The sequence below is a fragment of the Nocardioides sp. Root682 genome, from assembly GCF_001427795.1.
Taxonomy (GTDB): Bacteria; Actinomycetota; Actinomycetes; order Propionibacteriales; family Nocardioidaceae; genus Nocardioides.
In genome coordinates this window covers 284629-399971 of the sequence record NZ_LMHJ01000002.1, presented here as the reverse complement: position 1 = coordinate 399971, position 115343 = coordinate 284629, and the positions used below count along the sequence as shown (strand labels likewise).

Here is a 115343-nt window from a genome sequence, read left to right as displayed (position 1 = left end):
GGTTCAACCCCGCACTGGCGTTGATCAGGTCCTGCACCTCTTCGTCCGCCTCGTAGCGGGCGATGTCGGGATCCAGGTCGAGGACGACCTGGTCCGGGGTGGGGATCTCCAGGCTCCGCGCGAGCCCGGCGACGATCACCTCGGCCACGAGGACCCGGAGGCCCTGACCGGCGCCCCGGAACTTGCAGACGTAGGTGCCGAGGTCCTCGGCCTCCACGATCCCGGGCAGGCTGCCGCCTTCGCGCAGCGGCGTGACGTAACGGGTGACCCGAACGGTCGGGATCACAGGGGCTTCTCGTCCGCCAGTCGCTGCTTCTCCGCGTCGACGTCGAAGTCTGCCTCGGGCCAGTCGAGGTCGAGCGAGGCGAGGGCGTCGTGGAGCAGCGTGCCGATGGCCAGGTTGCGGTACCACTTCTTGTCCGCCGGGATCACGTGCCACGGAGCGACCTCGGTGTTGGTCCGCTCCAGCGCGATCTCGTAGGCCTCCTGGTACGCCGGCCACAGGGCCCGCTCGTCGAGGTCACCCGGGTTGAACTTCCAGTGCTTGGTCGGGTCATCGAGGCGGGCCACCAGGCGTGCCTTCTGCTCCTCGGCGGAGATGTGGAGCATGCACTTGATGATCGTCGTGCCGTTGGCGACCAGGTTGGCCTCCCACTCGTTGATCGCGCCGTACCTCCGCTCGATCTCGTCGGGGGTCGCGAACTGACGCACCCGGGCGATCAGCACGTCCTCGTAGTGCGAGCGGTCGAACACCCCGATCAGCCCGACCGGCGGCAGTGCCCTGTTGATCCGCCACAGGAAGTCGTGGGCGCGCTCCTCGTCGTTCGGCGCCTTGAACGACGTGATCCGCACCCCCTGCGGGTCGACGAGGCCCACCGTGGCCCGCAGCGTGCCGCCCTTGCCGGAGGTGTCCATCCCCTGCAGCACCAGCAGGACGTTGCGGTTGCCGCCGGACTTGCCGTCGGCGAAGAGTCGCTCCTGCAGGTCCGCGAGGTCGGGACCCATGTCCAGGAGGTCCGCGGTGCCCTGATCCTTGTCACCGTCGTAGCCCGGCGCTACGTCGGTGTCGATGGAGGCGAGATCGATGGGTCCGGGCGCAATCCGCAGCGAGGAGGTCAGGTCCGAGACGGGGAACGGAGAGCTCATGTCCGGAGACTAATCGGCCTTGCCGCCCTGGCGGTTCACGAGCGGCGGTGTCGAGGACCAGGGGAAGTCAATCCAGGCATCGGTACGACGCCAGATGTACTCCGCGTTGATCACCGTCCACGGCTTCTCGTAGATCACCGCGGTGCGGGCCTCGGCCACGTGGTCGGCGAAGAAGTCGCGCACGACCTCGAGGGTCTTGCCCGTGTCGGCGACGTCGTCGGCGATCAGCACCTTCATGCCGGTCAGGTCGATCGCGGCCGGGGTCGGCGGCAGCATCATCGGCACGTCCAGGCGCTGGTTGACGCCGGTGTAGAACTCGACGTTGACGGCTGAGAGGTTCTTCACGTCGAGTGCGTAGCCCAGGCCCATGGCCAGGCCGAGGCCGCCTCGAGCGATGGCGAGCACGATGTCGGGCTCGAAGCCGTCATCGACGACCTGCTGCGCGAGATCGCGGACGGCGGTGCCGAACAGCTCATAGGTCAGGATCTCCCGGGGCGGCGCCTCACTCGTCGTCACCCGACCATTCTGGCGCACCGAGCTCTCGCTTGACCACGGCGTAGGCCAGGCCGGGTGAGTACCCCTTGCGCGCGAGCATCCCCACCAGGCGCCGGGTCGCGACCTGGGAGTCGAGCCCCCGCATGCTCCGCAGCTTCTTGCGGACCAGCACGCCGGCCGCGTCCTCCTCGTCGCCGGGGTCGACCTCGGCCAGCACGGTGCGCGCCGTCTCGTCGGCGATCCCCTTGCGTCGCAGCTCGGCGGCGAGCGCCGTCCGGGCGAGGCCACGCGTGCGCTGGCGACTGTCGATCCAGGCGCGGGCGAACGCCTCGTCGTTGATCAGCCCGACCTCCTCGAACCGGTCGAGCAGCCGGCCCGCCACGTCCTCGGGGACGTTGCGGCGGGCCAGCCGCTCCTCCAGCTCATGGCGGCTGCGAGCCGTGATGCTCAACTGGTCGAGCAGGATCTTGCGCGCGACCGACTCCGGATCGGCGTCCTCGGTCCAGCCGAGGTCGTCGGGTGGCTCCGCCCTGCGATTCGGCCACTGTGCCATTGCTGACTTCAGCTCAGAACGAATCCACACCGATGGGCTCGTCGGAGAGCACGTCGTTGTCGACCGTCGGCGTGACACCGAGCGTCTCGAGGATCTTCTTCTCGAGCTCGTTGGCGAGGTCCGGGTTGTCCTTGAGGAAGGTCCGGGCGTTCTCCTTGCCCTGGCCGAGCTGGTCGCCCTCGTAGGTGTACCAGGCACCGGCCTTGCGGACGAGGCCCGCTTCGACACCGACGTCGATCAGGCCACCCTCGCGGCTGATGCCCTTGCCGTACATGATGTCGAACTCGGCCTGCTTGAACGGCGGGGCGACCTTGTTCTTGACGACCTTGACCCGGGTCCGGTTGCCGACCATGTCGGTGCCGTCCTTGAGCGTCTCGATCCGGCGGACGTCGAGGCGCACCGAGGAGTAGAACTTCAGCGCCCGGCCACCGGTGGTGGTCTCCGGCGAGCCGAACATGACGCCGATCTTCTCGCGGAGCTGGTTGATGAAGATCATCGTGGTGTTGGAGTTGTTGAGCGCACCGGTCATCTTGCGCAGCGCCTGGCTCATCAGCCGGGCCTGCAGGCCGACGTGGCTGTCCCCCATCTCGCCCTCGATCTCGGCGCGCGGCACGAGCGCGGCCACCGAGTCGATGACGATCAGGTCGAGCGCACCGGAGCGGATCAGCATGTCGGCGATCTCGAGCGCCTGCTCACCGGAGTCGGGCTGGGAGACCAGCAGGGAGTCGGTGTCGACGCCGAGCGCCTTGGCGTACTCCGGGTCGAGCGCGTGCTCGGCGTCGATGAACGCCACGATGCCGCCGGCGGCCTGGGCGTTGGCCACCGCGTGCAGCGCGACAGTCGTCTTTCCGCTGGACTCGGGACCGTAGATCTCCACGACCCGCCCGCGCGGCAGCCCGCCGATGCCCAGGGCCACGTCCAGTGCGATCGCGCCGGTCGGGATCACTTCCAGGGGCGCACGGGTGTCGTCACCGAGGCGCATCACCGAGCCCTTGCCGTAGTTCTTCTCGATGCTGAGCAGCGCTGCGTCGAGCGCCTTCATCCGGTCATCGCCAGCCATGTTCTTCACTCCTGGGTGTCCTGCGTCCCGTTTCCGGAATCGCTGTGAGGTCGGTACATCGGCGACGCTATGACGAGGTCCCGACACAGCCTGGTCAGCCGGGTCGTGGGTGTGGACAAACACGCCTGTGCGTCGTACCTGTGGACGGTTGGCGGTCAGGCCAGTCGTCCAGTGACACACAACCTAGACGAACAGGTGTTCGAAGTGGTTCAGGCGGTCCGGCGTGTCGTCTCCAGGGCTGCGCGGGCCGATGCGCCGAGCACTCCGACGACCAGCACCAGGCTCGCGAGCGCCAGCGCCGGATAGTCGGCCAGGTCGACGATGACGCCCGCCAGCGCGCCGGCGACGGCCGCGGTCAGGCCCATCACCAGGTCCGAGGTGCCCTGCACGTCGGTACGCGCCTCGATCGGTGCGTGCTCGGCCACCAGCGTGGACGCGGACACCATCACCAGCGACCAGCCGACGCCGAGCAGGAAGAGCCCGGCGGTCACCTGCCAGGACATCCCGGTGGGCGCGGAGGCGCACAGGAGCAGCGCCGCCAGCAGCGTCACTCCCCCAGCACCGAGCACCGGCGGCCGGCCGACGCGGTCGGCCAGCATCCCCACCAGCGGCGAGAACGCGAACATGCCGAGCACGTGGACACTGATCACGATGCCGATGACCTCGAGGTCCGAGCCGCCGTGCTTCATGTGCAGGGGCGTCATCACCATGACCCCGACCATCGTGGCGTGGGCCAGGGCCAGGGCGGCGATCGCGTAGCCGAGGATCGGACGGTCACCGATGGCCGCCGTCGCACGCGCCCACGAGGAACGGCCACCCGCGACCCGTGGAGCGCGGCCGGCGGCAACGTCGGCCTCACCTTCGAGCTGCTGGGCGAGCAGGAGCGGGTCAGGACGGAGGAGCAGGCCGACGACGACGGCAGCCAGCAGCATTCCCATCGCGCCGAGCGCGAACGGTCCGGTCAGCTCCGGGATGTCGACGGCATCGGCGAACGCGCCGGCGGGACCGGTGAGGTTCGGTCCGGCCACCGCACCGATGGTGGTCGCCCACACGACGAGCGACAGCGAGCGGGCCCGGGTCTCATCGGTCGCGAGGTCGGTGGCGGCGTAGCGGGCGGCACTGTTGGCCGCCGTACCGGCGCCGAGGAGGACGGCTCCGACGAGCAGGACCAGCATCGACCCGACGACACCGGCGACGACGGCGAGCACTCCCCCGCAGGCGCCGACGAGGTAGCCGGTCATCAGGCCGGTGCGTCGCCCGCGGCGGGCCATCAGCGGCGCCAGCAGGAACGAGATCACGGCAGCGCCGAGGACCTGTGCGGTCTGGGCGAGGCCGGACTGTGCCTCGGAGCCGGACAGGTCGCTGGCGAGCAGGGACGCAGTGGCGATGCCGATGGTGATGCCCACGGCACCGACGGCCTGGGTCAGCACCAGGACGCGGACGGTACGACGCTGCGCGGCGACCACCGACAACACAGGGGCTTCGGCGGTCACCGTTCGGACGCCGGCAGCTCGAGCTGTGCCCAGACCGCGCGCCACACCTGCTTGGGCTGGTCGCCCGCGTCGATGGCCTCGCGCACCGTGCGGCCACCGAGGCTGGCCATCACGAACTGGTCCGCCCAGACGTACGCATACCCCGAACCGAGGTGGTGCTCCATCCGCTTCCAGAACTCCGTGTGCCGCACCCGTGCATCATCGCTGGTCGAGCCAGCGGACGTCCCATCGGTGATGGATCACGTCGTGGAGGTGATACCGCCCGATGGTGTCGACGGTGAACACGCTCCCGTTGCTGCGACGTCCAGGACGGTCCCACGCGTCGCTGGCCACGGAGTCGTAGAGGACGGACGTCGCACCAGCCGCCGCCAGGAGATCCGGTACGACGTCCGCGGGATCCTGCAGGTCGTAGCGGTCCGCGACGGCGGACTCGTCCTGGTCCCAGTTGGCGAAGACGGGGTCGTCGTCCGTGAGCATCTGCTCGAGTCGCCCGGCGAAGACGCGGTGCACGTCACGGACGTGGCACGCGTACTCGGTCGGCGACCAGACCGTGGGCGCCGGACGCTGCCGGGCACGCGGGTCGGCCAGCGCGTCCGCCCAGTACGCGGCGTTCTCGCGGATCATCGCGCCCATCGTCGACCGGCCGACGTCCGCGGCGACGAAGCCGCACTCGGCGCAGGGCTGGTCGAGCACCCACGTCCAGTCCTTGGTGTCGGGCTCGGGCACCTGTGCGGTCGTCATGCGCTCATCCTCGTGGCCGGACGCGCCCACCCGCGAGCGATATCCGGTCATCCTCCGTCGAGGGACTGCCAGCGTCAGGCCTCGTGGCGCCAGCGCCGCGCGAGCCGCACCCGGCGCGCCGACATCCGGGTCCACACCGACTGCTGGACCGCCAGTGCCAGCCAGCCGGCGACGGCCATGCCCGCGATGTTGACCACCAGCTGCAGCGCACTCCCCCAGATCTCGTCCGGGACACCGAACGCCAGTCCCAGCGCGACATTGCCCGCCGCCGGGACCGTGGTCACCGAGATGAAGACGCCCGAGAGACCGCCGACCTTCGCGGACGTCAGCGAGAGCGCGCCGGCCGCTGCAGCCACGACCGCGACGATGAACGACCACTTGTCCGGCGTGTAGATGAACGCCGTCGCCGGGCGTGGCGCCGTGACGTCGTCGACGGTGACCCAGCCGAGTCCCCGGGCCGCCAGGGCCGCGAGGGTGACGATGCCGATCGCCACGAGGAAGCCGATCACCAGCGAGCGGGCCGCGAAGCCGAACAGGGCCGGGCGTCGTCGTACGAGGGCAAGGCCCAGGGCGGCGATCGGGATGAACTCCGGGCCGAGCACCATCGCGCCGATCACGAGGATCTGGGAGTCGAGCACGATGGCGATGCTCGCGATCAGCGTCGCCAGGGTCATGAAGGTGACGTAGGTCCAGTTGAGCTCGGACTCCTCGTAGGCACGCTGGGTGACCTCGGCCCAGACCACCGCGTCCGCTGACGACCCGGGCGTACGACGCTCCGCGTCGAAGCCCCGCTGCGAGGTCCACGTCGTGACCGGCTGGACGTGGATCGAGCCCTCGTGCTGGACGCCGAGCGCGCGCAGGGCGTCGACGATGTCGTTGGTGGCCTCCCGGGCGACGTCTGCCTCGATCAGGTCGCCCTCGGGCACCAGCGCGGCGCCCTCGATGCAGGTGAGGCCGCTGACGGCGGGGTCGTCCCGCAGCGTCGCGACGATGTCGGCCGTGAGGTCGCGGGGCGAGGTGATCCGCAGGTGTTGCACGGGTGTGAGTCTGCCCCAGTCAACTCAGGTCAGGCGATGGCGGCGGTGCCGAACGCGACGTTGAACTTGTCGCACCAGATCACCACGGACTTCATGCCCGCGAGGTCGGCGTCGGACGGGATCTCGTAGCGCGAGCTGCCCTTGTTGCCCTTCAGCTCACCGAGCTTCACGTAGTCGCCGTCGTCGTAGTTGCTCCAGGAGCCGACGCAGCCGTCACAGCCGCCGCCGCTCTCCTGGTCGGTGATCCACACGTGCAGGTCAGGACCGTTGGAGGTGTCGAGTCCGTCGAGCAGCACGAACCGGCTGCCGTCGCTGCGGCGGTAGATCGTGGCTTCGCCGGAGGTGCCGTGCTCTGCGTCGATGAAGCTGCCCGACGCCAGCAAGACCCGCGTCTTCGTGGTGCCGGTGGCCTCCGGGACGGTGGTGTCGTCGATGCCCGCGCTGGCCGTGCCGACGACCTCGCTGGCGTCGTCACCGTCGTCGACCTCGTCGTCGATGAACAGCAGCCACGGCTGGAACACCAGCGCACCGACCACCACGACGACGAGGAACACGCCGCCGATCGTCAGCCAGGTTCCGCGCTTGCGACTCATGGTCCGACCCTACGAGACCCACGTTCGCGCGACCAGCGGGACGCCCGGGCGGTAGGCCAGGTGGACGTGGCTCGGGGCGTCGAGGAGGACCAGGTCGGCGCGAGCGCCCGGCACCAGCGCCCCGACGTCGGTGCGCCCGAGCGCAGCCGCACCACCGGCGGTCGCAGCCCACACCGCCTCGGCGGGGGTGAGGCCCATGTCGCGGACGGCAACGGCGATGCAGAACGGCAGCGAGCTCGTGTACGACGACCCCGGGTTGCAGTCACTGGCCAGCGCCACCGTGACACCCGCATCGACGAGCGCGCGAGCGTCCGGATACGGCTGGCGGGTGCTGAACTCCACTCCCGGCAGCAGCGTCGCGACCGTTCCCGAGTCCCGCAGGGCGTGGACGTCGTCGTCGGTGAGGAAAGTGCAGTGGTCGACCGCCGCCAGGCCGAGCTCGGCAGCGAGCTGGACACCCGGCCCGGGGCCGAGCTGGTTGGCGTGCAGCCGTCCGCGGAGTCCTGCTGCCGCGCCCGCGGCCAGGATCGTCCGGGCCTGATCGGCGTCGAAGGCACCGCGCTCGCAGAACACGTCGATCCAGCGGGCGTACGGCGCCGCGGCGGCGAGCATCGGCCCGATGACCAGCGCGACGTAGCCGGCCACGTCGTCGGCGTACTCCGGAGGCACGACGTGGGCGCCGAGGAAGGTGGTCTCGGGGGTGAAGCCCTGTGCGATCCGGAGCGAGCGGGCCTCGTCGTCGACCGTGAGCCCGTAGCCGGACTTGATCTCGACGGTCGTGGTGCCCTGCCTGCGCATCTCGGCCACCAGGCGCGCGACACCGGCCTCGAGGACGGCGTCCGAGGCGGCGCGCGTGGCCGCGACGGTGGTGCGGATCCCCCCGGCGGCGTACGACTCCCCGGCCATCCGGGCCCGGAACTCGGGTGCCCGGTCGCCGGCGAAGACGAGGTGGCTGTGGCTGTCGACGAACCCCGGGATCACGGCGGCTCCGGCTGCGTCGACGACCTCGTCGGCGGCGGGGGCGTCCGAGGCTTCCCCCACCCACGCGACCAGTCCGTCCTCGATGACCAGGGCCGCGTCACTGCGCAGGCCGAGCAGGTCCGCGGCGGCCGGGTCGTTGGTGACGAGCTCGCCGATGTTCGTGACCAGGGTGCTCATCTGGGGTGAGTTCATGACCAGACCTTGTCGATGGCGGAGGCCAGGTCGCGGCCGACGCGCGCGTGGTCGCCGTCGAAGACGACGCGGCCGTCGATCACCACCTCCGTGACGTCGGCGGACGTCGCTGCGAAGACGGCGGTGTGACCGTCCGAGCCGGTCCCCGCCGTACGTGGGCTGGTGGGGTCGAGGGTCACGGTGCCGGCATCGGCGATCCCGAGCGACGCGTGGCCGTTGATCGTGGCGCAGTCGAGCAGTGCCTGCGCCGACCAGTGGCCGCGGATGCCGGTACGCAGGCGGTCGTGCATCTCGACGCCGCGCATCTCCTCGAACAGGTCCACGACCGCGTGGCTGTCGGACCCGAGACAGATCCGGGCACCAGCGGCGCGCAGCTCGCCAGCGCGACCGAGGCCGTCGGCGAGGTCGCGCTCGGTGGTCGGGCACATGCAGACCATCGAGCCCGAGTCACCGATGGTGCGCACGTCGGAGTCGGTCAGGTGGGTGGCGTGGACCAGTGTCGTCCGCGGTCCGAGCACCCCCGCGTCGGCGAGCACCTCCGTCGGAGTCATCCCGTACGCCGTCCGGCAGGCGTCGTTCTCGGCGGGCTGCTCGGACAGGTGCGCGTGCAGGGGGCGCCCGCCCGCGGATGCCCAGCCCGCCACCTTGCTCATCTGGTCCCGGGGCACGGCACGGACGCTGTGGATCGCCGCGCCCACCCGGTCGTCGTCGAACGCGGCCACCCGCTCGGCCCAGGCCTCGGCCGAGCCATCGGTGAACCGTCGCTGCACGCCCTCCGGCGGCTGGCCGATCCCGGCCGTCAGGTAGCACGTGTCGAGCAGCCGGATCCGGATGCCGACGTCGTCGGCCGCGGCGAGCAGCGCGCGGCCCATCTCGTTGGGGTCGTCGTACGGCGTCCCGTCGGGCTGGTGGTGCAGGTAGTGGAACTCCCCCACCGCGCCGATGCCGCCCGCGAGCATCTCGGCGTAGGTCGCCCGCGCGAGGTCGAAGTACAGGTCAGGCGTGAGCCGGCCGGCGAGCTCGTACATCTGCTCGCGCCACGTCCAGAAGCTCCCCGTGCCCTGCTGCGTCCGGCCGCGCAGGGCGCGGTGGAAGGCGTGGGAGTGGGCGTTCGCCATCGCGGGGACCGTCAGCACGCTCACGTCACGAGTCCCGTCAGCGCGTCGGCGAGCGCGGTCACGCCGGCGAGACAGTCCGCCGTTTCCGCCGTCTCGTCCGGCGAGTGCGAGACCCCGGAGGGGTTGCGGACGAACAGCATCGCGGAGCGGATGCCGGCGTCCTGGAGGACGCCGGCGTCGTGGCCGGCCTGCGTCGGGAGCACGGGTACGCCGGCACCGACCAGGTCCCGCAGCGCCACGTCGAAGACGACCTCGCCGCTGATCGACTCCCGGGTCACCGCGACCTGCGTGCCGTCACGCTCGGCCCGCTCGGACGCCTGCCGTTCGATGGCGGCGGTCAGCGTGGCCAGCGCCGGGCTGGTCTCGGCCCGCGCATCCAGCCAGGCGGTGACGTGCGAGGGCACGGCGTTCGTACCGTTGGGGCGTACCTCGATCCGGCCGAACGTCGCGCGCTGTCCGGACAGCCGCGCCTGCTTGTTGGCGGCCAGCGCGGTCATCGCGAACGTCAGCATCGGGTCCGCCCGGTCCTCCATGCGCGTGGTGCCGGCATGGTCGGCACGACCCGCGACGTCGTACCGCCAACGGCCGTGCGGCCAGATCCCGCTGGCCACGCCGACCGCGGCGTCGTGGTCGATCAGGGCACGGCCCTGCTCCACGTGCAGCTCGACGTAGGTGTCGACACCCGCGAGGAGGGTGGAGGTACCGCCCTCGATCACGTCGCCGAGGCGTACGCCGTCGCGGTCGGTCAGTTCCCGCGCGTCGTCCCAGGACGCCGCACCCACGGCCAGCCGGGAGCCGAGGCAGGCCCGGCCGAAACGGGAACCCTCCTCCTCGACGAAGGCAGCGACACCGAGCGGACGGGACGGTACGACCCCGCGCTCGCGCATCAGGTCGACGGCAGCGAACGCGGACACGACACCGAGGGGGCCGTCGAACGCGCCGCCGTCGAGGACGGAGTCGAGGTGGGAGCCGGTGAGAATGCGCCCGGGCGTCTCGATACGCCCGCTCGTACCTCGCGGGCCACTCGACGAACTTGTGGGATGCCACCAGGCGACGAGGTTGCCGAACGGGTCCTCCTCGATCTCGAGGTCCCGCGCCTTCGCTGCCTCGCGGAACCACGCGCGAAGCTCGAGCTCGGCGGACTCCCAGGGCTGCCTGAAGTAGCCGCCGGAGGTGGTCGAGCGGCCGACCGGTGCGAGGTCGGTCCACATCTGCTCGAAGTCAGCCATCCTGCATCGGAATCCTCACGTCCCGCTCCGCAGCGACCTCGACCGCCCGGTCGTAGCCGGCGTCGACGTGGCGGATCACGCCCATCCCCGGGTCGTTCGTGAGGACACGCTCGATCTTCTGCGCGGCGAGCTCGGTGCCGTCGGCGACACAGACCTGGCCCGCATGGATCGAGCGTCCCATGCCGACCCCGCCACCGTGGTGGATCGACACCCAGGACGCACCCGATGCGGTGTTGACCAGCGCGTTGAGCAGGGCCCAGTCAGCGATGGCGTCGGAGCCGTCGAGCATCGCCTCGGTCTCGCGGTACGGCGACGCGACCGACCCGCAGTCCAGGTGGTCGCGGCCGATCACGACCGGCGCCTTGAGCTCACCGGAAGCGACCATCTCGTTGAACTTCAGACCGGCGAGGTGGCGTTCGCCGTACCCGAGCCAGCAGATACGGGCGGGCAGGCCCTGGAACGCCACCCGCTCGGACGCCATGGTGATCCACTTGTGGAGGCGGGCGTTGTCGGGGAACAGCTCGAGGATCGCCTTGTCCGTGGCGGCGATGTCAGCCGGGTCGCCGGACAGCGCGGCCCAACGGAACGGGCCCTTGCCCTCGCAGAACAGCGGACGGATGTACGCCGGCACGAAGCCGGGGAACTCGAAGGCGCGGTCGTAGCCGCCCTTGCGGGCTTCGTCGCGGATCGAGTTGCCATAGTCGAAGACCTCGGCGCCGGCGTCCTGGAACTCCACCATCGCCCGCACGTGGGTGGCCATGGACTCCTGCGCCCGCTTCGTGAAGCCCACCGGGTCTGCTGTCCGCTCGGCCTCCCAGTCCTCGAACGCGGTGCCGGCAGGGAGGTAGAAGAGCGGGTCGTGGGCGGACGTCTGGTCGGTGACGATGTCGATCGGCGCCTTCTGCTCCAGCAGCAGTGGCACCAGTTCGGCGGCGTTGCCGAGGACCCCGATGGACAGGGGCTTGCGGGCATCGCGCGCCTCGATCGCCAGGGCGACCGCTTCTTCGAGCGAGGACGCCTGGACGTCGAGGTAGCGGTGCTCGATGCGCCGCTTGATCCGCGCGTCGTCGCACTCGATGCAGATCGCCACCCCGTCGTTCATGGTGACGGCGAGGGGCTGGGCGCCGCCCATGCCGCCGAGGCCGGCGGTGAGCGTGATCGTGCCGGCCAAGGTTCCGTTGAAGCGCTTGTCGGCGACGGCGGCGAAGGTCTCGAACGTGCCCTGCAGGATGCCCTGCGTACCGATGTAGATCCACGAACCGGCGGTCATCTGCCCGTACATCGTGAGGCCGAGGTCCTCCAGCCGGCGGAACTCCTCCCAGTTGGCCCAGTCGCCCACCAGGTTGGAGTTGGCGATCAGGACCCGCGGCGCCCACTCGTGCGTGCGCATGACGCCGACCGGCTTGCCGCTCTGGACGAGCATCGTCTCGTCGTCCTCGAGGTCGCGCAGGGTGCGGACGAGGGCGTCGTACGCCTCCCAGTTGCGCGCAGCCTTGCCCGTGCCGCCGTACACGACGAGGTCCTCGGGACGCTCGGCGTTCTCGGGGTCGAGGTTGTTCATCAGCATCCGCAGCGGCGCCTCGGTCTGCCACGACTTCGCGGTCAGCTCGGTGCCGGTGGCGGCATGGATGGGGAGGCGGGGGTTGGTGTCGTTCACTGGAGCTCTCCGATCACGTCGGCGACGGCCGCAGTGACCTTGCGGCTCAGGACGAGTTGGTAGGCGGATTCGATCTCGGGGGCGAGGAAACGGTCGGTGCCGGGTCCACCGACGCCGTGGTCGCGCATCAACGCGACCACCGCACCCGTGGCGGGGCTGGGCTCGAGCGGAGCCCGGAGGTTGAGGGCACGCGAAGCCGTCATCAGCTCGACAGCGAGCACCCGGGTGAGCCCGTCGACGGAACGGCGCAGCTTGCGTGCGGACGACCAGCCCATGGAGACGTGGTCCTCCTGCATGGCGCTCGACGGGATCGAGTCGACGGAGGCCGGAGCTGCGAGGCGCTTGAGCTCGGAGACGATCGCGGCCTGCGTGTACTGCGCGATCATCAGGCCCGAGTCGACGCCCGGGTCGTCGGCGAGGAACGGCGGCAGGCCGTGGTTGCGGCTCTTGTCGAGGAAACGGTCGGTACGACGCTCCGCGATCGAGGCGACGTCGGCGGCGACGATCGCGAGGAAGTCCAGGACGTAGGCGACCGGCGCCCCGTGGAAGTTGCCGTTGCTCTCGACGCGACCGTCCAGGACGACAGGGTTGTCGATCGCCGAGGCCAGCTCGCGACCGGCGACCGTTGCGGCGTGGGCGACGGTGTCGCGGGCGGCGCCGTGCACCTGGGGCGAGCAACGCAACGAGTAGGCGTCCTGGACGCGGTTGCAGTCGGGGCCGCGGTGCGAGGCGACGACCCCGGAGTCCCGCAGGAGTGCGGTGAGGTTGGCGGCGGAGAGCGCCTGGCCGGGGTGCGGGCGGATCGCCTGCAGCTCGGGGGCAAACACCCGGTCGGTACCGAGCTGGCCCTCGACCGACATGGCAGCGGAGATGTCGGCGACGCGGAGCAGGTCGGTGAGGTCGTCGATCGCGAGCACCAGCATGCCGAGCATGCCGTCGGTGCCGTTGATCAGCGCCAGTCCTTCCTTCTCCTGCAGGGCGACCGGGGTGAGGCCCGCGGCCGCGAGGGCGTCGGCTGCGTCGACGAGCTCACCGTAGGCGTTGCGCACCGGGCCCTCGCCCATCAACGCCAGCGCACAGTGCGCCAGCGGTGCCAGGTCGCCCGAGCAGCCGAGCGATCCGTACTCGTGGACCACCGGCGTGATGCCGTGGGTCAGGAGCCCGGCGAGCAGCTCGGCGGTCTCGCGTCGTACTCCCGTGCGACCGGTGGCGAGCGTCGAGAGCCGCAGCAACATCAACGCGCGCACGACCTCGCGCTCCACCTCCGGACCGCTGCCGGCTGCGTGCGAGCGCACCAGCGAACGCTGGAGCTGGGCGCGCAGCTCGGGTGCGATGTGGCGGGTCGCGAGGGCGCCGAAGCCGGTCGAGACGCCGTACGACGGCGTGGGCGATGCCGCGAGATCCACGATCACCGCACGGGCCTTGTCGATCGCCGCGAGCGACTCCTCGCTCAGCGCCACCGCCGCGCCGTGACGGGCCACCGCCACCACGTCCTCGAACGAAACCGCGCCCGTACCCACCATCACCGTCTGCATGTCCCGATTCCACTCCTCCCTGCTGGCGCCCGCCAGCGGTTGCAGCCATGATGTGTCTCGTATCCGAGACTTGGAGGGTTGCCATGCCACAGGTTCCCGCCGCCACCCGCGCGCTGCGGGTGCTGCGGTTCCTCGCCGGGCAACCGGAGCCGGTCGCGGTCGACCGGATCGCGCGCGAGCTCGGGATCCCCCGCTCGACGACGTACCACCTCCTCCAGGCGATGGCGGCCGAGGGCTTCGTGGTGCACCTCGCCGACGAGCGCCGCTACGGGCTCGGGGTCGCGGCGTTCGAGGTGGGCAGCGGCTACATCCGGCAGGCGCCGCTGCAACGGATCGCGCGGCGTCCGCTCGTCGCGCTCGTCGACCGGACCGGTCACAGCGCGCACCTCGCGGTGCCGCACGGGCGCGACGTGCTCTACGTCCTCGAGGAACGCGCACCCGGTCGGCCTTCACTGGTCACCGACGTGGGCGTCCGGCTGCCGTCCCACCTGACGGCCAGCGGGCGGGCGATCCTGGCCCACCTCTCCGCCAGCCAGGTGCGCGCGCTCTACCCGGACCGGGAGGCGTTCGTCGATCGCACCGGCGTCGGCCCCGGCTCCCCCACCGCGTTGCGGGCCGTGCTCGCCGAGACCCGCCGTCGCGGCCACGCCATCGAGGACGGCGAGGTGACGGCCGGACTCGCGTCCGTCGCCGCTGCGGTGCTGGACCACAACGCCCTGCCGGTGGCCGGGGTCGCGATCACCTTCCCGGTCGGCAGCGCCGATCCGGAGCGGCTGGCCGCTGCCGTCGTGGCCACCGCCGCGACGCTCACGCGCCGCCTCCACGGCCGCTGACGCCCGATAGTCCCGGGTCAAAAGCACCGGAATGAGGTGCTGCGCGGTGCTTTTGGGCAGGGACTATCGCCCGCGAGGCGTCAGGCGGGATTGCCGCCGAAACCGATCTCGTTGCCGTCGGGATCGAGGTAGATGACCTTGCGGGTGCCCTCCTCGTAGGTCTCGGTCGTGCTCGACTCGATGCCGCGCGAGGCGATCGCGGCCACCCGCGCCTCGAGGTCGTCGACGAACAGCGTCTGCACGGAGAAGCCCGCACGCTCGGGGCGCTGCTCCACGACCAGCCAGCGATGCGGAGCCACCTCCCAGACCCCCTCGGTCGGGTGGGCGACGAAGGTGGGCGGCATGCCGAACAGCGCCTCGTACCAGGGCAACGCCTGGTCGTAGTCCCGCACGCAGATGCCGGCGAAGAGCTCGAGTCCGTCCGCAAGGAATTCGCTCATACCGGTTCCGACCTCGACGTGGCCGAGGATTCATCGGCGGTGCTGGTTAGAGTCACGCGGGTGCTGGCACCGCAGATCGACCCCATCAAGCTCGGCTCGCTCACCGAAGGGGACCTGCTCGACCTGACGCACGACGCCGACCTCGAATCGGTCAGGTACGCCGACCTCCGGGTCGCCCGCCTGGACCTCGCCGGCGCTCTCGTCTCGATGTCACGGTTCGAGGACGTCAGCGCCGACGAGACCGGCCTCAAGGGCGCCCGCCTGCACGAGGTCGAGCTCGAACGGGTCAACCTCCCGGTCGTCCGCGCCGCCCGCAGCCAGTGGCGGGACGTGAAGGTCAACGGCCGCATCGGGTCGCTCGAGGCCTACGAGGCCCAGTGGAAGTCGGTGCACTTCGTCGGCTGCAAGCTCAGCTTCGTCAACCTGCGCGGCGCCGAGCTCATGGACATCGCCTTCACCGACTGCACCATCGACGAGCTGGACCTGATCAGCGCGACCGCCCGCCGCGTCCGGTTCGAGAACACCCGGGTGGGCAGCCTCAACGTCCGCCAGGCGAAGCTGCAGGACGTCGACCTGCGCGGCGCCACGCTCGGATCGATCGACGGCCTCACCGACCTGCGCGGCGCGACGGTCAGCCATGACCAGCTCGTGATGATCGCACCCCTGCTCGCGGCAAGCATCGGCCTCAACGTCGAATAGCCCGCGCCAGCCACCAGGCCAGGGCCTCGTCGGACCCGTCGTAGGCATCGGTCATCACCCGGGCCAGCTCGGCCAGGACCTCGGGCCGGTTGTCGCCTGCCCGTTGGGCGCGCTGGGCCAGCACCGCCCCCTCGTCCCAACGCCCCCTGTCGACCGGCAACGGAAGCGCTGCCACCTGCCGGGCACTCACTTTCACCGACCCCGGTGAGAGGCCGGTCCCGAGATACCGCGCAGCGGCGTGCGCGACGACCGGTGGCGCCAGGGTCAGCGCCAGCAACCGCCACAGGTCAGCCGGGTCATGAGGAGCGACCGTGACGACGGGCACCGATGGCAACCAGATGCCCTCCGCGTCCGCAACGGCCTCGATCACCCGCCCCTGCCCGGCCACCAGCAGCTTGGGCACCAGACGGGCGTCGGCCCACGAGGCCAGCCTGCCGTCGGCGCGGAGGGCCTCGAGATCGACCGACGGGGCGTCGTACTGCTGGCGCGCGAAGCGGGTGGTGGTCGTGCCCCAGCGCAGCTCGGCGGGGTCGATCAGGCCGCTGGTGACCAGGCGGGCGTCACCGTCGCGAAGGCCGCCCCGGTTGTCGCGGACGAAGGGCTGCAGGCCGTAGTACTGGTCACGGAAGTCGGCCGTGCAGGTGGCGAGGTCGCCGACCGTGCCGCCACCGCCGGACAGGGAGACCGCGGGAATCCCGAAGTACGACGCCGCGAGGCTGCCCCAGTCGTCGGGTGCGAGCGACGACGGGGCGCCCACCCGCACCACCGGCACGCAGGTCAGCACCGGCGTCCCGTCGAACACGGGCCGGTTCGAGCACCAGAAGTCGGTGACGGCCCCGCGAGCGGCAACTGCAGACCGCACGGCGCCCGCGTCGCGAACAGCCAGCACGGACAGCGGTTGCACGAGCGCGACGACGCCGCCGTCGGCGACCAGGTCGAGCGAGCGGTGCAGGAAGACGGCGCTGGTGTCGGTGTAGGCACCGAGCGCGCGGCGGTGCTCGCCGGACTGGCCGGAGGTGCTGGTCCGGAGCTGGCCGAGGAACGGCGGATTGCCGACGACCGCGTCGAAGGTGCGGCCCTCCCAGGCGGTGAGGCCGTCAGCGACGAGCACCTGTCGCGCGATCTCCTCGAGGGGGACGGACGGGTCCTCGGCGTGCAGCCGCTCGCGGGCGATCCGGACGGCTTCGGGGTCGAGATCGGAACCGTGGACCGCACGCACGCCGAGCCGGCGGGCCGCGGCGACCAGGAAGTGGCCGGTCCCGCAGGCCGGGTCGAGGACGGTGCCCTGCGCCGGGAGGGCGTGGTCGAGGACCCACGACACCAGCTCGGGCGGGGTGTAGAACGCGCCCTGCCTGCGCCGGTCGTCGGGCCGGTCCGCCGCGAGCTCGCGCTCATAGGCCGCAGACATCGCGGCAGTGTTCAGGCGCTCGTCGGACACGGCCGCAGCCTAGTGTCGACAGCGAACCCTTCCCCGTCCGTGTTATAGTCATAATGACTACAACATCGAGGAGCTCGCGATGGACCGCACCGGACTGCTGACCGACCGTTACGAGCTCACCATGCTCGACTCCTTCGTGCGCGACGGCATGGTCGGTCGACCGGCCGTCTTCGAAGCGTTCTCGCGACGCCTGCCCGAGGGTCGCCGCTACGGGATGCTCGCCGGGCAGGGCCGGCTCCTCACCCTGATCGAGGCCTTCTCCTACGACGCCGACGACCTCGCCTGGCTCCAGGAACAGGGAGTGATCGGCGCGGCAACCGTCGCGTACCTGCGCGACTTCCGGTTCACCGGCGACATCGACGGCTACCGCGAGGGCGACCTGTACTTCCCCGGCAGCCCTGTCTTCACCGCCACCGGCACCCTCGGCGAGTGCCTCGTCCTGGAGACGCTCGTGCTCAGCGTCCTCAACCACGACACGGCCATCGCCAGCGCGGCCGTCCGGATGGTCGACGCGGCGCAGGGCCGCCCGATCATCGAGATGGGCGGGCGTCGTACCCACGAGCAGGCGGCAGTCGCGACAGCGCGGGCGGCGTACGTCGCCGGGTTCGGCTCGACGAGCAACCTCGCCGCGGGCCGGCAATTCGGTGTCCCGACGGCCGGCACCGCCGCACACGCGTTCACCCTCGCGCACGACACCGAGGCAGAGGCGTTCCGCAGCCAGGTCGAGGCACTCGGCGTCGGGACGACCCTCCTCGTCGACACCTACGACACCGCCCAGGGCATCCGGACGGCGGTCGAGGTCGCCGGGACCGCGCTCGGCGCGGTGCGCCTCGACTCGGGCGACCTCAGCGAGGAGGCCCACCAGGCACGCGCCCTGCTCGACTCGCTCGGCGCGACGAGGACCCGGATCGTGGCGACCAGCGATCTGGACGAGTTCGTGATCGCCGCCCTCGCGGACGCCCCCATCGACGGGTACGGCGTCGGCACCCGCGTCGCGACCGGCTCGGGCCACCCGACCGCGAGCATGGTCTACAAGCTGGTCGCCATCGCCGACGCACCCGGAGAACCGATGCGTCCGGTCGCGAAGAAGTCGCAGGACAAGGCATCGGTCGGCGGCCACAAGACCGCCTTCCGCGAGTACGACGACCAGGGGCTCCTCGTCGCCGAGTTCGTCACCCGCGACGGCGACCCCGCTCCGGGACCCGCCGCGCGGCCAGTCCAGGTGCCGCTCATCCGGGCGGGCGCGGTCGTCCACACACCGACTCTGGACGAGGTCCGGGCCTTCGCGGCCGCGGCACTGGCCACGTTGCCGGCCGACGTGCGCGGCGTGGCCGCCGGGCCGTCGTACCTGACATGTTCGGAGGTCGAGGAGGTTGCGCAGCAACCGTCTCGAGACCAGAGAGAGGACAGCACCGTGCAGCGAGCACTGATCGTCGTCGACGTCCAGAACGACTTCGTCGAGGGCGGTTCCCTCGGCGTCACCGGTGGCCGCGAGGTCGCCACCCGGATCAGCGAGCACCTCGCCGCGAGGGCGGCGGACTACGCGCTGATCGCTGCATCACGCGACTGGCACCACGCCCACGAAACCAACGGCGGCCACTTCCACGCGCCCGGCGAGGATCCCGACTTCGTGAACACCTGGCCGGTGCACTGTGTCCAGGGCGAGGCGGGATCGGACTACGCGCCCGAGCTCGTGACCGACGCCGTGACCCACCACGTCGTGAAGGGCATGGGTGAGGCGGCGTACTCGGCGTTCGAAGGCGTCACCGACGACGGCGCCCGGCTGGCCGACCTCCTGCGAGCGGCCGGGGTCACCGACGTCGACGTCACCGGGATCGCGACCGACTATTGCGTCCGCGCCACCGCCCTCGATGCCGTGAAGGAGGGCTTCAGGGTGCGCCTGTTGCCGGGCCTGCACGCCGGGGTCGCGCCGGACAGCTCGGCGGCCGCGCTGACCGAGCTCGCTGAGGCGGGGGTAGCGGTATGAGCACCCACCCGCCGTTTGCGGTCGCCGTGGACCTGGCGATCTTCACCATCCGCGACGGCGCCCTGGCCGTCCTGCTCGTCGAGCGCGGCGAGGAGCCGTTCGCAGGCTCCTGGGCCCTCCCGGGCGGGTTCGTCGAGCCGGACGAGGACGCCGAACAGGCGGCCTGGCGGGAGCTGCGGGAGGAGACCGGCCTCGACGGCACAGCGCGCTTCCCCGGGCACCTCGAACAGCTCAGGACCTACTCCGCACCCGACCGCGACCCGCGGATGCGGGTGGTGTCGGTCGCCCACGTCGCGCTGGCACCCGACCTGCCCGAGCCGCAGGCCGGCACCGACGCCGCCGACGCACGCTGGTGGGTGGTCGACGACCTGCTCGACGGCGAGGACGCACCGACCCTGGCCTTCGACCACCGCGAGATCCTCGTCGACGCCCGTGAGCGGGTGCGCGCGAAGCTGGAGTACACGACCCTGGCCACCGAGTTCGTCACCGAGCCGTTCACGCTCCCGGAGCTGCGACGCGTGTACGCCGCGGTCTGGGGCACTCCCCCGGACCTCGGCAACTTCCGGCGCAAGGTGCTGGGCACCGAGGGTTTCGTGGTCGCGACGGACGCCACGGGCGGCACCGCCGAGGGTGGCGGCCGCCCGGCCCTGCTCTACCGGCGCGGCCCCGCGGTCGTCGTACAACCCCCGATGGTGCGGGGCTGACGGGCCACCACACGTACGAGATCGTCGCGACTCGCCGGCCCCTCCGGCGCTTCGTGCCGCGGCCGTGTCCGACGTGGCCTGTGGATGACCGGCTGCATGGCTGGGCAGATCGCGTCAGTCTTGCGGGGTGGATGCAGTCGAGGCGCTGGAGAGGTTGGGCGGCATCGCGCCTGCGTCCGCGTTGCTTGCTCTCACCACGCGTCGCCGTGTCCGCACCGCCGTCTCCAACGGACTCATCCGCAAGGCCGGGCGCAACCGGTACGTGCTGCCAGCAGCCGACCAGGCCCGGCGCGCAGCGGTGCTGTGCCATGGGCACATCACCCACCTCAGTGCAGCCATGCACTGGGACTGGGAGGTGCGCGTGCCTCCCACGCGCCCGCAGATCGCCGTACCTCACGGCCGCCCACTCCCCAAGGTGGCCGCCGCCGACGTACGTCGACTGCCGCGCAGCGCCCGGACTCGCGGGTGGGCCACCGATCCCCTGACGACCGTGCTTCAGTGCGCACGGGACCTGCCGTTTCCCGACGCGCTGGCCGTGGCCGATTCGGCACTGCGTCATGGCGACCTGACGTACGACGACCTACAGCGCGTCAGGGCCACCAGTCCGCGCGTACGGCGGGTGTTGCTGTACGCCGACGGGCGCGCCGCCAATCCGTTCGAGTCGACGCTGAGAGCACTCGCCATCGAGTGCGGTCTGGACGTCGTGCCGCAGTATGAGATTCACGCGCGCGGCCTGGTCGTCCATCCCGACCTTGTCGACCCCATCGCCGGCGTCGCGATCGAGGCGGAGTCATGGGAGTGGCACGGCAAGGAGAAGCGCGCGTTCGAATCCGACTGCGAGCGCTACACCGCTCTCGTGGTGACGGGTTGGCGGGTGCTCCGCTTCACCTGGGCCGAGGTGATGCTCAACCCCGACCACGTCCGCGCCTGCCTCCGCGAACTGTACGCAGAACTCGCCGCACCGTTTGCCTGCCGTGGCCTTTCTCAACCCGACGGTTGACAAAGCCGCATCCGGAGGCGTTTACTCAACCCCATGGTTGAGTACGACGACAGGTTGTCCCGGGTCTTCTCGGCTCTCGCCGACCCGACCCGGCGCGACATGGTCGCCCGCCTCGCAGCGGGCGACGCGACGGTCAGCGAGCTGGCGGCGCCGTACGACGTCTCCCTCCAGGCCGTCTCCAAGCACCTCAAGGTGCTCGAGGAGGCCGGGTTGGTGAGTCGCAGTCGCGATGCCCAGCGGCGGCCTGTGCACCTGGACGCGGAGGTCTTCGACCTGATGACGAAGTGGATCGAGCGCTACCGGCAGCAGGCCGAGGAGCGCTACCAACGACTGGACGCGGTGCTGGCCCGCCTGCAGGGCAAGGCCTCCCCCGCCGACGAACACCCCCAACAGCGAGCGCAAGGAGAAGCGGGATGAACACGAAGACCACGCCGGGCACGGCCATCGAGGCCGACCCGGACGTCCCCACCGTCAGGATCGTCCGCGAGTTCGACGCGCCCCGCGAGCTCGTCTATCGCGCGCACGTCGACCCCGAGCTGATCAAGCTGTGGCTCGGCCCGCACTCGATCGGCATGGACATCGAGGTCTGGGACATGCGCACCGGCGGCGAGTACCGCTACACCGCGACCCGCGACGGCGAGGAGATCGCGCACTTCTACGGCTCGGTCCACCGGGTGACCGAGAACGAGAAGATCGTGCAGACGTTCGGGTTCGAGGAGATGCCGGAAGCGGTCAGCCTCGACACCCTCACCCTCCATGATCTCCCGGACGGCCGTACCCGCCTGGAGATCCTCTCGGTCGTCTACGACTTCGAGTCGCGCGCGGGCATGCTCGCCAGTGGCATGGAGACCGGTGTCAACGAGGGGTACGACGCCCTCGACGCCCTGCTCGCGCGCCTCGTCGAGGAGCAGGCATGATCCCCGCGGAGCCGGCGGCCGAGCACGCGAGCATCGCCAGCACCTTCGCCGAGAAGGTCCGCGGTGTCGCGCCGGGCGGATGGGACGTCGCCTCGCCCGTGGCCGAGTGGACGGCCCGCGACGTCGTACGACACCTGGTGGAGTGGTTCCCCCACTTCCTCGCCGGTGGCTCGGACATCAAGCTCCCTGTCGGGCCGTCGGCCGACGAGGACCCGGTTGCGGCGTGGGACCACCACGCGGCCGCGGTGCAGGCGGTTCTCGACGACCCCACCGCGGCGACCAAGACCTTCGCCCATCCACACCTGCCCGAGATGCCACTCCCCCAGGCGGTCGCGCAGTTCTACACGAACGACATCTTCATGCACACCTGGGACCTCGCCCGTGCGACCGGTCAGGACGACCGGCTCGACGCCGAACGCTGCGCGTCCATGTTCGAGGGCATGGAGCCGATGGACGAGATGCTGCGCCAGAGCGGTCAGTACGGCGCCCGCGTCCCCGTGGCCGACGACGCCGATCCGCAGGCGAAGCTGATCGGGTTCATCGGGCGCGACCCGGAGTGGCGTCCCTGACCCTCGCCCCGACAGGCGCCGCTCGGTGGCACGATGACGCCATGGCTGAGCGTGTGCAGTTCCCGAGCGTCACCGGCGAGCTGCTGGCCGGGATCGTCGACCTTCCCGTCGGCGAGGTCCGTGGATGGGGTGTCTTCGCCCACGGCTTCACGCTCGGCAAGGACTCGCCGGCAGCCGCGCGGATCTGCAAGCAGCTGGCCGCCGAGGGGGTCGGCATGCTGCGCTTCGACAACCTGGGGCTGGGCGACTCCGAGGGCGACTGGGGCGACGGAGGGTTCACCCACAAGGTGGCCGACACGGTCCGGGCCGTCGAGTTCATGAACGGCTCCGGGCGGACCGTGGAGCTCCTCGTCGGGCACTCCTTCGGCGGCGACGCGGTTCTCGCTGCCGCGCTGAACACCCCGTCGGTCCGGGCCGTGGTGACGATCGGTGCGCCCTTCCAGCCGACGCACGTCGAGCACAACTTCGACGCCATCCTCGACCGGGTCATGAGCGAGGGCGAGTCCGAGTGGCTGGTGGGCGGCAAGGCACTGACGCTGCGTCGTACGTTCATCGAGGACGTCCGGGCGACCGACCTCGCCTCGTGCATCCCGGCGTTGCGGCGCCCGCTGCTGGTGATGCACTCCCCCACTGACAACACCGTCGGCATCGCGAACGCCAGCGACATCTTCCGCGCCGCCAGGCACCCACGGAACTTCATCTCGCTCGAGGGCGCCGACCACTTCCTCACCGCGCCCGGCCAGGCCAAGCGAGCAGCGCGGATCATCAGCGCGTGGGCCGACCAGTACCTCGCGATGGACTGACGAGACACCCTCGGAGGAAACCCGGTCGGCGAATGTCGGTGCCGCGCCCTAGCCTCGTTCCATGGCGTACGACGAAGGGCTGGCCGGGCGGCTCCGCGAACTGCTGGACGACAACCCAGCCCTGGCGGGCCATGAGCTGACCGAGAAGAAGATGTTCGGCGGGTTGGCCTTCCTCGTCGGCGGCAACATGGCCGTCGCTGCCAGTGGTCAGGGCGGCGTCCTGGTGCGCGTCGACCCCGCGGCGACGGAGGAGCTCCTCGCGACGACCGCCGCGTTCCCGATGGAGATGAGGGGTCGCGCGATGAACGGCTGGCTCCGGGTCGACGACGCCGACGTCGCCTCCGACGACGAGCTCGCCGTGTGGGTGCAGCGCGGGACGTCGTACGCCGCGTCCCTCCCGGCCAAGTGAAGAGCTTCTGGGCGGCGCTGCCCGTCGAGGGCCGCTTGCTGCTCTCGACCGTGGCGGTGCAGACCCTCGGGCGCGGACTCACGCTGCCCTTCACGCTGATCTACCTCCACGAGGTGCGGGGGTTCGACCTCGGCCTGTCCGGCACCCTGATGGCGCTGATCGCCGTGGTGGGGCTGGCCGTCACCGGGCCCGGCGGTGCGTTGACCGACCGCTTCGGGGCGCGCTCGGTGCTGCTGTTCGGCATCGTCGCGATGATCATCGGCAACGTGCTGCTCGCGTTCGCCACCACGCCCGCGATCGCGGCCGTGGCGCTGATCCTGATCGGGCTGAACTTCGGGGTCTCCTGGCCTGCGTTCAACGCGCTGATCGCGGCGGTCGTGTCCGGCGAGCTCCGCCAGCAGTACTTCGGCATCAACTTCGCTCTCGTCAACCTCGGCATCGGCGTCGGCGGCATCGTTGGGGGCCTGCTCGCCGACGTCGACCGGCCGGGCACCTTCACCACCATCTTCCTCGGCGATGCCGCGTCCGGCCTGATCCCGCTGGCACTGCTCCTGGGCCCGCTGCGCCACGTGCACGGCCGGGCCGCGCAACCAGAGGACGGATCGACCAGGCCGACGGTCGGCTACCTGCAGATCCTCCGCGAGCCGGCCGTGCGCTGGTTGACGGCGCTCACCTTCGTGGCGATGTTCATCGGCTACGGCCAACTCGAGGCCGGCTTCCCCGGGTTCTCCCGCCAGGTCGCGGAGGTGTCCACCCGGACCATCGGTCTGGCCTTCGCGGTGAACACAGCGGTGATCGTGCTGCTGCAGTTCACGGTGCTGGCGAAGATCCGCGGACTGCGACGGACCCGCGTGATGATCGTGATGGCCGTGATCTGGGCCGGTGCATGGGGCCTGCTCGGTGCGTCTGGCGCTGCTCCGGGAGGCGCGGCAGCCGTTGCCGGCGTGCTCGGCTTCATGGCGGTGTTCGCCCTCGGCGAGACGCTGCTCCAGCCGACCGTGCCCGCCATGAGCAACGACCTCGCGTCCGACCACACCCGCGGTCGCTACAACGCGCTGAGCGCGGGCGCCTTCCAGGGTGGCGCGATCGCGGGACCGGTCGTGGCCGGGTTCCTGCTCGAGCACGACCTCGGGTCGCTCTACGTCGCGCTGATGGTCCTGGGCTGCGCAGCGATCGCCGGGATGGCGCTCGCTCTCGAGCGTCGGGTCCCGGCGACCGCCAACGGCCAGGTCCTTCCTCAGAGTGCTCCAGTGCCGCCGACCGCCGGGAACGCATAGGCGTCGTCGTCGGCCGCGACGGTGAACAGTTCTTCGGACTCTCCGGTTGCCGGATCGATCAACAGCACGCGGTTCTCGGCGGAGCCGTAGGACATCACCACGACCCTTCCGTCGCTCCAACCCAGCGGCTGGAGCGTCGCGACTCCCTCGACCGGGATCTCCTTCACGTCGGCGCCGATCTGCGGCAGGACGACGTAGAGGCTGCCGCCGTCGGCATAGGACAGCTGCCCGGCGTCGTCCCACACCCCCGCGGTGGTGACCGGGACGTCGTACTGGTCCAGCGCGCTGCCGTCGTCACGGACCGACACGACGCTTGCGGTGTTGGCGTCGGCGGTGACGAGCACGATGCCTCCGGGCGCGGGCCCGACGAACGATCGTTCGCTGTCATCCACAGCGACCTCTTCACCCGTGGTGCTGCGCATCCGCAGATCCGCGCCGTCCTGCCAGTAGAGCCGGCCGTCGGCGTCGAAGTCGTACAGCCACCGTTCATTGCCTTCCGAGGGGTCCGAGAGTCTGATCGTGTCGACCTCGTCCCCACTGTCGGTGTCCCAGATCGTTGCTGTGGACCGCCCGTCGCCCGTCGGCGCGGCGACGAGCCCACCGTCCGGCGACACCACGATCCCGAAACGGCCGTCGAGGTACGCAGCGGGCTGGAGCGAGTCGCCGACGAGCCGCTGCCACCGCACGCCGGCGCCTTCACCGGATCCGACGAACAACTCGTCGCCCGAGACCACGATGGAGGTTGCGTCGGTTGGCACGGACAGTCGGCCCACGCGGAGCTCGCCATGCAGGAGGTACGGCACGTCGATCGCCGGAGCACCGTTGACCTGCGGCGAGGTCGGCGCAGGCGCGGGCTGGACCTCATCGCCATCCCGGGCAGCAAGACCGATCGGGATGGACACGGCTGCCACGACGGCCGCTGCTGCAGCGACGATGGCCAGCACCCGGCCCCGACCCGGCTTCGGGGCCGGCGCGTCGAGCAGGTCGACGGGAACAGGCGGGATGTCGATCTCGTCGGCCTGACGGCCGAACATCTGGATCAGGTCACGCTCGAGCTGATCGGTCATCACGAGACCTCCTCGGTCGACGGGTGGGTGGGGTGGGCTCGATCGGCAGGGTGGGCTTGGCGGGCGCGAAGAGTCCGCAGAGCGAGGGACGCCTGCGACTTCACGGTGCCGGTCGAGACGCCGAGGACGTCGGCGATCTCGGCCTCGGAGAGGTCCTCGTAGTAGCGCAGGACGAGGACCGCGCGCTGTCGTGGTGGCAGCACCTGGACCTGGGCCCAGAGGTCGAGCCGCGTCGAGCTGTCGGCAGCCGGATCGGCGGGCGGACGCGGCACCGGCACGAGATGAGCCTTCTGCGCGCGGCGGCCGGTCTTGCGGCGCTCACCGAGCATCTCGTTGAGGAGCATCTTCCTGACGTACGCGTCGGGCGAGTCGGCCCGTCGTACCCGCGGCCACTGCGCGAGCACCTTTATCAAGGTCGTCTGCAGCAGGTCCTCGGCGGCGGTGCGGTCACCGGTGAGCAGGTGGGCGGTGCGGTAGAGCGCAGCCCAGCGGGCTGTCACGTACTCCTCGAAGGAGCGCTGCGGGTCCGGGTGGGTCATCGTCCCCTCCTCTCACCCTTCCTGATGTCACGACACCGGCGTGGGGTTGGACTCCGCTCCGATCGGGCTCGCGAACCAGAGGGTGCGGTGCGTCCACTGGCCCGGTCCCGTCCGCTGGCCCGAGCACACGATGATCACGATCTGCGGCGGCCCGTCGGTCGACTTGTAGCCCGGGAACCCGTCCACGTCACGGACCTCGATCCGCTCGGCGACGCGGTAGCAGGCGAACTTCCCGTCGCCACGCAGCACGATCTGGTCACCGACGTCGAGGGCACCGAGGAGCGCGTTGCCCATCGCACTGCCGTCCGGCCAGGTGTGGGTGTTCAGCAGCACGTTGCCCATCGCCGACGCGGGCTCGACACCACCGAGGTCCCACGCGAAGACGTGCTTCTCGCTGACGGGCGGCACCCCCGGAACGTCTCTCGAGGTCCTCGGTACGGCGAGCACCGGCGCACGTCGTACGACGCCCTCGACGCTGATCGCGGTGGGGACGAAGCCCTCGCGGGCAGATCGGTCGCACATCGGCTTCGGCACGGGGACCGGCGTCGCCGGCGTCACGGTGACGATCGGCTCGACCGCCTGCTCGGGCTCCGGGTCGTCGCGCAGGAGCCACCACGCCACCAGGCAGGCAACCAGCGCGACGGCGACCGCTGCGGCCACCGTCGCCGTCGTCCGCCGCCTCGTCATCTGCACTCCGCCATTGTGGCTCGGTTGTCGGCGCCGTGCGGGAGGATGGACAGATGCCCGAGACCGATCCGCCGCAGGACGCGCTGGCTGGGTTCAGCGAGGCCACCCGGACCTGGTTCCGGGCCGCCTTCTCCGAGCCCACCCCGGCGCAGGCGGGCGCATGGGAGGCGATCGGCCACGGACGCCACACCCTGGTCGTCGCACCGACCGGTTCGGGCAAGACCCTGAGCGCGTTCCTCGCCGGCATCGACCGGCTGCTGACGACACCGACGCCGGAGGACAAGCTCCGCCGCACCCGGGTCCTCTACGTCTCGCCGCTCAAGGCGCTGGCGGTCGACGTCGAGCGCAACCTGCGCGCTCCGCTGATCGGCATCCGCCAGACCGCCGAGCGGCTCCATCCGGGCCGGCCCTTCCCCGAGGTCACCGTCGGGCTCCGATCGGGCGACACCGCTGCCGGCGACCGGCGCAAGCTGGCGACCCGACCACCCGACGTGCTGATCACGACACCCGAGTCGCTGTTCCTGATCCTCACCAGCCAGGCGCGCGAGACCCTGCGCGGCATCGAGACGGTCATCATCGACGAGGTCCACGCGGTTGCGGGGACGAAGCGTGGCGCCCACCTCGCGGTCAGCCTCGAGCGCCTCGACGCCCTGCTGGCCCAGCCCGCCCAGCGGATCGGCCTGTCCGCGACGGTGCGCCCGACGGAGGAGGTGGCCCGGTTCCTCGGCGGTGCCGCGCCCGTGGAGATCGTCGCGCCGCCGGCGAACAAGCTGTGGGACCTGAGGGTCGAGGTCCCGGTCGAGGACATGACCGAGCTGGGGTCCCGACCCGGAGCCGACGACGAGTTCGAGGACCCGACCGCTCCCCCGGCCCGCGCCAGCATCTGGCCGCACGTCGAGCAGCGGGTGGCGGAGCTGATCGGCGAGCACCGTTCGACGATCGTGTTCACCAACGGACGCCGTACTGCCGAACGGCTGACGGCCCGACTCAACGAGATCGCAGCGGGCGTCACCGCCGACGGGATCGAGCCACCGGCCCAGGTGATGGCCCAGTCCGGCGCGGCAGCGGGCGCTCCGTCCCTCCTCGCGCGCACCCACCACGGTTCGGTGTCCAAGGAACAACGCGCGATGGTCGAGGACGACCTGAAGGCAGGTCGGCTGCCGGCGGTGGTCGCGACCAGCAGCCTCGAGCTCGGTATCGACATGGGCGCGGTCGACCTGGTCCTCCAGATCGCCTCGCCGCCGAGCGTCGCCAGCGCCCTGCAACGCGTGGGTCGCGCCGGCCACCAGGTCGGCGAGACGTCCCACGGCGTCTTCTTCCCCCAGCACCGCGGCGACCTCGCGCCGGCAGCCGTCGCCGTCGACCGGATGCGCAGCGGCAGCATCGAGGCGCTGCGGGTCCCGGCCAACCCGCTCGACGTCCTCGCCCAGCACGTCGTCGCCGCGACCGCGATCGACGAGTGGGACGTCGAGGAGCTGTTCGAGGTCGTCCGCCGTTCCGCCCCCTACTCCCAGCTCCCCCGCTCGGCGTACGACGCCGTGCTCGACCTGCTCGCCGGGCGGTACCCCAGCGACGAGTTCGCCGAGCTGCGTCCCCGGATCACCTGGGACCGCGTCACCGGGCGGATCTCGGGTCGTCCCGGCGCGCAGCGTCTGGCGGTCACCAGCGGCGGAACCATTCCCGATCGCGGCCTGTACGGCGTGTTCCTCGCCGGGGAGGGCACGAACCGGCGGGTGGGCGAGCTCGACGAGGAGATGGTCTACGAGAGCCGGGTCGGCGACGTGTTCGCGCTCGGCGCGACGAGCTGGCGGATCGAGGACATCACCCACGACCAGGTGATCGTCACCCCGGCGCCCGGTGTTCCGGGACGCCTGCCGTTCTGGAAGGGCGACACCGCGGGACGTCCGACGGAGCTGGGCAAGGCGATCGGCGTCTTCACCCGCGAGCTGGCCGCCCTGCCGGACAAGCAGGCGATCGCCCGGGCCCGCGCGGTCGGCCTCGACGAGAACGCCGCGACCAACCTGATGACCTACCTGCGCGAACAGGTCGAGTCGACCCGGGTGCTGCCGAGCGACGCGACGATCCTGGTCGAGCGGTTCCGCGACGAGCTCGGCGACTGGCGCCTGGCCGTCCACTCCCCCTACGGCACGGCCGTCCACGCTCCCTGGGCGCTGGCCATCAACGCGCGGCTGCGCGAGCGCTTCGGCGTCGACGGGCAGGCGATGGCGTCCGACGACGGCATCGTCATCCGGATCCCCGACACCGACGCCGAGCCACCGGGTGCGGACCTGATCGCGTTCGAGCCCGACGAGATCGCGGAGATCGTCACCCGCGAGGTCGGCGGATCGGCGCTGTTCGCCGCGCGGTTCCGCGAGTGCGCGGCCCGCGCACTGCTGCTCCCCCGGCGCGACCCCGGGCGCCGGTCCCCCCTGTGGCAGCAGCGCCAGCGAGCGGCCGCGCTGCTCGAGGTCGCCTCGCGCTACCCGTCCTTCCCGATCGTCCTCGAGACCGTTCGCGAAGTGCTCAACGACGTCTACGACCTGCCGGGCCTGACCACCCTGCTGCGCCGCGTGGACCAGCGCGACATCACGGTCGCCGAGGTCGAGACGACCCAGCCGTCGCCGTACGCCCGGACCCTGATGTTCGGGTACGTCGCGCAGTTCGTCTACGAAGGTGACTCACCCCTGGCCGAGCGGCGTGCGGCCGCACTGACCCTCGACCAGGGGCTGCTCGCCGAGCTGCTCGGCCGCGCCGAGCTCCGCGAGCTCCTCGACCCCGACGTGCTGGCCGAGGTCGAGGCCGAGCTCCAGCGCGTCGTCCCCGACCGCAGGGCCCGGGACGCCGAGGGTGTGGCCGACCTGCTGCGCCTTCTCGGCCCGCTCACCCTCGACGAGGTCACTGCGCGCGCCCGCGACGAGGCACCCGTCAGCGACTGGCTGGCCGATCTCGCTGCCGCCCGCCGGGTGGTTCCTGTCCGCCTCCCGTACGGCGACGGCTGGGCCGCCGTCGAGGACATCGCTCGCCTGCGCGACGGGCTGGGCATCCCCGCCCCACCCGGCACTCCGGCCGCCTTCACCGAACCCGTCGACGACCCGCTCGCCGATCTCGTGGGCCGCTTTGCGCGGACCCACGGACCGTTCACCCCCGACCAGGTCGCGGCGCGACTCGGGCTCGGCGTCGCCGTCGTCCGGCACACGCTGCAGCGTCTGGAGGCCCAGGGGCGGATCCTCAGCGGCGAGTTCCGTCCCGTCGGAGCCGGCGAGGAGTGGTGCGACCTCGAGGTGCTGCGCCGTCTGCGTCGCCGGTCCCTGGCGAAGCTGCGCCACGAGATCGAGCCGGTCGAGCCGACCACGCTCGCCCGGTTCTCGCTGGCCTGGCACGGGGTCACGGCAGGCTCGACGGGCGGCGGGAAGGGCCTGCGCGGAGCCGACGGCGTGCTTCGTGCCGTGGAACAGCTGGCCGGAGCGGCCGTGCCGGCCAGCGCTGTCGAACCGCTGGTCCTCGCCTCCCGCATCCGGGACTTCGAACCCGCCCTGCTCGATGAGCTGACCGCTGCGGGTGAGGTCCTGTGGGCCGGACACAACGCGCTGCCCGGCAGCGACGGGTGGGTGTCGCTGCACCTCGCGGACCAGGCGCACCTCACCCTCCCCACCCCCGGGCCGGTGGACGACCCGCTGCAACAGCGGGTGCTCGACGTGTTGGCTCCGGGCGGAGCGTGGTTCTTCCGGCAGGTCGCCGACCAGGTCGCGCGCGCCTGCCTGGCCGACGCCGAGGATGCTCCGCTCGACGACGCCGTCAACGCCGCGCTGTGGGCACTGGTGTGGGCCGGGCACCTCACCAACGACACCCTCGCACCGCTGCGAGCGCTCACCCGTTCCGGCAAGGCCGCCCACCGCACCCGGCGCGCACCCGCCCGACCCGGTCGGGTCGCCCGCTCCGGACCTCCCGAGAGCGCTGGCCGCTGGTCGGTGCTCCCCACGATCGACGCCGACCCGACCCGGCGTGCCCATGCCCAGGCCGAACAGCTCCTCGATCGCCACGGCGTCGTCACCCGCGGCGCGGTCGTCAACGAACGAGTGGTGGGCGGCTTCGCGGCGGTCTACAAGGTGCTCAGCGCCTTCGAGGAGGCCGGCCGCTGTCGTCGCGGGTACTTCGTCGAGGGCCTCGGTGCGGCCCAGTTCGGCACGGCCGGAGCCATCGACCGGCTGCGGACGTTTGCCACCAACCCGCTCGACAGCGGCGGCAGCGACAAGCCGACAGCCATCATGGTGGCCGCCACCGACCCCGCCAATCCCTACGGTGCCGCCCTGCCCTGGCCGGCGTCCGGCGCCGACGAAGTCGGGCACCGCCCGGGCCGCAAGGCAGGCGCCATCGTCGTCCTCGTCGACGGTGCCCTGGTCCTCTACGTCGAACGCGGCGGCCGCACCCTGCTCACCTGGACCGAGGACCCCGACCTGCTCGCGCCGGCGGCCGAAGCCCTCTCCACCACGGTGCGGCGGGGCGGCCTCGGCCAGCTGACCGTCGAGAAGGCAGACGGCACGGCGCTGCTCGGCAGCGGCAGCCCCCTTCGCGACGCGCTCGCCGCGGCGGGTTTCATCGCCACTCCCAGAGGGCTGCGAATCCGTGCCTGAGGGTGACGCAGTCCGCCGTACCGCCGACCGGCTCGACCGGGCGCTCGCCGGCCAGACCCTCCAGCAGTCCGACTTCCGTGTGCCCCAGCTCGCCACCACGGACCTGGCGGGTTCGAGGATCGGGCACACCGCCACCCACGGCAAGCACCTGCTCACCCGACTCGCCACCGTCGAGGGTGCCCGACTGACCCTGCACACACATCTCAAGATGGAGGGCAGCTGGCAGGTGGGCCGCACCGGGAGCCGCTGGCCGAAGCCGGCCGGCGACGCTCGCGTGGTGCTCCGGACGGCGCACCAGGTCGAGGCCGTCGGCTACCTGCTCGGCATCGTCGAGCTGGTGGCGACCGCCGAGGAGGGGCGGATCATCGGCCACCTCGGCCCGGACCTGCTCGGGGCCTGGACGCCGGAGCACCAGGCCACGGCGATCCGTCGCCTGACCGCCGCCCCCGAGCGCACCCTCGGCGAGGCCCTGCTCGACCAGACCGTGGTCGCCGGACTCGGAACGATCTGGGTGTCCGAGTCCTGCTTCGTGCACGGCATCAGTCCCGTCGTCCCGGTGGCCAACCTCCGCGACCCCGCGCGTTTCCTGGCCCGCGCACGCCAGATGCTGCAGGCCAGCCTGCAGCACGGCAAGCCGATCACCACCGGCGATCGACGCGAACCGCTGTGGGTCTACGGCCGCACCCGGCAGCCCTGCCGGAGGTGCGACACACCACTGGTCGCGGGCACCCTCGGCGCTCCCGGGCGCCAGCGCACGACGTACTGGTGCCCGACCTGCCAGCCTGCTGCCGACGCGTGACCCTCATCTCTGCGCCACCGGGAACGCCCCCACCCCACCCATCCGTTGGACGTGGCATGCACAGCCATTTCAACGGGCTCAAGACCGCCGGTCTCTTCGCCAGCATCTTCGCCCTGCTCCTGGTCATCGGCGGCCTGGTCGCCGGCGCCACGGGCAGCTCGGCGTTCATCTGGATCTTTGCCGCCATCGGGTTGGCGACCACCGCCTACGGCTACTGGAACTCCGACAAGCTGGCCATCCGTGCGATGCACGCCTATCCGGTCACCGAGGCGCAACAGCCGGCGATGCACCGCATCGTGCGGGAGCTGTCGACCGCCGCCGGCCAGCCGATGCCCGCCCTCTTCGTCTCCCCCACCCAGGCGCCGAACGCCTTCGCCACCGGCCGCAACCCTCAGCACGCCGCCGTGTGCTGCACCGACGGCATCCTGGGACTGCTCGACGAGCGTGAGCTGCGCGGCGTGCTGGGCCACGAGCTGATGCACGTCTACAACCGCGACATCCTCACCGGATCGGTCGCTGCCGCCCTTGCGGGCGTGATCAGCTCGGTCGGCCAGTTCCTGGCGTTCTCCTCGATCTTCGGCGGCAACGACGAGGACCGACCGAACCCGCTGGTCATGATCGGGACGGCTCTCCTCGCGCCCTTCGCCGCCGCGATCATCCAGATGGCGATCAGCCGCACCCGCGAGTACGACGCCGACGAGGACGGTGCGCGCCTGACCGGTGACCCGCTCGCTCTCGCCTCGGCGCTGCGCAAGCTCGAGCACGGCACCGCCCGGGCACCGTTGGCACCGACGCCGCAGGTGCAGAACGCCAGTCACATGATGATCGCCAACCCGTTCCGCGCCGCGGACGTGTCGCGGATGTTCGCCACCCACCCGCCGATGGCGGACCGGATCGCGCGCCTGGAGGCAATGGCGCGCTGAGCGCCCATCAAGCAGCCGTCAGGCGGCCGAGGCCACGACCTCGCCCGCACGACGCGGAGCGATCGGGGTCGGAGCCATCGCCATCAGCGCGGCCTCCTCGACAGCGACGTGGTGCGCGACCTCGCGGAGCACGTCGGACAACGGCATCTCGAGCGCGTCGCACAGCGAGGAGAGCAGCTCGGAGGAGGCTTCCTTCTGGCCACGCTCGATCTCGGAGATGTAGCCGAGGCTGACGCGTGCGGAGCCGGAGACCTCCCGGAGGGTCAGACCGAGCTCGGTGCGGCGACTGCGCAGGATGTCACCGAGCGAGCGGCGAAAGAGCACCATCTCGATCTCCTCTCATGGGTGGTTGTGCGGGGACTCTGGCTCAACGCTACCCGAGCCTCGAATCTTCCGGCGCGGGACCGACCGATGAGATCATCGCAGCCAGCGCCGACAATGCGGCGTCGACGCTCGCATCCTGAATGGCGGCCCGCTCCCCGTCGAGCGCGAGCTCCTGGACCTGCACCCCGTCCGGCCCGGCAACGCCGACGTACACCGTGCCGACAGCCTTGCCCTCCTGGCGCTCCGGACCGGCCACCCCCGTCGTGCTGATGGCGTACGTCGTGCCGAGGAGGCGCCGCACGCCCTCGGCCATCGCCCGGGCGCACTCGGCGGAGACGACGCCGTGCTCGGCGACCGTCTCCGCAGGCACGCCGAGGACGTTGATCTTGACGGGGGTCTGGTAGCTGACCACGCCGCCGGCGTACACCCGGGACGATCCGGGCACGTTCGTGATCCGTGCCGCAACCCGGCCACCGGTCAATGACTCGGCGGTCGCGACGGTGGCCCTTGCCTCATGCAGTGCGTCGACGAGCGACTCGGCGGCTGATCCCATGTCCCGATGGTGACATGACCCTCCGACGTCCCGGCCCGAGCTCCGGGACGTCGGCGCGTCCGGTCAGCGAACTGCGGTGAACGACGTGATCTCGCGCTGCTCGGCGAGCGACGCGTTGCCGAGGTAGCGCAGGTAGACCGTCTTCAGGCCGGCCGCCTTCATCACCCCGAGCGGGATCTCGACCCGACCGCCCGACAGCGTGCCGCTCCACGTCTTGGTGCCGATCCGCACCAGGACCGTTCCGGTCGCGGCGACGCCGTCGGCGTTCACGGGCCGCACGGCCACCGTGACCCGCGTCCGGTTGACCACGATCCGGGTGGCCGGGTCGATCCGGTTGACGAGCGTCACGTTGCCCTTGACGACCGCTGCCGTCTGGGCCGACACGGCCAGCGCATCGAGGTACCCGGTCGCCTTCGCGGTGACCCGCACCGAGATCCGCTTGCCGACCTGGGCCGCTTTGAGCACCAGCGTGGAACCGGTCGCTCCCGGGATCGGCGTGAGGTTCGCGAGCCACTGGTAGGAAACCGATGTGGGCGCAGGCGTCCAGGTGCCGGGCGTCGCGGTCAGCCGCTTGCCGACCCTGGCCGTGCCCGTCACCGTCGGCAACGAGTTGTTGACGACCGGGACCGGGTCGGGCTCGGCGACCGTGATCGGCACGATGGTCGACGTGCCGGTCGCGGCGCCCGTCAGCGTGAGGTCGACGTCCCCTGCCTCGAGGTCACCCGGGAGCGTGACGGAGACCGTCGCCGTGCCGTAGGGGTCGTACCGCTCGGTCCCGATGGTGTTGTCCAGCGGGAAGGTCCCCAAGGTGTCGTCACCCAGCTTGACCACGACGGCGGTGTCCTTGACGTCGTCGGGGTTGGACATCGTCCAGGAGCCGACGTCGAAGCCCACCTCGTCGCCCGGTGCGTACGACGCCGGGGCGTCGGCCGGGAACTCGACCTCGACCGCGCGCTGGCTGTAGTCGACCGCGAGCGGATCCGTGGCAGCGAACGCAGCCATGTAGTCGACCATCGCGGCGAGGTCGACCTTGCCCGTGTCGGCCCGGCCCGTGCCGTTCGCGAACTCGCGGAAGTTGTCACCACCGGAGCCCAGGAACGAGTTGACGGTCACGGAGTAGCTGGTGGCGGGATCGATGGGCACGCCGTCGAGCCACATCCCGGTCACCTCACCCTCGAAGGTCGCCGTGCCGCTGACGGTCACCGGCGTCTCCACGTAGGTGTACGTGAAGCCCTCAGAGGCACCCAGCCGGAGGAACGGGCGCGTGGGCACCGTTCCGCCTGTCGTCCGCTGCCACTGCTGCTCGAGGACGGTCTCGATCTGGGCACCAGTCAGGTCCATGTTGACCAGCGTGTTCGCGAAGGGCTGGACCACGGCGGCACCCTTGTAGGTGAGCTCCCGGACGTCGCCGTTGAGCTGACCGGCCATGTCCGACCGCAGTCCGCCCGGATTCATGAACGCGATCTGCGCGTCACCGGACTCCGGCTTCTCCGTCGCCCAGCGCTGCACCTCGGCCACCAGGTTGCTGAGCGTGGACTCACCACCGCGGTTCGGGTCGGTGCTGCCGGTGATGCGGGCCCGATTGAACGGCGCCTCGAGCTCACCGATCTTGACCCCGCCCTGGACCTCGGCGACAGCCTTGGCCTCGTTGACGATCGCCTCGACCGCCGGGTCCTTCGGCGAGCTGGCGGTGAGCGCCATGATCGACTGCGTCTTCGCCACGACCTCGCCCGTGCTGCCGTCGACCGAGAACACCAGCTTGTTGATGTTCTGGCCGTACTGGCCGGCCGAGACCACCGGGCGGTCCGTGACGGCCCGGCCCTCGGTCTGCCATTCGCTCACGGGGAACGAGCAGTTGTAGGCGAGGTGGGTGTGACCGGACACGATCGCGTCCACGTCGGCCGACACGTTCTGGGTGATGTTGCCCCAGACCGTGTTCTCGTCCGTGAACTGCGGCGAGCTGCAGGTCGTCGACGCGGATCCCTCGTGCACCAGCAGGACCACGAGGTCCGCACCGTCGGCCTTGAGCTGCTCCGCCGCCGTGTTGGTGGCGTCGACGATGTCGGAGACGGTGACGCCCTCGATGCCGTCGGGGCTGACCAGGGACGGCAGCTCCTCGGTGACGGCGCCGACGAAGCCGACCTTGATGTCGCCGAACTCCTTGGTCCAGGTCTCCGCCAGGTCGTCGCGGCCCTCCGGCTCCTGGACGTTCGCGGCGATGTACTCCCAGTCGGCCCGGCTCTGGACCCGACCCACCAGGTCTTCGTAGCCCTGGTCGAACTCGTGGTTGCCCGCGGCCGAGACGTCCAGGCCGGCCTCGTTCAGCACGTCGATCGTGGGCTCGTCGTCCTGGATGAACGACTCGAACGTCGAGGCGCCGATCAGGTCACCCGCGGCCACGAAGACCGTGTTCGGGTTCTCGCTGCGCAGCTGCTTGACGGTGCCCGAGAGCACCGACGCCGGGCAGAGCACCGTGGCACAGGTGGCACTCGCCGGAGACTCGTCCACGAGCAGGCGACCGTGGAAGTCGTTGGTCCCGACGATCTGGATGTCCTCCACGTCGTCCACCTCGATGAACACGGGGACCGAGGTCTTCGTGGTGGGACCGTGGACGGTCAGCTCCTGGACACCGTTGCCGATGCCCTGCGGCAGCGTGACCGACACCGATGCGGTGCCGTAGTTGTCGTACGGCTTGTCCCCGACGGTGTTGTTGACGGGGAACGAGCCGAGCACCTCGTCGCCGAGCTTCACCTGCAGGCTGGTGTCCTGGGTGTCGCCGGCCGCGGACATCGCCCACGAGCCCACGTCGAACGTGACCTGGTCGCCGGGCTGGTAGCTGGCCGGGGCTGCGTCGCCGCGGTCGATCTCGACCGCACGCTGGCTGTAGTCGACCGGAAGCGGGTTCGCGGCGTCGTACTGGTCCATGTACTCGACCATGGCCTCGAGGTCGACCTTGCCGGTGTCCACCTTGTCGGTGCCGTTGGCGAGCTCCCAGAAGTTGTCGCCGCCACCTCCGAGGAAGGAGTTCACGGTGACGGAGTAGACCTGCGCCGCGTCGACAGGCTCGCCGTTGAGCCACATGCCCGTGACCTCACCACGGAACGTGGACACCGGGGCGGAGTTCGGCACGCTGACCGTCTCGGGGGTCTCCACGTAGGTGTACGTGAAGCCCTCGGAGACGCCGAGGCGCAGGAACGGTCGCGACGGCACGCCGCCCTGGGCGGTGCGCTGCCACTGCTGCTCCAGCACGGTCTCGAGCTGGGCGCCGGTGAGCTTGAGGTTCACCAGGGTGTTGGCGAACGGCTGGACGTCGGCGGCCTGACGGAAGGTCAGGTCGCGCAGGTCACCGTTGATGGTGCCGGCCATGTCCGCGCGGAGGCCGCCCGGGTTCATGAAGGCGATGTCGGTCTCGATGCCGGCAGCGTCGGTCGCCCAGCGCTGGACCTCGGCCACCTGGTTGCTCAGGGTCGACTCGCCACCGCGGTTCTCCGTGGCGTTCCCCGACGGGTTGTACGACGCCCGCTTGAACGGGCCGTCCATCTGACCGAGCACGGCGTTGCCGGCGGTCTCGGCGAAGTCGACGGCGTCGTCGACGATCGCCTGCACGTCGGGGTCGGGTGCGTAGCCGACACCAGCGGTCGGGAGGACCTCCTGCGTCACGACCGCCAGGTCGCCGGACACCTCGTCGAACTTGAAGACGAGCTTGTTCAGGTTCGTGCCGTACTGGCCGGCGGAGACGACCGGGCGCTTGGTGACGTCACGGCCGTCGCTCACCCACTCGTCGACGGTGTACTTGCAGTTGTAGGCGAGGTGGGTGTGGCCCGAGATGATCGCGTCCACGTCGGCCGACGTGTTCTGGGTGATGTTGCCCCAGACCGTCGCGGGGTCGGTGAAGCTCGCCGAGCTGCACTCGGTCGTGGGCGCACCCTCGTGGACGAGCAGGACGACGAGGTCGGCACCGTCCGCCTTGAGCTGGGCAGCCGCGGCGTTGGTCGCGTCGACCACGTCGGTGACCGTGATCCCCTCGATCCCGGTCGGGTTGACCAGCGCCGGGAGGTCCTCGGTGACCGCGCCGACAAAGCCGATCTCGACACCGTCGATGGTCTTGGTCCAGGTCTCGGCGAGTCGGTCCTCCGCGGGGATCGCGGCGTCGTAGTCGACGTTGGCCGCGATGTACTCCCAGTCGGCAAGGTCGCGGATCCGGCCCTCGAAGTCGGCGTACCCACGGTCGAACTCGTGGTTGCCGGCGGCCGAGACCTCCAGCCCCATCGCGTTCAGGGCATCGATCGTCGGCTCGTCGTCCTGGATGAACGACTCGAAGGTCGAGGCGCCCACCAGGTCACCTGCGGCGACGAAGACCGTGTTCGGGTTCTCCGCGCGCAGCTCCTTGATCGCCGTGGCGTACGGCGCGGCACCCGCAGCGTTGCCTCCATCGGGCAGCAGACGACCGTGGAAGTCGTTGGTACCGAGGACCTGGATCTCCTTGTACGACGGCTCGGTGGCGTCGGGCAGGTCGAGCCCGACGACCTCCGGGTTGTGGTCCGAGGTGGCGAACGGCAGGTTCGGCTGCCAGAAGTCGGTGACGTTGTAGTTGTGGCGGCTGTACTGGAAGGAGATCGCCTCGTTGGCGTTGATCTCCCAGATGTCCGCGCCGGTGACCATGCCCGCAGCGGCCGGGTTGGCCAGCACGTGGTCGAGCGATCCGGAGAAGCCGGAGAACGAGTAGCTCTCGTCTGCTGGGTCGTCCGACTCGATCGGGAGGAAGCCACCCGTCTCGAGGACGTGGATCGGGTCTTCCATCGTGTACGAGTTGAAGTCACCCGCGAGGAAGACGGCCTCGATGCCGCGGTCCTCCGCGAAGTCGTTGGCGAACTGGATCAGGCGGGTCGCCTGGCGAGTGCGGTCGCCGTTGAACGCCCCGTAGTACGGGCTGTTCGTGTTGTCACCGGTGGCCGGCGGAGCCGGGCTGGCGTTGTCGCCCTTGGACTTGAAGTGGTTCACGATGACCGCGAACGCGTCCGAGTCGAGGCCACCGGCCTTCTTGAAGGCCTGCGCCAACGGCTCGCGGGCATTGGCGAACTCGGTGGTGCCGAAGAGGATGTCGGACTGGCCGACCGTGGCCACGGCCGACGACTTGTAGATGAACGCCGGACGGATCACGTCCTGCTCGGCGACCGCGGAGGCGGTCACGGCCTCACCGGGGCTCTTCACGAACTTCCAGCCGGCGGCCGGCTCGAGCGCGTCGATGAGCTCCACGATCCGCGCGAGCGCGTCGTCGCGGTTGGCCTCGCCCGGCAGCTTGATGGAGTTCTCGACCTCTTCGAGGCCGATCACGTCGGCGTCCATGGCGACGATCGCCTTGGCGAGCTTCGCCTCCTGGCGGGCCAGGCTGACTGCCGTCGCCGCTCCGCGCGGACCGTTGCCGGCCTTCACACCGTCGGCACCGATGGTCCCGCACTCGTTGTTGCCGATCCGGTTGCCCTGGCGGTCGGTGTAGTACGTGCAGTGGGTGTTCAGCGGCGGGTTCTGCAGCGGGCCGGCGGCGACGTACGCCTCGCCGGTGGTGTTGAAGTAGTTGAGGACGTTGAACGTCGCGATCTTGAAGTCGCTCCCGACGTCGGCGGGCGTCATGTTCTGGGCGCGGGTGTCCTCGAAGGTCGCCACCGCGGCGCCGTCGGTCGTGACCTGGCCCTGCGGCTGGAGCTTCCAGGCGCTGTTGCGGTAGTCGAGGACCACCGGGGCGTGGAAGGTGATGCCCGCGCCGACCCGCGGCGGGGACGGGCTGGCGCTCGCGCCCTGGGTCAGCCACGGGACGGGCAGCGCCTTGGTGGTGGCGTTGGAGAGGTAGTTGGTGGTCGAGCCGTCATCGAGCACGACCGCGCGCGAGGCGTTCTCGGCGTCGATCGCCGTGAGGCCGGCAGCGTCGTCGTCGTCCACGAACTCGGTGGGCTGCTTGAGCGGGATGTCGCCGTACGCGAGGCCGACCTCACCGAAGTTGTTCGTCGAGAAGGTGTTGGTGATCGTGAAGTCCCCGGTCGGGGCGAGGAGCTCGCCCTCGCGGACCTCGCGGTCCGCGACCGCGGTCGGGTAGGCGACCGCCCGTGGGGTGATCGTGCCGAGCGACGTCTCGAGCTCGGTGACTCCCCCGGCGCCCGGAACGACCTGGGTCAGGTCAAAGAACTCGGCGATCGGGCCCGTGACCCGCACGGAGTCGCCGACCTGGATGCCCGCGGGGATGTTGGCGTTGGTCGGACCGCCGTAGACGAAGATGCCGTCGGACGCGCCCTCGGTGTCGGCCCCCGGGGTCTCGATGTAGAGGCCGTTGAAACCCCCCACCGGGTAGGCCGCGGTCACGACGCCCTCGGTCGTCTTGATCTCCGTGCCGGAGTTGTTGCCGGTCGCGGGAGCGAACGGCGAGCGCGCGCCGGTGCCCTGCAGCTCGGCGATCGGAGTCAGCGTGAGCGGGGCGTTGACGGTGATCGTGAAGGTCGCCGTCGCCGTCTCCGCGGGCTCTGCGCTGTCGGAAGCGGTCACCGTGATCTCGACCGGGGACTCGGTCACCGTGGTCGGCGTGCCGGTGATCTGGTTGCCGGCCAGCGTCAGGCCATCAGGCAGGGTGCCGTCGGTGACGGCCCAGGTGTACGGCGACGTGCCGCCGCTCGCCTGCAGGGTGATCGGGGCGATGGGGGCGTTCTGGTTGAGGACCTTGTCACCCGGGTCGGTGGCTTCCAGCGGCTGCGCGACCACACCCATGGCCTCGGGGCTGGGCACCGCAGGGGCATTGAAGTCAGTCGAGTTGTTGTCGGCGTCGGTCGTGTTCTTGCGCTGCACGGACGTGGTGTTGGCCAGGGCCGTGCCCGTCGGCGCCGTCTCCGAGGACGTCGCCGTGCCGTAACCGACGAAGTCGATCACGTTGGCAGCGGTGTGCATCGACAGTCCGGTGGCGGTGACACCCGACGTGCCCTGGGCCAGGATCACCTGGCCGCTACCTGCGGCCATGTTGAGGACCGTGGTGGTCGCGGTGAAGTCCGGCGTGGGCAGTTCGGCGCCGCCGCAGACGGCACCGCTGCAGTTGACCCGCGGGCTCGTCTGGACGAGGTACTTGCTCCCAGCAGGCACGGACACGTTCGGCAGCACCAGCGGGTTCACCGCACCCGACGCGTAGGTCCCGCTCCGGTACTGCAGGCTCAGCCCATCGAGCGACACCGGGTTCGCGGTCGGGTTGAGAAGCTCGATGAAGTCGACCTTGTAGGCGGCCGACGTCGAGGTCGAGCCACCCCCGCCGTAGACCTCGTTGATGATCAAGCCCGTGCTGGCCGCCTGCACCGACGTGGGCACCAGGGCCGTGAGGCCCGAGATGGCCAGGGCCGTGCCGAGGGATCCGAAAAGAAACTGCTTCGCTGAGCGCATCGCACTACTTCCGAGGGTGGGGTCGTCAAAGCGGCTGGACCGCAACGCGTTGCCCGAGAAGCTGGCGGTACGGGAGCAAGAAGCCCCGACCATAAACCGCTGACCCCGTCACCTGACAAGGACCTGAGGAAAACTCACACAACGATTTGGTGAAGAATCGGTGCAAACCCTCAGGTGACACCGGAGGGATCCCCGGGTCAGTGCCCGCCGTACGGAGGACTTACGGGTGCGCTAGACAGCCTTGCGGATGTCGTGGCGCTGCTTCCAGACGTCACGGAAGAACTCGTAGCCCGACCAGAGCGTCAGCACGAACGCGGCGGCGAGGAAGACCAGCGCGACGGCGTACGTCACCTCACCCGGCACGTCGAGCCAGCCGTCGACCTCGAGCAGCGGCAGGCTCAGGAAGCCGAGGGCGAACGCCTGGGCGACGGTCTTCCACTTCCCGCTCTGCGCAGCCGCGATCACGACGGCCTTGAGCACCGACAGGCGCAGCAGCGTGACGGCCCATTCACGAACCAGGACGACGATGGCGATGGTCCACATCCACCACGTGTCCATGATGATCGCCAGACCGATGAAGGCCATGCCCGTGATCGCCTTGTCGGCGATCGGGTCGGCGATCTTGCCGAAGTCAGTGATCAGGTTGTGCTTGCGCGCCAGGTCACCGTCGACCTTGTCGGTCACCATGCCGACGAAGAAGATCCCGAAGGCGACCGTGCGCCACAGGACGGAGTCGCCGCCGTCGTACAGGAGGGCCCAACCGAAGAAGGGCACCAGGAAGATCCGCAGGGTGGTGAGCGCGTTGGGGACGTTCCAGTTGCTCGGCTTGACGTCCTGCGACGCCTCCGCAGAGCTGGCGCCCCTGTTGGTCTCGCTCATGCCACTCCTTCAACCGGCTCGGCAATCAGGTCGACGCCATCGCTTGCAACGACGATCGCCTGCACGAAGTCACCCACCCGGGCGCCCGGTACGCCGAGGACGCGGGTGGTGCCGTCGACCTCGGGGCCCTGCTGGGCGGCACGACCCTCGACGGTGCCGTCACCGGTGCCGTCAGGGTCGACCTCCTCGACGAGGACCTCGACGACGGTGCCGATCCGTTCTTCGGCGCGGTCGGTGGTGAGCTCGGTGACGAGGTCGGTGACGTGCTGCAGGCGGGCCCGGATCTCGTCCTCGTCCAGCTTGCCCTCGAAGGTCTCCGCCTCGGTGCCGTCCTCGTCGGAGTACCCGAAGACGCCCGTGACGTCCATCCGGGCAGCGACCAGGAAGTCGCACAACGTCTGCAGCTCCTCCTCGGTCTCGCCGGGGAAGCCGACGATCACGTTGGAGCGCACACCAGCGTCCGGCGAGAATCCGCGCACCTGGTCCAGCAGGCCGAGGAAGCTGTCCGGGTCGCCGAAGCGGCGCATCCGGCGCAGCACCGAGGCACTGGCGTGCTGGAAGGAGAGGTCGAAGTACGGCGCCACGCCCGGCGTGGTCGCGATCGCCTTCACCAGGCCCGGCCGGGTCTCGGCAGGCTGCAGGTAGGACACCCGGACCCGCTGGATCCCGTCGATCGCGGCGAGCTCGGGAAGCATCGTCTCGAGCAGGGTCAGGTCGCCCAGGTCCTTGCCGTACGACGTGGAGTTCTCCGAGACGAGGAAGACCTCCTTGACGCCCTGCTCGGCGAGCCACCTGGCTTCCTGCAGCACGTCGGAGGGCCGGCGGCTCACGAAGGAACCACGGAACATCGGGATGGCACAGAACGTGCAGCGCCGGTCGCAGCCGCTGGCCAGCTTCAGCGGCGCCATCGGGCCGCCGTCGAGCCGCTTGCGCAGCGCAGACCGGCCCGGGATGGCGACCTCCTGGCCGGCGTCCGCGGGACGCTCGACGACCGCCTGGCGCTCGGCCGGGCTGATCGGGAGCAGCAGGCGTCGGTCACGCGGCGTGTGCGGGTGCTGCTTGTCGCCGGCGAGGATCGAACGCAGTCGGCCGCCGATGTCCTCGTAGTCGTCGAAGCCGAGCACCGCGTCGGCCTCGGGCAACGAGTCGGCGAGCTCCTCGCCGTACCGCTCGGCCAGGCAGCCCACCGCGACGACCGCCTTGACCCGACCACCGTTGTCGGCCGAGGCCTTGAGGTCCGAGGCAGCGAGCAGGGTGTCGATCGAGTCCTTCTTGGCCGCGTCGACGAAGCCGCAGGTGTTCACGACGACGGTGTCCGCGTCCTCCGGGTCGTCGACGAGGACGAAGCCGTCGGCCGCCAGGCGGCCGGCGAGCTCCTCGGAGTCGACGTCATTGCGGGCGCACCCGAGGGTGAGCAGGGCAACCGAGACGGGGGCGGGAGTGCTGGTCATGTCCGCACGAGCCTACCGGCGGAGCGCCCCCGGCCGGGATTCGTCGTGGGCCGGGGGTCGCGCCTCAGCGGGAGACCAGGGTCTTGGCGACGTCGACGCCGGTCTCGCCGAGCGCCTTCGCCCTGCCCTTGCCCAGCGCATAGGTGACCGAGCCGTCGGAGCTGGTGATCCGGATGGGCGGCACGACCCTGAGCTCGGTCGTCTGACCGAACGCAAGGTCACCGCTGAACACGATCTCACCGGCGCCGTCACGCACGTTGAGGGTCGCGCCGCCGCCGGCTGCTGTCAGGGTGAGCTTGACCGGGTCGCCCTTGGCGGCTGCGGTGTCGGAGATGCCGCCGCTCTGGTTGAGCACCGGGGTGTCGCCGACCGGGGCCGGGCCGTCCATGACGAGACGGGCGATCGACCAGATCAGGATCGCGCCCATCACGGCCGCGATCAGCACCGACCAGTTGCGCCCACCACGGGTGCTGCGGATCGCACCACCGGCACCGGTCGCGAGCTCCGACTCGAAGACCCGGCGCGGGTCGACGGGTGCGTGGGCGTAGGTCTCGTCGTACGACGCCACCAGGGGCGTCGCGTCGATGCCGAGGATGCGCGCGAGCGTGCGCAGGTGCCCACGGGCGTAGAAGTCGCCACCACACGGGCTGAAGTCGTCGACCTCCATCGCCTCGATGACGTGGGGACGGATCCGGGTGCGGTCCGACAGCTGGTCGATGGTCAGGCGGAGACGGTCGCGCGCCGCAGCGAGCTCCGGGCCGATGATCGGCTGGGCCGAGGGCCGCACCGCGAGGTCGTCCAGGACGACCGTCATCGTGTCGCCCGGTGCCGCGTACGACGCCGCGGAGTCCTCGAGCGGGATCCTGGCGCTGACGGGGCGGTCGACCTCGACCCGGGCGGAGAGCACGGTCGGTCGTCCCGGTGCCGGCGGTTCGCCACCCTCGTCGCGTGCGTCGTGGGCCTCACCATTGCGCAGGTCCTCGCGCGGGTCGCGGCGCAGGTCGTCGGCCGGCAGCACCATCTCGTCGGTGTTCTCGACGTCCGTCGGGTCCTCCTCGAGCACGATCTCGTCAGTGTTCTCGACATCGGTGTCCTCGACATCGGCGTCCTCGGACTGGTCCGGGACCGAGGAACGGCGGATCTGGGCCAGCCGCGTGCGCAGCCGGCTGACGTCGGACTCGGCCGGGTGGACCTCGGCCACGCCGAGCGTGTCATCGTCCTCGTGGACGGCCAGGTCCTCGGCCAGGTCCTCGTCCAGGTCCTCGTCCAGGTCCTCGTCACCTGCGACGGGCGCCTCGTCCCTGTCCTCGGCGCCGGTGAGTCCGGCAGCGACGCGAGCGGCGATCCCGTGGCGTTCTGCAGCTGAGACGACCTGCTCGTCATCGCGGTACAGGTCGCTGAGGTTGGGGATGACGTCGCGGCGGGTCTGGGGCTGGTCGTCCAGTCCGGGCACGACCTCCACCACGTCGGCCCGGCCGTCGGCCAGCTCAGCCAGGACGTCGCTGAGCGAGGCGAGCGGTGCACCGGCAATGCGCGTCGCGAGCGTCAGCGGGACGACGAGCTGGCGGTCGTCGTACCCGTCGACGAGGAGGTGGCCGTCGCGAAGGCCATGGCGGGGCAGGTGCTCGAGGCAGTCGATCTCGGACCAGGCGATCCCACGCCAGCGGGCTCCTTCGCGCACCCGCACACCCCGCGGGTCGGCGACGAGCAGGGGCGCACGGCTGTCCGCGAGGGCGCCGAGGTGGACGATCGTGACGAGCGACAGGACACCGAAGAGCAGCCAGTCCAGACCGGTGCCGTCGGTGAAGGCACGGACCGCGAAGGCTGCGGTCAGGAGGGCGGCGAGACCGCCGACGAGCGCAGAGAGGGTGACATTGCGGCGGACCTCGACCTGCTGCTCGGTGTCGACGTCGGGCGACACCGGGCGGTCGTTGTCGTCGGTTCGGTCAAGGTTGTCGGTCATCTGGTTCATGCCTCCCCCTGGATGGTCATGATCACTGCGTCGATCTCGTCGGGCTTGACCAGGACGTCGCGTGCCTTGGAGCCCTCGCTGGGTCCCACGACGCCCCGGCTCTCGAGGATGTCCATCAACCGGCCGGCCTTGGCGAACCCCACGCGGAGCTTGCGCTGCAGCATCGAGGTCGAGCCGAACTGCGTGGACACCACGAGCTCGATCGCCTGGATGACCAGGTCCATGTCGTCGCCGATGTCGTCGTCGAGGACCTTGCTGGCGGCAGCGGGCGCCGTGACGTCTTCGCGGTAGTTGGGTTCGAGCTGGCCCTTGCAGTGCTTGACGACCTGCGCGATCTCCTTCTCGGTGACCCAGGCGCCCTGGACACGGATCGGCTTCGAGGCGCCCATCGGCAGGAAGAGGCCGTCACCCTGGCCGACCAGCTTCTCGGCACCGGGGGTGTCGAGGATGACGCGCGAGTCGGCGAGGCTGGAGGTCGCGAAGGCCAGTCGGGACGGGACGTTCGCCTTGATCAGACCGGTGACGACGTCGACCGAGGGCCGCTGCGTCGCGAGCACCAGGTGGATACCGGCGGCCCGGGCCAGCTGGGTGATCCGCACGATCGAGCTCTCCACGTCGCGCGGGGCGACCATCATGAGGTCGGCGAGCTCGTCGACGATGACCAGCAGGTACGGGTACGGCGTGAGGGTGCGCTCGCTGCCCGGCGGGACCTCGATCTTGCCCTCACGAACGGCCTTGTTGAAGTCGTTGATGTGGCGGAAGCCGAAGTTCGCCAGGTCGTCGTACCGCATGTCCATCTCACGGCAGACCCACTCAAGGGCTTCGGCAGCCTTCTTCGGGTTCGTGATGATCGGGGTGATCAGGTGCGGAACACCTTCGTAGGCGTTCAGCTCGACCCGCTTGGGGTCGACCATGATCATCCGCACCTCGTCGGGTGTGGAGCGCATCAGCACCGAGGTGATCATCGAGTTGATGAAGCTCGACTTTCCGGAGCCGGTGGCGCCAGCGACCAGGAGGTGCGGCATCTTCGCGAGGTTGGCGACGACGAACCCACCCTCGACGTCCTTGCCGAGGCCGGCGATCAGCGGGTGGTGGTCGTTGCGGGCCGTGTTGGACCGGAGCACGTCACCGAGGGAGACGATCTCCTTGTCGGTGTTGGGGATCTCGACGCCGACCGCGGACTTGCCGGGGATCGGGCTGAGGATCCGCACGTCCTCGGACCCGACGACGTAGGAGATGTTGCGCTGGACGCCGAGGATCTTCTCGACCTTGACGCCCGTGCCGAGCTCGATCTCGTAACGCGTGACCGTCGGGCCACGGGTGTAACCGGTGACCTGGGCGTCGACGCTGAACTCGTCGAGCACCGTCTGGAGCCGGTTCACCACGTCGTCGCTGGCCTTGGAACGGGCCCGGTGCGGGTCGCCGGGCTTGAGGGCCGCGGCGTCCGGCAGCGTGTAGACGATGTCGCCGGACAGCGCCAGTTGCTCGACGCGCTGCGGCAGGTCGGCGTGCGGCGGGGGCTCGACGTCGCCGGTCTCGTCGGTGTCCGCAGCCGCGCGGGAGCGGCCGAGACGACGTGCGATGAGGGCGTTGGAACCGGCCTCCGGGTCGATCGGCGCGTCGTCGCCGAGCGGTACGTCGATCGGCTCCATGAGGGCCATCGACTCCTCGACGGTGAGCTCGTCGGCCGACTTCTTGCCGCGGCGCTTCTTCTTGCCGTCCTCCGCGATTAGGGGCGTGTCGTACGCGGGGTCGCCCATCCGCTCGAAGGTGTCGTCGAGCCGGAGCGGCTGCGTCGCGTCCGCGTCGTCGTAGTCGTGGTGGCGGCCGAACAACATGTCGCCGAGGTCGCGCAGGCGGTCCGGCACGCGGTAGAGCGGGGTCGCGGTGATGACCAGGACGCCGAAGCAGGCCAGCAGGGCCAGCAGGGGCACGACGAGCGCCGGGGAACGCAGCAGGTCGAGCAGGAGCGCCGAGACGACGTACCCGATGGCGCCGCCGCCCTCGCGGAGGGCCGAGGTGTCGCCCTGCACCGGCTCGGGGCTGCCGTTGGCGATGTGCACGATCCCGAGCAGGCCGAAGGCGAACGCCGCCCAGCCGATGATCTGGCGTCCGGCCGGGCCGTTGCCGACGGGGTCACGCATGACGCGCCAGCCGCCGAGGAGGACGAGCAGCGGGACGAACCAGCCGATCTTGCCGACCGTGCCGGAGACCGCGGCGCGGGTGAAGTCCATGACCCCACCGGGGACCTCGAACCACACGGCGGAGGCGATGATCATCGCCAGGCCGCACAGCAACAGACCGAAGCCGTCACGGCGCTGCTCGGGCTCGATCTCGCGGGCGCTGTGGCCGATGCCGCGGGCGACCGCCCCGATGGCGTGCGCGAACGCCAGCCAGAGGGCCGCAATGCCGCGTCCGAGCGCGACGAAGGCGCGGGCCACCGGACCGGGGCCGTTGCGGACGGCGCGAGGAGCCGGCCGCCGGGCCGCGGTCTTCTTGGCCGGTGACTTCTTGCTGGTCGTACTACGTGATCGCGAGCTGGTTGTCTTCTTCACGCCCGAGCGGGAAGAAGGGGTGTTCCGGCTGCGCGACGCCGTCGGGGAAGACGTACGGGTCGCCATGCTCACAACCTACCCACAAGTCACACCAGCCACAGGGATCACAAGCGGGTGTGTCGGGCTTGACCTTGCACCATGGTGCAGGGTCGACCGTTGCCCCCATGTCCCCCCTTCTCCCGCGCATCGTGCGCGCATCAGCCGTCTACGACCTCGTGGTGACGACCGGCTTCGCACTCCCCTGGCTCGCCGCAGCAACCTTCGGGACGCTGGCTGACGGCCACCGGAAGCTCGGCCTGACCGGGTCCCTCCCGGACGCCGACGACCCCTTCACTGTGCTGTTCGCCGGACTGATGGGCGGCCTCGTCATGGTCTGGTCGGTGGTCCGGGTGATCCAGCCCAGCCTCCTGCTCGGCGCGGCCGACACCGTGGCGCGTGGACTGTTCTGTCTGGGCATGGTGGTCGCGCTGACCGAGGGGGCCAGCACGGTGATCGTCGGCTTACTCGTCCCCGAGGCCACGTGGGGCGTCGTGCAGGGCACTGCCGTCCTGGTGGCCCTCCGTCGCCGTACCCTCACGACGTGAACATCTCCGAACTGGCCGCCCGAGCCGGGGTGAAGGTCTCCACCGTGCGGTTCTACGAGCGACGTGGACTGCTGCCGATGCCGTCACGCACTTCTGGCGGCTACCGCGAGTTCCCCGACGACGAGGTCGCGCGGGTCAGGTTCCTGCGCCGCGGCCAACAGCTCGGCTTCAGCCTTGCGGAGCTCGGCGAGCTCACCGCACTGTCCGGGCAGCAGGTCCTGCTCACCGGCGACGTCGCCCGGGCAGGGCAGGCCAAGCTCGCCGAGATCGACGAACGGATCGCCGACCTGGCTCGGGTGCGCTCTGCCCTGGCCGGGCTGCTCGAGCAGCAGTGCATCGACCCCGACGCCGCCTGCCCGCTGGTGGGCGCGCTCGGGGGCGAGCCGGTAGCCCAGCCCGCCTGAAGCTATGCCTCGACGACGACCGGGATGATCATGGGCCGGCGCTTGTGCGTGCCGCTGACCCAGCGACCGATGGTGCGGCGGATGATCTGCTGCAGCTGGTAGGTGTCGGTGCTGCCCTCGCTGAGCGCACGGTTGACCGCGTCCACGATCGGCTGCTTGATGCTCTCGAAGTCCGAGTCCTCCCAGGCATGGCCGCGGGCATGGATCTCGGGTCCGGCAGACACCTTGCCGCTGACCGAGTCGACGACCACGATCACCGACACGAAGCCCTCCTCGCCGAGGATCCGGCGGTCCTTGAGCTCGGACTCGGTGACGTCGCCGACGGACTGGCCGTCGACGAAGACGTAGCCGCACTCGACCTTGCCGACGACCGACGCGACCCCGTCGACGAGGTCGACGACGACGCCGTCCTCGGCGTACACGACGTTCTCGACGCCGGTCTGCTTCGCCAGCTCGCCATTGGCGAGCATGTGCCGGGCCTCGCCGTGCACAGGAAGCACGTTGCGCGGCTTGACGATGTTGTAGCAGTACAGGAGCTCGCCGGCGCTGGCGTGACCGCTGACGTGCACGAGTGCGTTGCCCTTGTGGACGACGCGGGCGCCGAGGCGGGTCAGCCCGTTGATCACGCGGTAGATCGCGTTCTCGTTGCCGGGAATCATGCTCGAGGCGAGGATGACGGTGTCACCCTCCTCGAGGTGGACGAAGTGGTGGTTGCGCTGCGCGATCCGGGCCAGGGCGCTGAGCGGTTCGCCCTGCGACCCGGTGGAGATCAGCACCTGCTTCTCCGGGGCCAGATCGGCGAGCTGCTTGGCCTCGACCATCACGCCCGGCGGGACCTTGAGGTAGCCGAGATCCCGGGCGATGGCCATGTTGCGGACCATCGAACGTCCGACATAGGCGACCTTGCGGTCGTGCAGCACGGCAGCGTCGAGGATCTGCTGGACGCGATGCACGTGGGAGGCGAAGCAGGCCACGATGATCCGCTGCTTCGACTCCTGGAACGCCTGGTTGAGGACCGGCGTGATCTTCTTCTCGGGCGTGGTGAAGCCGGGGACCTCGGCGTTGGTGGAGTCGGTGAGGAACAGGTCCACGCCCTCCTCCCCCAGGCGCGCGAACGCGCGGAGGTCGGTGATCCGGCCGTCCAGCGGGAGCTGGTCCATCTTGAAGTCACCGGTGTGCAGGACCAGCCCGGCGCCCGTGCGGATCGCCACGGCGAGCGCGTCGGGGATCGAGTGGTTGACGGCGACGAACTCCAGGTCGAAGGGACCGAAGGAGATCTTGTCGCCCTCCTTGACCGTGTAGAACGGCGTCTGGCGCAGCCGGTGCTCACGGAGCTTCGAGTTGAGCAGCGCCAGGGTGAGCTCGGAGCCGACGAGCGGGATGTCCTGACGCTCGCGCAGCAGGTACGGCGCCGCGCCGATGTGGTCCTCGTGGCCGTGGGTCAGCACCAGTGCCTCGACGGCGTCGAGCCGGTCCCGGATCGCGGTGAAGTCGGGCAGGATCAGGTCGACCCCCGGGTGGTGCTCGTCGGGGAAGAGCACGCCACAGTCGACGATGAGCAGCCGGCCGTCGTACTCGAAGACGGTCATGTTGCGGCCGATCTCGCCGAGGCCGCCGAGCGGGATGACGCGCAGCCCGCCCTTCGGGAGCTCCGGCGGGGCGGTGAGCTCGGGGTGCGGGTGCGACATCAGAGCAGGCCCGCCGCGACGAGGCCGGACCGGAGGTCCGCGACTTCGTCGTCGTCGAGCGCCAGCAGCGGCGGTCGGACGATCCGGTTGTCGAGCACGCCCTTGAGCTCCAGCGCCGCCTTGGCCGTCGTCGCGCCGTAGTTGGCGACGCCCATGATCGCCTCGTAGGCGGGGATCAGGCCCGTGTGGATCCGCAACGCCTCGGCATGGTCGCCGGCGAGGAACGCGTCGATCATCGCCTTGAGCTGGACGCCCGCGACGTGGCCGACCACGGAGACGAGCCCGGTGGCGCCGTAGGCGAGGTAGCCGAGGGTGTTGACGTCGTCACCGGAGTAGACGGTGTAGCCGAGGTCGACCAGCTGCGCGGTGCGAGCCAGGTCGCCGGTGGCTTCCTTGACGGTCGTGACCGTCTCCCACTGGCGGGCGGCGGCATAGGTCTCGAGCGAGATCTTGGTGCCGGTGCGGCCGGGGACGTCGTACAACATGACGGGGACGTTGGTGGCCTCGACGACCTGGCGGAAGTGGTTGAGCACGCCCGGCTGGCTCGGCTTGTTGTAGTACGGCGTCACGAGCAGCAGGCCGTCGGCGCCGACCTTCTCGGCCTGGCGGGCCAGTTCGACGGAGTGGCGGGTGTCGTTCGTGCCGACGCCGGCGACGATCTTCGCGCGGTCACCGACGGCGTCCTTGACGGCCGCGAGGGTCTCGCCGTCCTCGGCGCCGGTCGTGGTCGGCGACTCGCCGGTGGTGCCCGAGACGACGATGCCGTCGTTGCCGTTGTCGACGAGGTGCTTGGCGACCTTCTGCACCGCATCCAGGTCGACGGAGCCGTCCGCGTGGAACGGCGTGACCATGGCGGTCAGCACGGTGCCGAAGGGTGCAGAAGTCATGGCGTCCAGCCTATCGTCAAGCAGCGCGATGGCCTCGCCGCCGCCCCTCACACGTGAGGCATGACCTCCGCAGCCACGAGGCGCAGGTGATCGAGATCGCTCAGGTCGAGCACCTGGAGGTACATCCGCTGGGCACCCAGGGCCGCGAACCGGTGGATCTTCTCCACGACCTCCTCCGGCGTCCCGGCCAGCCCGTTGGTGCGCAGCTCCTCGACGTCGCGGCCGATGAACTCCGCCCGACGGGCGATCTCGGCCTCGTCCTTCCCGACGCACAGGACCAGGGCGTTCGACCAGATCAGGCTCGCCGGGTCGCGGTCGATGGCCTCGGCCGCCTGCCGCACCCGGCCGAACTGGAGGGCCGTGAACTCCTCGTCGACGAACGGCAGGTTGAACTCGTCGGCGTACGCCGCGGCGAGGGCTGGGGTCTTCTTCGCACCCTTGCCGCCGATCAGCACCGGTGGACCGCCACGGTGACCGCTCGTCTGGTTCGGCTTGGGCAGCGCCGGGCTGTCGGTGAGCTCGTAGTGCTTGCCGGCGAACTCGTAGCGCTCCCCCACCGGTGTCGCCCACATGCCGGTGATGAGCTCGAGCTGTTCGGCGTAGCGCTCGAACCGTTCGGCGGTGTCGGGGAACGGGATGCCGTACGCCGTGTGCTCCTGGGTGAACCAGCCGGCTCCGATGCCGAGCTCGACCCGGCCCCCGCTCATCTGGTCGACCTGCGCCACCTGGACCGCGAGCACGCCCGGGTGCCGGAAGGTCGCGCTGGTCATCAAGGTCCCGAGCCGGATGGTGCTGGTCTCCCGGGCAAGACCGGCCAGGGTCGTCCACGCGTCGGTGGAGCCGGGCAGCCCGTCGCCACTCATGTGGAGGTAGTGGTCGCTGCGGAAGAACGCACCGAAGCCGAGCCGCTCGGCCTCGAGGGCCACCGCGAGCAGGTCGTCGTACGTTGCACCCTGCTGGGGTTCGGTGAAGACGCGGAGTTCGACAGTCATGGTCGCCAGCCTGCCAGCCGGCCGGTCGCCGAAGGCCGGCTTGCCTTGCACGACCCACGAGATTGTCAGAACTTGCCCGAACTCCGCCGCCCCGACCTAGGCTCTCCCCGAGCAGGCATGGGGGAAGCGTGGCAAACAAAACTCGGTGGATGGCCGTTGCGGCCCTCGCCCTCCTCCTCGTGCTCCCGTTGACGCCGACCCACGCCCAGGCGGCCGCGGCCGATCGCACGATCTCGATCCAGGTGCCGTCGGCCACGACGACCGGTGCGGCCATCGCTGTCCGCGGCAGGGTGACGCGCAGCCCCAAGGGCAGTCCCGTCGTGCTCCGCAGGAAATCGGGAACACGGTGGGTGAAGGTCGCCTCCACCCGCACGACCAATCGCTACGGGAGCTTCGAGCTCCGGATCAGGGCTCCCGGCACGGGTGGCACCTACAGGTACCGCGCGAGCGCCCCGCGCACGGCAAGTGCGCCTGCGGTGGTGTCCGTGGCACGGTCGGTGGTGGTGCGCGTCCAGGTCAGGGCCTCGCTCGCCGCGTCGAACCTGACCCCCGTCGCGGGCAGCGCGATCACCTTGTCGGGCCTCGTCTCTCCGTGGCTCGCCGCCACCCCGGTCGTGCTCCAGAAACGTGTCGGCACGTCGACCACCTGGGCCACCGTGCGAAGCATCTGGCCGGACTCGACCGGCCGGTTCCGGCTCAGCGACACCCCGCTTGCCGGCGTCGTGTCCCGCTATCGGGTCAGCGTGAGCGCGCGCACCTACCGGACCTCCGCAGTGTCCTCGGCCGTGACGGTCACACCCGTGGCGAGCGGTCCGGCGGTCGTGACGAGCCTCAAGGCGGCGTCCACCAGCAAGCAGGTCAAGCTCAGCTGGACGAACCCGGCCGGTACGACGGGCGTCACGGTCAGGCGCGCCGTCGGCAGCACTCCGCCTGCGACGGCAGGCGCGGGAGCGGCCGTGCCGACCACTGGTGTCGTCAGCGCTGCCACCGACTCCGCGGTCGAGGAGGACCAGTCCTACGCCTACTCGGTCTTCGCCACGACCTCCTCGGGGACCTCTCCCCCGGTCTCGACCGCCCGGCCCGGCCCTGCACCGGCCACCGCCGGCTGGCACACGGCGGTGCCGGGCAAGATCACCTTCCACTGGACGAATCCCGCGGGCGTCGACCACGTCGCCGTCGACGTCCGCTACGACAGCGGTGTGTGGCTGGGAGGCCCCGGCCTTCCGCCGTCCGTACAGCACGTGGGAGCGGTCGACACCTACACCGTGAGCGGCCTGCCGTCGCAACAGTGGGTCTACCTGTGGATCTACACGCTCGACGCGGCCGGGAACTTCCAGGGCTCGTACCGGATCGGTGCACAGTCTCCGCAGGGCACGGACACCCCGTCGGGCCCGGTCACCGACCCCACCGCCGACGCCCTGCCCCGTGCCGTCACCCTCCGGTGGACCAACCCGGAGTCGGCCCCCTGGTCGGACGTGGCGATCAGTCGCATCGAGGGTGCGGTCGCTCCTGCGTCGCCGACGTCCGGGTGGGTCGTCGGTCGCACCCGGTCCACCGAGACGACGACCGACGAGATGGTGGCGCCCGGGCACACCTACACCTACGGGCTCTGGGCCGTCGACTCCAGCGGCAACTACTCGACACGCGCATCCGTGACCGTGACCACTCCTCAGGGGGCACCCCCCGGGCCGGTGACCGGCCTGACCGCGACGGCGCTGGCTCCCACCGTCGGCGAGGGCACGACGGGCTACGACCCGCAGCGGGTCCGGCTCCGCTGGACGAACCCATCCGGTGCTGACGCCATCGTCGTGGCACGGGCTGAGGGACCGACAGCTCCGGCATCGCCCCTCGACGGCGGCGGTTGGAACCTCCCGCTGCCGGTGGACACCCTGCTCGACAACGAGCTCGAGGCGGACACCGAGTACTCGTATGCCGTCTGGGCAGTGGGCCAGGACGGGACCTACTCGACCCTCGCGACGGTCACGGTGCGCAGCGACCCGAACGCCGCGCGCCCGGTCAGCGGGCGGGTGGTCGACTCCCGCTCAGGCGCTGCCGTCGGGTCCGTGCCGCTGACCTTCCGGTCGAACACGGACGCCTACCCCACAGGATTCGCGACCTTCACGACGACCAGCGAGTCCGACGGCAGCTACGACCTCGACCTGCCCGTGGGCGGGTACACCGCGTGCGTCGACGGGACCTCGGTCACCGGCGGGAGTCCGCAGGGATACGTCGACTCCTGCTCCGAACTGACGGTCGCCTCGGTCGCCGCGACGTCGCAGGACCTGCCGATCAACCAGGCGGTGTCCCTCCGCGGTGTCGTCAGGGAGGCGAGCACCGGCCGGCCCATCGCAGGAGCAACCGTCATCGCGTCCAGGCCCTATCCGTACCTGTACGACCAGGTGGTGACGACGACGGCCGACGACGGCAGCTATCTCGTGACCGGGGTGTCCTCGGTCGCGAGCACGATCACGTGGGTGAGGGTCGACGCGACGACAGCGACCAACGGAACGGCCCAGGGGTACGAGCCCGAGGAGCCCGTGGTCAAGGTGACGACCTCGTTGCCGGGCGAGACTGTCCAACAGGACCTCACCATCACGCCGCTGCGGGTCGTCACGATCAGCGGCCGGGCAACGAGCGCCACGGGGGGAACAGCCGTCCCCGGTGTCGGCGTCCACATCGTCGGCGCACGTGGAGCCGGCGTTGCCACGCCACTGGCCCATACCGGAGCGGACGGCAGGTACTCGGTCACGACTGCGCTCGGGTCCGACGACTCGGTCTCTGTGTGCTTCGACGCCGAACGGCACCTGACCCCGGGTGCCGCCACCGGCTACGGCAACCAGTGCTTCGGCGGGGCCGACTTCGAGCCGGGAGTCCCGGCGGACCCGTCGGACAGGTCCGTCTTCGGTACGGCGACGCCCGTCTCCGTCACCTCTCAGGTGGATGTCGCGCTGGTCCGGACCGCGACGGTGAGCGGCAAGGTCACGGCGCCCGGCGACGTGCCCCTTGCCGGTGTCCCGGTCTCCCTCCGCAAGCACAGCGGAGAAGTACGACGGACGGTGACGACCGACGCGACCGGTCGGTTCACCGTCAGCGTCGGCGCACCGTCGACCGGGCCGGGCCTTCCGATCACGGTGTGCGCGGACACGTCTTTGGCCACCGGCGGGAGCTCGTCGGGCGGATACGCCTCACCGTCCTGCCTGGAGCGCACGATCTACGCGGCCCCACCCACGACTGGCGTCGACTTCGTGGCGCAACCGGCTGCCACGCTGACCGGCAAGGTCGAGGACAGCGTCTCCGGCGCTCCCGTGGCCGAGATGACGGTCGAGCTCCATCAGCAGTACGTCGGCAACGTCGTCCGGTCCGCGACCACGGACGCCACAGGCTCCTACGCGCTGACGCAGATCCGTCCCGAAGCCGGCAAGACCTACCTGCTGTGCGCCAGCGGCGTCGGCCGGGCGACGGCGTGTGTCCCCGTGACGGAGCTCGGTGTTCCGCAGCTGTCCGTCGGTAGCACCTTCCACGCCGAAGTCGTCTCCGTCGACCGTCACGGCAGCATTTCCGGCGTCCTGACCGGGGCCGACACCGGCGAGCCGATCCCCGATGTCCTCGTCACCCTGGGCGGCGGGTCCAGCACAACGACCGATGCCGAGGGCCGGTACTCCTTCACGCGGCTGCCACCCGGCCAGTACGGGTTGATCGCTGACCGGAACACCTCCGGACCTCGCGGCTACCGCACCACGATGTCCGGAGGTTTCTCCATCGCGGTGACCCCGGGACAGGACACCACCGCCGACCTCGCCATGCAGCCCGCGGCGGCGGTCCGGGTCAAGGTGGTCACCCCCGACGGACGGCCGGCCCCCGGGGTGAGTCTCGCTGTCAGGGATGAGCTGGGCTATCTCGACGTGCAGACCGACGCGCAGGGCTTCGGCACCGTGAAGGGCCTCGCCCCGACCGACTATCCGGTGCACGAGGCCGTCTGCGCGGCCCGGGGTCAGGTCGGCCCCGGGACCCGCGCGGGTTACACGCCGGGATGCGGCTGGATGCCCACCCTCACCAACGGCCGGACCGCGACCACCACGATCGTCGTCGGGTTCGAGGGCGTCTTCGGCGCCTGGGTCCGGGACGCCGTGACGGGCAAGCCCATCGACGGTGCGCGAGTGGAGCTCTCAGTCCCCAACGGGGACTACTACGCCACCCACATCTGGGACACCGACAGCCACGGCTTCTCGTACCCGTACCACGCGGTCAACGCACCCAACAGCGGGATCGCCTTGAATCCGTCGCAACCGCGGTTCCAGAGTGCGCGGATCTGCGTGAGTGCTCACGGGTACGCACCGACGTGCTTCCGGGGCGGCGCACCGGATGGACAATCCGGCCCGCTGCTGAGAGCGCGCCCGGGCATGCGGACGATCGCGACCTTCGCCCTGACGCCAAACTAGGCGACAGGACGTTCAGCCGCAGGCGAAGACGCGCTCCCACCACACGACGGTGAAGCCCTCGCGCTGGTCGCGACGACCTTCCCGCCACCGGTTGCGGCTGAACTTCGGGTAGTGGGTGTCGCCCTCGGGTGAGAGCGGGATCTCGGACAGGATCTGCTCGTCGGCGTACGGCAGGGCGGCGGTGTAGACCGCGGCGCCGCCACCGATCATCACCTGTCCGCGCGGGCTGTCAGCGAGCAGCTGGTCGGCGAGCTCCAATGCGCTGGGGATGTCGTGGGCGACCCGGACGCCCTCAGCCGACCAGTGCGGGTCGCGGGTGAGCACGATCGTCTGGCGGCCGGGCAGCGGCTTGCCGATGCCCTCGTGGGTGGTGCGCCCGACGATCAGGACGTGGCCCGTCGTGGTCGCCTTGAAGTGCGCGAAGTCGGCCGGGATGTGCCAGGGGATGTTGGCGTCCGAACCGATCACGCCGTTCTCGGCCACGGCCGCCACCATGGTGACGCGCCTGCCTCCGGGAGTGCTCATACCGCGATCGGCGCCTTGATGCCGGGGTGCGGGTCGTACCCGTCGACGCGGATGTGTTCGAGGTCGAACGCGTCGAGCTCGGTCACCGCGGGGTCGAGCCACAACGTCGGCAGCGCTCGGGGCTCACGGGTGAGCTGGAGGCGGGCCTGGTCGAGATGGTTGGAGTAGAGGTGCGCGTCGCCGAGCGTGTGCACGAAGTCCCCCACCCGCAGGCCCGTCACGTGGGCGACCATGTGGGTGAGCAGGGCGTACGACGCGATGTTGAAGGGGACACCGAGGAACACGTCGGCCGAACGCTGGTACAGCTGGCAGCTGAGCCGCGCCGGGCCGCCGTCGTCCGCGGGAGCGACGTAGAACTGGAAGAGCGTGTGGCAGGGCGCCAGCGCCATCTGCGGGATGTCAGCGACGTTCCAGGCCGACACGATGTGCCGCCGGCTGTCGGGGTCGCGGCGGACCTGCTCGACGATCTGCTTGATCTGGTCGACGTGCCCGCCATCGGGGGTCGGCCACGACCGCCACTGGTGGCCGTAGACCGGACCGAGGTCGCCGTTGTCGTCAGCCCACTCGTCCCAGATCGAGATGCCGCGGTCCTGCAGCCACTTCACGTTGGTGTCGCCGCGGAGGAACCACAACAGCTCGCCGAACACCGAACGGGTGTGGATCTTCTTCGTGGTGACCATCGGGAATCCCTCGGCCAGGTCGAACCGCATCTGGTGCCCGAAGACACTCAATGTGCCGGTGCCGGTGCGGTCGCCCTTCTCCACACCTTCGTCGAGAATTCGCTGGACGAGGTCGAGGTAGGCGCGCACGACGTCAGGTTAGTCGGGCCGCCCACTAAAGGCGGACAGTTCCGTGGATCGTGGTCAGGGTGTCGCCGCCGACCCAGATCGCACCGGCGTCATCGGTGACGATGTGGACCCGTCCGCGTCGGCCCAGCACCGTCCCCTGGCTGGCCGTGTACGACGCCGGGAGCACGCCGCCTCCGAGCCACTGTACAAGGGAGGCGTTGAGCGAACCGGTCACCGGGTCCTCGGTCGCACCCGACGGGTGAGGGCAGAACGCGCGCACCTCGACGGCGCACTCGGAGCCCTCAGGGTAGGGACCGACGACACCGACGTCGGCGGGCATCGCGCCGAGGTCAGGTCTCAACCCCAGCACCGCATCCGCGGTTGCGAGCCGTACGCCGACCCAGCCCGGTCCGTTGTCGGCCCACGCGACGTCGAGGATCTCGTCGCGCCCGATCCCGAGCGCGGCGGCGATCTCCACCACCAGCGCAGGATCGACAGGACCGGAGCGCAGGAGGTCCGGTGCCGCGAACGCCAGACGACCATCGATGCGACGCAGCTGCACCAGCCCGACGCCGCACTCCTGCACCACGCCGTCACCGGCGGGGACTCCCCCGGCCTCGAGCCACGCGTGGGCACTGCCGAGGGTCGGATGTCCTGCGAAGGGGTACTCGCTGCTCGCGGTGAAGATGCGCAATCGGTAGTCCGCGTCCGGGACCGTCGGCTCCAGCAGGAAGGTCGTCTCGCTGAGATTCGTCCAGCGGGCGAAGGCCTGCATCTGCTCGTCGGTCAACCCGTCGGCGTCGTGCACCACCGCCACCGGGTTGCCGAGCAGCGGCTCGGCACTGAAGACGTCGACCTGACGGAACGCGCGAGTCACGGCGCAATGCAGCGAGGTGCGTGCCACACGTGCGGCGTCACGCGCTGAGCGACATCGGGCCGTACACCTCGCGGTCGACCTCGAACAGGGTCACCTGTGCGACGCCGTGCTCCGCGAGCTCCGCCCAGATCTCGCCGACCCAGGACTCGGCGTCGCCCTGGCTCGGGAACGTCTTGTCGCCGTACTCCTCGGCGGCCTCGCCCTCGAGGGTCACCTCGGCGCCGGAGGCGTCCTCGAGCCGCCAGTGCCACGGCTGGTCGGGCGCGGCGGGCGGACGGAAGGTCGAGGGCTGCTCGGGAAGACTCATGACTCACGCACCGAGGGAGTGACGAACGGGGGCTTGGTGATCTGGAAGACCTCGTTGCGGCCGCGCACGTCGACCATCACCTCGGCCTCGTCGTTGACGACGCTGGCGACCAGCGCGAGGCCGATGCCCTTCTTCAGGGTCGGCGAGAAGGTGCCGGAGGTGACCTCGCCGAGCGGCACGTCGCGCAACAACCGCACGCTCATGTGCGGCCGCGGGATGGCGCGACCGGTCGACACGATGCCGACGAGCTTGCGACGTGGACCTGCCTCGCGCTCCGCGAGCAGCTTGTCCCGGCCCCAGAACGCTTCCTTCTTCCAGCCGACGGCCCACCCGAGGCGCGCCTCGTTGGGGGTGATCGACGACGAGATGTCCTGGCCGTGGAGCGGGTAGCCCATCTCCGTGCGCAGGGTGTCGCGCGCGCCGAGGCCGCACGGGGTGAGGCCCAGCGAGGCGCCTGCCGCCATCAACCCGTCCCAGAGCGCCGGGGCCACGGAGGACGGGGCGATCAGCTCGTAGCCGCGCTCGCCGGTGTAGCCGGTGCGGCACACGATGACGAGGGCATCGGGGTCGGGATCGACGTCGCCGGCCTCGAACGGCGCCTCGACGAAGGTGAGGTAGTCGTGGCCGACGGGGAGCCCGACGGCAGCGACGACGTCGTCGGACCTCGTGCCCTGGATCGCGAGCACCACGTAGTCCTGGTGGTGGTCGATGACCTCCACTCCCTCGGGCGCGGCGGCGACCAGCCGGCGTCGTACCTCCTCGTTGTTGGAGGCGTTCGGGACGACCAGGACGTGCTCGTCGTCGCGGTAGTAGGTGAAGACGTCGTCGATGATCCCGCCGGTCTCGTCGTCGACGACGAGGCTGTACTGCGCCTTGCCGGGGCCGATCCGGTGCAGGTCGTTGGTCAGCGTCGAGTTCAGGAACTCGACGGCACCCGGGCCGCGCACGACGAGCTTGCCGAGGTGGCTGACGTCGAAGATGCCGACGCCCTCACGCACGGCGGCATGCTCCTTGACCACTCCGGTCGGGTACTCCAGCGGCATCATCCAGCCGCCGAACTCGGAGAACTTCGCGCCGAGGGCGACGTGGCGGTCGTGGAGGGGGGACTGCAGTGGGGTCGCGTCTGCCATGGTCGGAATCTATTGCATGCCGCGGTCGATACCCTCGGACGGTGACGACCTTTGCGCTCCGCACCGCCAGCCCCGCCAAGACCCGTGCGGAGGCTGTCGTCGTCGGGGTCCTCCCCGACGGCGTCCTGGCACCGGGCGCCGAGGACGTGGCGGCGGCGTACGGACGCAAGCTCTCGGGTCTGCTGGCCACGGTCGGCGCCAAGGGCAAACCGGGTGAGGTGACCAAGGTCCCGACCGGCGGGGTCATCTCCTCACCCCTGCTCGTCCTGGTCGGCCTGGGCAACAACCCCGGCCCGGCCGAGGTACGACGCGCAGCCGGGAACGCCGCCCGCGCGGTCACCAATGCCGCCTCCGTGGCGCTGGCCCTGCCTGCCGACAGCCCCGAGCTCGTGCGCGCCGTGATCGAGGGCTACCGACTCGGCGGCTACGCGTACACCGCCTACAAGTCGAAGCCGGGTACGCCGACGACGCCGGCCGAGATCGTCGTCCTGACTCCTGCTGCCCGCCGGGCCGAGGTGGTCGCCGCCGTCGAGCCGGCCCAGGTCGTGGTCGATGCCGTCCTCGCCACCCGCGACTGGGTCAACACTCCCCCGGCCGACCTGACGCCGCCGATGTTCTCCGACGCGATCGGTGCCGCGGTGAAGGCCGGCAACAAGCAGGTCCCCAGCGGTGGCGCGAAGATCAAGGTCGACGTCCTCGACGAGGCACGGCTGGCCGAGCTCGGCTGCGGCGGCATCCTCGGCGTCGGCGCCGGTTCCGCAGCCCCACCCCGCCTGGTCGAGCTGACCTACCGACCCAAGGGCGCGGTGCTGCACATCGCGCTCGTCGGCAAGGGAATCACCTTCGACTCCGGCGGCCTCTGGATCAAGCCCGCCGCGAGCATGGGCACCATGAAGGAGGACATGGCCGGCGCCGCTGCCGTCGTCCAGGCCATGATCGCCGCCGCCCGCCTCGGGCTCCCGGTGCAGGTCTCCGGCTTCTGCGCCCTCGCCGAGAACATGATCGGCGCCGCCTCGATGCGTCCCGGGGACGTGCAGACGATGTACGACGGCACGACCGTCGAGGTCGCCAACACCGACGCCGAGGGTCGACTGGTCCTGGCCGATGCGATGGGCCGGGCCGTCGAGGCGAAGCCCGACCTGGTCATCGACATCGCCACCCTGACCGGGCACATGGTGCTGGCGCTCGGCGACAAGATCGCGGGCGTGATGGGCGACGACGCCGTCGTCGCGCAGGTGCTCGCAGCCGCTGAGGCGGCCGGCGAGGACGCGTGGCCGATGCCGATCCCGGACGTCATGAACGAGCGGATCCGCAGCAGCAAGATCGCCGACCTGTCGCAGTACGACGGCATCCGCTGGGGTGGCGGACTGTTCGCCGCCGCGTTCCTCCGCGAGTTCAACGGCGGGCTGCCGTGGGGACACCTCGACATCGCCGGACCGACGTACAACCGCGGCGGCCCCAACGGCCACTGGACCTCGGGCGCGACCGGCTACGGCGTCGCGACCCTGGTCGAGCTGCTCAGGAGCTCGGCGGCCGCTGCTGCTTCTGCTGCTGCCTGACGCGCGAGTTGTAGTCGCGCATCCGCTGCGGCACGCCGACCACCGCGGCGTCGTACGACGGGACCTGGTGGCGGTTGCAGAAGTCGTGCGCCCACTTGACCGACGGCACCCGGCGCCGGGTCCACTCCCCGTCGTGCGCGACGAGGAGCAACGTCACGTCGCTCACGGCGGTGCGCGGCTCGACGAAACCTTCCACGCCGCGGCGTTCAGTCACCCAGGTCTGCAGGTGCAGCTCATCGGTGCGGTCCGACGCGCGCACGCGAGTGGAACCCGTACGCGCCTCGGCCGTGGGGTTACTCATGCGTACCTTCGATCCCCTGCGGAATCGGTCGAACAGAGCCATGGGGACAGTTTGCCCGATCGATGGGTGGGCCGTTGCCAGATGCTTCACTCGTGGTGCAAGGATGGCGTCCATGGCGACCGAAGTCACTCTTCCCGCCCTCGGTGAGTCCGTCACCGAAGGCACCGTTACCCGCTGGCTCAAGCAGGTCGGCGACCAGATTGCGATCGACGAGCCCTTGCTCGAGGTCTCGACCGACAAGGTCGACACCGAGATCCCTTCCCCGGTCGCGGGCACGCTGCTCGAGATCAAGGCGGCCGAGGACGACACGGTCGAGGTTGGCGCCGTTCTCGCCGTGATCGGCGACGCCGGCGAAGGGGGCGCCGCTCCGGCCGCGCCCGCCGAAGAGGCTCCTGCCGCCCCGGCTCCGGTCGAGGAAGCACCGCCCACCCCGGCGCCCGCCGAGGAGCCGTCCGCACCCGAGGCGCCTGCTGCCGCTGAGCCGGCCGAAGCCCCCGCCGCATCGGGCGGCGCCGCCAGCGGTACGGCGGTCACGCTCCCCGCGCTGGGTGAGTCCGTCACCGAAGGCACGGTCACCCGCTGGCTGAAGCAGGTCGGCGACGCCGTCGACGTCGACGAGCCGCTGCTCGAGGTGTCCACCGACAAGGTCGACACCGAGATCCCCTCCCCCGTCGCGGGCACCCTGCTCGAGATCAAGGCCGCTGAGGACGAGACCGTCGAGGTCGGTGCCGAGCTGGCCATCATCGGCTCCGGTACGCCGGCCGCTGCCCCGGCTGCGCCCGCAGCTCCGGCTGCGCCCGCAGCTCCGGCTGCGCCTGCAGCTCCGGCTGCGCCTGCTCCGGCTGCCCCGCCCGCACCGGCTCCGGTCGACAACGCACCGGCTCCGGCTGCCCCTGCTGCTCCGACGCCCGCGCCGGCCGCGTCCGCTCCGGCTGCCCCGGCTCCGGCTGCCCCGGCACCGGCTGCGCCCGCCGCTCCGGCACCCGCCGCCTCGGACGACGGTCCCGGCTACGTCACTCCCCTGGTCCGCAAGCTCGCCGCCCAGCACGGTGTCGACCTGGCTCAGGTCAGCGGTTCCGGTGTCGGCGGACGGATCCGCAAGCAGGACGTCCTGGACGCCGCGGCCTCCCTCAAGGCTGCCGCTCCGGCACCCGCTGCCGCACCGGCCGCCGCTGCTCCTGCCGCCGCGTCGGCCAGCCCGTCGCCGCTGCGTGGCCAGACCGTCAAGGTCAGCCGGCTGCGCAAGATCATCGCCGAGCGGATGGTCGACTCGCTGCAGGTCTCGGCCCAGCTCACGCAGGTCGTCGAGGTCGACGTCACCAACATCGCGCGCCTGCGCGAGAGCAAGAAGGCCGACTTCCTCGCCCGCGAGGGCGTGAAGCTGACCTACCTGCCGTTCTTCACCAAGGCCGCGATCGACACCCTCAAGCAGCACCCGTCGCTCAACGCCACGATCGACCTGGCTGCCGGCGAGATCACCTACTACGACCGCGAGAACGTCGCGTTCGCCGTCGACACCGAGAAGGGCCTGCTGACGCCGGTCGTCAAGGACGCCGGTGACCTGTCGATCTCGGGCCTGGCCAAGAAGATCTCGGACGTCGCCGAGCGGACCCGTACGAACAAGATCGGTCCGGACGAGCTGTCCGGCGGCACATTCACGATCACCAACCTGGGCAGCTTCGGCGCCCTGTGGGACACCCCGATCATCAACCAGCCGCAGGTCGCCATCCTCGGCCCCGGTGCCGTGGTCAAGCGTGCGGTCGTCATCGATGACGACGACCTGGGCGAGACCATCGCGGTGCGCCACATGGTCTACCTCGCGCTGACGTACGACCACCGGGTCGTGGACGGAGCCGACGCCGGTCGCTTCCTGCGGGACCTGAAGAAGCGTCTGGAGTCCGGCCAGTTCGAGGTCTGAGCCTCAAGAGCAAGCACGAAGCCCCGGCTCCGCCCACGGCGGATCCGGGGCTTCGTCGTTCCTCAGCGGGTGCTCGCGCGCAAGGTGATGTCGAAGGTGGTCTTCACCTGCTGCCCGCCGACCTCGACGGTCGAGGAGCCCTGGGTGGAGGTTCGCGCCTCGACCGGCCCCAGCAGGCCGGCCTGCCCACGGACGGTGCCGGTCGACGTACTCCGTCCGTCGATGACCTTGCCCGCAAGGGTGTCGCCCGGCTGGGTGACCTGCGTCGCCCTGACCGTGACGGAGTAGCCGGTGTCGGTCAGCTCGCTCAGCTCGTAGGTCGAGGTGACCGATGCCCTGACACCGCCGATGCTGAGGTCGGACGCGACGGTCCACCGGGCCCCGACGCCGATCTCCTCCGTGGGGAATGCCACGGCGAGGGCGAAGCCCTGCGACACGACGTCCTCCAGGATCCGGCCGACGAGGTCAGGGGCGGCGTCGCCCAGTTCGACGTCGCGTGACACGACCGTTCCGGACCGGTTGAGGACCACCCGGGCGGTCACGCCCTCGAGGTACCCCACCGTCTTGCGCGCCTGGTCGAGCACGTCCTTCTGCAGGCCGCCTCCCGTCACCGTCGCCTTGTCGTAGCGGACGTCGACGGCCACCTCGTCATCGGTGACGTCGGCGACGGTGGTCGTGAAGGGAATGGTCATCGGCACGGTGATCGCCGGCGACGACATCAGGTCGACCGCGGTGGTCGACGTCAGCTCGAGGGTGCTCGACTCCGTGTGCCCCTTCTCGACGTCGAGCTCAACGACCCGTCGCGGGGACGCGCCGGCGTCCACGAGGGTCACCACCGCGGGCGCGACGGCCGACGGGGTGGCAGCGGTGGCTGCCGTCGTCGGTCCCGACGGTTCGGCCTTCGGGGTCTCAGCGTCATTGCAGCCAGAGAGCGCGAGGACAGCAACGACGACAGCCGCCAGGGATCGGCAGAGCAAGGGACGTGCGACGGGCATGGATCTCCTCGGGTGGGTGCCGCCACAGGGTGCCACGACGACCACGGGGGTGGCAGGGTTTGACCATGACCACGCCCACGGGACTGTCCGTCGTCGTCGCCGGCTCCTCAGGCTTCCTCGGGAGCCACCTCTGCGAAGAGCTCGAGTCGCGCGGCCACCAGGTGACCCGGCTGGTCCGTCGCGAGGCGCGCGGACCGCGCGAGTCGACCTGGGATCCGCAGGGTGGCGTGGTCGACGCGTCCGTGATCGGCGCCGCCGACGTGGTGGTGAACCTCGCCGGGGCGCCGCTGATCGGCAACCCGCACTCGAAGCGCTGGGCCGAGGCGGTGCGCAGCAGCCGGATCGCCACCACGGGAGTCCTGGCCACGACCATCGCTGCTGCCGCGACCCCGCCCGCCCTGGTCAACGCCTCCGGCGTGAGCTGGTACGGCGACCACGGCTCCGCGTTGCTGACCGAGTCCTCCGACAGCCGGGGCCACGCCCTGCTCACCCGGGTCTGCCGGGAGTGGGAGGGAGCGGCCCAGCCGGCGATCGCCGCCGGCGCGCGCGTCGTACTGCTCCGGACGGCGCCGGTGCAGGACCGCCACAACCCGCCCCTGCAGCAGCAGCGGCTGCAGTTCAAGGCCGGGCTCGGGGGCCGTCTGGGCAACGGCGAGCAGCACGCGCCGATGATCTCGTTGCGCGACTGGGTGGGTGCGGTGGCGTACCTCGTCGAGCACCCGACCGCCGCAGGCCCGGCGAACCTCTGCTGTCCGACGACGCCGACCAACGCGGAGTTCACCCGGACCCTGGCCCGGCTCGTCCACCGACCAGCGTTCTTCAAGGTGCCGTCGCCGGTCCTGAAGGTCGCTGCCGGCGCCATGTCCGACGAGGTGCTCGGCTCGCTCAACCTGCGCCCGCAGGCGCTGCTCGACCTCGGCTATCAGTTCGAGGACCCGGACGTCGCCGCCGTGCTCGCCACCGGGCTCTCCTGAACCGATTCCTGAACAGACCCGAGCACCCACCGTCCACCGACCTTCCGGAAGACGAGGGTCCGCGTGGTCGCCTGGTCGTCGGGTAAGCGGACCCCGCTGGTCGAGGAGGTTGCGCAGCAACCGTCTCGAGACCACCCGACCGCCTTCGCACCCACCAGCCGGTCGGTCACCACGAGCACCAGCCGCCGGTCCGTCCGGGACCGCAGCTCCACGGCCAGCACCTGCATGGACATCCCCTCGACCCGCAGCCCGCGCTCGCGCCAGGCCCGGAGCATCGCGACATCGGCGGCGCCTGCACGGGAACCCTCGACGTAGAGCCGGGCCAGCGCGGCCGGGTCGCCCGCGGCCCACGCCGCAGCCCGTGACCGGTCCCAGTCGCGGAGCACGGCCAGCGAGCCGACGGCGCGAGCCACGCTGACGGTCCGCGCCTCGGGAGCGACCACCGCGGCGGCCGGAGAGGGCGTCCGTGGTGCCCGCGCGCCTCCGTGCAGCACCGCTCCCGCCACCAGCGCAGCGACCAGCAGCGCCACCACGGCGGTGCCGGCGAGAAGCCATCGCGATCCCGAGATCCGCATGCCCCGTTCCTACGCCAGATCGAGCCGACGCGCATCCGGTCGTCCACAGGCGTCCGCGTATCCTCGGCACGTGGAGTTCCGTGAGGTCGGCCTCGGTGCCGACGCCCTCGAGTACATGGCCGCCTGGGAGCTCCAGCGCGAGGTCCACGAGCAGGTCGTCGCCGGCACCGCACCGGACACCGTGCTGCTCCTCGAGCACCCGCCGGTCTTCACTGCGGGCCGTCGTACCCAGCCAAGCGACCGACCCGCGGACCCCGGCGGCGTGCCCGTCATCGACGTGGACCGCGGCGGCGAGATCACCTTCCACGGGCCCGGTCAGCTGGTCGGGTATCCCATCGTCAAGCTCCCCGACCACGTCAAGGTCGTCGACTACGTACGACGTGTCGAGGAGGCCCTGATCGCGGTCTGCACCGAGTACGGCGTCACGACCGCGCGCGTGCCCGGCCGGAGCGGCGTCTGGCTCAAGGCGGACGAGCGTGGACCCGAGCGCAAGATCGCCGCGTTGGGCATCCGGATCCGACGCGGCGTCACGATGCACGGCTTCTCGCTGAACTGCGACGTCGACCTGGACTGGTACGACCGCTTCGTACCGTGCGGCATCTCGGACGCCGGCGTCACCTCGCTCAGTCGCGAGCTCGGGCGAGACGTGCCCGCCACCGAGGTGCTGGACGCCGTACGACGCCACCTGGGCGAGCTGCTCGCCTGGGGCCCCTACGAGCCGACTCCCGACTACGAACCGCGCCCGGACCCGGCGAAGACCCGCGGCGTGGCGCTCCTGAGCTACCCCGCACGCTGACCCTATACTCGGTATCTACTGGCCGCTCGGGCCAGCGGACTCCAAGGGGCCATCGTGAGCGATCTCGTCATCGAGACCAGCGGACTGCGCAAGGAGTTCCGTACCCGCAAGGGCGGGCTCCGGGTCGCCGTACAGAACCTCGACCTGGCGGTTCCCGCGGGCGGAGGGGTGCACGGCTTCCTCGGCCCCAACGGCTCGGGCAAGACCACCACCATCCGGATGCTGCTCGGTCTCGCGCGCCCGACGCGCGGCACGATGCGGCTCTTCGGCGAGCCCGTGCCCGAGAAGCTGCCGCAGGTCATCGGCCGGGTCGGCGCGGTCGTCGAGTCCCCGAAGTTCTCCCCCAACTTCACTGGCCAGTTCAACCTGCGCCTGCTGGCCGACGCGATCGGCGCACCGCGCTCCCGTGTCGACGAGGCGATCGCGACCGTGCAGCTCGACGGCCGCGAGAAGGACCGCTACAAGGGCTACTCGCTCGGCATGAAGCAGCGCCTCGCGATCGCCGCGACGCTGCTCAAGGACCCCCAGTTGCTGATCCTCGACGAGCCGACCAACGGCCTGGACCCGGCAGGCATCCGCGAGATCCGCGAGACCATCCGCAGCCTGGGCGCCGCCGGTGTGACCGTGCTGCTGAGCTCGCACATCCTCGCGGAGGTCCAGCAGGTCTGTACGTCGGCGACGATCATCGGCAACGGCAAGCTGCTCGCATCCGGCCGGGTCGAGGACCTCCTCGGCAGCAGTACGGCGCACCGCGTCGTCGTACCCGAGCCCGGGCGGGCGCTCGAGGTGCTCGGCGCTGCCGGCCTGGACGCAGCCGCCGACGCCGACGCCGAGTCCATCCGGGTCGAGACCGACGACGCCGCCCGGATCACCCAGGTGCTCGGCGAGGCCGGGGTCTGGCTGACCGAGCTGACCCCGCTACGACCAGACCTGGAGACGTTCTTCCTCGCCCTGACCGACGCCGAGCGGCTGGGGGCAGAAGCATGAGCGCCTTCCTCCGCCTGGCCCGCGTCGAGCTGAGCCGGTTGCTGCACCGCCGCGCTGCGCTCCTCCTCATTGCCGCCTGTCTGGTCGTCCCGATCATCATCGGGGTGGCCGTCGTGCTGGACACCCGGCCGCCGTCGGCCCAGGAGCTGGCGGACGCGCAACAGCAGGTGGAGCATGATCGCAACGATCCGTCGTTCGAGGAGCAGGTCGACGAATGCGTCGCCCATCCCGAGAACTGGGGCAACTACCCCGCTGACCTGACCGACGAAGAGACCGAGAAGCGCTGTCGCGCGGACATGGAGCCCCAGCTCGACTGGTACCTCTACTCCCCCCAGCTCGACGTGCCGCAGGAGCGCGACAACGGCTCCGGCATCGCGATCACCCTGCTCCTCTCGATGGCGATGATGCTGCTCGGCACCACCTTCACCGGCCACGACTGGGCCAGCGGCTCGGTCAGCAACCAGCTGCTCTTCGAGCCGCGCCGACTGCGCGTGTGGTTCGCGAAGGCGCTCGTGGTCACGGGGACGGCGGCACTGCTCGCGACGGTCGTCCAGTCGTCGTACTGGTTGGCGATCGGGGCGGTGGCTCGCTCGCGGGACCGGCTCGGCGACGGCGTACTCCTCGACTGCCTACAGATGGGCTGGCGGGCGGCGGCGGTCGCCGGTGTCGCAGCACTGCTCGGCTTCGCGTTGACCATGCTGTTCCGCAACACCGTGGCCACCCTCGGCATCCTCTTCGGCATCGCACTGGCCGGCGGCATCCTGCTCGGCGTCCTCGGCATCGAGGGTCGCTGGAACCCCGCCTACAACGTGGCAGCCGTGGTCACCGACGGCGTGAAGTACTACGCCGACGGCCCGTGCCCCGAGGAGGTCGTCAAGGAGGTGGGCGGCGACCCGGGCGGGTGCTCGGTGGAGAAGGAGCTGAGCTTCGCGCAGGGTGCCGGCTTCCTCGGTACGGCGGTCGTCGGCACAAGCCTCCTGTCGCTGCTCTGGTTCCGTCGTCGCGACGTCCCGTGATGCCTGCCCGCCACGGCCTGCGGAGTACCCTGACCGGGTGACTGCTGTTCCCGATGGCCGGAAGCTCCTGCGACTCGAAGTCCGTAACGCGGAGACGCCGATCGAACGCAAACCGTCGTGGATCAAGACCACCGCGCGGATGGGTCCGGAGTACACCGCGCTGCACCAGCTGGTGAAGTCCGAGGGCCTGCACACGGTGTGCCAGGAAGCGGCCTGTCCCAACATCTTCGAGTGCTGGGAGGACCGCGAGGCGACCTTCCTCATCGGTGGTGACCAGTGCACCCGGCGTTGCGACTTCTGCCAGATCGACACGGGCAAGCCCCAGCCCCTGGACCGCGACGAGCCGCGTCGGGTGGCCGAGTCGGTGCAGAAGATGCAGCTCAAGTACGCCACCATCACCGGCGTCGCCCGCGACGACCTGCCTGATGGCGGTGCGTGGTTGTACGCCGAGACCGTGCGCGCCATCCACGAGCTCAACCCCGACACCGGGGTGGAGAACCTGATCCCGGACTTCAACGGGATCCCGGAGCTCCTCACCGAAGTGTTCGAGTCGCGTCCCGAGGTGCTCGCTCACAACGTGGAGACGGTGCCGCGGATCTTCAAGCGGATCCGTCCGGCGTTCCGTTACGAGCGTTCCTTGGACGTGATCACGCAGGCTCGGGCGTTCGGGCTGGTCACCAAGTCGAACCTGATCCTGGGGATGGGCGAGACCCGTGAAGAGGTCTCGCAGGCGCTGGCTGACCTGCACGGGGCGGGTTGTGAGCTGATCACGATCACCCAGTACCTGCGTCCCTCGCTGCGTCACCACCCGGTGGAGCGGTGGGTCAAGCCGGAGGAGTTCGTCGAGCTCGCGACCGAGGCCGAGGAGATCGGATTCGCCGGAGTCCTGTCCGGACCGCTGGTCCGTTCGTCGTACCGTGCCGGTCGGTTGTACGGTCAGGCGATGTCCGCGCGCAGCGCGACCGCAGAAGCCACTGCCTGAGGAGTAGCAGCACCCCATGTCGAACACCCCTCTCGACCCGTCAACGATGAGCCGCCGCAAGCAGATCGTCGAGACGTACAAGATGGCCCGCAAGGTCGACAAGCCGATCCTGTGGTGGATGATCGGCGCCTTCGTGGTCGCCGGTGGCCTTGCCCTGGCGCTGTTCCGGTTCGTCCTGCCGCACAACGACTCGGTCCTCAGCTGGATCCTCGCGGGTCTCGCCACGTTCCTGGTCGGCCTGCTGGCCCTGACCTTCGTGTTCGGTCGCCGCGCACAGAAGGCGGCGTTCGCCCAGCTCGAGGGCCAGGTCGGTGCTGCCGCCCGTGCCCTGTCGATGCTGCGCCGCGGCTGGGTGCTCGAAGAGGTCGTCGGCTTCACCAAGCAGCAGGACATGGTCCACCGCGTGGTCGGCCCTCCGGGCATCGTGCTGGTCGGTGAGGGCAACGTCGGCCGCCTCAAGGCGCTGATGATCAGCGAGGCGAAGAAGCACGAGCGGGTCGCCGGTGGCTTCCCCGTGCACGAGATCATGGTCGGCAACGACGAGGGCCAGGTCCCGCTGAAGAAGCTGGTCCGCCACGTCCAGAAGCTCGGCCGCCAGGTCAAGCCCGCCGAGATCACCGAGCTCCGCCAGCGCCTGCGCGCCCTGGACGCCCAGCGCCCCAAGGTCCCGATCCCCCGCGGCCCGGTCCCGAACTCGATGAAGGGCCAGCGCGGCAACCTCCGCGGCCGCTGACCGTTTCTTGACCGAGTCGTGTGGCTGAGAGTGACCCCTGGGTCACCCTCAGCCACACGACTCAGTGCTTTCCACAGGTACCCGCCCGCGGGTGGCGACCCTCCCCCGGCTCGGGATACGGTCGCTCCGCGCCCTGGTCCGGGCGCAGCACTCTCGGGAGGACCCCTTGCGCCCACTCCGCGCTGCCGCCACCGCCCTCGTGGCCGTGCTCGCCCTGTCCAGCTGCGACGGGGGTAGTGACCCCACCGACCCGTCGCCGACAGCCAAGCCGTCTGAGTCGTCGTCGGTGCCGAGTACGACCCCGCCGGTCGAGACACCGACCGAACCCGCGCTCCCGCCAGCCGCCACCAAGGCGACCGAGGCGGGTGCCCGGGCGTTCATCGCGCACTACTTCGATCTCATCAACTTCGCCCAAGCCACCGGCATGGTTGACGCCCTCAGGGCCGTCTCTGCATCGACATGCGCCGCGTGCACGGACCTGGTTGAGCGCCTTAGGAATCAGTATCAGGTCGGCGGACGTATCGAGGGAGGCGTCAACTCCCTGACCACGATCAAGGCAACAGAGGTCACGACGACCTCGAAGTCCGCCTACGGCTTCCAACTCAAGTTGGACGTCTTCCATGACGAACAAGTCCTGACAGACGGCGACGGTGGCACGGAGAAGCGAGAGGCGGGCACCAACACCTTTACGGCACTGATCATGTGGACAGACGGCCGTTGGCGACTCGACGTCCTGCAGGTGGGCTGACATGGTCAAGGGTGCGTTCATGTTGCTGCTGATCGTCGCGATGGCGATCGCGTCGCCAGCGAATGCAGGCGACGAGGATCCGCCTCCGCCGCCGACTACGTCGCAGTCAGCCACGGGCACGGCTTCGTCAGACAGCTTGTTGGTCGACATCGTGGAGCACGCGGAGGGCAAGGCGCAGAACAGCAACGGTGGCGCAAACCACTCCTCCGACGGGAAGCCCGTGTTCACGGCGGGTGGTCAGGCCTGCGCCGGAGCCGAGCAGGTCGTCACCGTAGACGGGAACTTGCTGGCCTTCAGCTTCTGCCCGCCCGCCTCCGGGCCCGAGGTGCTGACGATCAGCGAGGTACGCAATGCGTTTGCTCGGCTCAAGCTCCCCGCCGCGAAGCTCGTGATCCAGCCACCCGACGGCCTGACCCTGGTCAACTTCGACACGAACTTCTACACGACCAGCACCAGGCCGATCAGCCGCACGGTCACCCTGCTCGGCCAGCGCGTGACCCTCGAAGCCACGCCTGCCGAGTTCGAGTGGACCTTCGGTGACGGTGAGTCCCTCGCGACGACCGAGCCCGGGGCGCCGTACCCGGCCCTGCGGATCACCCACAACTACCTGCAGACCGGCACCTACCAGCCCAGCCTCGACACCGTCTTCACCGGCCGCTACCGCGTGGGTGGCGGACCCTGGCAGCAGATCCCGGGCACGGTCACCATCGAGGGCACCGGGCAGGACCTGCGCGCCATCGAGGCCGAGCCCAAGCTCGTCGGCTACTGAGCGTCGCGCGTCTCGGTACGCGGCGACCTTGAGACCTACTTGGCCAGGGTGCGCAGCGTCGCGAAGGTGATCGTCGACGTACCGGCGAACATGTCGTGCAGGCCGCGACCGTCGGAGCGGAAGACGAGCGGCGGGATCACCAGGGCCACCAGCACCTGGCGCCCGAAGGCCTTGACCGGGTTGAGCTTGCGCAGGCGCCCGTCGGCGGGGACCACGCACAGGCCGGTCAGCAGCTTGCCGATGGAGCCGCCGGCCAGCCAGGTCAGCAGGGCGGACTCGACGACGTACACGACCAGGACGAGGGCGGAGGCGGTCGAGCCCGGCTCGGTGTACTCGTCGAGACCGAAGATCGCGATCACGACCAGCGTGCACAGCATCCAGTCGACGAGAAGGGCGAGGATGCGGCGGCCCCACGAGGCGGTCTCGAACATGGCCCAACGCTAGCGGGGCAGGTCGCGGATCCTGTAACACCCCCGTAACACAAGGGCGTTCTCGTGTAACGCGCGTTGCCTACAGTCAGGACTTCGATGATCGGGCGGCATTGCGTCGCCAATGCGAAAGGGACTGTGTCATGACTGCGAACCCGACCCGTCTGGGTGCGATCCGCGAGATCGAGGCCAACGAGACCCCGACGGCGTTCTTTGACGTCGCCGAGGAGACCGGTGCGGTCTTCGGTGAGAACGTCTTCGGCCTCTCGGTGATGCAGAAGCGTCTGCCCAAGTCGGTCTACCGGGCCGTGTCCGCGACGATCCAGAACGGCGACCGCCTGGACCCCGCCCTGGCCGACATCATCGCGAAGGCGATGAAGGACTGGGCGATGGAGAAGGGTGTGACGCACTACGCGCACGTCTTCTACCCGCTGACCGGCCTCACTGCCGAGAAGCACGACTCGTTCATGGAGCCGGTCGGCGACGGCACCGCGGTGTGGGAGTTCTCCGGCAAGACGCTGGTCCAGGGTGAGCCCGACGCGTCGTCCTTCCCCAACGGTGGCATCCGCGCGACGTTCGAGGCCCGTGGTTACACCGGCTGGGACGTCCAGTCCCCCGCGTACATCCTCGAGAACCCCAACGGCAACACCCTGTGCATCCCGACGATCTTCGTCTCGATGACCGGTGAGGCCCTGGACCACAAGACCCCGCTGCTGCGCGCTGAGGCCGCCATGTCGGCCCAGGCCGAGCGCGTGCTGGGCCTCTTCGGTCACAAGGACATCGACAACGTCGTGTCCTTCTGCGGCCCCGAGCAGGAGTACTTCCTGGTCGACACGTCCTTCGTGAACTCGCGCCCCGACCTGCTCAACGCCAGCCGCACCCTGTTCGGCGCCAAGCCGCCGAAGGGCCAGGAGTTCGACGACCACTACTTCGGTGCGATCCCCGAGCGGGTCCTCGGCTTCATGCACGACACCGAGCGTGCGCTGTTCAAGCTCGGCGTGCCGGCCAAGACCCGCCACAACGAGGTCGCCCCCGGCCAGTTCGAGATCGCCCCGGTCTTCGAGCGCGCCAACCTGGCCTCCGACCACCAGCAGCTGCTGATGTCGACGTTCCGCTCGATCGCCAAGCAGCACGGCTTCGAGTGCCTCTTCCACGAGAAGCCGTTCGCCGGCGTCAACGGTTCGGGCAAGCACGTCAACTTCTCCTTCGGCAACGGCAACCAGGGCAACTTCCTGAGCCCGGGCGACAACCCGCACGACAACGCCCAGTTCCTGGTGTTCTGCGCCGCGATCATCCGCGCCGTCCACCTGTACGGCGGCCTGCTGCGCCTGTCGATCGCCTCGGCCGGCAACGACCACCGCCTGGGCGCCAACGAGGCTCCCCCGGCGATCATCTCGATCTTCCTGGGCGACCAGCTGGCCGACGTCTTCGACCAGATCGCCAAGGGTGGCGGCGCCACGTCGTCGAAGCAGAAGGGCGTCCTCTCCGTGGGCGTCGACGCGCTGCCGGACCTGACCAAGGACCCGGGCGACCGCAACCGGACCTCGCCGTTCGCCTTCACCGGCAACCGGTTCGAGTTCCGCGCGGCCGGCTCCAACCAGACGGTGGCCGCCCCGATGACCGTGATCAACACGATCATGGCCGAGGCGCTCGACTTCTGCGCGACCGAGCTCGAGACCGCGGTTGCCGCCGGCACCGAGTTCAACGAGGCCGTCCAGGCCCTGCTGAAGAAGATCATCGAGGACCACGGCGCGGTCGTGTTCAACGGCAACGGCTACTCCGAGGAGTGGCACGCCGAGGCCGAGCAGCGTGGCCTCAAGAACCTGCGTACGACGGTCGACTCGCTGCCGGAATGGCAGACCCCCGAGACGCGTGCCCTGTTCACCAAGTACGCGGTCCTCAACGAGGCCGAGCTCGAGTCGCGTTTCGAGGTCGGTGTCGAGCAGTACGTCATGGTCATCAACGTCGAGGCCAACCTGACCGAGGAGATCGCCAAGACGACGATCCTTCCGGCCGCGGTTCGCTACCAGACCGAGCTCGCGGGCAACGTGGCCGCGCTCAAGGCTGCCGGCGTCGACGCCGACACGACCGACCTGTTGGCTGTCTCCGAGCTGATCGCCGCGCTCCGCGTCGGCATCGCTGAGCTCCAGGCCGCCCAGGCCGGCGCTCACGCCAGCGAGGGCCTCGAGGAGGCGGCGTACCACCGCGACACCATCCTCCCGGCCATGCTCAAGGTCCGCGAGGCGGCCGACGCGCTCGAGGCCGTCGTCGCCGACGACCTTTGGTCGCTGCCGACGTACCAGGAAATGCTCTTCATCCGCTGATCCCAGCGTCAACCGAACTGCCCCTGTCCCCTTCGTGGGACGGGGGCAGTTCGCGTCTCCGGTTTTGTTTACTGGGACGAAACGTTGGGGGTGATGCGTGCGCAAGGAGGCATTCGGTAGGTTGCCGGGGAGATCGAACTGACTGACCGATGGCTGGAGGCTCCGCCACAGCCGAGGAGGAACGAATGTTCAACAACAGCGAAGACCTGCTCAAGTTCATCAAGGATGAATCCGTCGAGCAGGTCGACGTCCGATTCTGTGACCTGCCCGGAATCATGCAGCACTTCACCGTGCCGGTCTCGTCGTTCGACCAGTCGGTCTTCGACGACGGCCTCGGCTTCGACGGCTCCTCGATCCGTGGCTTCCAGGCCATCAACGAGTCCGACATGGCGCTGTTCCCGGACCCGACGACCGCCTACATCGACCCGTTCCGGAAGTCGAAGACGCTGGTCGTCAACTTCTTCATCCACGACCCGATCACGGGCGAGCCGTACTCCCGCGACCCGCGCAACATCGCGAAGAAGGCGCTCGCCTACCTCGCGAGCACCGGCATCGCCGACACCGCGTTCTTCGCCCCCGAGGCCGAGTTCTACATCTTCGACAACGTTCGTTACTCGACCGGCGTCAACGAGAGCTACTACCACATCGACTCCGTCGAGGGCTGGTGGAACTCGGGCAAGGAGGGCGACAACCTCGGGTACAAGACCCGCCTCAAGGGCGGCTACTTCCCCGTGGCACCGTACGACCACTACACCGACCTGCGTGACGAGATGGTCATCAACCTCGAGGCCTCCGGCCTGCAGGTCGAGCGCGCGCACCACGAGGTCGGCACCGCTGGTCAGGCGGAGATCAACTACCGCTTCGACACGCTGCTCAAGGCCGCCGACGACGTGATGAAGTTCAAGTACATCATCAAGAACACGGCCTGGGAGAACAACAAGTCGGTCACCTTCATGCCGAAGCCGATCTTCGGTGACAACGGCTCGGGCATGCACGTCCACCAGTCCTTGTGGAAGGACGGCGTCCCGCTGTTCTACGACGAGACCGGGTACGGCGGCCTGTCCGACATGGCGCGCTGGTACATCGGCGGCATCCTCAAGCACGCCCCGTCGCTGCTGGCGTTCACCAACCCCACGGTGAACTCCTACCACCGCCTGGTGCCCGGCTACGAGGCCCCGATCTCGCTGGTCTACTCCTCGCGCAACCGTTCGGCGTCGGTCCGGATCCCGATCACGGGCACCAACCCGAAGGCCAAGCGCATCGAGACCCGGTTCCCCGACCCGTCGGCGAACCCGTACCTCGCGTTCTCGGCCCTGATGCTCGCCGGCCTCGACGGCATCCAGAACAAGATCGAGCCCGCTGCGCCGATCGACAAGGACATCTACGAGCTCCCGCCGGACGAGATGGCCGAGATCGCCCAGGTCCCCACGTCGCTCGGTGCCGTGCTCGACGAGCTCGAGGCCGACCACGACTACCTGACGGTCGGCGACGTGTTCACGCCCGACCTGATCGAGACGTGGATCGACTACAAGCGGGTCCACGAGATCGCACCCGTGCAGCTGCGGCCGCACCCGCACGAATTCGAGCTGTATTACGACATCTGAGTCCTGACTCAGTACGAAGGCCCCGGCTCGCCGGGGCCTTCGTGCTTTTGGCGTTGCGCTCGCGGCTCGACCAGGCGTCTGGCTAGAGCCCCCGCTCGTCCTCGACCATCGAGGTCAGGATCCGGCGCGCGCGTACGGCGGCCCGATCGGCCTTGACGTTGAAGTAACGCCGGGGCGTCGTGTCCTCGTCGAGGCAGCGCTGCATGGTCTCGAGCACGGCGATGTCACGGTTGGCCATCTCGTGGAACACGGCGGCCAGCTGCGCGCCCGCATCGGGCGAGACCGCTGCGCCGCGCCACGAGATCTGCAGGAAGACGTAGGTCGCCCCTGATGACTCGGGCGTGAAGCCGTGGGTCCGCACGAGCTCGAGCTCGGGACCGTCAGCGCCCGTGATGGTGTAGCTCTGCTTGTGGAGGCCGGGGGTCACGAACGCGCCCGTCTCCTTGCGACCGAACGACTCGGCGCTGTCCAGGCCCGAGACCGCAGCTTCCCACGGGGCCAGCGGTGCCTTGGGCAGCTCACGCGTGTACGACACGGACACCTCGGAGACCTCCACCTCCTCCAGCGGTGGCAGCGCCTCGATGCCCGGCGGCACCAGCTCCGGGTGCATCTCGAACACGTTGGTCAGGTCGAGGTAGTGCTCATGGAGCAGCAGCAGGTTGGCGGCCACATGGCGCCGCTCCCCCACGCTGCTCCAGCCATCACCCTGGAGCCAGGGCGTCGACGGGGGCGGCCGCAGTCGTTCGCCACCGGGCGTGCCGGTCCAGACCCAGACGAAGGGCCCGCGCTCGACGACCGGGAAGGCGCGCACCTGCGCGCCCGAGGGCGGGGTGTCCTGGGAGGGCACCCTGATGAGGCGGCCGGTCGCGTCGTACGTGCAGCCGTGGTAGCCGCACACGACGAGGTCGCCCTCGCGGTGGCCGGCCGACAGCGGGTAGGGCCGGTGCGCGCAGCGGTCCTCGAGCGCGGCGATCGAGCCGTCGGCGAGGCGGAAGAGCACGACAGGGGTGTCGAGGATGCGTCGAGCCGTGAAGCCGTCGCCGACCTCGTCCATCTCGTCACTGGTGGCAGCGACGTACCAGCAGTCCTGGGGGTAGTTCATACGTCCAGCACCAACTTCTTCGAGAGCGAGCGGGAGACGCAGAGCATGATCGTGTCGCCACGCTCGCGCTCCGCCTTGGACAGGATCGAGTCACGGTGGTCGGGCGTGCCCTCCACCACGTCGGCCTCGCAGGTGCCGCAGATGCCCTCCATGCAGGACCCGAGCACGTCGACACCCGCGCTCTCGACCGCGTCGAAGATCGACGTGCCCTCGGGCACCGTCACGGTCACTCCCGAGCGCGAGCAGACCACCTCGAACGAGTCGAGCGCGTCCTCCGACGCCACGACTTCCTTGGCGGCGAACCTCTCGATCTGGACGCTGCCGTCCGGCCAACCCGCACACGCTTCCTCGACCGCGTCGAGGAAGCCGCCCGGACCACAGCAGTAGACCAGCGTGTCCGCCTGCGGCTGGCCAAGGAGCGAGCTGAGGTCGAACCGGTCGCCCTCGTCGCGCGGCGCGAGGGTCACGCGTGGGTCGCCCTCGAACCGGTCGAGGAACGCCATCGACGCGCGGGAGCGGCCGGCGTACAGCAGGCTCCACTCGGCACCGCGCGCCTGGGCGGCCTCGATCATCGCAAGGATCGGGGTGATACCGATGCCGCCGGCGATGAACAGGTAGCGCGGCGAGGCGACGAGCGGGAAGTGGTTGCGCGGGCCGCGCACGCGGACGGTCGCACCCTCGGCCAGCTTCTCGTGGACGTGCGCCGACCCGCCCCGGCTGTCCGGGTCGCGAAGCACGCCGACCTTCCACGACGACTCGTCGGCGGAGCTGCCGCACAGGGAGTACTGCCGGGTGAGCGACGGGCCGAGGACGAGGTCGATGTGGGCGCCGGCGGTCCACGGTGGAAGGGGCGCACCCGCGGGATCGGCCAGGGTGAGCTCGACGACACCCTCGGCCACCTCACGTCGTGCCTGGACCTGCAGGTCGACCTCGCTCTCCGAGGTGCCCGTGACCCAGCCCTGACGAGAGCCGATGCGTGCGGGCTGGGGCGCCGCGGCCTTGCGGGTCCGGGGCCGCGCCTCCTGACCGACCGGCGTGAGGGTCACCATCATCTTCGTGTAGCCCCGGACGAAGTTCGACTGCAGGTACTCCGGTTCCTCGACGACCTCGATGTCCGCGAACCGCACCAGCAGCTCCTCCCACAGGATCCGCAGCTGCATCTCCGCCACGCGACTCCCCATGCAGCGGTGGACACCGATCCCGAACGAGAGATGGTGGCGTCCGTTGTGGCGGTCGATGACGAAGTCGTCGGGATTCTCGAACGTGCGCTCGTCACGGTTGCCCGAGGCGTACCACATGACGACCTTGTCGCCCTTGCGGATGAACTGGCCGCCCAGGACGGTGTCCTTCGTCGCGATCCGGCGCATGTAGGCCAGCGGCGTCTGCCACCGGATCATCTCCTGCACGAGCTTCGGGATGAGGTCGGGGTTCGCCTTGAGCCGCTCGAACTCGTCCGGGAACTGGTTGAGCGCGTACACGCCGCCGGACATCGAGTTGCGGGTGGTGTCGTTGCCGCCGACGACCAGCAGGATCAGGTTGCCGAGGAACTCCATGGGGCGGTTGATCAGGTCCTTGGTGTCCTCGGACATCTGCATGAGGGTGATCAGGTCGTAGCCCGGCTTCTCGCCAGCGGCGAGGCGAGCGGCCTTGTCGTGCCAGAGGGCGCTGAAGCTCTTCGCCATGTCGGCGATGCCCGCGTACAGCTCGTCCATGTCCACCGCTCCACCGGTGGCCCCGGCGCTGGCGCCCGCCAGCTCGGTCCAGTGCACGAGCTTGCGCCGCTCGTCGTACGGGAAGTCGAGCAGGGTGGCCAGCATGCGCGAGGTCAGCTCGATGCTGACCTCGTCCACCCAGTCGAACGGCTCGTTGACCGGCAGGCCGTCGAGGACCTCCTGCACGCGGGAACGGATCAGCCCCTCCATCTCCTCGAGGTTCTGCGGGGCCACGACGCCCTGGACGGCGGCGCGCTGCTGGTCGTGGCGCGGCGGGTCCATGGCGATGAACATCTCGATGTCCAGCCCCTCGGGCGGGACACCGATGACGATCTGCGGCTCCGCCGAGTACGTCTCGAAGTCCTTGTCCACGGTCACGATGTCGTCGTACCGGGTGATCGACCAGTACGGCCCGAAGGCGCTGTCCGCCAGGTAGTGCACGGGCGCCTCGTCCCGCAGCCGCTTGAAGTAGGACAGCCACTGTCCCTGGCGGTACAGGAACGGGTTGCTGACGTCGATCTCGGTCAGCTCGAGCTCGTCGACGTCGGGGATCTTCTCCTCGACGAAGACCGGTTGCCGGTCTCCGAGCACCAGCTTCTTGGCCTTCTGGAACAGGTGCAGTCCCTGGACCTGCCGCTCCATCGGGATCGTCGCCTGGACCCTGTTGATGACCTGGTCGAGAACACTCATGACTGCAACCAACCAGACAGCGGGACTCTCCGCCAGTGCCTCCGATGTCGTCGGAGAAACGCTAGTCCCGCGTGCCTCGCGGCTGCCGCTGCTTGGGGGTGGTTCCGGTCCAGCGTTTGTACGCCCGGGTGAAGCCCGCGGCGTCGTGGTAGCCCAGGCGGCGGCCCACCTCGGCGACGGTGAGGTGGGCGTTGCGGAGCAGCTCGTCGGCCATGACGGCGCGCACCTCGTCGGTGAGCTCGCGGTACGACGTACCTTCAGCGGTCAGGTGTCGGCGCAGCGTTCGTGGGTCGATGTGCAGGGCGGCTGCTGTCTCCTCCATCGAGGGTGGGTCCGCCAGCCGGGCGAGAATGCGCTCCCGGACGCCCGCTGCGACGCCGCGCCGCGAGCGGCGCGACTGCAGGAGCGCCGCACACTGGTTCTCGAGCTCACGGGCGGTCACGGGATCGGCCTGCGGCAGCGGCAGGTCGAGGATCGCAGCGTCCAGTGCGAGCAGGTGCCTCTCGCCCCTGCTGATCGGGACGCCAGGGAAGCGCTCGGCCAGAACCGCGGCACGCTTGCCCGTGAACGCGGTCTCGAACCGGATCCCTGCCGCGCTGCCGAGCCCCAGGGGCAGGAGCTGGGCCAGCTTCGCGATCTCGCGTTCCACGAAGAAGTCGCGTACGTCGGCGGGGATGTCGTGCTCGTTGAGCACGACGCGAAGCTCGTGCTCGTCCTGTTCGATGAAGGGCTCGATGAACGCGAACGACAGCGGTGAGTAGCGAACGCCGAGGCGGGCCACCTCGCGGGCGCTGGTGCTGGAGAGGATCGCGAAGCCCCAGACGCCGAAGCTGCTGAACCGGTAGCGCTGCCCGACCTCGAGGCCGAGGCCTGGCCGGTCGCCCAGGTGCTCGATGAGGTTGCGTGCGATGGTCAGCTCCTGCGTCGCCTCGACCACGGTCGCCGGGTCGGCCATCTCGGCTTCGGCGAGGCCAGAGCGGGAGAGGCACTGGTCGGGTCGAAGACCGTGCACCCGGCCGACCTCGACCAGAAGGCGAGCGCCGCCAGCGCTGCGGGGGTGGTCCCACGGCAGCTGTGCGGAGGAGGCGGCCAGGTCAGTCATGTCCGGAAATGACAATAGCGCGTCCGCGCGTGACATGGGCTCCCCGAAGCTCCGGAATCAGACTCGATGACATGACCACTCCATCGATCGTCATCATCGGCGCCGGCTTCGGCGGCCTGGCTGCTGCCCTCGAGCTCGAGGAGCACGGCATCACGTCGTACACCGTGCTCGAGCGAGCCGACCGCGTCGGCGGGGTCTGGGCCGCCAACACCTACCCGGGCGCACAGTGCGACGTGCCGTCGGTGATCTACCAGTTCTCCAAGTGGCTCAACGACGACTGGTCACAGCGCTTCGGCAACCAGGAGGAGATCGCGGCCTACCTGCACAAGGTGGCGGTCGAGTCCGGCGTCATGGCGCGGGTGCGCCTGGACACGAACGTCGAGTCCGCGGCGTACGACCAGAAGTCCTGCACGTGGCAGATCACTCTCGCCGATGGCGAGACGATCGCCGCCGACGTGTTGCTGTGCGCGCCCGGACAGCTCTCCAACCCGAACATCCCCGACCTTCCTGGCCGCGAGTCGTTCGAGGGCCCTCAGTTCCACTCCGCGCAGTGGGACCACACGGTCGACTACACCGGCAAGCACGTCGCCGTCGTCGGGGGCGGCGCCTCGGCCGTCCAGGTCGTACCCGCGATCGCCGGTGTGGCATCGAAGGTCACGGTGGTCCAGCGCTCGCCGATGTGGGTGGTCAACAAGCGGAACTGGAAGCCGAGCCGGGTCGAGAAAGCCGTGCTGAGCAAGGTGCCGGCGCTGATGAAGGCCTACCACCTGGGCATGTGGTGGTGGTTCGAGTCGCGCTACCCGATCACCAAGCGCTGGGCGGACCCGGCGCGCAAGCTCTGGATGGCCCAGCTCCGCGCCTCCGTCAGGCGCACCGTCAAGGATCCTCAGAAGGTGGACGCGCTCACTCCCGACTACCTGCTGGGCTGCAACCGGGTCCTGCTCTCCAGCGAGTGGTACCCCGCCTGCGCGCGCGACGACGTGGACGTCATCGGCGCCGGAGTCACCGAGGTGACCCCGAACGCCCTGGTCACCTCGACAGGCGAGAAGGTCGAGCCGGACATCATCGTGTGGTGCACCGGCTTCACGCCGACGCAGTACCTCGCCCCGATCACCATCACGGGCATCGACGACCTCGACATCCGCGACGCCTGGGCTGAAGGCCCCGAGGCCTATCTGGGGCTGGCCACGCCGGGCTTCCCGAACCTGTTCATGTCCTACGGCCCCAACACAGGCTCGCTGACCAACACGATCATCTACCTGCTGGAGCGCCAGGCGCACTACGCCCGCCAGGCCATCGAGTACGTCGCCGAGAACGGCGGGGCACTGGAGATCCGGCCCGAGGTCCACGACGAGTTCAACGCCGAGATCCAGGGCCGCCTCAAGAAGTCCGTCTTCACCAGCGGCTGCCCCGGGTGGTACTCCACCGACAACGGCAAGGTCACCCAGGTCTGGGCCGGCTCCCACGTCGAGTACGGGCGCCGTACCCGACACTTCGACCCGTCGGTCTACCGGCACCACTCCCCGACCTGACACGCTGACCTGATGGTGAAGGGTCGGGCTGCCCGGCCACGTGCCTCCGCTGCGGGCTTCCCGGCGCCTACTGCGCGCCCGGGAACCCTTGCTGACGCCAGGCCTCGTACGTCACGACAGCGGCAGAGTTCGACAGGTTGAGCGACCGCCGTCCCTCCAGCATGGGGATCCGGATCCGCTCGGTGACCCGCGGGTGGCTCAGCACCTCGTCGGACAGCCCCGTCGGTTCAGGACCGAAGAGCAGGACGTCGCCCGGCTGGAACTCGACGTCGGTGTACCAGCGGGTCGCCCTGGCGGTGAAGGCGAAGACCCTTGACGAGGCGAGCGCTTCGCTGTCCAGCGCGGCGTCGAGGTCCGGGTGCACCACCACGGACGCGAGGTCGTGGTAGTCCAGCCCCGCCCGCTTGAGCTTGGGTTCGGTCAGGTCGAAGCCGAGGGGTTCGACCAGGTGCAGCGTTGCCCCGGTGCCCGACACCATCCGGATCGCATTGCCCGTGTTGGGCGGGATCCGGGGTTCGAGGAACATCACGTGGAACACGGTTCAACCTATCCCGGTGACGCCGGTGTCGAACGCTCCGACCACAAGCTCCGGCCGCGCCTCCGCCAGCACCGCGTTGCGATCCTCAGCCAGCACGAAGCCCGCCGCGATCGCGGCATCGGTCGCCGCTGCGTACTCCTCGAGATAGTGATCGACGGACCGATACCTGGCCCGGAGTACGTCGCCGGGCAGGTCCCGCGTCGATCCGAACAGGCTGCAGAGAACCGAGGTGCCGGGAGACGCGAGCCCGCTCAGCAACTGGGCCGGGACATCCACGCACGGTGTTCGCACGCCACCGAGAACGTTGCCCACGTCGTCGACCTCGAAGTGTTCCGTGTCCGCAGCCACGGTCAGCCGCTCGGCGGTCGGCGGTTCGCCCTCCCCCGCACTCCAGGCCACCAGGGCTCGCAGGGCGGCTCGGAGCACGTAGGCCTGTTGGCCCCGGTTGACCGGCTCCGGGCAACCGAGGAAGGACTCGAACTCCCCGATCTGCCACAGGTCGGCGTGGGCGGTGCCGGCGACCTCCCACAGCCGGAACAGGGGTCCGTCGTCCTGCCGCGCGTCGATGTACCGGAAGCGCGGCGACAGGACGTCGGTCTCGGTCTGCACCGCGATCACCGGCGCCTCGATGTCGTCGCGGAACCGCACGGGCGGGCCGGACCGTACGGCGTCGAGGTCGTGCGGGCGCCCGACCTCGCCGAGCCCCAGCTCGGCGCGCCCGCGGCTGTGCACGAGGTAGCCGTCGAACGCGCCGGTGATCGGCGCGACGGTGGTGATGTAGGTGGTGAGGGCGAAGGCGGACTGGGACTCACCGACGGCGATCAGGCGCGTGACCGCCTGGTCCGCCAGCGGTCCGTCCGGGCGTCGCAGCGCGGTCGCGATCCGGGTGAAGAGGTCGTAGCTGTACGCGTCGCCGGGGTGGGCCAGGCCGCCGTACCGCCCCGGGTCGGCACCGACGAGGCCGGTCGACGGCTCCCCTCCGATCGAGGGACGCCCACCGACGACGCCCAACTGCTGGGCCGAGACGCCGACCCACGTGTGCCGTCGGCGCACGATCTCCTCGGCGAGGTAGGTGTAGTCGGGTGCGGCGTCACTGCCGCTGCTGACGTTGAGCCACTCGACGACGACCACGCCGCTGGACGCTGACCCGTCGACCGGCGCCCGGACGATGACGCGGGTCGCGAACGGCGCCTCGTCGAGGGCGAGGACGCCCGGTCCCGGAGTCTCCGCGACGTAGCGGGACGCGGTGCCCTCGACGACGTACTCGGTCTCGCGGTAGCCGACCGCCGCGAGGTCCGGACCGGCCAGCACCGCCGCGAGATGCGGAGGTCCGGCCGGCAGGGGTCGAAAGGTCAGCGGAGCCACGGCGCCACTCTGCCAGCAGGCAGCGCTAGTCTGGACAGGTGTCCAGCCTGTCGTCGATGTCCTTCCAGCTCTCCGAGCAGTCCACCGCGGCCATCGAGGCCTCCGAGCGGATCCACGGAGCGCTCGCCGGCGACATCCGCGACCTCGTCGACGTCGCGATCCGCACCCGGGTCGACCCGGACCGGGTGGCCGAGGCCAGCGAGCTGATCAGGCGGGCGACGCAGGTCCTGTCGGAAGAGGCCGAGGACGGCCCGGCCGGCGTGCACTTCAACACCGAGGGCCGCTCGTGGAACTGGGGCAACGCTGTTGTCGGGATCCGCAACGCGATCGCCCCACCCGTCGTGCTGCAGTGGGGAGACGACGGGATCGTGCGGTCCGAGGTCGATCTCGGTGTCGCCTACGAAGGGCCTCCCGGCTGCGTCCACGGTGGGGTCTCGGCCCTGGTCCTCGACCACCTGATGGGCGAGACCGCGAGCGCCGCCCACACGCGCCTGACCGTCACCGGCACCCTCACGCTGCGCTACGAGCGCCCGCTGCCGCTCGGCCGGGTGCGGATGCAGGCGCAGATCACCGAGGAGGTCGGCCGCAAGGTCACGGTCACTGCCCAGATCAGCTCGGTGGACAACGACCTGCCCGCGGTCACGGCGCACGGGCTCTTCATCGTCCCGTCCTGGGCGATCGAGAGCTCCGTGCCCGCCGACATCGGTTCGCTGGACTGACGCAGGCGACCGCAGCGCCGGGTCACCAGGCGCGACGCCGACTCCGTCTGCAGGAGCACGGAGGCCAGCGGAGCCAGCTCGGTCGACACCGGGTCGCCGGACGGTTGCACCACTTTGTCCACTCAAAGTGGTGCACGCTGAGAGGTCCCACCCGGCCTCAGCCGGTGATCTCCTTGCCGAAGATCCCACGCGCAATGATCCACTTCTGGATCTCGTTGGTGCCTTCGTAGATCTCGCCGATCTTGCTGTCGCGGTAGAGCGCCTCCACCGGACCGGGCGTTCCGTCAGCAGACAGCTCGCGGGCGAAACCGAGACCACCGAAGGCCTGGACGGCGTCGCGGGCCAGGTCGACCGACAGGCGCGTGCCGTAGAACTTCGCCATCGCCGCCTCGGGCTCAGGGAAGAGCTCGCCTGCGTCGCGGCGCAAGGCGGCCTTGAGGTACAACGTCCGCGCGTTCTCGAGCTCGGTGGCCCGGTCGGCCATCAGGAACTGCCAGTGCTGGTTGGCCGCGACCGGCTTGCCGAAGGCGTGACGCGTGGAGAGGTGTCCGACCGCGAGGTCGAACGCCGCCTGGGCCATACCGACCCCGGCCGCGGCGATGCCGATCCGGCCGAGGGTGAGGGTCGCGAGTGCGTGCTTGAGCCCGCGCCCCTCCTCTCCGCCGAGCAGGTCCGCGTCGGACAGGACGACGTCGTCGAAGTAGACGTCCGCGGTGAGCTGGCCACGGTTGCCCATCTTCAGGTCGGGCTCGCCGACGCGTACTCCGGGCAGGGTCGTGTCGACGATGAACATGGAGAGCCGGTCGCTGGTGCGGGCGAGGGTGACGATGAAGCCCGCCACCGGAGAGTTGGAGATCCAGCGCTTGCGCCCGTTCAGCACCCAGCCGTCGCCGCGCCGCTCAGCAACCGTCTGGACGGCAGCAGGGCTCAGGTCCGTCGAGGCGTCGGGCTCGGTCGTCGCGAAGGCGCCCACGATCTCACCACTCGCCACCGGTCGGAGCCAGCGCTGCTGCTGCTCGGGGGTGCCGTGGGTCAGCACGTTGCCGGCCAGGATGCAGTGCACGTCGAACACCGCCGAGACACTGCTCGAGTAGTACGCCAGCTCCTCGATCGCCACGGCCGTCGCGGTCACCGGGTGCGCCAGGCCGTCGCCGCCCACCTCCTCGGCGAACGGGACACGGAACAGGCCCGCCTCCGCGAGACCCTCGAACACGTCGCGCGGGAAGCCCTCGACGCGCTCGTTGCCATTGGCGATCCGGCCGGCGACCGGCGCCACGACGTCCATCGCGACCTTTCGGGCGCGGGCCCGGACGTCGAGGACCTCCTGGGGAGAGAGCAGGTCGTGGTACAGGCGGTCGGCCTGACGAATCGGGGTGGTCGTCACTATGCTGGTCCCATCTGAGGCATCACTTATAGTTTGTACTACTAACGATTCGGCCACCATACGACCAATCGGCTCGAACGCTCAAGGAGGAAGTCCTGTGGTGGACACGACATCGCTCGTCCCCGGGTCCATCGCCGACCACGCCAGCTGCCTGATGCTCAAGGTCGGCCAGGTGGTCTTCCGGATGACCGAGCAGCAGCTCGCCACCCTGGGGCTGCGTACCCGCCACTACAGCGTCCTGCAGGCACTCGAGGACCACGGCGGTGCGCTCTCCCAGAACGACCTGGGCAGCTATCTGCGGATCGATCGCGCCACCATGGTCGCCACCCTCGACGACCTCGAGTCACTCGGACTGGCCGCCCGGCGACGCGATGCGGCAGACCGCCGTCGCTACCTCGTCGAGATCTCGGACAAGGGCAACACCACGGCCGATCAGTGCCGTGCTCTCCTCGCAGCGCTCGACGAGGACGTGTTCGCCGACCTCAGCAGCACCCAGCGTGCGCGGTTGCGTACGTCGCTGGTCACCCTGGCCGAGTCGGAAAGCCTCCTCGGCGCCACGACGTAGCCGGTCTACGCCGGCGGGACCAGGCCGAGCAGCACCTTCTTGCTGCCCCGCCACCGTTCCTCGACCGGCCCCATCCCCCAGACCGGCACCGAGATGACCAGTCCACGGATCACCGAGAAGATCGTGTCGACGTACGCGAAGACGGCCGCGTCGTCCTCGAAACGGTCGGCGATGGGCTGGATGGCCGCCATGCTCAGCGCCACGATCTTGAGCTCCAGCTCGCGCACGGTCCGGACGTAGGCCGGCTCGGCCCCGGCAGCCATCCACAGCTGGGCCACCGCGAGCGCCTGCGGGGTCGCGAGGATCTGCCAGGCGGTCTCGATCATGGCCTCGGCGTCGAACTCGGGGGCCCGCAGGAGCTCGTCCACGGCAGCGCGCGCATCCCTCTCGATACCTTCGGCCAGGTGGCCGATCGCCGCGGTGTGCAGGTCCTCCCGCGTCGGGAAGTGGTACATCACGGCACTCTGCGAGACGCGGACCGCGTCGGCGATCCGTCGCGTGGTGACAGCGACGAGGCCTTCGGAGGAGGTCAGGGAGACGGCGGCTTCGAGCATCGCCTGGCGGGTCGCCTCGCGTTGCGCCGCCCGTGTGACCTTCATCAAGTTCCGTTTCGTTGTCATCGCCGGGAATCGGTGCCCATACTACGGTGACTGTTCAGGTGAACTGTGAAAGTGAGTCTCGATGAACTCCGCACGTCAAGCACAGCACGGAGCCAGGTCCTCCCACGTCGTCAGCGGCGATGCGCGACTTGCGGTCTTCGAGCACGGCGACCCGTCCGCCGAGACCCTGGTCCTGGTGCACGGCTGGCCCGACACCCACGCGGTGTGGGACGACGTCGTCCCCCTGCTCGCCCGGGACTTCCACGTCGTCACCTACGACACCCGCGGCCACGGCGAATCGCCGCTGGCAGGCGCGAAGGACAAGTTCACGCTCGAGCTGCTCGCCGAGGACGCCGTCGCAGTCGCGCGGGCCGTCAGCCCCGATGCGCCGGTCCACCTGGTCGCCCACGACTGGGGCTCGATCCAGCTGTGGGAGGCCGTCTGCCGGCCCGACGCCTCCGAGTGGTTCGCGAGCTTCACCTCGATCTCCGGCCCGAGCCTCGACCAGGCCGCGATCTGGCTGCGCAGCCTGGTCAAGCGACCGACGCCCCGCAACCTCGCCACCCTCGCGCGCCAGGTCGCCTCGTCGTCGTACATCTACTTCTTCCTGACGCCGCGTCTTCCCGAGGCGGTGCTGCCCCTGATGGGCCGACGGGTCTGGCCCCGCCTCTTCAAGGCCACCGAGGGCATCGCCCCTCCGCCGCCCCCGGAGACCTTCACCGAGGACATGGTCGCGGGAGTCCGGCTCTACCGCGCCAACATGCTGGAGCGCCTGCTCCACCCGCAGCCCCGGCGCAGCTCCGTCCCGCTCCAGCTCGTCGTGAACTCCAAGGACATCGCGATGACGCCCGCCATGTTCGCGAACGCAGCCGACTGGACCGTCGACCTCACCCGCGTCGACCTCGACCGCGGGCACTGGCTGCCCGTGAGCGATCCCCAGCTCGTCGCCGACCTGGTCACGAGCTACGTCCGCAACCGAGGAGGCAACGATGCCTAGAACTCTCACCGACCCGGGCGTGGTCGCCCTGCACGCACGCAACGTCGCCTTCGACGTCAGCCGCACCCCCCTCCAGTGGATCCGCGGGGACGCCTTCGCCTCGCACATCATCAGCGCCATCAACTTCATGCTGCCCGAGGGCGAGCGCTGGTTCTGCGAGACGTTCAACGAGGCACTCCCCCTGATCGAGGACGCCGACCTGCGCGAAGCCGTCCGCGGGTTCATCGGCCAGGAGGCCATGCACGCCCAGGCGCACGACGAGGTCCTCGGCGACCTGTTTCGCGCCCAGGGCATCGACACCACGCCGATGGTCGCCATCGCCGAACGGATCTTCCAGCAGATGCTCGGGCCGCGGAACCTGCCCACCGCCGCCGCCCGGCACAAGCACCTGGTGGCCCGACTTGCCCTCATCGGCGGGATCGAGAACCTCACCGCACTTCTCGGTGACTGGGTGCTCACCGCCCCCCTCGAGGAGTACGACGCCGACCCGGCCGTCCTCGACCTGTTCCGTTGGCACGGCGCTGAGGAGGTCGAGCACCGGATGGTCGCGCACGACGTGGCGGAGTACTTCGGCGTCGGCTACTTCCAGCGCGCCGGCGCCCTCGGCATCGCCTACGCCGGCTTCCTGCTGCTGCTCGGCCGGGTCGCACACGACCTGGTGAAGCAGGACCCCGACATGCCGGACCACAGCTACGCCCGCGTCTGGTTCGAGCTCGTGCGCGGTGGCCGTCGCGGCACCCTGCCCACCCTGCGCAGCATCGGGTGGAGCGCCGCCCTCGGCCTGCACCCGCGCTTCACACCGGAGTGGATCGGCAACACCGCACAGGCCGTCGCCTACCTGGCGAAGAGCCCGGCGGCCCGGGCCGCCAGCTGATGGGGACCACTGCCTCCGACCCGCTCCTCCACGCCGCCGACCTGGTCCTCCGGGCGTGGACGCGGGTGGGTCCCTCCGAGGTCCCCGCAACCCCGCGAGCCCACGACGCCGGCCTCGACCTGGTCGTCACCGATCGCACCGTGGTCGCGACCGACCAGGACGTCGTCAGCCTCCAGCTCGCCGCCGCTGACGGTGGGCGGCTGCCGAAGTGGCGGCCCGGCGCGCACCTCGACGTCCACCTGCCCTCGGGCCGCAAGCGGCAGTACTCGCTGTGCGGTGACCCCACCGACCGGTCGTCGTACCGGATCGCGGTCCGGAGGATCCCCACCGGCGCAGGCGGCCTGGGCGGGTCCGTGGAGATGCACGACCTCCCCCTCGGCGCCACCCTGCGGGTGAGCCGTCCGCGCAACGCCTTCCCACTGGCCGTGCCCGGCCACGGTTCACCGGCGGACCGGCTGCACTTCGTGGCCGGCGGCATCGGCATCACGCCGATCCTGCCGATGCTGCGGCTCGCGGACGCGCTCGAGGTCGAGTGGACGATGGTGTACGTCGGCCGCCGCCGCGACACCCTTCCGTTCCTCGACGAGCTGTCGTCGTACGGCGACCGCGTGGTGATCCGCACCGACGACACCGACGGTCTCCCGACTGCCGCGGACCTGCTGGCCGGCGTGGACTCCGGAACGGCCGTCTACTGCTGCGGACCCGTGCCGATGATCGACGTGCTCCGCAGCGGCCTGCTCGACCGTGCCGATGTCGAGTTCCACTCCGAGCGCTTCTCGGCTCCCCCGGTCGTCGACGGCAAGGCGTTCACCCTCGAGCTCGAGAACACCGGCGAGGTGTTCGAGGTCCCGGCCGACCGCTCGCCGCTCGACGTGCTCGCCGAGGCGTACCCGGCGATTCCCTACTCCTGCCGCCAGGGCTTCTGCGGCACCTGCAAGGTCACCGTCGTCGACGGGAAGGCCGACCACCGCGACGGATCGCTGACGGCCGAGGAGCGAGCCGACGGCTGCCTGCTGCCGTGCGTCTCCCGCGCCCGCGGCAACCGGCTCGTCGTCCGCGCCGACCTGTACTGACTTCCTCGATCGATTGCGAGCCACCATGTCCACCATCACGCACAACACCGTCATCATCGGAGCCGGTTTCTCCGGCATCGGTGCGGCGATCCAGCTCGACAAGGCCGGCTTCGACGACTTCCTGATGATCGAGGACGGCGACGGGGTCGGCGGCGCGTGGCACTGGAACACCTATCCCGGTGTCGGCGTCGACATCCCGTCGTTCAGCTACCAGTTCTCCTTCGAGCAGCGGAACACCTGGTCGCGCGTCTACGCGCCCGGAGCCGAGCTGAAGGCGTACGCCGAGCACTGCATGGACAAGTACCGGCTTCGCGAGCGCACCCGCTTCAACACCCGCGTCACCGGCGCCACCTTCGACGACGACTCCCACGAGTGGACGCTCACCACGTCGGCCGGTGACGAGATCGTCGCCCGCAACGTCGTGGTCGCGACCGGCGTGCTCACCCAGCCGAAGCTGCCCGACATCCCGGGCGTCGAGTCGTTCGCGGGCGACACCCTGCACACCGCACGGTGGGACCACGACGTCGACCTGACCGGCAAGCGGGTCGCGATCATCGGCACCGGAGCCTCCGCCGTGCAGGTGATCCCGACGATCGCCCCCGAGGTCGAGCAGCTCACCGTCTTCCAGCGCACCCCCATCTGGTGCCTGCCGAAGCCCGATGCCCGCCTCGCCTGGCCCTTGCGCGCAGCGCTGCGGGTGCCCGGAGCCAAGACGGTGACCCGCACGATCAGCGAAGCCTTCGTCGAGGCGAACTTCCCGATCGCCGCACACTTCTACGGCGTCGTACCCCTCGCGGACGGTGCGGAGCGGATCGGCAAGGCGTTCCTCCGCCAGCAGGTCAAGGACCCCGTGGTGCGCGAGAAGCTGACCCCGAAGTACGGCCTGGGCTGCAAGCGCCCGAGCTTCTCCAACAAGTACCTGCCCGCGTTCAACCGCGACAACGTCCTGCTCGAGACCTCCGGCATCGAGGCCATCACCCCCACCGGTGTGCGCACGGTCGACGGCGTCGAGCACGAGGTCGACGTGCTGATCCTGGCCACCGGCTTCAAGGTGTTCGAGAAGGGCAACATGCCGCCGATCCCGGTCTCCGGGGCAAACGGCCTGGACCTCGAGGCGTGGTGGGACGAGAACCGCTTCCAGGCCTACCAGGGCGTGAGCATGCCGGGCTTCCCCAACCTGTTCATGATGCTCGGCCCGTACGGCTTCAACGGGTCGTCGTACTTCAACCTGATCGAGGCGCAGAGCCGGCACATCGTCCGCGCACTGCGCGAGGCACGCCGGCGCAGCTCCACCCGGGTCGAGGTCAGCGCCGAGGCCAACGACGCCTACTTCCAGCGGATGCTGGGGCGCCGCGGCCAGCAGGTGTTCTTCCGCGACGCCTGTGCGACGGCCAACAGCTACTACTTCGACGCGCACGGCGACGTACCGCTGCGACCCGCCCTGACGGTGGAGACCAAGTGGGAGGCTGCACGCTATGACCTTGACGACTACACCTACGCGTAGGAGAACCCGATGAAAGCCGTCGTCTGTCGCGACACCAAGCTCGAGGTCACCGACGTCCCGGCACCCGAGCCGGGTCGCGGACACCTGCTGCTCGACGTGCACGGCTGCGGCATCTGCGGCTCCGACCTGCATGCCCGCACGCACGCCGATGACATGGCCGAGGCCGCCGCCGCGAGCGGGTACGACGGCTTCATGCGCTCCGGCGACTCCGTGGTCTTCGGCCACGAGTTCTGCGGCGAGGTCGTGGACCGCGGGCCGCGGACCAGCAAGGAGATCAAGATCGGCACGCGCGTCGTCGCGATGCCGATCCTGCGCACCGGCGGCGCCGTCCACACCACCGGCCTCTCCCCCCACGCACCAGGTGCCTACGCCGAGCAGGTCGTCGTCCAGGCCGCCCTCGCGATGCCTGTCCCCAACGGCCTGCCGTCCGACAGGGCCGCACTCACGGAGCCGATGGCCGTCGGCCTGCACGCGGTGCGCCGGGGCCAGGTGAAGAAGGGCCAGATCGCTGTCGTGATCGGCTGCGGTCCGATCGGCCTCGCGGTGATCTCCCTGCTCAAGGCCTCCGGTGTCCGCACGGTCATCGCGAGCGACTTCTCCGCCGGCCGGCGCGCCCTCGCCGCGCAGTGCGGGGCAGACGTCGTGGTCAACCCGGCCACCGAGTCGCCGTACGACAGCGCGAAGGAGCGCGGGAAGTTCATCACGGCGTCCGGGCTCTTCGACCTCGCGATCGACTCGATGTCCAAGCTCCGCGCCGTGCCGCTCCTGCCCTGGTGGACCGTGATGGAGACCGCCGAGAAGCTCGGCGCGATGCCCGAGGGTCCGGTCGTCTTCGAGTGCGTCGGTGTGCCCGGCATCATCGACCAGGTGATCGCCAGCGCCCCGATCCACTCCCGGGTGGTCGTGGTCGGCGTCTGCATGGGCTCGGACTCGATCCGTCCGGCGATCGCGATCAACAAGGAGATCGACCTGCGGTTCGTGCTCGGCTACACGCCCACCGAGTTCCGCGAGGCCCTGCACCTGATGGCCGACGGCAAGGTCGACCCGACCCCGTTGATGACCGGCACGGTCGGTCTCGCCGGTGTCGAAGCAGCCTTCACCGCGCTCGGCGATCCCGAGAAGCACGCCAAGATCCTGGTCGACCCGAGGTCGGAGGCCGTCCTCCCGGGCTGAGCCGACGACAGCCGGGCGTCACTGTTCCCGGGCCCGGCTCCGCGCAACGACCGTGTCCGCGTAGGGGCTCAGCGCCGCGACCAGCGCCGGCACGGGATCCTCGCCCGGCGCGGGCGGGATCGTCAGGAAGCTGAAGCACAGGCGTACGACGAGCCTCGCGAACGCAGTTGCGTCGGCGGTCGCAACCTCGGAGAACAGCCGGCCGTAGGCGCTCGCAAGGCGTGCCGTCGCGGTCTCCAGCAGCCACGTCTCGTCCGCCACCAGGGCGGGGAGGGAATCAACCAGCGGGCTCCCCTCCTCCAGGGCGCGGAACCACGCCCGAAAGCTCGCCTCCAGTGCGTGCTCGAGGTCCTGCACGACCTCCACGGGCACGTACTCCCGGACCACCTGATCGAGCAGTGCCTCGACGTACAGGTCGGCGAGCACCGATCTGGAGCCGAACTCGTTGTAGATGGTCTGACGCGACACCCCTGCGGCTGATGCGACGTCGGAGACGGACACCTCGGACCACTGGCGATGGGCGAGGAGCGACGCCATCGCGGAGAGGATTCGCTCCCGGGTCGGGGACCGATCCTTCGAGCCATCAACGGTCATGTCGTCCTCCGAGCAGTCAACGGTGCCAACGGGCTGCCGCGAAGGGACCCGGACAGGGCGGCGGCGACCACGTCCTCCTCGGACAGCAGGACGGTCGCGGCCGCGGGGCCGAGCGGGACGAACGAGTCCGCGCTGGCGACCCGCGACAGCCGGCCGCGGTAGCCGTGCTCGAGCAGGCCGGTGACGACCCCTTCGGACACTCCCCCGCTGGCCCGCGTCTCGTCCACCACGAGCACGGCCGGGAAGCGTTCGGCCAGGACGTGCACCGCGTCGAGCGGCAGGGGCGACAACCAGCGGAGGTCGACCACCGTGGTCGCGACGCCGTGCTCACGGAGCCGCTCGCTGGCCCGCAGGCTCATCGGCACGCCGTTGCCGAACGTCACGAGCAACAGGTCAGCACCGTCGCCGTACACCCCGACCTCGCCCAGCGGGCGGAGGGAACCTTCGCTCGCGGCGTCCGCGAAGGGCGCCGTCCATTCGCTGTCTCCGGCGACCAGGTCGCGTACGTGGTAGAGCGCGATGGGCTCCAGGTAGACGCACACCCGGCCGTCCTGCCGGGCGAGCTCCAGACACGTGCGCAGCAGGCCCGGTGCGTCCGCAGGATGGCTGGGTACCGCGACCACGAGTCCGGGGATGTCGCGCAGCACGGCCACTGAGTTGTCGTTGTGGAAGTGACCCCCGAAGCCGCGCTGGTAGGCGAGTCCCGCGACGCGCACCACCATGCCGTTCTGGTACTGACCGTTGGAGAAGAACCGGAGCGACGCCGCCTCGCCGCGCAGCTGGTCCTCGGCGTTGTGGAGATAGGCGAGGTACTGGATCTCCGGGACCGGGACGAACCCGGCCAGTGCCGAGCCGAGGGCCACCCCGAGGATGGTCTGCTCGTCGAGGAGGGTGTCGAAGACCCGCTGGGCCCCGAAGCGCTTGCGAAGGCCGCGCGTGACGCCGTACACGCCGCCCTTGACGGCGACGTCCTCACCGAAGACGAGCACCTCGGAGTGGGTGGCCAGCTGCTCCGCCAGCGTCTGGTTGATCGACTGCGCGAGGGTCAGCCGAGCGCTGTCCTGCGCTCCCCCGATGGCCGCGGTGGCCGCGGGGACCGGGATGGGCGGAGAGACCGCCGGCAGGGCGAGCGGCGCCATCACCTGCGCCCGGTCGGAGAGGTGGGGCTCGTCGAGCGCAGTCTGCGCGGCGTCCATCACCCGTGACCGCGTGTCGTCGTACGCCGCCAGGATCTCCTCCGGCGTGGCCTGTCCGGCGCTCATCAGGAACCGCGCCGTGGCGAGCAGCGGATCCCTTTCGTAGTCGCCGACGATCTCGCCCTGGGTCCGGTAGGCGATCTCGGTGTCTGAGCCGGCGTGGCCGAGGAAGCGCACGGTGTCGAGATGGAGTACGACGGGCCGGCGGGCCTGCCGGACGCGAGCGACCGCCGCCGCCGTGCGGTTGAGGAGCGTCGCGGGGTCGGCCCCGTCGACGTGGACGTACTCGATGCCGGGGAGGCTCTCCAGCATCACGCCGGGCCATCCGTCCGGCGACCGGGTGCTGACGCCGATCCGGTTGTCCTCGCACACGAAGAGGATCGGACACGGCACCTCGCGCCGGGTGAGGTACGACGCCGCGTTGAGCGCGCCGGTCGCCGTCGAGTGGTTCGCGGAGGCATCACCGAAGCTGCAGATCACGATCGCGTCGTGCGGCCACGGCGTGGTGTGGCCGACCGCGCGTGCCAGGCCCAGCGCGTAGGCCAGGCCCACCGCGCGCGGCAGGTGCGAGCTGATCGTGGAGGTCTGCGGAATGATGTGCAGGGCGGGGTGGCCGAAGACCTTGTGCCGTCCACCCGACATCGGGTCGCGAGCCGAGGACGTCAGGCTGAGCAGCACGTCCCGGACCGGGTCGGACGTCCCGGCTCGGGCCGCGCGCGCGGCGTAGAACCCGCCGGAGCGGTAGTGCAACAACGCCGGGTCGTCCACACGCGCCACCAGCCCCAGCGCCGCGTTGCTCTCGTGCCCCGCGGACCCGATCGTGTAGTGGCCACGCCCCTGCGCCTGCAGCCAGCGCGCGGCGTAGTCCAGGTGCCGGCTCTGCAGCTGGGCGGCGAACAGCGCGTGCAGGAGCGCCGGATCCCCGACAGACGGACCACCGTCGGGTGGGATGCTTCCCCCCGGTCGATCGGCACGCCACGACCGCACCGAGCGTGCGAAGAACTCCTCAACGGTCTCCATTCAGTCATCTTCCCGGTTCGCCTCGCGGAAGGCTGCGACCGCGGTGGGCAGGGTCGGGAACAACCGGTCCCGTCCCACCCGGTCCAGCACTCCCGCCACCTCGAGCTGGGCGGCGAGGTCCTGCTTCATCCTCGCGATGGCGACCACCACTCCCCTGCGCTCCAGGTCGTCGATCAGGCTCTCGAGTACGTCGACGGCGGTGACGTCCACCTCGACGATCGCCTCGGCATTGATGACGAACCAGCGGACCGGTGTCGCCGCGTTCACCACCGCGTCCAACGCCCGGACCCGGAAGTTCTCGGCGTTCGCGAAGAACAACGGAGAGTCGTAGCGGTAGATCACCAGGCCCGGGACGACCTCGGCCTGCGGGTAGTCATCGACGTCGTGCATCCCGGCGAGACCGGGGACGAACCCCTCGATCGCGTCGTGGGGACGGGCAACCCGACGAAGCAGGTCGAGCACCGACAGGCCGATCGCGACCAGCACGCCCCAGAGCACGCCGACGACCAGCACCGCCACGAGGGTCACCAGCGCGATGACCAGCTCGCTCGTGCGGAACCGGGCGAACCGCCTGAACTCACCGATCGCCACGATCTTCGTCGCGGCGTACAGCACGACGGCGCCGAGCGCCGCCGCCGGGACCATCTCGAGCAACGGCCGCATCGCCAGCAGGACGAGGAGGGTGGACGCAATCGCGGTGACTCCTGTCATCTGCGTGCGTCCGCCGACGGCGTTGATGATCGCGGTGCGGCTCCCACTGCTGCTGACCGGGAACCCCTGCATCAGGCCGGCGCCGAGGTTGGCGCCGCCCAAGGCGAGCAGCTCCCGCTGGTTGTCGACCGGTTCCTGCGTCTCCCCCGGGAAGGCTCGGGAGGTGAGCACGTTGTCGGTGTAGCCGACGAACGCGACACCCAGCGCGACCGGCAGCATCGCCAGGACCGCGGACCCGTCCACGTGCGGGACGCCCGGAACCGGGAGGCCCGCGGGGATGGATCCGACGAGGAGCACTCCGTGCTCGTCGAGCCCGAGAGCAGCGACCACGGCCGTCGCAGCGATCAGGCCGATCAGCGAGACCGGGGCACGGGGGAAGAAGAGGGACCCGACGATCATGGCGGCCGCCGTCACCGTTCCCAGGGCGAGCGTCGGTCCGTCCACCGCATCCAGCTGCTCGAGGACGCTGCGCACCTCGGGCACGATCCCGTCGCCGGAGACGGTCAACGCGGTCAAGGTGCCCAGCTGCGAGACGACCATCAGGACCGCGATACCGGCCATGTAGCCGACCAACACGGGGCGGGACAGCAGGTCAGCCACGACCGCGACCCGTGCGAAGTAGCCGATCACGCAGATCCCGGCCACCACCAGGGCCAGGGTGGCCGCAAAGCTCGACGGGTCGGCTCGCGCGGCCGGGACGGATCCGATCACCGCGCCGACCATGAGCGCGGTCGTCGACTCCGGACCGACGGAGAGGAGCCGCGAGGTGCCCACAACGGCGTAGACCGCCATCGCACCCAGGCAGGCCCAGATCCCGGCCACGGCAGGGAGGCCGGCCAGCTCGGCGTACGCCATGACCTGGGGCACGAGGTACGCCGTCACGGTCACGCCGGCCAGGAGATCGGCGCGGAGCCATCGGCGGTGGTAGCCGCGCACCCATGCCGGCACCGGCGCTCGCGGGGTCATGGGTGAACCGTAGGCGCCGGCAGGACGCCCCGTCTGCTCAGCCGCGCAACGCCGACGCGAAGATCGCCGGGAGCGCACGCCAGCGCGGGCGCGCCGCGAACCTGGTCAACCGGCGACCCGTCGTGCTGGCAGTGCGGTTGTCGACGAACCACGGCGGCTTCGGCGAGATCGACAGCTCGCCGTGCAGGATCGAGCGGGGGGACGGCCGGAACGGACCGGTCACGACGGTCCGCTCGGTGCGTTCCAGCAGGAGCGCGTTGTGCACGACGCCGCGCCCGCTCTGGATGTCGTCAAGTGCGTGTCCGGGGAACCCGCCCCACGTCGCGTGCGGCGTCAGGTAGCCGACGCCCGTCCACACGTTGACGCCGATCGTGCCGTAGCGCAGGTCCGCCAGGATCTCCCGGAAGGCACGGCCCATCTTGCGCAGGCTCCTGGGATGAGCGATGACGTTGGCCCCCAGGGTGCCGCGCAACGTCGCGTTGGCGGCGGCCACGGCGGCCTCGAGGAACGCCGCGCCCTCGCCCGGCAGCTCGGTGACGCCCAGAACCGGCCCGAAGTACTCGGTCGAGAAGGCCGACTCGGCAGGGTCCTGGAGGTCGAGCCCCGGCAGGAGAGTCCGCTCGGCGGTGCCACCGACCAGGTCGGCGTCGGGGTGCAGTCGGCGCGCCTCCGCGACGCGGACGTCACAGCCCGGGTACCACGCGGGCCGGGCCGGGGCACCGGCCAGCGCGGAGCGGAGCTCGGCCAGGAAGGCGTCCTTCTGGGCCCAGTCCGAGCTCAGGATCACGACCTGCGCCGCAATGCAGTTGTGGCCGCCGTTGTGCAGACGCTGCGTGGCGACGTGCTGCGCCTGGAAGCGCAGGTCGGCACGCGACCACGCCCCGGGTACGACGATCACCGGGGCCACGCCGCCCAGCTCACTGCTGATCGGCTTGGCGAGCAGCGGAGTGCCGGCCGCCTTGTTGGCCCGGCCCTGCTCGCCCGGACCCCAGACGATGGCGTCGTGGGTGTGTTCGCTGCCCGTCATGTGCACGGCGGCGATGTCGCGGTGGTGGGCCAGTGCCGAGCCGAGGGCCACGTCGCTGGAGAAGATCTCGACGACCCCGAGGTCGATGAACGGCTTGAAGACCTTCGTGAAGACACCGAGGAGCGGGTCCATGATCGGGTTCAGCTTGAGCGCAGCCACCCGGTTGTCGGCGTACAGCACGTAGAGAACGTCCAGGGGCGCGATCGACGTGATGTTGCCGGCGCCGAGCACCAGCGCGGTCCCCTGCGTCCGGTGCGGCACCAGCTGACCGAGCCCGGCCGTCCGGCGTACGTCGTCACGGCTCACGCCGGGCTGCATCCAGACCTCCGCCGCGTAGCCGTTGAGCAGCAGCCGGTCGTACGTCGTGTGCGGCAGCACCTGGATGGCCAGCCGGTCGCCCGGGGCCGGACGCGTCCTGAACCCGCTCAGAGGGTCCTTGCCGGCATCGAGCCTCTCCAGCGTGGTGCGCAGCGGCTCGAGGTAGCTGAGCGTGGCCCAGGGCCCGCTCATCCACTCCTCGCCCAACAGGGGTGAGTCGGGCGGGAGCTGCTTGATCGAGGCGGCGACCTCGACCCACTCCGCTGCGTGTTCGTCGACCAGGCGCTGGAACTCGGTCAGCAGCTCGGCACGACGCACGAGCGGTGTGCGCGCCCAGGCGATCTCGCCGTCGCGCATCCGGCCTGCGATGGCGTCGGCACGTGCGTCGACGGGGATGGTCTCCAGCTGGGTCATTCCGGTGCTCACTTCGTCGTACGGATCAGGTCCGCAGCCTTCTCGCCCACCAGCACGGTGGGAGCGTGGGTGTTGCCGTGGGTGATGGTCGGGAACACCGAGGCGTCGGCGACGCGCAAACCCTCCACGCCGTGGACCCGCAGCTCGGGGTCGACGACGCCGTCCTGCTCCGTCCCGATCCGGGCCGTGCAGGCGGGGTGGTAGGTGTGCTGGAGCTCGGCCCGGATCCAGTCCTCGACCTGGGCCCGGGTGCGGACCTCCGCCCCGGGGTTGAGCTCCGCCCCGGTCACGCCGTGAAGCGGCGCCGCAGCGGCGATCGCACGGGCGCGCTCCACGCCCGCGACGAGGGAGTCGAGGTCGGCCTGCTCGGCGAGGTAGTTGAAGGTCGTGGCGACCTTCGCCCGCGGATCGCTGCTGTTGAGCCGGACCTGTCCGCGACTCTTGGAGCCCACCAGCGACAGGGCCATGGAGAAGGCCGGCTTGTCGTAGGTGTCGAACCCGTGGTTCTTGAAGAAGCCCGGCGCCGCGATCACCTGGACGTCGGGGGCTTCCTCGTCGGGGCGCGTGTGGAAGAAGCCGCCCGCCTCACCGACGTTCGAGGTGAGCAGGCCCCGACGACGCGCCAGGAAGTTGAGCAGGTGGAGGGGGTTCTGCGCGCCAGCCAGGGTGCCCTTGGCCGTGGTGTCCCAGTTGAGCAGGACCAGGGGGTGGTCCATCAGGTGGGAGCCAACGTTGGCGTTGTCGACCACCGTGGCGATGCCGTGCTCCGAGAGGTGGTCGGCCGGGCCGACACCCGAGAGCATCAACAGCTGAGGCGTGTTCAGGGCGCCTGCCGACAACACGACCTCGCGCGCCGCCTGCACGAACTGCTGCTTGCCCTTGCGCTCGACCTCGATGCCCACGGCACGACCGTCGGTGATCCGCACCCGCAGGACCTGCGCCTGGGTCATGACGGTCAGGTTGGCCCGACGCCTGGCCGGGGCGAGATAGCCGTCGGCCGTCGTCCAGCGCTTCCCGCGCTTGTGGGTGACCTGGTAGAACCCGGCACCGACCTGCTCGGCGCCGTTGAAGTCATCGTTGCGGTCGAAACCGGCGGCGACCATTGCCTCGACGATCCTGCGCGAGACGTCGTTGGGTGAGCGCTGCTCCTGGATGTGCAGCGGGCCCGTACTGCCGTGGTACGTGCTCTCGCCACGCGAGTTGGCCTCGGACCGGCGGAAGAGGGGAAGCACCTCGTCGTACGACCAGCCGGTGGCTCCGGCCTTGGCCCAGCCGTCGAAGTCGGCGCGGTTGCCGCGGATGTAGATCATCGCGTTCATCGAGCTGCAGCCGCCGAGCATCTTGCCGCGCGGGTGGTAGATCGAGCGGCCATCCAGGTGCGGCTCGGGCTCGGTGTAGTACTCCCAGTCCAGGTCCGTCTTGAACTGGGTCGGGAAGGCGGCCGGGACACGTACCTTCAGGTTCCGGTGGGACCCACCGGCCTCGACGAGGAGCACCGTCACGGACGGGTCCTCGGACAGGCGGCCAGCGAGGACAGCACCCGCTGAGCCAGCACCCACCACGATGTAGTCGTACGTACTCATGTTGTTCCCATCGGTCGTCGCTTCTTCGGTGACCCCACGGTCGCATCGCCACCGGGTGCCGGTCTTGGGACGACGTCCAGCGCTGTCGAGCCACCTTGTGGACCAGTCCAAACCAGCTCGAACAGCCCTCCCTGAACGGCTGTCCAAGTCAGTTGTTCATGTAGATTCGGCACACTGCCTTGGCGTCAAGAACCACCTGGACAAAGCAGTGCAGGTCGACGAGAGGCAGACCCCAGAACCGGAGATCCACGTGACCGATGCGCGCTCCTCAGCCCTGGCGGCCTGGGTGCAGGACTTCGTGGAACGCGCGTCCCGCGATGACGTCGTGGCGACGTTCGTGGCCGCCGTCGATGACGCGGTGACCGAGCAGGTCCCCGAGATCGCCAACGACCCGATCCTCGTCCAGGACCTGCACAAGAGCACGGGGTCGCAGTGGCGGGCCTTCCTCGCCCTGCTCGGTGACGACCATCGTCTCGTCCTTCCGACCCAGGCAAGCGATCTCGCGCTGTCGCTGGCCCGCCGGGGACACGACCTGGTCGTCCTGCTCAAGATCTACCGGGTCGGGCAACAGAGCATCCTGCAGTTCTTCGACGCCTTCATCACTACTGGTGACACAGCCGCTCCTCCACGAGACGAGATCCTGGTCTTCATGTGGGCGCGTGCCAGCAGCTGGGTGGACGATGCCGTCGAGACGCTGATCGAGGCCTTCGTCGCAGAGCGACAGCGCCTTCACGACGGCGTGGTCGCTCGCCGCAACGCACAGATCGAGTCCCTGCTCGGCGACTCGCCGCCGTCGAGCGCTGATCTCTCCGGATCGCTCAGCCATGCGCTGCAGCACTGGCAGACGGCTTTCGTCGTGTGGGCCGGCGACGCCGGCGCGTCGACCGCACCGCTGCTGCTGAAGGCAGCCCAGGACGTTGCCGACGCCGTCCGCGCGCCCCGGCCCCTGACCATGGTCGCCGGCAGCCGTGAGCTGTGGGGTTGGGCGGCGACGCCCGGCCAGCCCGACTTCAGCCACCTTCCCGGACTCGTCGACGGCTTGCGGGAAGACGGCCTGCACCTGGCGATCGGGGTCGCTGCACCAGGCATCCCGGGCTTCCGGACCAGCCACGCCGAAGCCCGGGCGGCCCAACGCATCGCACTGCACGGCCCGCAGCTGTCCCCGCTCGTCGCCTATGCCGACGTCGAGCTCCTGTGCATCATGGGCGAAGGTTCCGAGCTGATGCGGCGCATGGTGCTGCGAGAGGCCGGGTCCCTGGCCGGCGCTGACAAGAACATGGGCCTGGTCCGCGAGACCGTGCTGGTCTACCTCAAGACGCTCAACGTCGAGACGACAGCCGAGCAGCTGTTCGTCCACAAGAACACTGTCCGCTACCGCATTGCCCGCGCCGAGGAGCTGATCGGCCACCCACTGACGCAGCGCTCGACTCAGCTGGAGCTGGCGCTGCGCTGGATGGAGCGATTCGGGCCGCCGACCAGCTCCCGTTGACCGCCAACCAGGCAGGTTGTACCGGCGGCCAACCTGACGCCGGAACTTCAGACTGGCGAACGAGCCGGTCCGGGCCGCGGCTGACACGGTTGCACCATGACGAAAAGCCTTGGGGTCGCCGACCGGATCTTCCTGCTCCAGGAGAGCCCCAGGACGCCGCAGCACGTCGCGGGCCTCGCTTGCTTCACGATGCCGGACGACGCCCCACCCGACTACCTCGAGCGACTGGTGGAGGAGTTCCGATCGGCCCGCAACTTCGCGTCGCCCTTCGACCTCGCCCTGCGCCACGCGTCCCTGCGGGCGGTGGCGCCGTCGTTCGTCCAGCTCGCTCCCGACCAGGTGGACCTCGACCACCACTTCCGGCACAGCGCCCTGCCCCAGCCGGGCGGTGAACGCCAGCTCGGCGAGCTCGTCTCCCGGCTGCACTCCCAGCCGATGGACCTGAGCCGGCCCTTGTGGGAGGTGCACCTGATCGAAGGTCTGACCGATCGGCGCTTCGCCATCTACATCAAGCTCCACCACAGCCTCTTCGACGGTGTCGCCGGTGCCCGCCTGATGGCGAGGATGCTCAGCGCGGATCCCACGGACCTGACCGTCCGCCCACCGTGGACGATCGGCCGCAGGGGTTCGCTCCGCGTCACGGGCGACGACCCTCAGCCCACGCCGGCCAGGCATCTCGTGACCACGGTTCGGGGCCTGACCAAGCGCACCGGACTGATGCTCAGGGAGTCCGTCCGTCCGTCGACACCTGACCTGGCCACGCCGTACCGAATCCCTGACCTGGCCCTCAACGGTCGGGTCGGCAAGCAGCGCCGGGTCGCCACCCAGGTGGTCGACTTCGAGCGCGTCCGCGACGTTGCCGACCGGGCAGACGTGACCATCAACGACGTCTTCCTCGGTATCTGCGCGGCCGGGCTGCGTCGCTACCTCGACGAGCTCGGCAGCCTGCCCGACACGGGCCTGGTGGCCGGCACTCCGATCTCCGTGCGCTTCGGCGCAGGGGACAACGCCAACAACGCCTTCACGATCGCCAGCATGAACCTGTGGACCGACCTGGCAGATCCGGTCGAGCGACTCAAGGCGATCCACCGGTCGAGCACGGCCACCAAGGAGTCCATGGAGGGACTCACCAAGCAGGCAGCCATCAGCTTCGGCGCCCTTTCCTTTGCGCCGTACGTCGCCCAGGGGCTCACCGGCCTCGGCGGCCGCCTCAAGCCGCCCTTCAACCTGGTCGTCTCCAACGTTCCCGGGCCTCTGGAGCAACAGCACCTCGCCGGATCTGCCCTGGAGTCGATGGCACCGCTCGGCGTCCTCAGCCATGGCCAGGGCCTGTTCATCGCGGCGTTCACCATCTCCGGACGGATGAGCATCGGTTTCGTCGGCGACCGCGACCGCCTCCCCCACCTCCAGCGACTGGCGGTCCACACCGGGGAAGCCCTCGACGAGCTCGAGAAGGTGCTCGCCCCGGAGGGCGGCCGCCGGCCCCGCGCCCAACGGGCCCCCAAGCAGTGACTCGCACCGCCACCGTTCTCGAACCAGATCAGCCTGAAGGAGCACCCGTGTCCGCCGCCCCCCGCACCGTCACCGAAGCCTTCCTCTCCACCGTTGCCCGATCCGGCTCGCGGACGGCCGTCCGCTGGCGGCAGGACGACGGCACCTGGGGCACGTGGACCTTTGACGAGCTGGCCCATCGGGTGGCGCGACTGACCGCTGGCCTGCGGGACCTGGGTGTCCGACGGGGCGACCGGGTGTTGCTGATGATGCGCAACATCCCCGAGTTCCACGTGGCCGACCTGGCCGTGCTCTTCGCCGGGGGGACCCCTGTGTCGATCTACAACTCCTCCTCCCCCGAGCAGATCGCCTACCTTGCCGGACACTGTCGCGCGAAGATCGCGATCGTCGAGGACCAGGGCTTCCTGGGTCGCTTCGACGCCGCAGTGGATCGTTTGCCGGACCTGACCCACTTCGTCGTCGTCAACGAAGCCCCGGAATGCGACGACGTCGTGACTCTCGCCGAAGTCGGCCGCGCGACTGCCGCCGATCTCGAGGAGGCTGCCGCCCGCGTCCTGCCCGACGACCTGGCCACCGTGATCTACACCTCCGGCACCACCGGGAGCCCCAAGGGCGTGATGATCACGCACCGCAACGTGTGCGCCGAGGTGTCGGCTCTGCAGACCGAGTTCGGGGTACCCCTGGCCGGCAAGCGGATCGTGTCCTACCTGCCGATGGCGCACATCGCCGAGCGCGCGGTCAGCCACTACCTGCTGGCCTTCGATGCACCTGAGGTCTCTTGCTGCCCCGACCCCTCGGCCCTGTCGGCCTACCTCGTCGAGGTTCGCCCGCAGGTGATCTTCGGCGTTCCGCGGGTGTGGGAGAAGCTGCGGGCCGGCATCCTGGGGGCGTTGAGCCGTGACCCCGCCAGGGCAGCGTCCTTCGCGGCAGCCATCGATGTCGCTCTCCCGATCGGACTGGCGCGCAGCTGGAGCCAGTCCACGCCCGAGCAGGATGCCGTGTGGGACGAGGTCCAGTCCGGTGGGCTCGCAGCCGTTCGGGCGATGGTGGGCCTCGACCGGGCCGAGTTCGCGATCACCGGGGCTGCACCGATCCCGGCAGAGGTGATCGAGTGGTTCAACGCGCTGGGCGTTCCCCTCGCGGAGGTCTACGGCATGTCGGAGAACTGCGGCGCCATGACCCTGTCGGTGCGCAACATCAAGCCCGGCACCGTCGGACGGGCGGTCGCAGGCGTGGAGCTCGCACTGGCCGAGGACGGCGAGGTGATCTGCCGCGGTGACGTGGTGAGCCCCGGCTACCTCGACGACCCGGAAAAGACCGCAGAGGCCTTCGACGCCGAGGGCTGGTTGCACACCGGCGACATCGGCGTACTCGACGACGAGGGATGTCTCCGGATCATCGATCGCAAGAAGGAGCTGATCATCACCGCTGGCGGCAAGAACATCAGCCCGGCCAACCTGGAAGCGGCACTCAAGACGATCCCGCTGGTCGGTCAGGCGTTCGCCGTGGGTGACGGCCAGCCGTACACGGCGGCGCTGGTGCTGCTCGACCCCGATGTCGCCCCGACGTGGGCGATCGCGCAGGGAATCACGGCCGCATCACTGGCAGACCTGGCCGAGCACCCCGTCGTGGTGGCGGAGATCGAAGCCGGCCTGGACACGGCGATGGCCGGCTTCAACCACGCCGAGCGGATCAAGAAGGTCTGCGTGCTCGGTGTCGAGTGGCAGCCCGACTCCGACGAGCTGACGCCGACCTCCAAGCTGAAGCGTCGGGTGATCAAGGAGAAGTACGCCGACCGGATCGCCAGCCTCTACACCTGAGGGCGACGGCCAGCGCCCGAAGGCGCTGGCCTGCCTTCAGACGTCGGCGCCCACGGGTTCGTGGTCGAGCGGATCCGGCAGCCGGTCGGCCGCGACCCACCCCGGGGGCCCGAACACGTAGCCGAGGCGACTGCGCCACGAACGCGATCCGCGCACGTCGCGGACGATCGCGGCGTACTCGTGGAACTGCAGCTCGAGCAGGTTGTTGCTGTGGATCGGTGTGGTCAGCCCGTACGTCGGCCGGTGCAGCTCCGGCTGGAAGGTGCCGAACAGCCGGTCCCAGATGATCAGCACACCGCCGTAGTTGCGGTCGAGGTAGACCTTGTCGCTGCCATGGTGGACCCGGTGGTGGCTGGGTGTGTTGAACACGAATTCGACTGCTCGCGGAAGCTTGCCGATCGTCTCGGTGTGGGTGAAGAACTGGTAGATCAGGTTGAAGGAGAAGAACGCCAGCACCATCCACGGTGGTACGCCGAGAAGCGGCAACGGGATCCAGATCAGGCTCTCGAACCACTGGTTCCACTTCTGCCGCGTCGCGGTCGAGGTGTTGAAGTAGTTGCTGTTGTGGTGGGCCTGGTGCGCCGCCCAGATCAGGCGGATCCGGTGCGAGCACCGGTGGTAGGTGTACCAGAGCAGGTCGACGGCGATGAACACCGCGACCCAGGTCGCCCAGTGGTCCGCCGGCAGGTGCCAGGGAGCGACGTGGACGTAGAGGAACACGTAGAAGAGGAACGACACCGCCCGAAAGACGATGCCCAGCGAGAGTGCACCGACTCCCATGAACATGCTGGTGACCGAGTCGCGCACCGTGAATCGGTCGGAAGGTTCGTCGACGAGCACGTGCAGCGCCGTCAGCTCGATGACGATGGTGAGGACGAAGAACGGGATCGCCAGGTTGATCGGGTCACGCATGGTGTGGAGCAAAGCGTCGGACATGGACCTGCCTCCTGAACTGATTTTTGGGTAACTTACCCAGGAATCAGTTCCGTGTACAGTTGCCGCATGGCGAAGTCCCCGAGCGGCACCAAGGGCGTCCCCCGCGAGGAACGTGAGGCACAGATCCTCGACATCGCGACCGAGGAACTGGGGATGCACGGCTACGCCCACACGTCATTGACCGTGGTCGCGCAGCGCGCCGGGATCTCCAAGCCGCTGATCTACATGTACTTCGACTCGAAGGACGGGCTCTACCTCGCCTGCCTGGAACGAGCCGGGGATCAGATCGTCGAAGCGGTCACGGCTGTCCAGAACGGGGTCGCGCTGACCCGGGCCCTCGACACGGTCGCTGCGATCTTCGCGACGCTCGAGCCGCGGCGCCAGGACTGGGCGGTGCTGTGGGACGAAACCCTGCCCCCGGGCTCCACCGTGCGCGAGGCGGCGTTGCAGTACCGCCGCAAGCTGATAGACCTCGGCTCCGTCGGAACCCACGAGCTCCTCGCCGCGCGTGACAACCACGACGACCTGGACGCCTCGATGATGACCGAGATCTGGCTGAACACCGTGACCACGGTGGTGCGCTGGTGGCTCGACCATCCCGAGCAGGACGCCGCGACCATGACGGCGAGATGCGCGCGCCTGCTCGCCGCACTTCAGGCAGGCTGAGCCCCCGATCCCCCTGGTCAGGTGCCGCAGAAGGTCTGGTACCGACCGAAGTCCTCGGGCGCCGGCTCGGCGTACCGCTCCCTCCCGGGTACGGCGTCGAACGGGTGCTGCACCGCGTCGAGCAACCGCTCCAGCGGCGCGAGGTCCCCGGCCGTTGCCGCGTCGAGCGCCTCCTCGACGAGGTGGTTGCGGGGAATGTTGATCGGGTTGACCCGGTCCATCGCGTCGGGGTCGGGACGCAGCCCACGCCACTGCTCGAGCCAGCTGTCGATGGCGGGCAGGTCGAGGACCAGGCCGCGGACCGGCTCGGCGTCCCCGCGCGCCGCGGCCGCGAGGTGCCTCCAGAACGACGTGTGGTCGACGTGGCTCGACTCGAGGAGGCCGAGCACGGCCTTCCCCAGCCGTTCGGCGTCCGGCTCGAGGCCGACGGGCAGGCCGAGCTTCGCGCGCATCCCGGCGGCCCATGCGGCGTCGTACTCGCTCTGGAAGGTGCCGAGCGCCTCGGTCGCGATCTCGATGGCGCGGTCCTGCTCCTCGTGGAACAGCGGAAGGAGTGCCTCGGCGAGCCGGGCGAGGTTCCACGCCGCAGCGGCGGGCTGGTTGGCGAACGCGTAGCGACCGCCCGAGTCGATCGAGCTGAAGACCATCGACGGGTCGTACGCATCCAGGAACGCGCACGGGCCGTAGTCGATGGTCTCGCCGGAGATCGTCATGTTGTCGGTGTTCATCACGCCGTGCACGAAGCCGACCAGCATCCACCGGGCGAGGAGGCCGGCCTGCACCGAGACCACCGACCGGTAGAAGGCCAGGTAGGGCTCGGGGTCCGAGGCCGCCGCGGGGTGGTGGCGCTCGATGGCGTGGTCCGCGAGCCGGCGCAGCAGCTCGATGTCCCCCGCCGCCTGGACGAACTGGAAGCTGCCGACCCGCAGGTGGCTGCTCGCCACCCGCGCGAGTACGGCGCCGGGCAACATCGTCTCGCGACGGACCGGCCGGCCCGTGGCGACCACGGCCAGTGACCTGGTCGTCGGGATGCCGAGGGCGTGCATGGCCTCGCTGACGACGTACTCGCGCAGCATCGGACCGACCGCCGCGAGGCCGTCTCCCCCGCGGGCGTACGGCGTACGGCCCGAACCCTTCAGGTGCAGGTCGTGCAGGCGGCCGTCGTTGTCGGTCAGCTCGCCGAGAAGCAACGCGCGACCGTCGCCCAGCCGGGTGAATCCCCCGAACTGGTGGCCGGCGTACGCCTGTGCCACGGGCGCCGCCCCGGCGGGCAGGTCGGTCCCGGTGAGGAGGCCGACTCCCTGCGGCGTGCGGAGCCACTGCGGGTCGAGGCCCAGCTCCGCTGCCAGCGGTTCGTTCAGGACCAGGAGCTGCGGATCGGGGACGTCCGCCGCCCGCGCCGCGTGCGCCAGCTCCGGCAGCGTCGTCGCGAACCGGTTCAGGAGCGTCGCCGTCTCCGTGGGTGCCGTCATGGTTCGAGCCTACGGACGAAGACCGAACGCGTCACACACGGGAGTTCGGCTCAAACCTCGGCATCGGGTCCGGGTCGTCACGACCGGGCCGCACGAACTCGAAGCCACCGGTGCGAACGAGCACGGCACCTTCGTCGACGGATGCGAGGAGGGATCGCGCGCACGCCTCGTGCAGCGGTGGCAGATGGAACGTGTTGCGGGCCTCCTCCTCGGCGTCACCCACGAACACGATCGGGCGCCCGAGCGTCTCCCCGCACACTCCACACAACCGGGCGAGTGCGCAGCGCGTGACCCGACGACGATCCAGGATCCCGCCCTGCCAGGCGAAGCCGTCGATCTCGGTCAGCATCGTGGGGCCGTTCAGGCGGAGGCCTGATCGGACCGTGACCAGCCGCCGAGCTCGCGGCGCCGCTGCTGACGCAGCTCCTGGCGCTGGCGACCGTGCTCGATCGTGACGTCCACACCGGTGGGCGGCTTGTCGTCGGACGTGAACTTGTTGGGCAGCGACAACTTCATGATGACCCGGAGCACCTGGCCGTACTGCCGGTGCAGCGGACCGGTCGTGTACGGGATGTCGTACTTGTCGCAAAGGGCCCGCACCCGAGGCGCGATCTCGGAGTAGCGGTTGCTCGGCAGGTCGGGGTACAGGTGGTGCTCGATCTGGTAGCCGAGGTTGCCGCTCATCAGGTGCAGCAGCGTGCCGCCCTCGAAGTTCGCGGTCCCGAGGACCTGCCGCAGGTACCACTCCGCCCGGGTCTCCTCATCGATCTCGTCCTCGGTGAAGTGCAGGGCGCCGTCGGGGAAGTGCCCGCAGAAGATGATCAGGTAGGACCACAGGTTGCGCATCAGGTTCGCGCTCGCGTTGGCCTTGATCGTCGACCTCCACTGTTTGCCGCTCAGCGCCGGGTAGAGCACGTAGTCCTTGAGGACCTGGTTACGGCCCTTCTTCAGGATCTGCCGGAGCTGGCGCTTCATCTCCTTCGGGTCCTTCTTGCCCTTCCGGATCGCCTCGAGGTCGAGGTCGTGCAGCGCCACGCCCCACTGGAACAGGCCGGCCAGCAACGCGTTGTAGACCGGCTGTCCGAGGTTGACCGGGTGCCACTTCTGCTCCCGCGCCATCCGCAGCACCCCGTACCCGATGTCGTTGTCGTAGCCGAGGACGTTGGTGAACTGGTGGTGGATGTAGTTGTGGCTGTGCTTCCACTGCTCGGCTGGTTGGCCGGTGTCCCACTCCCACGTCGAGGAGTGGATCTCCGGGTCGTTCATCCAGTCCCACTGGCCGTGCATGACGTTGTGGCCGATCTCCATGTTCTCGAGGATCTTCGCCAGGCCGAGGCTGATCGCACTGGCCACCACGACGGGGCGTCGTACCTTCGCGTCGAGGGGTGCGCTGACGATCATGCCGATCCGGGCGACCGCCGCCATCCAGCGCTGGGCGGTGATCACCTTGTTGATGTACGCCGCGTCGGCAGCTCCACGCGACTCCTCGATCTCGGTACGGATGGTGTCGAGCTCGCGCCCGATCTGCTCGACCTCCTCGGCACTCAGGTGGGCGTACTGGGCGACGTCGGCGATGGCCATGGTTCTCCTCGGGGTAGCTGGTCGGACGGACGGGGTGCGGGGCTCAGATGTCGAGCACGCACGCTCCGACCGGGACGGTCACGCAGGTCTGCACCTGCTCGTTGGGCTGGTCGTAGTCGTTGCCGTTGCGCAGGTCGCGCACGGTGCCGGAGATCTTGGTGACGGTGCAGGTGTGGCAGATGCCGACCCGGCAGCCATAGGGCATGCCCACGCCCGCCTTCTCCCCCGCTTCGAGCACGGTGGTGGCGCCGTCGGCCTCGATCTCCTTGCCGGAGTTCTGGAAGGTGATCTCGCCACCCTCGCCTCCGTCACCGTTGATGGCGAGCGAGAAGCGCTCGAGGTGCAGCTGGTCCGACAGCCCGGCGCGCTCCCAGCACTCCTCGACCGCGTCGAACATCGGTGCGGGGCCGCAGGCCCAGGTCTCCCGCTCGCGCCAATCCGGGACGACCGAGTCCAGGGCCGCGAGGTCGAGGATCCCCTCGGTGTCGGTGTGCCGTTCGTGGAGCGTGAACGGCGGGTGCTTCTCGTGCAGGGCGAGGAGCTCGCCACGGAAGATCATCCGCTCGGGCGTGGTCGAGGAGTAGTGCAGGACGACGTCCGACATCGTGCCGCGCCGGTCCAGGGTCCGCAGCATCGACATCACCGGCGTGATACCGCTGCCTCCGACGAGGAAGAGGGACCGCGCGGGCGGCGGGTCGGGCAGCACGAAGTCCCCACTGGGCGTGGCCAGGCGCACGATCGTGCCCGGCTCGAGGCCGTTGACGAGGTGCTCCGACAGGAAGCCCTCCGGCATCGCGCGCACCGTGATCGCGAGGTTGCGCCCCGAGCGGACCGGCGGCGAGCTCACCGAGTACGACCGCCAGTGGTACTTGCCCTCGATCTGCACCCCGATCCCCACGAACTGGCCTGGCCGGTGCAGGTAGCGCCAGCCCCAACCGGGGCGGATCACCAGGGTGGCCGCGTCCTCGGTCTCGCGGATCACCTCCTCGACCCTGCCCCGCAGCTCGCGCGAGCTCCACAGCGGGTTGATCAGCGTGAGGTAGTCGTCAGGCAGCAGCGGCGTGGTGAGCTTGTCGGCTGCCCGGCGCACCCGCTCCCACGACAATGCTGGCCGCTCGGACGTGCGTTCTTGCATGGCCCCGGTCATGCAATTCAGTGAACACATGCTCACTCAAATCCGTCAAGGGCCCCGACCAGTCCTTGGGGACCCCGCCTGCCGGCGTCAGTCGCTGGCCGGCGGGGTCATCGCCCACCGGATGGTGCCGACGGCCGCGGTCCCGAGGGCGCGGACGACGGTGCGTTCGGCGATCGGGAGCCACGGCACGCGAAGCGGCCGCCGCGTCCACACCGGCATCAGCCCGATCGCGGCCGACACGAGGACGCCGTACGGCGCCCGGGCAGCCAGCGGCAGCGGCGGCTTGAAGAGCAGGTAACGCACCGCTTCCCGGGCCTCGCGAGAGCCGCGCAGCTCCGGGCGGAAGCGCGCGAGCACCTCCCGCAGCTCGGCCAGGGTCGTCGGTGGATCGACGACACCGAGTCGTCGGGCGATCTCGGCCGTCTGGGCGACGTACTCGTCGCACTCGGCGGGGTCGAGCGGCCGGTCGCCGTACGTCTGGTGGGCCAGCAGGAAGCTGTCGATCTCGGCGACGTGCACCCACAGCAGCAGGTGCGGATCACTGGCGGCGTACGGCGTCCCGTCGGGCCCCGTGCCGGTGATCCGGTCGTGGATCGATCGAACGATGTCGACCGCCTGCTGCGCGTCGTCGGCCGTGCCGAAGGTGGTGACGGCCAGGAACCGGCTGGTGCGGGCGAGCCGTCCCCACATGTCGCCACGGAAGCCCGAGTGCTCCGAGACGGCGCGCATCGCCACCGGGTGCAGCGTCTGCAGCAGCAGGGCCCGGATGCCACCGACGAACATCGACGCGTCGCCGTGGACCCGGGTGATCGGGCTCCCCTGCTCGAACCAGCGCGGTCCCGCGGTGTCGTGGATCCGGTCGCGGTGCCGGGCGCCGTCTGGGCCGGCCACGCGGTGGAACAGCGCCTCACCCAGTCGCTCGCGGATCGCAGTGAGGCCGAGCGAGGTGTCCATGTGCTCCAGTGTGCTGCAGCCCGCAAGAGAGGCGCGGTGCGCATTCGGGACCAACGTCCCCCGCCCGGACGGACCGATGCCCCTGATGCCCGGACGGAGCAGCGACAAGGGTGGAGGCATCGACAATCGGGCCGATGTGCCCGGAAAGAAGGCCCCCATGACCGCCGTTCAGCACCCCACTCATGCCGCCGTCCTGGTGGAACAGGACGTCGTCACCCATGCGACCGCACGCCGTGCACTCGGCGCCCTCAGGATCGGCTTCGGCCTCACCTTCCTGTGGGCCTTCTTCGACAAGCTGCTCGCGCTCGGCTACGCCACCGGCGCGAACCCGGAGACCGGCGCCGTCGACCGTTTCGGTCCGGCCGCCTGGTTCAACGAGGGCAGCCCGACCTTCGGGTTCCTCAGCTTCGGTGTGTCCGAGGACAACTGGTTCCACGGCTTCTTCACCGGCATCGCCGGCGATGCCTGGGCCGACTGGCTGTTCATGCTCGGTCTCGCCGGCATCGGCGTCGCCCTCGTCCTCGGCATCGGCATCCGGCCCGCGGCCGCGGCCGGCGGGCTGCTCTACCTGATGATGTACGCCGCCTCGTTCCCGCTGGAGAACAACCCCGTCATCGACGACCACCTGCTCGGCGCGATCAGCCTGGCGGTGTTCGGCGCCACCCTGGCCGGCGACACCTGGGGCTTCGGCCGCACCTGGGCCACGAGCCGCATCGTGCGCCGGTTCCCGTTCCTGCGCTGAGCCAGCACAGCGACGCGCGCACGCAGTGACGGTCCAGCAGTGATGGTCCAGCAGTGACCACCCGGCGTGGCCCCGGCGATCATGTCCGGGGCCGCGCCGGGACATCTCGGTTCGGCACAGCGTCCCTGGTGTCGAACTGGGTGCTCGCCAGAGCCCGCTCGGACAGCGTGACCAGGTCCAGGACCTCACGCGCGACATAGGCCCGGGCGCCGCGTTCGATCGACTTCGTCGTCAGGACTCCTGCCCGGTGCA

Annotated in this window: 100 protein-coding genes (2 of these 100 only partly in view); 42 read left to right on the top strand and 58 right to left on the bottom strand. The window is 70.1% G+C overall.

What is annotated here, in order from left to right:
* From ASD84_RS14155 to hutH, 15 genes are all read right to left on the bottom strand, one after another.
* A protein-coding gene (locus ASD84_RS14155) for a HipA family kinase (RefSeq protein WP_056711593.1) crosses the window boundary here: on the bottom strand, positions 1–286 show its start. It extends 488 nt beyond the left edge of the window; only the first 286 of its 774 coding nucleotides appear in the window; it begins with the start codon at positions 284–286; its stop codon lies off the left edge, out of view.
* Positions 283–1146, bottom strand: a complete 864-nt coding sequence (locus ASD84_RS14150; protein WP_056711591.1) for a PPK2 family polyphosphate kinase — start codon at positions 1144–1146, stop codon at positions 283–285. The genes ASD84_RS14155 and ASD84_RS14150 overlap by 4 nt, the downstream gene beginning before the upstream one ends.
* A 9-nt stretch (positions 1147–1155) precedes the next feature.
* Entirely contained in the window at positions 1156–1662 is a 507-nt protein-coding gene (locus ASD84_RS14145; RefSeq protein WP_056711588.1) for a phosphoribosyltransferase, read from the bottom strand.
* Entirely contained in the window at positions 1649–2194 is a 546-nt protein-coding gene (locus tag ASD84_RS14140; protein ID WP_082573502.1) for a regulatory protein RecX, read from the bottom strand. Before ASD84_RS14140 ends, ASD84_RS14145 begins: the two co-directional genes overlap by 14 nt.
* A 13-nt stretch (positions 2195–2207) precedes the next feature.
* Positions 2208–3254, bottom strand: coding sequence for a recombinase RecA (gene recA / locus ASD84_RS14135; RefSeq protein ID WP_056712240.1), 1047 nt, complete (start codon positions 3252–3254; stop codon positions 2208–2210).
* Between the two features lie 209 nt (positions 3255–3463).
* On the bottom strand, positions 3464–4747 hold the full coding sequence (locus ASD84_RS14130; protein WP_056711586.1) for an MFS transporter: 1284 nt from the start codon (positions 4745–4747) through the stop codon (positions 3464–3466).
* Complete coding sequence (locus ASD84_RS14125) at positions 4744–4938, bottom strand: DUF3046 domain-containing protein (protein ID WP_056711584.1); 195 nt, start codon at positions 4936–4938, stop codon at positions 4744–4746. The genes ASD84_RS14130 and ASD84_RS14125 overlap by 4 nt, the downstream gene beginning before the upstream one ends.
* 7 nt (positions 4939–4945) lie before the next feature.
* On the bottom strand, positions 4946–5488 hold the full coding sequence (locus ASD84_RS14120) for a DinB family protein (protein WP_056712237.1): 543 nt from the start codon (positions 5486–5488) through the stop codon (positions 4946–4948).
* A gap of 74 nt (positions 5489–5562) precedes the next feature.
* Entirely contained in the window at positions 5563–6525 is a 963-nt protein-coding gene (locus ASD84_RS14115) for a DUF389 domain-containing protein (protein ID WP_056711582.1), read from the bottom strand.
* A gap of 29 nt (positions 6526–6554) precedes the next feature.
* Positions 6555–7118 (bottom strand): DM13 domain-containing protein, encoded by a 564-nt coding sequence (locus ASD84_RS14110; protein WP_056711580.1) that lies wholly within the window; start codon positions 7116–7118, stop codon positions 6555–6557.
* A 9-nt stretch (positions 7119–7127) separates the two neighbouring features.
* The gene (gene hutI / locus ASD84_RS14105) at positions 7128–8276 is read right to left on the bottom strand and encodes an imidazolonepropionase (RefSeq protein ID WP_056712235.1); all 1149 of its coding nucleotides are present in this window, start codon (positions 8274–8276) and stop codon (positions 7128–7130) included.
* Between the two features lie 11 nt (positions 8277–8287).
* Positions 8288–9433 carry a formimidoylglutamate deiminase gene (locus tag ASD84_RS14100; protein ID WP_056711579.1) on the bottom strand — a complete coding sequence of 382 codons (1146 nt, stop codon included), beginning with the start codon at positions 9431–9433 and terminating at the stop codon, positions 8288–8290.
* A complete protein-coding gene (locus tag ASD84_RS14095; protein ID WP_235531116.1) occupies positions 9430–10638 on the bottom strand; it encodes an allantoate amidohydrolase in 1209 nt (402 codons plus the stop codon). Before ASD84_RS14095 ends, ASD84_RS14100 begins: the two co-directional genes overlap by 4 nt.
* Positions 10631–12295, bottom strand: a complete 1665-nt coding sequence (gene hutU, locus ASD84_RS14090; RefSeq protein WP_056711577.1) for a urocanate hydratase — start codon at positions 12293–12295, stop codon at positions 10631–10633. Before hutU ends, ASD84_RS14095 begins: the two co-directional genes overlap by 8 nt.
* On the bottom strand, positions 12292–13830 hold the full coding sequence (gene hutH, locus ASD84_RS14085; RefSeq protein ID WP_056711575.1) for a histidine ammonia-lyase: 1539 nt from the start codon (positions 13828–13830) through the stop codon (positions 12292–12294). The genes hutU and hutH overlap by 4 nt, the downstream gene beginning before the upstream one ends.
* Positions 13831–13913: 83 nt before the next feature.
* On the opposite strand from hutH, the gene ASD84_RS14080 reads away from it, so the two are divergent.
* Positions 13914–14663 (top strand): IclR family transcriptional regulator, encoded by a 750-nt coding sequence (locus tag ASD84_RS14080; protein ID WP_056711573.1) that lies wholly within the window; start codon positions 13914–13916, stop codon positions 14661–14663.
* 80 nt (positions 14664–14743) lie between these two features.
* Here ASD84_RS14080 and ASD84_RS14075 read toward each other — a convergent pair whose 3' ends face one another.
* Positions 14744–15103 carry a VOC family protein gene (locus ASD84_RS14075; RefSeq protein WP_056711571.1) on the bottom strand — a complete coding sequence of 120 codons (360 nt, stop codon included), beginning with the start codon at positions 15101–15103 and terminating at the stop codon, positions 14744–14746.
* 60 nt (positions 15104–15163) lie between these two features.
* Between ASD84_RS14075 and ASD84_RS14070 the strand changes: the two genes are divergently transcribed.
* Positions 15164–15802, top strand: a complete 639-nt coding sequence (locus ASD84_RS14070; RefSeq protein ID WP_056711569.1) for a pentapeptide repeat-containing protein — start codon at positions 15164–15166, stop codon at positions 15800–15802.
* On the opposite strand, the gene ASD84_RS14065 is transcribed toward ASD84_RS14070, so the two are convergent.
* Entirely contained in the window at positions 15789–17240 is a 1452-nt protein-coding gene (locus tag ASD84_RS14065; protein ID WP_056711566.1) for an N-6 DNA methylase, read from the bottom strand. The genes ASD84_RS14070 and ASD84_RS14065 overlap by 14 nt on opposite strands.
* A gap of 64 nt (positions 17241–17304) precedes the next feature.
* Here ASD84_RS14065 and ASD84_RS26110 point away from each other — a divergent pair, with 64 nt between their 5' ends.
* The 9 genes from ASD84_RS26110 to ASD84_RS14020 all read left to right on the top strand — a co-directional run bounded on the left by ASD84_RS26110 (position 17305) and on the right by ASD84_RS14020 (position 24906).
* Positions 17305–19227 carry a nicotinate phosphoribosyltransferase gene (locus tag ASD84_RS26110; RefSeq protein ID WP_414858599.1) on the top strand — a complete coding sequence of 641 codons (1923 nt, stop codon included), beginning with the start codon at positions 17305–17307 and terminating at the stop codon, positions 19225–19227.
* Positions 19224–19931, top strand: coding sequence for an NUDIX hydrolase (locus ASD84_RS14055; RefSeq protein WP_056711563.1), 708 nt, complete (start codon positions 19224–19226; stop codon positions 19929–19931). The genes ASD84_RS26110 and ASD84_RS14055 overlap by 4 nt, the downstream gene beginning before the upstream one ends.
* A gap of 127 nt (positions 19932–20058) precedes the next feature.
* The gene (locus ASD84_RS14050) at positions 20059–20931 is read left to right on the top strand and encodes a hypothetical protein (protein ID WP_156391945.1); all 873 of its coding nucleotides are present in this window, start codon (positions 20059–20061) and stop codon (positions 20929–20931) included.
* Between the two features lie 33 nt (positions 20932–20964).
* Positions 20965–21348, top strand: a complete 384-nt coding sequence (locus ASD84_RS14045; protein WP_056711559.1) for an ArsR/SmtB family transcription factor — start codon at positions 20965–20967, stop codon at positions 21346–21348.
* Entirely contained in the window at positions 21345–21848 is a 504-nt protein-coding gene (locus ASD84_RS25550; RefSeq protein ID WP_056711557.1) for an SRPBCC family protein, read from the top strand. Before ASD84_RS14045 ends, ASD84_RS25550 begins: the two co-directional genes overlap by 4 nt.
* On the top strand, positions 21845–22417 hold the full coding sequence (locus ASD84_RS25545) for a TIGR03086 family metal-binding protein (RefSeq protein ID WP_056711555.1): 573 nt from the start codon (positions 21845–21847) through the stop codon (positions 22415–22417). The genes ASD84_RS25550 and ASD84_RS25545 overlap by 4 nt, the downstream gene beginning before the upstream one ends.
* 41 nt (positions 22418–22458) lie before the next feature.
* Positions 22459–23220 (top strand): alpha/beta hydrolase family protein, encoded by a 762-nt coding sequence (locus ASD84_RS14030; RefSeq protein ID WP_056711553.1) that lies wholly within the window; start codon positions 22459–22461, stop codon positions 23218–23220.
* 61 nt (positions 23221–23281) lie between these two features.
* Positions 23282–23629 carry a TfoX/Sxy family protein gene (locus tag ASD84_RS14025; RefSeq protein WP_056711551.1) on the top strand — a complete coding sequence of 116 codons (348 nt, stop codon included), beginning with the start codon at positions 23282–23284 and terminating at the stop codon, positions 23627–23629.
* Positions 23581–24906 carry an MFS transporter gene (locus tag ASD84_RS14020; protein ID WP_056711549.1) on the top strand — a complete coding sequence of 442 codons (1326 nt, stop codon included), beginning with the start codon at positions 23581–23583 and terminating at the stop codon, positions 24904–24906. Before ASD84_RS14025 ends, ASD84_RS14020 begins: the two co-directional genes overlap by 49 nt.
* Here the strand turns inward: ASD84_RS14020 and ASD84_RS14015 are convergent.
* Genes ASD84_RS14015 through ASD84_RS14005 form a run of 3 tightly spaced genes read right to left on the bottom strand, consistent with a single transcriptional unit; the run spans position 24867 to position 27199 of the window.
* On the bottom strand, positions 24867–25973 hold the full coding sequence (locus tag ASD84_RS14015; RefSeq protein ID WP_056711548.1) for a hypothetical protein: 1107 nt from the start codon (positions 25971–25973) through the stop codon (positions 24867–24869). The two genes, ASD84_RS14020 and ASD84_RS14015, sit on opposite strands and share 40 nt — an antisense overlap.
* Entirely contained in the window at positions 25973–26512 is a 540-nt protein-coding gene (locus ASD84_RS14010; RefSeq protein WP_056711546.1) for a SigE family RNA polymerase sigma factor, read from the bottom strand. Before ASD84_RS14010 ends, ASD84_RS14015 begins: the two co-directional genes overlap by 1 nt.
* Before the next feature lie 27 nt (positions 26513–26539).
* The gene (locus tag ASD84_RS14005; RefSeq protein ID WP_056914057.1) at positions 26540–27199 is read right to left on the bottom strand and encodes a class F sortase; all 660 of its coding nucleotides are present in this window, start codon (positions 27197–27199) and stop codon (positions 26540–26542) included.
* Between the two features lie 53 nt (positions 27200–27252).
* Between ASD84_RS14005 and ASD84_RS14000 the strand changes: the two genes are divergently transcribed.
* Genes ASD84_RS14000 through htpX form a run of 3 tightly spaced genes read left to right on the top strand, consistent with a single transcriptional unit; the run spans position 27253 to position 33552 of the window.
* A complete protein-coding gene (locus ASD84_RS14000) occupies positions 27253–31830 on the top strand; it encodes an ATP-dependent helicase (RefSeq protein WP_056711542.1) in 4578 nt (1525 codons plus the stop codon).
* Positions 31823–32629, top strand: coding sequence for a DNA-formamidopyrimidine glycosylase family protein (locus ASD84_RS13995; RefSeq protein ID WP_056711540.1), 807 nt, complete (start codon positions 31823–31825; stop codon positions 32627–32629). The genes ASD84_RS14000 and ASD84_RS13995 overlap by 8 nt, the downstream gene beginning before the upstream one ends.
* A gap of 56 nt (positions 32630–32685) precedes the next feature.
* Positions 32686–33552 (top strand): zinc metalloprotease HtpX, encoded by an 867-nt coding sequence (gene htpX, locus ASD84_RS13990; RefSeq protein ID WP_056711538.1) that lies wholly within the window; start codon positions 32686–32688, stop codon positions 33550–33552.
* An 18-nt stretch (positions 33553–33570) separates the two neighbouring features.
* Here the strand turns inward: htpX and ASD84_RS13985 are convergent, their stop codons facing one another.
* From ASD84_RS13985 to ASD84_RS13955, 7 genes are all read right to left on the bottom strand, one after another.
* Complete coding sequence (locus tag ASD84_RS13985) at positions 33571–33879, bottom strand: helix-turn-helix domain-containing protein (RefSeq protein WP_056711537.1); 309 nt, start codon at positions 33877–33879, stop codon at positions 33571–33573.
* Between the two features lie 46 nt (positions 33880–33925).
* The gene (locus ASD84_RS13980; protein ID WP_056711536.1) at positions 33926–34429 is read right to left on the bottom strand and encodes a CinA family protein; all 504 of its coding nucleotides are present in this window, start codon (positions 34427–34429) and stop codon (positions 33926–33928) included.
* A gap of 63 nt (positions 34430–34492) precedes the next feature.
* Entirely contained in the window at positions 34493–41839 is a 7347-nt protein-coding gene (locus ASD84_RS13975; protein WP_056711533.1) for an ExeM/NucH family extracellular endonuclease, read from the bottom strand.
* Between the two features lie 231 nt (positions 41840–42070).
* A complete protein-coding gene (gene pgsA, locus ASD84_RS13970) occupies positions 42071–42718 on the bottom strand; it encodes a CDP-diacylglycerol--glycerol-3-phosphate 3-phosphatidyltransferase (protein ID WP_056711531.1) in 648 nt (215 codons plus the stop codon).
* Positions 42715–44169, bottom strand: a complete 1455-nt coding sequence (rimO, locus tag ASD84_RS13965; protein ID WP_056711529.1) for a 30S ribosomal protein S12 methylthiotransferase RimO — start codon at positions 44167–44169, stop codon at positions 42715–42717. Before rimO ends, pgsA begins: the two co-directional genes overlap by 4 nt.
* A gap of 64 nt (positions 44170–44233) precedes the next feature.
* Entirely contained in the window at positions 44234–46141 is a 1908-nt protein-coding gene (locus ASD84_RS13960) for a helix-turn-helix domain-containing protein (RefSeq protein ID WP_056711526.1), read from the bottom strand.
* Complete coding sequence (locus ASD84_RS13955) at positions 46138–48762, bottom strand: DNA translocase FtsK (protein ID WP_082573496.1); 2625 nt, start codon at positions 48760–48762, stop codon at positions 46138–46140. Before ASD84_RS13955 ends, ASD84_RS13960 begins: the two co-directional genes overlap by 4 nt.
* A gap of 98 nt (positions 48763–48860) precedes the next feature.
* On the opposite strand from ASD84_RS13955, the gene ASD84_RS13950 reads away from it, so the two are divergent.
* Both ASD84_RS13950 and ASD84_RS13945 read left to right on the top strand, forming a co-directional pair.
* Positions 48861–49280 carry a hypothetical protein gene (locus ASD84_RS13950; RefSeq protein ID WP_056711523.1) on the top strand — a complete coding sequence of 140 codons (420 nt, stop codon included), beginning with the start codon at positions 48861–48863 and terminating at the stop codon, positions 49278–49280.
* Positions 49277–49684 (top strand): heavy metal-responsive transcriptional regulator, encoded by a 408-nt coding sequence (locus ASD84_RS13945; protein WP_056711520.1) that lies wholly within the window; start codon positions 49277–49279, stop codon positions 49682–49684. The genes ASD84_RS13950 and ASD84_RS13945 overlap by 4 nt, the downstream gene beginning before the upstream one ends.
* Positions 49685–49686: 2 nt before the next feature.
* On the opposite strand, the gene ASD84_RS13940 is transcribed toward ASD84_RS13945, so the two are convergent.
* From ASD84_RS13940 to ASD84_RS13930, 3 genes are read right to left on the bottom strand one after another with little or no spacing between them, the layout of a single operon-like run.
* Positions 49687–51372, bottom strand: a complete 1686-nt coding sequence (locus ASD84_RS13940) for a ribonuclease J (RefSeq protein WP_056711517.1) — start codon at positions 51370–51372, stop codon at positions 49687–49689.
* Entirely contained in the window at positions 51372–52259 is an 888-nt protein-coding gene (gene dapA / locus ASD84_RS13935; RefSeq protein ID WP_056711515.1) for a 4-hydroxy-tetrahydrodipicolinate synthase, read from the bottom strand. Before dapA ends, ASD84_RS13940 begins: the two co-directional genes overlap by 1 nt.
* Positions 52260–52306: 47 nt before the next feature.
* Entirely contained in the window at positions 52307–53251 is a 945-nt protein-coding gene (locus ASD84_RS13930; RefSeq protein ID WP_056712228.1) for an LLM class F420-dependent oxidoreductase, read from the bottom strand.
* A 149-nt stretch (positions 53252–53400) separates the two neighbouring features.
* On the opposite strand from ASD84_RS13930, the gene ASD84_RS13925 reads away from it, so the two are divergent.
* Positions 53401–57690: a carboxypeptidase-like regulatory domain-containing protein gene (locus ASD84_RS13925; protein ID WP_056711513.1), complete on the top strand. Its 4290-nt coding sequence runs from the start codon at positions 53401–53403 to the stop codon at positions 57688–57690.
* A gap of 12 nt (positions 57691–57702) precedes the next feature.
* Here the strand turns inward: ASD84_RS13925 and ASD84_RS13920 are convergent, their stop codons facing one another.
* From ASD84_RS13920 to gcvT, 5 genes are read right to left on the bottom strand one after another with little or no spacing between them, the layout of a single operon-like run.
* Positions 57703–58215, bottom strand: a complete 513-nt coding sequence (locus tag ASD84_RS13920; RefSeq protein ID WP_056711510.1) for a dihydrofolate reductase — start codon at positions 58213–58215, stop codon at positions 57703–57705.
* Positions 58212–59024: a thymidylate synthase gene (locus tag ASD84_RS13915; protein ID WP_056711508.1), complete on the bottom strand. Its 813-nt coding sequence runs from the start codon at positions 59022–59024 to the stop codon at positions 58212–58214. The genes ASD84_RS13920 and ASD84_RS13915 overlap by 4 nt, the downstream gene beginning before the upstream one ends.
* A 25-nt stretch (positions 59025–59049) precedes the next feature.
* Positions 59050–59880: a PhzF family phenazine biosynthesis protein gene (locus tag ASD84_RS13910; RefSeq protein WP_056711507.1), complete on the bottom strand. Its 831-nt coding sequence runs from the start codon at positions 59878–59880 to the stop codon at positions 59050–59052.
* A gap of 37 nt (positions 59881–59917) precedes the next feature.
* Positions 59918–60187: a hypothetical protein gene (locus ASD84_RS13905; protein ID WP_056711505.1), complete on the bottom strand. Its 270-nt coding sequence runs from the start codon at positions 60185–60187 to the stop codon at positions 59918–59920.
* Positions 60184–61317 carry a glycine cleavage system aminomethyltransferase GcvT gene (gcvT, locus tag ASD84_RS13900; RefSeq protein ID WP_056711503.1) on the bottom strand — a complete coding sequence of 378 codons (1134 nt, stop codon included), beginning with the start codon at positions 61315–61317 and terminating at the stop codon, positions 60184–60186. Before gcvT ends, ASD84_RS13905 begins: the two co-directional genes overlap by 4 nt.
* A gap of 41 nt (positions 61318–61358) precedes the next feature.
* On the opposite strand from gcvT, the gene ASD84_RS13895 reads away from it, so the two are divergent.
* On the top strand, positions 61359–62876 hold the full coding sequence (locus ASD84_RS13895; protein WP_056711501.1) for a leucyl aminopeptidase: 1518 nt from the start codon (positions 61359–61361) through the stop codon (positions 62874–62876).
* Here the strand turns inward: ASD84_RS13895 and ASD84_RS13890 are convergent.
* Positions 62836–63177 carry a hypothetical protein gene (locus ASD84_RS13890; protein WP_056712225.1) on the bottom strand — a complete coding sequence of 114 codons (342 nt, stop codon included), beginning with the start codon at positions 63175–63177 and terminating at the stop codon, positions 62836–62838. The two genes, ASD84_RS13895 and ASD84_RS13890, sit on opposite strands and share 41 nt — an antisense overlap.
* Positions 63178–63289: 112 nt before the next feature.
* On the opposite strand from ASD84_RS13890, the gene sucB reads away from it, so the two are divergent.
* Entirely contained in the window at positions 63290–65095 is a 1806-nt protein-coding gene (gene sucB / locus ASD84_RS13885; protein ID WP_056711499.1) for a 2-oxoglutarate dehydrogenase, E2 component, dihydrolipoamide succinyltransferase, read from the top strand.
* A 62-nt stretch (positions 65096–65157) separates the two neighbouring features.
* Here the strand turns inward: sucB and ASD84_RS13880 are convergent, their stop codons facing one another.
* Complete coding sequence (locus tag ASD84_RS13880; protein WP_056711497.1) at positions 65158–66090, bottom strand: DUF6263 family protein; 933 nt, start codon at positions 66088–66090, stop codon at positions 65158–65160.
* Positions 66091–66155: 65 nt separating this feature from the next.
* On the opposite strand from ASD84_RS13880, the gene ASD84_RS13875 reads away from it, so the two are divergent.
* Positions 66156–67064 carry a TIGR01777 family oxidoreductase gene (locus ASD84_RS13875; protein WP_056711495.1) on the top strand — a complete coding sequence of 303 codons (909 nt, stop codon included), beginning with the start codon at positions 66156–66158 and terminating at the stop codon, positions 67062–67064.
* Here ASD84_RS13875 and ASD84_RS13870 read toward each other — a convergent pair.
* A complete protein-coding gene (locus ASD84_RS13870) occupies positions 67013–67639 on the bottom strand; it encodes a hypothetical protein (protein ID WP_056711493.1) in 627 nt (208 codons plus the stop codon). The two genes, ASD84_RS13875 and ASD84_RS13870, sit on opposite strands and share 52 nt — an antisense overlap.
* A 70-nt stretch (positions 67640–67709) precedes the next feature.
* Here ASD84_RS13870 and lipB point away from each other — a divergent pair, with 70 nt between their 5' ends.
* From lipB to ASD84_RS13835, 7 genes are all read left to right on the top strand, one after another.
* Positions 67710–68435, top strand: a complete 726-nt coding sequence (gene lipB / locus ASD84_RS13865; RefSeq protein WP_268788478.1) for a lipoyl(octanoyl) transferase LipB — start codon at positions 67710–67712, stop codon at positions 68433–68435.
* A 54-nt stretch (positions 68436–68489) separates the two neighbouring features.
* Positions 68490–69422, top strand: a complete 933-nt coding sequence (locus tag ASD84_RS13860) for an ABC transporter ATP-binding protein (protein WP_056711491.1) — start codon at positions 68490–68492, stop codon at positions 69420–69422.
* Entirely contained in the window at positions 69419–70438 is a 1020-nt protein-coding gene (locus tag ASD84_RS13855; protein ID WP_056711490.1) for an ABC transporter permease, read from the top strand. Before ASD84_RS13860 ends, ASD84_RS13855 begins: the two co-directional genes overlap by 4 nt.
* A 37-nt stretch (positions 70439–70475) precedes the next feature.
* Positions 70476–71420, top strand: a complete 945-nt coding sequence (lipA, locus tag ASD84_RS13850) for a lipoyl synthase (RefSeq protein WP_056711488.1) — start codon at positions 70476–70478, stop codon at positions 71418–71420.
* A gap of 16 nt (positions 71421–71436) precedes the next feature.
* The gene (locus ASD84_RS13845; protein WP_056711486.1) at positions 71437–72153 is read left to right on the top strand and encodes a DUF4191 domain-containing protein; all 717 of its coding nucleotides are present in this window, start codon (positions 71437–71439) and stop codon (positions 72151–72153) included.
* A gap of 199 nt (positions 72154–72352) precedes the next feature.
* Positions 72353–72901 (top strand): DUF6318 family protein, encoded by a 549-nt coding sequence (locus ASD84_RS13840; protein WP_156391943.1) that lies wholly within the window; start codon positions 72353–72355, stop codon positions 72899–72901.
* Between the two features lie 19 nt (positions 72902–72920).
* Positions 72921–73670 carry a PKD domain-containing protein gene (locus tag ASD84_RS13835; RefSeq protein WP_156391941.1) on the top strand — a complete coding sequence of 250 codons (750 nt, stop codon included), beginning with the start codon at positions 72921–72923 and terminating at the stop codon, positions 73668–73670.
* Positions 73671–73705: 35 nt separating this feature from the next.
* On the opposite strand, the gene ASD84_RS13830 is transcribed toward ASD84_RS13835, so the two are convergent.
* Positions 73706–74101, bottom strand: a complete 396-nt coding sequence (locus tag ASD84_RS13830; RefSeq protein ID WP_056711481.1) for an RDD family protein — start codon at positions 74099–74101, stop codon at positions 73706–73708.
* 140 nt (positions 74102–74241) lie between these two features.
* Here ASD84_RS13830 and ASD84_RS13825 point away from each other — a divergent pair, with 140 nt between their 5' ends.
* Both ASD84_RS13825 and glnA read left to right on the top strand, forming a co-directional pair.
* Positions 74242–76422, top strand: a complete 2181-nt coding sequence (locus ASD84_RS13825) for a glutamine synthetase III (RefSeq protein WP_056711480.1) — start codon at positions 74242–74244, stop codon at positions 76420–76422.
* 185 nt (positions 76423–76607) lie between these two features.
* Entirely contained in the window at positions 76608–78026 is a 1419-nt protein-coding gene (gene glnA, locus ASD84_RS13820; RefSeq protein ID WP_056711478.1) for a type I glutamate--ammonia ligase, read from the top strand.
* Positions 78027–78108: 82 nt separating this feature from the next.
* Here glnA and ASD84_RS13815 read toward each other — a convergent pair whose 3' ends face one another.
* From ASD84_RS13815 to ASD84_RS13805, 3 genes are all read right to left on the bottom strand, one after another.
* Positions 78109–79128, bottom strand: coding sequence for an aromatic ring-hydroxylating dioxygenase subunit alpha (locus ASD84_RS13815; protein WP_056711476.1), 1020 nt, complete (start codon positions 79126–79128; stop codon positions 78109–78111).
* Entirely contained in the window at positions 79125–81530 is a 2406-nt protein-coding gene (locus ASD84_RS25775) for a cytochrome P450/oxidoreductase (RefSeq protein WP_056711474.1), read from the bottom strand. The genes ASD84_RS13815 and ASD84_RS25775 overlap by 4 nt, the downstream gene beginning before the upstream one ends.
* A 61-nt stretch (positions 81531–81591) precedes the next feature.
* Positions 81592–82632 carry an AraC family transcriptional regulator gene (locus ASD84_RS13805; protein ID WP_056711472.1) on the bottom strand — a complete coding sequence of 347 codons (1041 nt, stop codon included), beginning with the start codon at positions 82630–82632 and terminating at the stop codon, positions 81592–81594.
* 71 nt (positions 82633–82703) lie between these two features.
* Here ASD84_RS13805 and ASD84_RS13800 point away from each other — a divergent pair, with 71 nt between their 5' ends.
* Entirely contained in the window at positions 82704–84164 is a 1461-nt protein-coding gene (locus tag ASD84_RS13800; RefSeq protein ID WP_056711470.1) for a flavin-containing monooxygenase, read from the top strand.
* 67 nt (positions 84165–84231) lie between these two features.
* On the opposite strand, the gene ASD84_RS13795 is transcribed toward ASD84_RS13800, so the two are convergent.
* Positions 84232–84702: a tRNA (cytidine(34)-2'-O)-methyltransferase gene (locus ASD84_RS13795; protein ID WP_056711468.1), complete on the bottom strand. Its 471-nt coding sequence runs from the start codon at positions 84700–84702 to the stop codon at positions 84232–84234.
* Positions 84703–84705: 3 nt separating this feature from the next.
* Positions 84706–86067, bottom strand: coding sequence for an alpha/beta hydrolase domain-containing protein (locus ASD84_RS13790; protein WP_156391939.1), 1362 nt, complete (start codon positions 86065–86067; stop codon positions 84706–84708).
* A gap of 38 nt (positions 86068–86105) precedes the next feature.
* Here ASD84_RS13790 and ASD84_RS13785 point away from each other — a divergent pair, with 38 nt between their 5' ends.
* On the top strand, positions 86106–86786 hold the full coding sequence (locus tag ASD84_RS13785) for a PaaI family thioesterase (RefSeq protein WP_056711466.1): 681 nt from the start codon (positions 86106–86108) through the stop codon (positions 86784–86786).
* A 157-nt stretch (positions 86787–86943) separates the two neighbouring features.
* Here the strand turns inward: ASD84_RS13785 and ASD84_RS13780 are convergent, their stop codons facing one another.
* Entirely contained in the window at positions 86944–88170 is a 1227-nt protein-coding gene (locus ASD84_RS13780; protein ID WP_235531115.1) for an acyl-CoA dehydrogenase family protein, read from the bottom strand.
* A 100-nt stretch (positions 88171–88270) separates the two neighbouring features.
* On the opposite strand from ASD84_RS13780, the gene ASD84_RS13775 reads away from it, so the two are divergent.
* A complete protein-coding gene (locus ASD84_RS13775; protein ID WP_162251537.1) occupies positions 88271–88735 on the top strand; it encodes a MarR family winged helix-turn-helix transcriptional regulator in 465 nt (154 codons plus the stop codon).
* 5 nt (positions 88736–88740) lie between these two features.
* Here ASD84_RS13775 and ASD84_RS13770 read toward each other — a convergent pair whose 3' ends face one another.
* Positions 88741–89334 (bottom strand): TetR/AcrR family transcriptional regulator, encoded by a 594-nt coding sequence (locus ASD84_RS13770; protein WP_056711462.1) that lies wholly within the window; start codon positions 89332–89334, stop codon positions 88741–88743.
* 82 nt (positions 89335–89416) lie between these two features.
* On the opposite strand from ASD84_RS13770, the gene ASD84_RS13765 reads away from it, so the two are divergent.
* From ASD84_RS13765 to ASD84_RS13745, 5 genes are read left to right on the top strand one after another with little or no spacing between them, the layout of a single operon-like run.
* Entirely contained in the window at positions 89417–90331 is a 915-nt protein-coding gene (locus tag ASD84_RS13765) for an alpha/beta fold hydrolase (RefSeq protein ID WP_056711459.1), read from the top strand.
* Positions 90324–91205, top strand: coding sequence for a metal-dependent hydrolase (locus ASD84_RS13760; RefSeq protein ID WP_056711457.1), 882 nt, complete (start codon positions 90324–90326; stop codon positions 91203–91205). The genes ASD84_RS13765 and ASD84_RS13760 overlap by 8 nt, the downstream gene beginning before the upstream one ends.
* On the top strand, positions 91205–92278 hold the full coding sequence (locus ASD84_RS13755) for a PDR/VanB family oxidoreductase (RefSeq protein WP_056711456.1): 1074 nt from the start codon (positions 91205–91207) through the stop codon (positions 92276–92278). Before ASD84_RS13760 ends, ASD84_RS13755 begins: the two co-directional genes overlap by 1 nt.
* A 25-nt stretch (positions 92279–92303) precedes the next feature.
* On the top strand, positions 92304–93782 hold the full coding sequence (locus tag ASD84_RS13750) for a flavin-containing monooxygenase (RefSeq protein ID WP_056711454.1): 1479 nt from the start codon (positions 92304–92306) through the stop codon (positions 93780–93782).
* 9 nt (positions 93783–93791) lie between these two features.
* A complete protein-coding gene (locus ASD84_RS13745; RefSeq protein ID WP_056711452.1) occupies positions 93792–94955 on the top strand; it encodes a zinc-binding dehydrogenase in 1164 nt (387 codons plus the stop codon).
* A gap of 18 nt (positions 94956–94973) precedes the next feature.
* Here ASD84_RS13745 and ASD84_RS13740 read toward each other — a convergent pair whose 3' ends face one another.
* From ASD84_RS13740 to ASD84_RS13720, 5 genes are read right to left on the bottom strand one after another with little or no spacing between them, the layout of a single operon-like run.
* Positions 94974–95492: a TetR family transcriptional regulator gene (locus ASD84_RS13740; protein WP_056711450.1), complete on the bottom strand. Its 519-nt coding sequence runs from the start codon at positions 95490–95492 to the stop codon at positions 94974–94976.
* A gap of 53 nt (positions 95493–95545) precedes the next feature.
* Positions 95546–97765 carry a thiamine pyrophosphate-dependent enzyme gene (locus ASD84_RS13735; RefSeq protein ID WP_056711448.1) on the bottom strand — a complete coding sequence of 740 codons (2220 nt, stop codon included), beginning with the start codon at positions 97763–97765 and terminating at the stop codon, positions 95546–95548.
* Entirely contained in the window at positions 97766–99442 is a 1677-nt protein-coding gene (locus ASD84_RS13730; protein ID WP_056711446.1) for a SulP family inorganic anion transporter, read from the bottom strand.
* Positions 99443–99479: 37 nt separating this feature from the next.
* On the bottom strand, positions 99480–101201 hold the full coding sequence (locus ASD84_RS13725) for an aldehyde dehydrogenase family protein (protein WP_156391937.1): 1722 nt from the start codon (positions 101199–101201) through the stop codon (positions 99480–99482).
* Positions 101202–101209: 8 nt separating this feature from the next.
* Positions 101210–102784 carry a GMC family oxidoreductase gene (locus tag ASD84_RS13720; RefSeq protein WP_200954576.1) on the bottom strand — a complete coding sequence of 525 codons (1575 nt, stop codon included), beginning with the start codon at positions 102782–102784 and terminating at the stop codon, positions 101210–101212.
* A 250-nt stretch (positions 102785–103034) separates the two neighbouring features.
* On the opposite strand from ASD84_RS13720, the gene ASD84_RS13715 reads away from it, so the two are divergent.
* From ASD84_RS13715 to ASD84_RS13705, 3 genes are all read left to right on the top strand, one after another.
* On the top strand, positions 103035–104273 hold the full coding sequence (locus ASD84_RS13715) for a PucR family transcriptional regulator (RefSeq protein WP_156391935.1): 1239 nt from the start codon (positions 103035–103037) through the stop codon (positions 104271–104273).
* A 96-nt stretch (positions 104274–104369) separates the two neighbouring features.
* Positions 104370–105785, top strand: coding sequence for a wax ester/triacylglycerol synthase family O-acyltransferase (locus tag ASD84_RS13710; protein ID WP_056711441.1), 1416 nt, complete (start codon positions 104370–104372; stop codon positions 105783–105785).
* 47 nt (positions 105786–105832) lie between these two features.
* Complete coding sequence (locus ASD84_RS13705) at positions 105833–107605, top strand: AMP-dependent synthetase/ligase (RefSeq protein ID WP_056711440.1); 1773 nt, start codon at positions 105833–105835, stop codon at positions 107603–107605.
* A gap of 36 nt (positions 107606–107641) precedes the next feature.
* Here ASD84_RS13705 and ASD84_RS13700 read toward each other — a convergent pair whose 3' ends face one another.
* Positions 107642–108541, bottom strand: coding sequence for a sterol desaturase family protein (locus ASD84_RS13700; RefSeq protein ID WP_056711437.1), 900 nt, complete (start codon positions 108539–108541; stop codon positions 107642–107644).
* A gap of 66 nt (positions 108542–108607) precedes the next feature.
* On the opposite strand from ASD84_RS13700, the gene ASD84_RS13695 reads away from it, so the two are divergent.
* A complete protein-coding gene (locus tag ASD84_RS13695) occupies positions 108608–109207 on the top strand; it encodes a TetR/AcrR family transcriptional regulator (protein WP_056711435.1) in 600 nt (199 codons plus the stop codon).
* 17 nt (positions 109208–109224) lie between these two features.
* Here ASD84_RS13695 and ASD84_RS13690 read toward each other — a convergent pair whose 3' ends face one another.
* The 5 genes from ASD84_RS13690 to ASD84_RS13670 form a co-directional block, all read right to left on the bottom strand.
* On the bottom strand, positions 109225–110679 hold the full coding sequence (locus ASD84_RS13690; protein WP_056711432.1) for a protein adenylyltransferase SelO: 1455 nt from the start codon (positions 110677–110679) through the stop codon (positions 109225–109227).
* Between the two features lie 31 nt (positions 110680–110710).
* Positions 110711–111028 (bottom strand): hypothetical protein, encoded by a 318-nt coding sequence (locus ASD84_RS13685; RefSeq protein ID WP_056711431.1) that lies wholly within the window; start codon positions 111026–111028, stop codon positions 110711–110713.
* A gap of 11 nt (positions 111029–111039) precedes the next feature.
* A complete protein-coding gene (locus ASD84_RS13680) occupies positions 111040–112260 on the bottom strand; it encodes a fatty acid desaturase family protein (protein WP_056711429.1) in 1221 nt (406 codons plus the stop codon).
* A 43-nt stretch (positions 112261–112303) separates the two neighbouring features.
* Complete coding sequence (locus ASD84_RS13675; protein ID WP_235531114.1) at positions 112304–113407, bottom strand: ferredoxin reductase; 1104 nt, start codon at positions 113405–113407, stop codon at positions 112304–112306.
* Positions 113408–113482: 75 nt separating this feature from the next.
* Positions 113483–114349: an oxygenase MpaB family protein gene (locus ASD84_RS13670; protein ID WP_056711425.1), complete on the bottom strand. Its 867-nt coding sequence runs from the start codon at positions 114347–114349 to the stop codon at positions 113483–113485.
* 157 nt (positions 114350–114506) lie between these two features.
* Here ASD84_RS13670 and ASD84_RS13665 point away from each other — a divergent pair, with 157 nt between their 5' ends.
* The gene (locus ASD84_RS13665) at positions 114507–115091 is read left to right on the top strand and encodes a hypothetical protein (RefSeq protein WP_082573598.1); all 585 of its coding nucleotides are present in this window, start codon (positions 114507–114509) and stop codon (positions 115089–115091) included.
* 231 nt (positions 115092–115322) lie between these two features.
* On the opposite strand, the gene ASD84_RS13660 is transcribed toward ASD84_RS13665, so the two are convergent.
* Positions 115323–115343 carry the end of a hypothetical protein gene (locus ASD84_RS13660; protein WP_056711423.1) on the bottom strand. The gene runs 270 nt beyond the window's last position, so only the last 21 of its 291 coding nucleotides appear in the window; the start codon falls outside the window, past its right edge — the gene reads right to left on this strand; it ends in the stop codon at positions 115323–115325.

Excerpts from the sequence above, each read along its gene's own strand:
- ASD84_RS14150 (WP_056711591.1), bottom strand. The coding sequence starts at position 1,146 with ATGAGCTCTCCGTTCCCCGTCTCGGACCTGACCTCCTCGCTGCGGATT.
- ASD84_RS14140 (WP_082573502.1), bottom strand. The coding sequence starts at position 2,194 with ATGGCACAGTGGCCGAATCGCAGGGCGGAGCCACCCGACGACCTCGGC.
- recA (WP_056712240.1), bottom strand. The coding sequence starts at position 3,254 with ATGGCTGGCGATGACCGGATGAAGGCGCTCGACGCAGCGCTGCTCAGC.
- ASD84_RS14120 (WP_056712237.1), bottom strand. The coding sequence starts at position 5,488 with ATGACGACCGCACAGGTGCCCGAGCCCGACACCAAGGACTGGACGTGG.
- ASD84_RS14110 (WP_056711580.1), bottom strand. The coding sequence starts at position 7,118 with ATGAGTCGCAAGCGCGGAACCTGGCTGACGATCGGCGGCGTGTTCCTC.
- hutI (WP_056712235.1), bottom strand. The coding sequence starts at position 8,276 with ATGAGCACCCTGGTCACGAACATCGGCGAGCTCGTCACCAACGACCCG.
- ASD84_RS14095 (WP_235531116.1), bottom strand. The coding sequence starts at position 10,638 with ATGGCTGACTTCGAGCAGATGTGGACCGACCTCGCACCGGTCGGCCGC.
- hutH (WP_056711575.1), bottom strand. The coding sequence starts at position 13,830 with ATGCAGACGGTGATGGTGGGTACGGGCGCGGTTTCGTTCGAGGACGTG.
- ASD84_RS14080 (WP_056711573.1), top strand. The coding sequence starts at position 13,914 with ATGCCACAGGTTCCCGCCGCCACCCGCGCGCTGCGGGTGCTGCGGTTC.
- ASD84_RS14075 (WP_056711571.1), bottom strand. The coding sequence starts at position 15,103 with ATGAGCGAATTCCTTGCGGACGGACTCGAGCTCTTCGCCGGCATCTGC.
- ASD84_RS14055 (WP_056711563.1), top strand. The coding sequence starts at position 19,224 with ATGAGCACCCACCCGCCGTTTGCGGTCGCCGTGGACCTGGCGATCTTC.
- ASD84_RS14045 (WP_056711559.1), top strand. The coding sequence starts at position 20,965 with ATGGTTGAGTACGACGACAGGTTGTCCCGGGTCTTCTCGGCTCTCGCC.
- ASD84_RS25550 (WP_056711557.1), top strand. The coding sequence starts at position 21,345 with ATGAACACGAAGACCACGCCGGGCACGGCCATCGAGGCCGACCCGGAC.
- ASD84_RS25545 (WP_056711555.1), top strand. The coding sequence starts at position 21,845 with ATGATCCCCGCGGAGCCGGCGGCCGAGCACGCGAGCATCGCCAGCACC.
- ASD84_RS14030 (WP_056711553.1), top strand. The coding sequence starts at position 22,459 with ATGGCTGAGCGTGTGCAGTTCCCGAGCGTCACCGGCGAGCTGCTGGCC.
- ASD84_RS14025 (WP_056711551.1), top strand. The coding sequence starts at position 23,282 with ATGGCGTACGACGAAGGGCTGGCCGGGCGGCTCCGCGAACTGCTGGAC.
- ASD84_RS14015 (WP_056711548.1), bottom strand. The coding sequence starts at position 25,973 with ATGACCGATCAGCTCGAGCGTGACCTGATCCAGATGTTCGGCCGTCAG.
- ASD84_RS14010 (WP_056711546.1), bottom strand. The coding sequence starts at position 26,512 with ATGACCCACCCGGACCCGCAGCGCTCCTTCGAGGAGTACGTGACAGCC.
- ASD84_RS14005 (WP_056914057.1), bottom strand. The coding sequence starts at position 27,199 with ATGACGAGGCGGCGGACGACGGCGACGGTGGCCGCAGCGGTCGCCGTC.
- ASD84_RS14000 (WP_056711542.1), top strand. The coding sequence starts at position 27,253 with ATGCCCGAGACCGATCCGCCGCAGGACGCGCTGGCTGGGTTCAGCGAG.
- htpX (WP_056711538.1), top strand. The coding sequence starts at position 32,686 with ATGCACAGCCATTTCAACGGGCTCAAGACCGCCGGTCTCTTCGCCAGC.
- ASD84_RS13985 (WP_056711537.1), bottom strand. The coding sequence starts at position 33,879 with ATGGTGCTCTTTCGCCGCTCGCTCGGTGACATCCTGCGCAGTCGCCGC.
- ASD84_RS13980 (WP_056711536.1), bottom strand. The coding sequence starts at position 34,429 with ATGGGATCAGCCGCCGAGTCGCTCGTCGACGCACTGCATGAGGCAAGG.
- ASD84_RS13975 (WP_056711533.1), bottom strand. The coding sequence starts at position 41,839 with ATGCGCTCAGCGAAGCAGTTTCTTTTCGGATCCCTCGGCACGGCCCTG.
- pgsA (WP_056711531.1), bottom strand. The coding sequence starts at position 42,718 with ATGAGCGAGACCAACAGGGGCGCCAGCTCTGCGGAGGCGTCGCAGGAC.
- rimO (WP_056711529.1), bottom strand. The coding sequence starts at position 44,169 with ATGACCAGCACTCCCGCCCCCGTCTCGGTTGCCCTGCTCACCCTCGGG.
- ASD84_RS13960 (WP_056711526.1), bottom strand. The coding sequence starts at position 46,141 with ATGAACCAGATGACCGACAACCTTGACCGAACCGACGACAACGACCGC.
- ASD84_RS13955 (WP_082573496.1), bottom strand. The coding sequence starts at position 48,762 with ATGGCGACCCGTACGTCTTCCCCGACGGCGTCGCGCAGCCGGAACACC.
- ASD84_RS13950 (WP_056711523.1), top strand. The coding sequence starts at position 48,861 with ATGTCCCCCCTTCTCCCGCGCATCGTGCGCGCATCAGCCGTCTACGAC.
- ASD84_RS13940 (WP_056711517.1), bottom strand. The coding sequence starts at position 51,372 with ATGTCGCACCCGCACCCCGAGCTCACCGCCCCGCCGGAGCTCCCGAAG.
- dapA (WP_056711515.1), bottom strand. The coding sequence starts at position 52,259 with ATGACTTCTGCACCCTTCGGCACCGTGCTGACCGCCATGGTCACGCCG.
- ASD84_RS13930 (WP_056712228.1), bottom strand. The coding sequence starts at position 53,251 with ATGACTGTCGAACTCCGCGTCTTCACCGAACCCCAGCAGGGTGCAACG.
- ASD84_RS13925 (WP_056711513.1), top strand. The coding sequence starts at position 53,401 with ATGGCCGTTGCGGCCCTCGCCCTCCTCCTCGTGCTCCCGTTGACGCCG.
- ASD84_RS13920 (WP_056711510.1), bottom strand. The coding sequence starts at position 58,215 with ATGAGCACTCCCGGAGGCAGGCGCGTCACCATGGTGGCGGCCGTGGCC.
- ASD84_RS13905 (WP_056711505.1), bottom strand. The coding sequence starts at position 60,187 with ATGAGTCTTCCCGAGCAGCCCTCGACCTTCCGTCCGCCCGCCGCGCCC.
- gcvT (WP_056711503.1), bottom strand. The coding sequence starts at position 61,317 with ATGGCAGACGCGACCCCACTGCAGTCCCCCCTCCACGACCGCCACGTC.
- ASD84_RS13890 (WP_056712225.1), bottom strand. The coding sequence starts at position 63,177 with ATGAGTAACCCCACGGCCGAGGCGCGTACGGGTTCCACTCGCGTGCGC.
- sucB (WP_056711499.1), top strand. The coding sequence starts at position 63,290 with ATGGCGACCGAAGTCACTCTTCCCGCCCTCGGTGAGTCCGTCACCGAA.
- ASD84_RS13880 (WP_056711497.1), bottom strand. The coding sequence starts at position 66,090 with ATGCCCGTCGCACGTCCCTTGCTCTGCCGATCCCTGGCGGCTGTCGTC.
- ASD84_RS13875 (WP_056711495.1), top strand. The coding sequence starts at position 66,156 with ATGACCACGCCCACGGGACTGTCCGTCGTCGTCGCCGGCTCCTCAGGC.
- ASD84_RS13870 (WP_056711493.1), bottom strand. The coding sequence starts at position 67,639 with ATGCGGATCTCGGGATCGCGATGGCTTCTCGCCGGCACCGCCGTGGTG.
- ASD84_RS13855 (WP_056711490.1), top strand. The coding sequence starts at position 69,419 with ATGAGCGCCTTCCTCCGCCTGGCCCGCGTCGAGCTGAGCCGGTTGCTG.
- ASD84_RS13845 (WP_056711486.1), top strand. The coding sequence starts at position 71,437 with ATGTCGAACACCCCTCTCGACCCGTCAACGATGAGCCGCCGCAAGCAG.
- ASD84_RS13835 (WP_156391941.1), top strand. The coding sequence starts at position 72,921 with ATGTTGCTGCTGATCGTCGCGATGGCGATCGCGTCGCCAGCGAATGCA.
- ASD84_RS13830 (WP_056711481.1), bottom strand. The coding sequence starts at position 74,101 with ATGTTCGAGACCGCCTCGTGGGGCCGCCGCATCCTCGCCCTTCTCGTC.
- ASD84_RS13825 (WP_056711480.1), top strand. The coding sequence starts at position 74,242 with ATGACTGCGAACCCGACCCGTCTGGGTGCGATCCGCGAGATCGAGGCC.
- glnA (WP_056711478.1), top strand. The coding sequence starts at position 76,608 with ATGTTCAACAACAGCGAAGACCTGCTCAAGTTCATCAAGGATGAATCC.
- ASD84_RS13815 (WP_056711476.1), bottom strand. The coding sequence starts at position 79,128 with ATGAACTACCCCCAGGACTGCTGGTACGTCGCTGCCACCAGTGACGAG.
- ASD84_RS25775 (WP_056711474.1), bottom strand. The coding sequence starts at position 81,530 with ATGAGTGTTCTCGACCAGGTCATCAACAGGGTCCAGGCGACGATCCCG.
- ASD84_RS13805 (WP_056711472.1), bottom strand. The coding sequence starts at position 82,632 with ATGACTGACCTGGCCGCCTCCTCCGCACAGCTGCCGTGGGACCACCCC.
- ASD84_RS13800 (WP_056711470.1), top strand. The coding sequence starts at position 82,704 with ATGACCACTCCATCGATCGTCATCATCGGCGCCGGCTTCGGCGGCCTG.
- ASD84_RS13770 (WP_056711462.1), bottom strand. The coding sequence starts at position 89,334 with ATGAAGGTCACACGGGCGGCGCAACGCGAGGCGACCCGCCAGGCGATG.
- ASD84_RS13765 (WP_056711459.1), top strand. The coding sequence starts at position 89,417 with ATGAACTCCGCACGTCAAGCACAGCACGGAGCCAGGTCCTCCCACGTC.
- ASD84_RS13760 (WP_056711457.1), top strand. The coding sequence starts at position 90,324 with ATGCCTAGAACTCTCACCGACCCGGGCGTGGTCGCCCTGCACGCACGC.
- ASD84_RS13755 (WP_056711456.1), top strand. The coding sequence starts at position 91,205 with ATGGGGACCACTGCCTCCGACCCGCTCCTCCACGCCGCCGACCTGGTC.
- ASD84_RS13750 (WP_056711454.1), top strand. The coding sequence starts at position 92,304 with ATGTCCACCATCACGCACAACACCGTCATCATCGGAGCCGGTTTCTCC.
- ASD84_RS13745 (WP_056711452.1), top strand. The coding sequence starts at position 93,792 with ATGAAAGCCGTCGTCTGTCGCGACACCAAGCTCGAGGTCACCGACGTC.
- ASD84_RS13740 (WP_056711450.1), bottom strand. The coding sequence starts at position 95,492 with ATGGCGTCGCTCCTCGCCCATCGCCAGTGGTCCGAGGTGTCCGTCTCC.
- ASD84_RS13735 (WP_056711448.1), bottom strand. The coding sequence starts at position 97,765 with ATGGAGACCGTTGAGGAGTTCTTCGCACGCTCGGTGCGGTCGTGGCGT.
- ASD84_RS13730 (WP_056711446.1), bottom strand. The coding sequence starts at position 99,442 with ATGACCCCGCGAGCGCCGGTGCCGGCATGGGTGCGCGGCTACCACCGC.
- ASD84_RS13725 (WP_156391937.1), bottom strand. The coding sequence starts at position 101,201 with ATGACCCAGCTGGAGACCATCCCCGTCGACGCACGTGCCGACGCCATC.
- ASD84_RS13720 (WP_200954576.1), bottom strand. The coding sequence starts at position 102,784 with ATGAGTACGTACGACTACATCGTGGTGGGTGCTGGCTCAGCGGGTGCT.
- ASD84_RS13710 (WP_056711441.1), top strand. The coding sequence starts at position 104,370 with ATGACGAAAAGCCTTGGGGTCGCCGACCGGATCTTCCTGCTCCAGGAG.
- ASD84_RS13700 (WP_056711437.1), bottom strand. The coding sequence starts at position 108,541 with ATGTCCGACGCTTTGCTCCACACCATGCGTGACCCGATCAACCTGGCG.
- ASD84_RS13695 (WP_056711435.1), top strand. The coding sequence starts at position 108,608 with ATGGCGAAGTCCCCGAGCGGCACCAAGGGCGTCCCCCGCGAGGAACGT.
- ASD84_RS13690 (WP_056711432.1), bottom strand. The coding sequence starts at position 110,679 with ATGACGGCACCCACGGAGACGGCGACGCTCCTGAACCGGTTCGCGACG.
- ASD84_RS13685 (WP_056711431.1), bottom strand. The coding sequence starts at position 111,028 with ATGCTGACCGAGATCGACGGCTTCGCCTGGCAGGGCGGGATCCTGGAT.
- ASD84_RS13680 (WP_056711429.1), bottom strand. The coding sequence starts at position 112,260 with ATGGCCATCGCCGACGTCGCCCAGTACGCCCACCTGAGTGCCGAGGAG.
- ASD84_RS13675 (WP_235531114.1), bottom strand. The coding sequence starts at position 113,407 with ATGACCGGGGCCATGCAAGAACGCACGTCCGAGCGGCCAGCATTGTCG.
- ASD84_RS13670 (WP_056711425.1), bottom strand. The coding sequence starts at position 114,349 with ATGGACACCTCGCTCGGCCTCACTGCGATCCGCGAGCGACTGGGTGAG.
- ASD84_RS13665 (WP_082573598.1), top strand. The coding sequence starts at position 114,507 with ATGACCGCCGTTCAGCACCCCACTCATGCCGCCGTCCTGGTGGAACAG.